This window comes from Enterobacter sichuanensis, from assembly GCF_009036245.1.
Lineage (GTDB): Bacteria > Pseudomonadota > Gammaproteobacteria > Enterobacterales > Enterobacteriaceae > Enterobacter > Enterobacter sichuanensis.
On record NZ_CP027986.1, the window covers coordinates 3429986 to 3545328 of the forward strand.

The 115343-nt window shown below is 55.6% G+C and carries 97 protein-coding genes, 1 tRNA gene, 3 rRNA genes and 2 pseudogenes (2 of these 103 running past the window's edge); 30 read left to right on the top strand and 73 right to left on the bottom strand.

Going from position 1 to position 115343, the window contains the following annotated elements:
* The 7 genes from C1N69_RS16500 to C1N69_RS16530 form a co-directional block, all read right to left on the bottom strand.
* Positions 1-827, bottom strand: the 5' portion of a protein-coding gene (locus C1N69_RS16500) for a Gfo/Idh/MocA family protein (protein ID WP_155031553.1). It extends 307 nt beyond the left edge of the window; only the first 827 of its 1134 coding nucleotides appear in the window; its start codon is at positions 825-827; its stop codon lies beyond the left edge, outside the window.
* 8 nt (positions 828-835) lie between these two features.
* Positions 836-1864: an ABC transporter permease gene (locus C1N69_RS16505; RefSeq protein WP_025758920.1), complete on the bottom strand. Its 1029-nt coding sequence runs from the start codon at positions 1862-1864 to the stop codon at positions 836-838.
* Between the two features lie 11 nt (positions 1865-1875).
* Positions 1876-3423 (bottom strand): sugar ABC transporter ATP-binding protein, encoded by a 1548-nt coding sequence (locus C1N69_RS16510; protein ID WP_047959216.1) that lies wholly within the window; start codon positions 3421-3423, stop codon positions 1876-1878.
* Between the two features lie 48 nt (positions 3424-3471).
* Entirely contained in the window at positions 3472-4401 is a 930-nt protein-coding gene (locus C1N69_RS16515) for a sugar ABC transporter substrate-binding protein (protein ID WP_025758918.1), read from the bottom strand.
* A 31-nt stretch (positions 4402-4432) separates the two neighbouring features.
* Positions 4433-5419: an inositol 2-dehydrogenase gene (gene iolG / locus C1N69_RS16520; RefSeq protein WP_095452176.1), complete on the bottom strand. Its 987-nt coding sequence runs from the start codon at positions 5417-5419 to the stop codon at positions 4433-4435.
* Positions 5420-5720: 301 nt separating this feature from the next.
* Positions 5721-7646, bottom strand: coding sequence for a 3D-(3,5/4)-trihydroxycyclohexane-1,2-dione acylhydrolase (decyclizing) (gene iolD, locus C1N69_RS16525; protein ID WP_155031554.1), 1926 nt, complete (start codon positions 7644-7646; stop codon positions 5721-5723).
* Between the two features lie 11 nt (positions 7647-7657).
* A complete protein-coding gene (locus C1N69_RS16530) occupies positions 7658-9163 on the bottom strand; it encodes a CoA-acylating methylmalonate-semialdehyde dehydrogenase (RefSeq protein ID WP_155031555.1) in 1506 nt (501 codons plus the stop codon).
* A gap of 291 nt (positions 9164-9454) precedes the next feature.
* On the opposite strand from C1N69_RS16530, the gene C1N69_RS16535 reads away from it, so the two are divergent.
* Complete coding sequence (locus tag C1N69_RS16535) at positions 9455-10288, top strand: MurR/RpiR family transcriptional regulator (RefSeq protein WP_155031556.1); 834 nt, start codon at positions 9455-9457, stop codon at positions 10286-10288.
* Positions 10289-10359: 71 nt separating this feature from the next.
* Here the strand turns inward: C1N69_RS16535 and C1N69_RS16540 are convergent, their stop codons facing one another.
* The 4 genes and pseudogenes from C1N69_RS16540 to C1N69_RS16555 form a co-directional block, all read right to left on the bottom strand.
* On the bottom strand, positions 10360-10740 hold the full coding sequence (locus C1N69_RS16540) for a DUF1641 domain-containing protein (RefSeq protein WP_155031557.1): 381 nt from the start codon (positions 10738-10740) through the stop codon (positions 10360-10362).
* Complete coding sequence (locus tag C1N69_RS16545; RefSeq protein WP_155031558.1) at positions 10740-11936, bottom strand: NAD(P)/FAD-dependent oxidoreductase; 1197 nt, start codon at positions 11934-11936, stop codon at positions 10740-10742. Before C1N69_RS16545 ends, C1N69_RS16540 begins: the two co-directional genes overlap by 1 nt.
* Before the next feature lie 217 nt (positions 11937-12153).
* Positions 12154-12489, bottom strand: coding sequence for a YcgJ family protein (locus C1N69_RS16550; RefSeq protein WP_310821938.1), 336 nt, complete (start codon positions 12487-12489; stop codon positions 12154-12156).
* 487 nt (positions 12490-12976) lie between these two features.
* A pseudogene (locus C1N69_RS16555) lies at positions 12977-13318 on the bottom strand (DUF2000 domain-containing protein).
* Positions 13319-13508: 190 nt separating this feature from the next.
* On the opposite strand from C1N69_RS16555, the gene C1N69_RS16560 reads away from it, so the two are divergent.
* From C1N69_RS16560 to C1N69_RS16590, 7 genes and pseudogenes are all read left to right on the top strand, one after another.
* Positions 13509-13946 carry an Lrp/AsnC family transcriptional regulator gene (locus C1N69_RS16560; protein ID WP_155031937.1) on the top strand — a complete coding sequence of 146 codons (438 nt, stop codon included), beginning with the start codon at positions 13509-13511 and terminating at the stop codon, positions 13944-13946.
* A 62-nt stretch (positions 13947-14008) separates the two neighbouring features.
* Positions 14009-15862 carry an NUDIX domain-containing protein gene (locus C1N69_RS16565; RefSeq protein WP_161599386.1) on the top strand — a complete coding sequence of 618 codons (1854 nt, stop codon included), beginning with the start codon at positions 14009-14011 and terminating at the stop codon, positions 15860-15862.
* Positions 15855-16586, top strand: coding sequence for a hypothetical protein (locus C1N69_RS16570; protein WP_155031560.1), 732 nt, complete (start codon positions 15855-15857; stop codon positions 16584-16586). The genes C1N69_RS16565 and C1N69_RS16570 overlap by 8 nt, the downstream gene beginning before the upstream one ends.
* Positions 16573-17133, top strand: coding sequence for a dCTP deaminase (locus tag C1N69_RS16575; RefSeq protein ID WP_155031561.1), 561 nt, complete (start codon positions 16573-16575; stop codon positions 17131-17133). The genes C1N69_RS16570 and C1N69_RS16575 overlap by 14 nt, the downstream gene beginning before the upstream one ends.
* 246 nt (positions 17134-17379) lie before the next feature.
* Positions 17380-18504 (top strand): annotated as a pseudogene (locus C1N69_RS16580) (IS3 family transposase).
* A 109-nt stretch (positions 18505-18613) separates the two neighbouring features.
* Positions 18614-18802 carry a GNAT family N-acetyltransferase gene (locus tag C1N69_RS22980; RefSeq protein WP_244956330.1) on the top strand — a complete coding sequence of 63 codons (189 nt, stop codon included), beginning with the start codon at positions 18614-18616 and terminating at the stop codon, positions 18800-18802.
* Between the two features lie 161 nt (positions 18803-18963).
* Positions 18964-19182 carry a DUF7661 family protein gene (locus C1N69_RS16590; RefSeq protein ID WP_032648750.1) on the top strand — a complete coding sequence of 73 codons (219 nt, stop codon included), beginning with the start codon at positions 18964-18966 and terminating at the stop codon, positions 19180-19182.
* A gap of 145 nt (positions 19183-19327) precedes the next feature.
* Here the strand turns inward: C1N69_RS16590 and guaA are convergent, their stop codons facing one another.
* Both guaA and guaB read right to left on the bottom strand, forming a co-directional pair.
* Positions 19328-20905: a glutamine-hydrolyzing GMP synthase gene (gene guaA / locus C1N69_RS16595; RefSeq protein WP_023294284.1), complete on the bottom strand. Its 1578-nt coding sequence runs from the start codon at positions 20903-20905 to the stop codon at positions 19328-19330.
* Positions 20906-20972: 67 nt separating this feature from the next.
* Positions 20973-22439, bottom strand: coding sequence for an IMP dehydrogenase (gene guaB, locus C1N69_RS16600; RefSeq protein ID WP_047959224.1), 1467 nt, complete (start codon positions 22437-22439; stop codon positions 20973-20975).
* 159 nt (positions 22440-22598) lie between these two features.
* On the opposite strand from guaB, the gene xseA reads away from it, so the two are divergent.
* From xseA to C1N69_RS16615, 3 genes are all read left to right on the top strand, one after another.
* Complete coding sequence (gene xseA / locus C1N69_RS16605; protein WP_045284582.1) at positions 22599-23972, top strand: exodeoxyribonuclease VII large subunit; 1374 nt, start codon at positions 22599-22601, stop codon at positions 23970-23972.
* Between the two features lie 72 nt (positions 23973-24044).
* The gene (locus C1N69_RS16610) at positions 24045-25064 is read left to right on the top strand and encodes a M4 family metallopeptidase (RefSeq protein ID WP_095452184.1); all 1020 of its coding nucleotides are present in this window, start codon (positions 24045-24047) and stop codon (positions 25062-25064) included.
* On the top strand, positions 25065-25415 hold the full coding sequence (locus C1N69_RS16615) for a protealysin inhibitor emfourin (protein WP_025757698.1): 351 nt from the start codon (positions 25065-25067) through the stop codon (positions 25413-25415).
* Here the strand turns inward: C1N69_RS16615 and C1N69_RS16620 are convergent.
* The 13 genes from C1N69_RS16620 to C1N69_RS16680 form a co-directional block, all read right to left on the bottom strand.
* Positions 25412-25633 (bottom strand): zinc ribbon domain-containing protein, encoded by a 222-nt coding sequence (locus tag C1N69_RS16620; RefSeq protein ID WP_025757697.1) that lies wholly within the window; start codon positions 25631-25633, stop codon positions 25412-25414. The two genes, C1N69_RS16615 and C1N69_RS16620, sit on opposite strands and share 4 nt — an antisense overlap.
* Before the next feature lie 50 nt (positions 25634-25683).
* Positions 25684-26718 carry a Gfo/Idh/MocA family oxidoreductase gene (locus tag C1N69_RS16625; RefSeq protein WP_155031562.1) on the bottom strand — a complete coding sequence of 345 codons (1035 nt, stop codon included), beginning with the start codon at positions 26716-26718 and terminating at the stop codon, positions 25684-25686.
* A gap of 59 nt (positions 26719-26777) precedes the next feature.
* Complete coding sequence (locus tag C1N69_RS16630; protein ID WP_047959226.1) at positions 26778-28322, bottom strand: peptide MFS transporter; 1545 nt, start codon at positions 28320-28322, stop codon at positions 26778-26780.
* A gap of 300 nt (positions 28323-28622) precedes the next feature.
* Positions 28623-30098 carry a ribosome biogenesis GTPase Der gene (gene der / locus C1N69_RS16635; protein ID WP_008502134.1) on the bottom strand — a complete coding sequence of 492 codons (1476 nt, stop codon included), beginning with the start codon at positions 30096-30098 and terminating at the stop codon, positions 28623-28625.
* Positions 30099-30210: 112 nt separating this feature from the next.
* Entirely contained in the window at positions 30211-31389 is a 1179-nt protein-coding gene (bamB, locus tag C1N69_RS16640; RefSeq protein ID WP_025757693.1) for an outer membrane protein assembly factor BamB, read from the bottom strand.
* Positions 31390-31399: 10 nt separating this feature from the next.
* Positions 31400-32020, bottom strand: coding sequence for a YfgM family protein (locus C1N69_RS16645; protein WP_047959227.1), 621 nt, complete (start codon positions 32018-32020; stop codon positions 31400-31402).
* Positions 32021-32033: 13 nt separating this feature from the next.
* A complete protein-coding gene (gene hisS / locus C1N69_RS16650) occupies positions 32034-33308 on the bottom strand; it encodes a histidine--tRNA ligase (protein ID WP_047959228.1) in 1275 nt (424 codons plus the stop codon).
* 80 nt (positions 33309-33388) lie between these two features.
* A complete protein-coding gene (ispG, locus tag C1N69_RS16655; RefSeq protein ID WP_025757688.1) occupies positions 33389-34507 on the bottom strand; it encodes a flavodoxin-dependent (E)-4-hydroxy-3-methylbut-2-enyl-diphosphate synthase in 1119 nt (372 codons plus the stop codon).
* 26 nt (positions 34508-34533) lie between these two features.
* Positions 34534-35565, bottom strand: a complete 1032-nt coding sequence (gene rodZ / locus C1N69_RS16660; protein ID WP_094918386.1) for a cytoskeleton protein RodZ — start codon at positions 35563-35565, stop codon at positions 34534-34536.
* Between the two features lie 291 nt (positions 35566-35856).
* A complete protein-coding gene (gene rlmN / locus C1N69_RS16665; RefSeq protein ID WP_047959230.1) occupies positions 35857-37023 on the bottom strand; it encodes a dual-specificity RNA methyltransferase RlmN in 1167 nt (388 codons plus the stop codon).
* 169 nt (positions 37024-37192) lie between these two features.
* Positions 37193-37624, bottom strand: coding sequence for a nucleoside-diphosphate kinase (gene ndk / locus C1N69_RS16670; protein WP_003860625.1), 432 nt, complete (start codon positions 37622-37624; stop codon positions 37193-37195).
* 156 nt (positions 37625-37780) lie between these two features.
* A complete protein-coding gene (gene pbpC / locus C1N69_RS16675; protein WP_155031939.1) occupies positions 37781-40105 on the bottom strand; it encodes a peptidoglycan glycosyltransferase PbpC in 2325 nt (774 codons plus the stop codon).
* A gap of 1 nt (position 40106) precedes the next feature.
* The gene (locus C1N69_RS16680; RefSeq protein WP_155031563.1) at positions 40107-45059 is read right to left on the bottom strand and encodes an alpha-2-macroglobulin family protein; all 4953 of its coding nucleotides are present in this window, start codon (positions 45057-45059) and stop codon (positions 40107-40109) included.
* A 286-nt stretch (positions 45060-45345) separates the two neighbouring features.
* Between C1N69_RS16680 and C1N69_RS16685 the strand changes: the two genes are divergently transcribed.
* The 4 genes from C1N69_RS16685 (at position 45346) to C1N69_RS16700 (ending at position 49976) form a co-directional block, all read left to right on the top strand.
* Positions 45346-46890: a PTS transporter subunit EIIC gene (locus C1N69_RS16685; RefSeq protein WP_047959233.1), complete on the top strand. Its 1545-nt coding sequence runs from the start codon at positions 45346-45348 to the stop codon at positions 46888-46890.
* A gap of 12 nt (positions 46891-46902) precedes the next feature.
* The gene (locus tag C1N69_RS16690; RefSeq protein ID WP_047959234.1) at positions 46903-48270 is read left to right on the top strand and encodes a 6-phospho-alpha-glucosidase; all 1368 of its coding nucleotides are present in this window, start codon (positions 46903-46905) and stop codon (positions 48268-48270) included.
* Between the two features lie 90 nt (positions 48271-48360).
* Positions 48361-49206, top strand: a complete 846-nt coding sequence (sseA, locus tag C1N69_RS16695; protein WP_155031564.1) for a 3-mercaptopyruvate sulfurtransferase — start codon at positions 48361-48363, stop codon at positions 49204-49206.
* Complete coding sequence (locus C1N69_RS16700; RefSeq protein ID WP_047959236.1) at positions 49206-49976, top strand: MurR/RpiR family transcriptional regulator; 771 nt, start codon at positions 49206-49208, stop codon at positions 49974-49976. The genes sseA and C1N69_RS16700 overlap by 1 nt, the downstream gene beginning before the upstream one ends.
* Before the next feature lie 18 nt (positions 49977-49994).
* On the opposite strand, the gene sseB is transcribed toward C1N69_RS16700, so the two are convergent.
* The 11 genes from sseB to trmJ all read right to left on the bottom strand — a co-directional run bounded on the left by sseB (position 49995) and on the right by trmJ (position 58742).
* Positions 49995-50771: an enhanced serine sensitivity protein SseB gene (gene sseB / locus C1N69_RS16705; protein WP_025757678.1), complete on the bottom strand. Its 777-nt coding sequence runs from the start codon at positions 50769-50771 to the stop codon at positions 49995-49997.
* A gap of 109 nt (positions 50772-50880) precedes the next feature.
* On the bottom strand, positions 50881-52167 hold the full coding sequence (gene pepB, locus C1N69_RS16710; RefSeq protein WP_047959238.1) for an aminopeptidase PepB: 1287 nt from the start codon (positions 52165-52167) through the stop codon (positions 50881-50883).
* Positions 52168-52227: 60 nt separating this feature from the next.
* Complete coding sequence (gene iscX / locus C1N69_RS16715) at positions 52228-52428, bottom strand: Fe-S cluster assembly protein IscX (protein ID WP_003860650.1); 201 nt, start codon at positions 52426-52428, stop codon at positions 52228-52230.
* Position 52429: 1 nt separating this feature from the next.
* Positions 52430-52765, bottom strand: a complete 336-nt coding sequence (fdx, locus tag C1N69_RS16720) for an ISC system 2Fe-2S type ferredoxin (protein ID WP_003860652.1) — start codon at positions 52763-52765, stop codon at positions 52430-52432.
* A 1-nt stretch (position 52766) separates the two neighbouring features.
* A complete protein-coding gene (gene hscA, locus C1N69_RS16725) occupies positions 52767-54617 on the bottom strand; it encodes a Fe-S protein assembly chaperone HscA (RefSeq protein WP_155031565.1) in 1851 nt (616 codons plus the stop codon).
* A gap of 14 nt (positions 54618-54631) precedes the next feature.
* A complete protein-coding gene (gene hscB, locus C1N69_RS16730) occupies positions 54632-55147 on the bottom strand; it encodes a co-chaperone HscB (protein ID WP_047959240.1) in 516 nt (171 codons plus the stop codon).
* Between the two features lie 80 nt (positions 55148-55227).
* Positions 55228-55551 carry an iron-sulfur cluster assembly protein IscA gene (iscA, locus tag C1N69_RS16735; RefSeq protein ID WP_003860659.1) on the bottom strand — a complete coding sequence of 108 codons (324 nt, stop codon included), beginning with the start codon at positions 55549-55551 and terminating at the stop codon, positions 55228-55230.
* Positions 55552-55564: 13 nt separating this feature from the next.
* Positions 55565-55951 carry a Fe-S cluster assembly scaffold IscU gene (gene iscU, locus C1N69_RS16740; RefSeq protein ID WP_003860661.1) on the bottom strand — a complete coding sequence of 129 codons (387 nt, stop codon included), beginning with the start codon at positions 55949-55951 and terminating at the stop codon, positions 55565-55567.
* Between the two features lie 24 nt (positions 55952-55975).
* Complete coding sequence (gene iscS / locus C1N69_RS16745; RefSeq protein ID WP_003860663.1) at positions 55976-57190, bottom strand: cysteine desulfurase; 1215 nt, start codon at positions 57188-57190, stop codon at positions 55976-55978.
* 119 nt (positions 57191-57309) lie between these two features.
* Positions 57310-57801, bottom strand: a complete 492-nt coding sequence (gene iscR / locus C1N69_RS16750; RefSeq protein WP_008502158.1) for a Fe-S cluster assembly transcriptional regulator IscR — start codon at positions 57799-57801, stop codon at positions 57310-57312.
* Positions 57802-58016: 215 nt separating this feature from the next.
* A complete protein-coding gene (trmJ, locus tag C1N69_RS16755; protein WP_025757670.1) occupies positions 58017-58742 on the bottom strand; it encodes a tRNA (cytosine(32)/uridine(32)-2'-O)-methyltransferase TrmJ in 726 nt (241 codons plus the stop codon).
* A 131-nt stretch (positions 58743-58873) separates the two neighbouring features.
* Here trmJ and suhB point away from each other — a divergent pair, with 131 nt between their 5' ends.
* Complete coding sequence (suhB, locus tag C1N69_RS16760; RefSeq protein WP_003860668.1) at positions 58874-59677, top strand: inositol-1-monophosphatase; 804 nt, start codon at positions 58874-58876, stop codon at positions 59675-59677.
* A gap of 49 nt (positions 59678-59726) precedes the next feature.
* Here the strand turns inward: suhB and C1N69_RS16765 are convergent, their stop codons facing one another.
* Together C1N69_RS16765 and C1N69_RS16770 are read right to left on the bottom strand one after the other, a co-directional pair.
* Complete coding sequence (locus tag C1N69_RS16765; RefSeq protein ID WP_155031566.1) at positions 59727-60707, bottom strand: nickel/cobalt transporter; 981 nt, start codon at positions 60705-60707, stop codon at positions 59727-59729.
* The gene (locus C1N69_RS16770; protein ID WP_094918376.1) at positions 60698-61336 is read right to left on the bottom strand and encodes a DUF1007 family protein; all 639 of its coding nucleotides are present in this window, start codon (positions 61334-61336) and stop codon (positions 60698-60700) included. Before C1N69_RS16770 ends, C1N69_RS16765 begins: the two co-directional genes overlap by 10 nt.
* A 125-nt stretch (positions 61337-61461) precedes the next feature.
* Here C1N69_RS16770 and csiE point away from each other — a divergent pair, with 125 nt between their 5' ends.
* Positions 61462-62739, top strand: coding sequence for a stationary phase inducible protein CsiE (csiE, locus tag C1N69_RS16775; RefSeq protein WP_045284598.1), 1278 nt, complete (start codon positions 61462-61464; stop codon positions 62737-62739).
* On the opposite strand, the gene C1N69_RS16780 is transcribed toward csiE, so the two are convergent.
* Complete coding sequence (locus C1N69_RS16780) at positions 62734-63879, bottom strand: 3-phenylpropionate MFS transporter (RefSeq protein ID WP_104556372.1); 1146 nt, start codon at positions 63877-63879, stop codon at positions 62734-62736. The genes csiE and C1N69_RS16780 overlap by 6 nt on opposite strands.
* A gap of 173 nt (positions 63880-64052) precedes the next feature.
* Here C1N69_RS16780 and C1N69_RS16785 point away from each other — a divergent pair, with 173 nt between their 5' ends.
* Positions 64053-64475, top strand: coding sequence for a DoxX family protein (locus tag C1N69_RS16785; protein ID WP_023615984.1), 423 nt, complete (start codon positions 64053-64055; stop codon positions 64473-64475).
* Positions 64476-64529: 54 nt separating this feature from the next.
* On the opposite strand, the gene glyA is transcribed toward C1N69_RS16785, so the two are convergent.
* Positions 64530-65783 (bottom strand): serine hydroxymethyltransferase, encoded by a 1254-nt coding sequence (gene glyA / locus C1N69_RS16790; RefSeq protein WP_025757663.1) that lies wholly within the window; start codon positions 65781-65783, stop codon positions 64530-64532.
* Positions 65784-66087: 304 nt separating this feature from the next.
* Here glyA and hmpA point away from each other — a divergent pair, with 304 nt between their 5' ends.
* Positions 66088-67278: an NO-inducible flavohemoprotein gene (hmpA, locus tag C1N69_RS16795; protein WP_155031567.1), complete on the top strand. Its 1191-nt coding sequence runs from the start codon at positions 66088-66090 to the stop codon at positions 67276-67278.
* 63 nt (positions 67279-67341) lie between these two features.
* Here the strand turns inward: hmpA and glnB are convergent, their stop codons facing one another.
* The 5 genes from glnB to purL all read right to left on the bottom strand — a co-directional run bounded on the left by glnB (position 67342) and on the right by purL (position 75656).
* The gene (gene glnB / locus C1N69_RS16800) at positions 67342-67680 is read right to left on the bottom strand and encodes a nitrogen regulatory protein P-II (protein ID WP_003860685.1); all 339 of its coding nucleotides are present in this window, start codon (positions 67678-67680) and stop codon (positions 67342-67344) included.
* 65 nt (positions 67681-67745) lie between these two features.
* Positions 67746-69083: a two-component system response regulator GlrR gene (glrR, locus tag C1N69_RS16805; protein WP_008502167.1), complete on the bottom strand. Its 1338-nt coding sequence runs from the start codon at positions 69081-69083 to the stop codon at positions 67746-67748.
* Entirely contained in the window at positions 69070-69807 is a 738-nt protein-coding gene (gene qseG, locus C1N69_RS16810) for a two-component system QseEF-associated lipoprotein QseG (protein WP_025757659.1), read from the bottom strand. Before qseG ends, glrR begins: the two co-directional genes overlap by 14 nt.
* Before the next feature lies 1 nt (position 69808).
* A complete protein-coding gene (qseE, locus tag C1N69_RS16815; protein WP_025757658.1) occupies positions 69809-71236 on the bottom strand; it encodes a two component system sensor histidine kinase QseE/GlrK in 1428 nt (475 codons plus the stop codon).
* A gap of 532 nt (positions 71237-71768) precedes the next feature.
* Positions 71769-75656: a phosphoribosylformylglycinamidine synthase gene (gene purL, locus C1N69_RS16820; RefSeq protein ID WP_155031568.1), complete on the bottom strand. Its 3888-nt coding sequence runs from the start codon at positions 75654-75656 to the stop codon at positions 71769-71771.
* A gap of 267 nt (positions 75657-75923) precedes the next feature.
* Between purL and mltF the strand changes: the two genes are divergently transcribed.
* A complete protein-coding gene (gene mltF / locus C1N69_RS16830) occupies positions 75924-77474 on the top strand; it encodes a membrane-bound lytic murein transglycosylase MltF (protein WP_094918371.1) in 1551 nt (516 codons plus the stop codon).
* Here mltF and tadA read toward each other — a convergent pair.
* The 4 genes from tadA to murQ are packed head-to-tail and all read right to left on the bottom strand — an operon-like array spanning position 77362 to position 80831.
* The gene (gene tadA / locus C1N69_RS16835) at positions 77362-77901 is read right to left on the bottom strand and encodes a tRNA adenosine(34) deaminase TadA (protein ID WP_032672482.1); all 540 of its coding nucleotides are present in this window, start codon (positions 77899-77901) and stop codon (positions 77362-77364) included. The two genes, mltF and tadA, sit on opposite strands and share 113 nt — an antisense overlap.
* A 24-nt stretch (positions 77902-77925) precedes the next feature.
* Positions 77926-78561, bottom strand: coding sequence for a phosphatidylglycerophosphatase C (yfhb, locus tag C1N69_RS16840; protein WP_095441487.1), 636 nt, complete (start codon positions 78559-78561; stop codon positions 77926-77928).
* Between the two features lie 3 nt (positions 78562-78564).
* Positions 78565-79926: a PTS transporter subunit EIIC gene (locus C1N69_RS16845; protein ID WP_094918370.1), complete on the bottom strand. Its 1362-nt coding sequence runs from the start codon at positions 79924-79926 to the stop codon at positions 78565-78567.
* An 11-nt stretch (positions 79927-79937) separates the two neighbouring features.
* Positions 79938-80831 carry an N-acetylmuramic acid 6-phosphate etherase gene (gene murQ, locus C1N69_RS16850; RefSeq protein ID WP_025757651.1) on the bottom strand — a complete coding sequence of 298 codons (894 nt, stop codon included), beginning with the start codon at positions 80829-80831 and terminating at the stop codon, positions 79938-79940.
* A 117-nt stretch (positions 80832-80948) separates the two neighbouring features.
* On the opposite strand from murQ, the gene C1N69_RS16855 reads away from it, so the two are divergent.
* Both C1N69_RS16855 and C1N69_RS16860 read left to right on the top strand, forming a co-directional pair.
* The gene (locus tag C1N69_RS16855; protein ID WP_025757650.1) at positions 80949-81797 is read left to right on the top strand and encodes a MurR/RpiR family transcriptional regulator; all 849 of its coding nucleotides are present in this window, start codon (positions 80949-80951) and stop codon (positions 81795-81797) included.
* A gap of 46 nt (positions 81798-81843) precedes the next feature.
* Entirely contained in the window at positions 81844-82104 is a 261-nt protein-coding gene (locus tag C1N69_RS16860) for a YfhL family 4Fe-4S dicluster ferredoxin (RefSeq protein WP_025757648.1), read from the top strand.
* Here C1N69_RS16860 and acpS read toward each other — a convergent pair.
* The 12 genes from acpS to rseD all read right to left on the bottom strand — a co-directional run bounded on the left by acpS (position 82101) and on the right by rseD (position 91514).
* Positions 82101-82481, bottom strand: a complete 381-nt coding sequence (acpS, locus tag C1N69_RS16865) for a holo-ACP synthase (RefSeq protein ID WP_155031569.1) — start codon at positions 82479-82481, stop codon at positions 82101-82103. The two genes, C1N69_RS16860 and acpS, sit on opposite strands and share 4 nt — an antisense overlap.
* On the bottom strand, positions 82481-83212 hold the full coding sequence (gene pdxJ / locus C1N69_RS16870) for a pyridoxine 5'-phosphate synthase (RefSeq protein ID WP_025757646.1): 732 nt from the start codon (positions 83210-83212) through the stop codon (positions 82481-82483). The genes acpS and pdxJ overlap by 1 nt, the downstream gene beginning before the upstream one ends.
* Before the next feature lie 33 nt (positions 83213-83245).
* A complete protein-coding gene (recO, locus tag C1N69_RS16875; RefSeq protein ID WP_045284606.1) occupies positions 83246-83953 on the bottom strand; it encodes a DNA repair protein RecO in 708 nt (235 codons plus the stop codon).
* A 17-nt stretch (positions 83954-83970) separates the two neighbouring features.
* Complete coding sequence (era, locus tag C1N69_RS16880) at positions 83971-84876, bottom strand: GTPase Era (RefSeq protein WP_025757643.1); 906 nt, start codon at positions 84874-84876, stop codon at positions 83971-83973.
* Positions 84873-85553 carry a ribonuclease III gene (gene rnc, locus C1N69_RS16885; protein ID WP_003860711.1) on the bottom strand — a complete coding sequence of 227 codons (681 nt, stop codon included), beginning with the start codon at positions 85551-85553 and terminating at the stop codon, positions 84873-84875. Before rnc ends, era begins: the two co-directional genes overlap by 4 nt.
* Positions 85554-85775: 222 nt before the next feature.
* Entirely contained in the window at positions 85776-86750 is a 975-nt protein-coding gene (gene lepB / locus C1N69_RS16890; RefSeq protein ID WP_045284607.1) for a signal peptidase I, read from the bottom strand.
* 15 nt (positions 86751-86765) lie between these two features.
* A complete protein-coding gene (gene lepA, locus C1N69_RS16895; protein WP_025757641.1) occupies positions 86766-88565 on the bottom strand; it encodes a translation elongation factor 4 in 1800 nt (599 codons plus the stop codon).
* A 185-nt stretch (positions 88566-88750) separates the two neighbouring features.
* Positions 88751-89227, bottom strand: a complete 477-nt coding sequence (rseC, locus tag C1N69_RS16900) for a SoxR-reducing system protein RseC (protein ID WP_045284608.1) — start codon at positions 89225-89227, stop codon at positions 88751-88753.
* A complete protein-coding gene (gene rseB / locus C1N69_RS16905; protein WP_025757639.1) occupies positions 89224-90177 on the bottom strand; it encodes a sigma-E factor regulatory protein RseB in 954 nt (317 codons plus the stop codon). Before rseB ends, rseC begins: the two co-directional genes overlap by 4 nt.
* Complete coding sequence (rseA, locus tag C1N69_RS16910) at positions 90177-90827, bottom strand: anti-sigma-E factor RseA (protein WP_155031570.1); 651 nt, start codon at positions 90825-90827, stop codon at positions 90177-90179. Before rseA ends, rseB begins: the two co-directional genes overlap by 1 nt.
* A gap of 31 nt (positions 90828-90858) precedes the next feature.
* Entirely contained in the window at positions 90859-91434 is a 576-nt protein-coding gene (gene rpoE, locus C1N69_RS16915) for an RNA polymerase sigma factor RpoE (protein WP_006176728.1), read from the bottom strand.
* Positions 91431-91514: a rpoE leader peptide RseD gene (gene rseD, locus C1N69_RS23175; protein ID WP_141237592.1), complete on the bottom strand. Its 84-nt coding sequence runs from the start codon at positions 91512-91514 to the stop codon at positions 91431-91433. The genes rpoE and rseD overlap by 4 nt, the downstream gene beginning before the upstream one ends.
* Positions 91515-91857: 343 nt before the next feature.
* Here rseD and nadB point away from each other — a divergent pair, with 343 nt between their 5' ends.
* Entirely contained in the window at positions 91858-93477 is a 1620-nt protein-coding gene (gene nadB / locus C1N69_RS16925) for an L-aspartate oxidase (RefSeq protein WP_155031571.1), read from the top strand.
* Here the strand turns inward: nadB and trmN are convergent.
* Positions 93462-94199: a tRNA(1)(Val) (adenine(37)-N(6))-methyltransferase TrmN gene (trmN, locus tag C1N69_RS16930; RefSeq protein ID WP_155031572.1), complete on the bottom strand. Its 738-nt coding sequence runs from the start codon at positions 94197-94199 to the stop codon at positions 93462-93464. The genes nadB and trmN overlap by 16 nt on opposite strands.
* A 132-nt stretch (positions 94200-94331) precedes the next feature.
* On the opposite strand from trmN, the gene srmB reads away from it, so the two are divergent.
* Entirely contained in the window at positions 94332-95660 is a 1329-nt protein-coding gene (gene srmB / locus C1N69_RS16935; protein WP_047959258.1) for an ATP-dependent RNA helicase SrmB, read from the top strand.
* A gap of 48 nt (positions 95661-95708) precedes the next feature.
* Here srmB and grcA read toward each other — a convergent pair whose 3' ends face one another.
* Complete coding sequence (grcA, locus tag C1N69_RS16940; RefSeq protein ID WP_008502190.1) at positions 95709-96092, bottom strand: autonomous glycyl radical cofactor GrcA; 384 nt, start codon at positions 96090-96092, stop codon at positions 95709-95711.
* A gap of 313 nt (positions 96093-96405) precedes the next feature.
* Here grcA and ung point away from each other — a divergent pair, with 313 nt between their 5' ends.
* Positions 96406-97095: a uracil-DNA glycosylase gene (gene ung, locus C1N69_RS16945; RefSeq protein ID WP_059386024.1), complete on the top strand. Its 690-nt coding sequence runs from the start codon at positions 96406-96408 to the stop codon at positions 97093-97095.
* A 39-nt stretch (positions 97096-97134) separates the two neighbouring features.
* Here the strand turns inward: ung and C1N69_RS16950 are convergent, their stop codons facing one another.
* Positions 97135-98220 (bottom strand): tRNA/rRNA methyltransferase, encoded by a 1086-nt coding sequence (locus tag C1N69_RS16950; protein ID WP_025757629.1) that lies wholly within the window; start codon positions 98218-98220, stop codon positions 97135-97137.
* Between the two features lie 204 nt (positions 98221-98424).
* On the opposite strand from C1N69_RS16950, the gene trxC reads away from it, so the two are divergent.
* From trxC to C1N69_RS16975, 5 genes are all read left to right on the top strand, one after another.
* Positions 98425-98844, top strand: a complete 420-nt coding sequence (gene trxC, locus C1N69_RS16955; protein ID WP_025757627.1) for a thioredoxin TrxC — start codon at positions 98425-98427, stop codon at positions 98842-98844.
* 69 nt (positions 98845-98913) lie between these two features.
* Positions 98914-99612, top strand: coding sequence for a tRNA-uridine aminocarboxypropyltransferase (gene tapT / locus C1N69_RS16960; protein ID WP_045284614.1), 699 nt, complete (start codon positions 98914-98916; stop codon positions 99610-99612).
* Positions 99613-99647: 35 nt separating this feature from the next.
* Positions 99648-102311 (top strand): bifunctional acetate--CoA ligase family protein/GNAT family N-acetyltransferase, encoded by a 2664-nt coding sequence (locus C1N69_RS16965; RefSeq protein ID WP_059386025.1) that lies wholly within the window; start codon positions 99648-99650, stop codon positions 102309-102311.
* 110 nt (positions 102312-102421) lie between these two features.
* Positions 102422-103777 carry a CDP-diacylglycerol--serine O-phosphatidyltransferase gene (gene pssA, locus C1N69_RS16970; protein ID WP_025757622.1) on the top strand — a complete coding sequence of 452 codons (1356 nt, stop codon included), beginning with the start codon at positions 102422-102424 and terminating at the stop codon, positions 103775-103777.
* A gap of 44 nt (positions 103778-103821) precedes the next feature.
* The gene (locus C1N69_RS16975) at positions 103822-104145 is read left to right on the top strand and encodes a YfiM family lipoprotein (protein ID WP_155031573.1); all 324 of its coding nucleotides are present in this window, start codon (positions 103822-103824) and stop codon (positions 104143-104145) included.
* On the opposite strand, the gene C1N69_RS16980 is transcribed toward C1N69_RS16975, so the two are convergent.
* From C1N69_RS16980 to rluD, 8 genes are all read right to left on the bottom strand, one after another.
* Complete coding sequence (locus C1N69_RS16980; protein WP_047959264.1) at positions 104142-105437, bottom strand: MFS transporter; 1296 nt, start codon at positions 105435-105437, stop codon at positions 104142-104144. The genes C1N69_RS16975 and C1N69_RS16980 overlap by 4 nt on opposite strands.
* A gap of 211 nt (positions 105438-105648) precedes the next feature.
* Positions 105649-105764: ribosomal RNA gene (gene rrf, locus C1N69_RS16985) — 5S ribosomal RNA — on the bottom strand.
* Positions 105765-105834: 70 nt separating this feature from the next.
* Positions 105835-108733 (bottom strand): 23S ribosomal RNA (locus C1N69_RS16990).
* A 183-nt stretch (positions 108734-108916) separates the two neighbouring features.
* A tRNA-Glu gene (locus C1N69_RS16995) sits at positions 108917-108992 on the bottom strand.
* A gap of 85 nt (positions 108993-109077) precedes the next feature.
* A 16S ribosomal RNA gene (locus C1N69_RS17000) occupies positions 109078-110616 on the bottom strand.
* Together the 16S, 23S and 5S rRNA genes with 1 tRNA gene alongside form the textbook arrangement of a ribosomal RNA operon.
* Before the next feature lie 427 nt (positions 110617-111043).
* On the bottom strand, positions 111044-113617 hold the full coding sequence (gene clpB / locus C1N69_RS17005; protein ID WP_025759246.1) for an ATP-dependent chaperone ClpB: 2574 nt from the start codon (positions 113615-113617) through the stop codon (positions 111044-111046).
* A gap of 129 nt (positions 113618-113746) precedes the next feature.
* The gene (yfiH, locus tag C1N69_RS17010) at positions 113747-114478 is read right to left on the bottom strand and encodes a purine nucleoside phosphorylase YfiH (protein ID WP_025759247.1); all 732 of its coding nucleotides are present in this window, start codon (positions 114476-114478) and stop codon (positions 113747-113749) included.
* Positions 114475-115343: the 3' portion of a 23S rRNA pseudouridine(1911/1915/1917) synthase RluD gene (gene rluD / locus C1N69_RS17015; RefSeq protein WP_025759248.1), read on the bottom strand. The gene runs 112 nt beyond the window's last position; the window shows 869 of its 981 coding nt (coding positions 113-981); its start codon lies beyond the right edge, outside the window — the gene reads right to left on this strand; its stop codon occupies positions 114475-114477. The genes yfiH and rluD overlap by 4 nt, the downstream gene beginning before the upstream one ends.

Here is a 115343-nt window from a genome sequence, read left to right on the forward strand (position 1 = left end):
AAACTGATGGCGCCTTTCGTCCCGGTGATAACGTACGAGAGCCCCATCTTGCGCCCGCAGGCGACGCGAGAGGTCTCAATAACGCCCTGCGCCCCGCCCGCGAAGCGCACCATCGCGTGGGCCTGATCCTCATTTTCCACGGCGATCATCTCCGACGAACCGGCCTTTGCCGGACGCGCCGGAACCACGATTTTTAAATCACCGCAAACCTGCTCAATCTCCCCTACCAGGTACTGGGCCATGTTGACGATATGCGCCGCGAGGTCGCCCAGCGCCCCCAGCCCGGCGGTCTCTTTGAAGCAGTGCCAGTGGATCGGCGAAAGCGGGTCGGCCATATAGTCTTCGTTGTGGGTACCGTAGAAGTGGATCACTTCGCCAATCTCGCCGCGAGCGATAATCTCTTTCGCCAGCTGCGCCGTCGGGTTTTTCATGTAGTTGAACCCCACCAGCGTTTTCACCCCTGCCCGCTTCGCAGCGTCGACCATCTCGCGCGCGTCGTGGGCATTGAGCGCCAGCGGCTTCTCGGAGTAGACGTGCTTGCCGTGGCGGATCGCCTCCAGCGCCATCTCTTTATGCAGGTGGTTGGGGGAACAAATATCCACCACGTCAATGGCCGGGTCGCCCACCAGTGCCCGCCAGTCTCCGGTTGAGCGGTTGAAGCCAAACGCCTGGGCGCGCGCTGCCGCCAGCTCCGGCGTGACTTCCGCCACCATCTCGCGCACCAGCCTGCCGCGCAGGTTGAACACCGTCGGGGCCTGGGCATAGGCGATGGCGTGCGCCTTGCCGATATACCCGGTGCCAATCAATCCAATACGAACCTCTTTCATCGTGATCCTCACAGTGCGCCGCGACGGCTCTTGGCGTAGGTGTCAAACGCCACCGCCAGAACGATAATTAATCCGGTGATAATCTGCTGGTAGTAGGCCGAGACGTTCATCAGCACCAGGCCGTTAATCAGAATGCCCATAATGATGGAGCCGATAATGGTGCCGCCGATGCGCCCGTAGCCGCCCATCAGCGAGGTGCCGCCAATCACCACCGAGGCGATGACGCGCAGCTCGAAGGAGATCCCGGCCACCGCCTCGGCGCTCCCCAGACGCGCGCTGAGGATGAAGCCCGCCAGCCCCGCCAGACAGCCAATCAGCACGTAGACGCTGACCAGCACGCGCCTGACGTTCACCCCCGCCAGGCGCGCTGCCTCCGGGTTGCCGCCAATGGCGTAGACGAAGCGACCCCAGCGGGTTTTATGCAGCGCCAGATAGCCGCCGACGGCGACGATGGCAAAAATCCAGATTGGAATAGAGATGCCGAGCAGCTCCCCGCGTCCCCACCAGCGGTAGCCCTGATCGAAACCAGCGATCGGCGCGCCGTCGTTAATCACCAGCGTCAGGCCGCGCCAGATGGTCATCCCGCCGAGGGTGACGATGAACGGCGGCAGGCGCAGGCGGGTGACGCCCAGACCGTGCAGGAAGCCAATCGCCGTGCCCATGGCCAGGCAGATCCCAAGGCCAATCAGCCAGCTCATGCCGCCCCAGGCATTCGGATCAACGGTGGTGAAGTTGTCGCCCTTAATCACGTAGGCCGCGGTCATGGCGCACACCGCCAGAATGGAGCCGACGGAGAGGTCGATCCCGGCGGTGAGGATGACGAAGGTCATCCCCACTGCCATGATCCCGTAGATGGAGACTTCGGTCAGAATGTTGAAAATATTGCGTTCAGAGAAAAAATTGCTGTTCTGCGACTGGAAGAAGATCAGCAGCAGGATCATGAAAATCAGCACCCCAAAGCGCTCGAAGAAGGCGATGGGATCGATGCGTCCGGCACGTTTAACCGGGACCTGCGTTTTAGAAATCATCTGCGTCATGAGTTACTCCGTTATGCCGCGTTCAGGGCGTTGTGGTTGATGGCCATCATCGTCATCAGCCGCTCTTCGTTGGCCTCATCGCCGTGGATCTCGCCGGTGACCCGGCCTTCACTCAGGGTGATGATCCGGTCGGAAACCGCCATCACTTCAGGCAGATCGGAGGAGATCACGATCACCGCCACGCCCTTTTTCGCCATGTCAAACAGCACCTGGTGCACTTCTGATTTGGTTCCCACGTCAATGCCGCGCGTCGGCTCATCAACGATCAGCACCCGCGGGTTGAGCGCCATGCAGCGCGCGAGGATCACTTTTTGCTGGTTACCGCCGGAGAGCTTGCGCACCTCCTGCGCGCTGTTGACCATTTTGATCTGCAGCGCCTGGCGGTAGGACTCAATCAGATCGTCCTCTTTGCGCGTGTTCACGAACCAGCGCCAGTGCAGCAGCGAGGAGAGGCAGGAGAGCGACAGGTTGTCGCGAATCGACAGCCCCAGCACCGCCCCCTCTTTTTTACGGTCTTCCGGTACCAGCGCCACGCCCTGCTCGAGGGCATACAGCGGGTCGCGCGGCTGGTACGGCACGCCGTCCAGCTCAAAGCTGCCTGAGGTAAAGGCATCTGCACCAAACAGGCAGCGCGCCACTTCAGTGCGCCCGGCGCCCACCAGCCCGGCAATGCCTAACACCTCCCCGGCGTGGACGTGGAAGCTGATGTCGTGCAGGGCGATGCCGTGCGGATCCAGCGGCGGCTTTTCACGGCTCAGCCCCTTCACCGCCAGGCGAACGGGTTTGTCCTCATGGTGGGTTTCGCTGGCGGGACGACGGTTAAAGGCCACATCGCGCCCGACCATCAGGCGGATCAGCTGTTCGACGTTGGTCTCGGCCACCGCGCCGGTGCCGGTGAAGCGGCCGTCCTGGAAAACGGTGAAGCGATCGCAAAGCTGGAACACTTCGTGCAGACGGTGGGTGACATAGATAATGCTCACGCCGCGGGTTTTCAGCTCCCGCACCACGCGGTGCAGGCTTTCCACCTCGCTGTCGCTCAGCGCGGCGGAAGGTTCGTCCATAATGATTAAGCGGGCGTTGAGGGTCAGCGCCCGGGCGATCTCCACCATTTGCTGCTGCGCCACGCTCAGACGGGCGACGGGCGTGGTCGGGGCGACGTTCAGCTGCAGGTAATCGAGAATGACCTGCGCCTCCTGGTTCACCGCCTTTTCGTCGACGATCAGGTTACGCTTGCGCGGCTCGCGCCCGAGAAACATGTTTTCCGCGACGGTCATATTGGGCAGCAGGTTGAATTCCTGATAGATAGTGATAATGCCCTTGTTCTGGCGCTCCACCGGGGAGTCATCCACCGGCAACGTTTCGCCGTTAAACCAGATCTCCCCGCGGGTTTGCGGCTGCGCACCCGCAAGCGCTTTCAGCAGCGTCGATTTTCCCGCCCCGTTTTCCCCCAGCAGGGCGTGAATTTCTCCGCTGCCGACGGTCAGCTGGGCGCTGCTCAGCGCCCAGACGCCGGAAAAGCTTTTTGCCAGGTCGGTCACTTTCAGTAAGGGTTGCGACATCGGTCTGCTCCTCCTCATGATGAGCCGCCAGAGGCGGCTCGGGACATATTAGTTACCGGCCTCACCGATCCGCTCAGCCTGCTGCAGGTTCTCTTTGGTGATCAGCGTCGGCGGGTAGTCGGCCCCGGTGATGGCTTTCTTCTCACGCACGTTGGCCACCAGCTGGCTCATCGCCGTCTGCACCGCGAAGCCCGGACGCTGATCCGCCGTTACCGCCAGCCAGCCGTCGCGCACGCGGGCCAGCGCTTCCGGCACCGCGTCAAAGCCGGTGACCAGAATTTCACCCGGCTTCACGCCCTGGCTCTGCAGGGCTTCAATCGCCCCCAGCGCCATATCGTCATTGGCGGAGAGGATCACCTGCGGGCGTTTCGGCAGCGAAGGCAGGACGCTTTCCACGATGCGCATCCCTTCAGAACGCATCCAGTTGCCGGTCTGATCGGCGACGATCTTGTACTTATCCCCGCCTGCCTTCAGGCTGTCGCGGATCCCTTTGGTGCGTTCAATATTGGAGGAAGAGCCCGGCTGGCCGGTCAGCAGAATGATCTCCGCGCCGTCGGGGAATTTGGTTTTTACAAAATCGCCAATCGCCTGGCCGCCCTTGTAGTTGTTGGCGCCGAAGTGCGGCACTTTTTTCTGGCTGTCGACGGAGCGGTCAAGGGTGACGACCGGCAGCTTCGCATCCTGAATTTCATCCACCGCGCTTGAGACCGCGTTGACGTCATTCGGGGAGACGATAAAGCCCTGCGCCCCGCGGGTGATGGCGTTTTCCAGGTCAGCTACCTGTTTTGGCGAGCTGCCCTGGCCGTCCAGCACCTGAAGCTTCACCCCCATCTCTTTTGCGGCTTTCACCGCCGTGCGCTGCATGTGAACTTCAAACGGCATGGCCAGGTTTGGGGTACTGAAAACAATTTGCTCGTTTTCGGCGAAGGCGGCCCCGGATGTCATGGCGATGAGGGCGGCTACGATCAGTTTTTTCATTATTATGTCTCTCTGTGTAGGGTGGTTGTGTTTAGAGGACGATCTCGCGCTGGCTTCGCAGCGATTCCAGCGCTTTATCCGCGAGGTACAGCGCACGTTCACCATCATCGCCGCTGCAGTCAGGTACCGCTTCGCCGCGCAGGACCGCGACAAAGTGTTCCCATTCCGCGGCGTAAGCGGATTTGTAGCGCTGCAGGAAGAAGTGTTCCGGCAGCGCGCTGGTGCAGCCCTGTTTGCCGTAGTGCTGCACCTGGTTTTCCAGAATGTTGCCCGCGCACAGCAGCCCTTCGGAGCCGTGCAGCTCCAGGCGCTGGTCATAGCCATACGAGGAGCGGCGGCTGTTGACGATGGTCGCCATCGCGCCGGAGGCATATTTCAGAACGATAAACGCGGTATCGATATCTCCCGCCTCGCCAATCGCCGGATCCACCAGGTTGCTGCCCTGGGCATACACCGACACCGGCTCTTCGCCCATGATGAAGCGCGCCATGTCAAAGTCGTGGATGGTCATATCGCGGAACATGCCGCCGGAGACGCGCACGTACTCCGCAGGCGGTGGAGAGGGGTCGCGGGAGATGATGAGCAGTGATTCCGGCTTGCCGATGCGCCCGGCCTGAACCTCGGTTTTCACGCGGCGGAACTGCGGGTCAAAGCGGCGGTTAAAGCCGATGAACAGCGGCACGTCGTACTCCTTGACCACCTTCAGGCAGTCGCGCACGCGGGCAAGGTCGAGGTGTACCGGCTTTTCACAGAAGATGGCCTTGCCGTGGCGGGCGGCCATTTCAATCAGGTCCGCGTGGGTGTCGGTGGCAGAGGCGATCAGCACGGCGTGAACGTTAGGGTCGGTCATCGCCTCAGTCAGGCTCTGCTGGCGGGCCTGATACTGCGTGGCGAGACGGGTGGCAAATTCCTGATTCGGGTCAACCACGGACCAGAGCGTGGTCGCGCTGTGGCTGGCGATGTTAGCTGCATGTACCTGGCCAATTCGGCCAGCGCCCAGTAAAGCAATGTTAAACATAACGGCTCCCGGTGTTGGTGAATGCTGTGAACTAACGACCCTATAAATAAAACATTTATTTCATTTTTATAAATAGTGAAAATTATGTTTTTGAGCGTGGGTTAACACTTTTGAGATGAATGAGATAAATTCTGTTATCAATCTCACAACATGGAAGACGGAGCTGCTCACCCCTCACCCCGGCCTTCTCCCCAAAGGGACGAGGGAGAAAAGACTGCACCAAACCCTAACCCTCTCCCCTTTGGGGAGAGGGTTAGGGTGAGGGGAAAATGAAATGAAAATTTCGTTACGATGGAAAAACTTAATACTGACGGGCTTTTTTCACCTGCACCTGCGTTTGCTCCGCGGCTTCGCGCACCGCTGGTGACGCCGACACCTGCGCATCACCGGTGCGCCACCAGGAGGCGTAATCGTGGGTCATGGTCTTTGGCAGCACCTTGATGTCGAGCAGCGTGGGGCCAGGATGCGCGCGGGACGCCTCCAGCGCCGCCAGCAGGCTTTGCTCATCGTGCACACGCCACGCGCGACAGCCGTAGCTTTCCGCGTTTTGCGCAAAATCGACCTTCACCAGCGGCCCGTCAAGCCGCCCGGTTTCCGGATTGCGATGGCGGTTTTCCGTGCCAAAGCTGCCCATGCCGTGCCCCATCTGCAGGTTGTTGATGCAGCCGAAGCTGGCGTTATCAAACAGCAGAACGGTGATCTTAATGCCCTCCTGCACCGCGGTTTGCAGCTCGGAGTGCAGCATCATGTAGGAGCCATCCCCAACCATGGCGTACACCGGCTGTCCGGGTCGGGCGAGCTTCGCGCCAATGGCTGCCGCAATCTCGTAGCCCATGCAGGAGTAGCCGTACTCCAGATGGTAGGTGTCAGGCGTTTTGACCTGCCAGAGGCGCTGTAAATCTCCCGGCAGCGATCCAGCCGCCCCCACCACGATGGCGTTATCTTCCACATGCTGGTTGATGAGCCCCAGCACCCGCGTCTGGGTCAGGCGAGTGTTGAGCGTCTCGCCGTACTCCGCCAGTTGCGCATCCAGATGCCCTGCCACTTCAGGCGCGTCGTCAGGATGCCACTGGCGATCCCACAGGCGGCGGCACTCGTCGCGCCAGGTGGATTTCGCCTGAACGATCGCCTCTCCCCAGCCGCTGCGGTACTCCCCGAGCGCGTGGGTTAAGGCCTGCAGCCCGGTTTGGGCATCGGCAATCAGCGCGGTGGCGTCCAGCTTCAGGGCATCAAACTCGGCCACGTTCAGCAGCAAAAATTCCACGTCCGGATGGCAAAAGAGCGCCTTGGAGCCGGTGGTAAAGTCCGTCAGGCGCGTGCCGATGCCGATCACCAGGTCGGCCTGCGGGGCGAGCTGGTTGGCCGCCATTCCGCCCGTCACGCCCACACCGCCCAGATTAAGTGGGTGGTCACTTACCAGCGCCCCCTTTCCGGCCTGGGTTTCAGCAAACGGCAGCTGCAGCGTCTCGACAAATTCGCGAAACGCCTCATGCGCGCCGGAATAGCGCACACCGCCGCCGCACACCACCAGCGGCCGACGTTTACGGGCGATCAGCGCCCGCGCCTGCGCCAGACGCTGCGGGTCCGGCGGACGACGCTCGATGTGATGCACGCGACGCGCAAAGAAGCTCAGCGGGTAATCCCAGGCTTCCCCCTGCACGTCCTGCGGCAGGCAAATCGTCACCGCACCGGTATCTGCCGGGTCAGTAAGCGTTCGCATCGCGTTTAGCATCGCGCTCATGAGCTGCTCCGGGCGGTTGATACGGTCCCAGTAGCGAGAGACCGGACGGAAGCAGTCGTTAGTGCTGATGCTGAGATCGTGATACTGCTCAATCTGCTGCAGCACCGGGTCCGGCTGGCGGCTGGCGTAGATGTCTCCTGGCAGCAGCAACAGCGGAATGCGGTTTGCCGTAGCGGTCGCCGCGGCGGTGATCATATTGGCGGCCCCCGGCCCGACGGAGGAGGTGACGGCGAAAATGCGCTGACGACGGTGCTGTCTGGCGAATCCCGTCGCCATGTGGGCGATGCCCTGCTCGTTGCATCCCTGCATCACCTGCAGATGGCCCGGATCCTGCTCCAGCGCCTGGCCGATACCGAGCACGTTGCCGTGTCCAAAGATGGTGGCGACGCCCTCCACGAAGGGCGTTTCATTGCCGTCAACGCTGACGTACTGTTGGTTAAGAAATCTGACCAGCGCCTGGGCCATGGTCATTCGTTCGGTTTGCATAACACCTCCTGTCAGCCCAGCGTCGGCATGGAGAACGCCGCGCCGGTCTCCTGCTGCATTTCCGGCCAGCGCGCGGTGATGGTTTTCATTCGGGTGTAGAAACGCACGCCGTCGTTGCCGTGAACGTTGAGTGCGCCAAAAATCGAGCGCTTCCAGCCGCCGAAGCTGTGGAATGCCATCGGCACCGGGATCGGCACGTTGACGCCCACCATACCCGCCTGCACCTCTTCGCAGAAGCGGCGTGCGCAGCCGCCGTCACGGGTGAAAATGGCCGAGCCATTACCATATTCATGGCGGTTAATCAGATCCACCGCGCTGGCATAATCTGCTACGCGCACCACAGAAAGCACCGGACCAAAAATCTCTTCTTTATAGATGGTCATCTCCGGGGTGACGTTATCGAACAGCGTCGGCCCGACAAAATAGCCCTGCTCGTGGCCCTTCACTCTGAAGCCGCGACCGTCCACGCGAAGCGTCGCCCCCTGCGCTTCCCCGCTGTCGATATAGCCCAGCACTTTGCTGCGGTGCGCGGAGGAGATGAGCGGCCCCATTTCGTTCTCCGGCTTCTGGTCCAGACCCGGCCCAACGCGCAGCGCGGCAATCTGTTTTTCCAGCCGGGCGCAGAGCTCATCGGCGGCTTTATCCCCCACCGCCAGCACCACCGAGAGCGCCATGCAGCGTTCCCCCGCGGCGCCGTAGGCCGCGCCCATAATGGCGTTGGTCGCCATCTCCATGTCGGCATCCGGCATTAAAATGCAGTGGTTTTTCGCCCCGCCCAGCGCCTGACAGCGCTTCCCGTGGGCAGACGCGGTCTGGTAAATGTATTCGGCAATCGGCGTGGAGCCGACAAAGCTAACCGCCTGCACCCGCGGGTCGGTCAGGAGCACGTCGACGGACTCCTTGTCACCCTGCACCACGTTGAACACGCCGTCCGGCAGGCCGGCCTCTTTCAGCAGCTGCGCCAGTGCCAGCGCCAGCGAAGGGTCTTTTTCCGACGGCTTCAGCACGAAGGTGTTGCCTGTCGCCAGGGCAATCGGGAACATCCACATCGGCACCATCGCCGGGAAGTTAAACGGCGTGATCCCGGCGCAGACGCCGAGCGGCTGCATCAGCGAGTGGCTGTCAACGCCGGTACCGACGTTCGCCGAGTGTTCACCCTTTTGCAGATGCGGAATGCCGCAGGCAAATTCGACCACTTCCAGGCCGCGGGTCAGTTCGCCCACCGCATCGGAGAAGACCTTGCCGTGCTCTTCGCTAATGAGGCGGGCCAGGCGCTCCATATTCTCTTCCAGCAGCGCCTTGAAGCGGAACATCACGCGCGCGCGCTTAAGCGGAGCATGGCGCGCCCACGCAGGAAACGCCTGCTGCGCGGCGGCAATCGCCTGCTCCGTTTCCTGTGCCGTACTCATCACCACCTGGCGGATCTGCTCGCCGGTGGCCGGGTTGAAGATCGCCTGAACGCGCTGGCCTGAACCGGTGACACATTCGCCGTGAATAAAATTCGCTACCGTCTCCATCCTTAACCTCTCGCTGTTGATACGTGACTTGACCTGAACACTGTGTACTGAACACTATATATGAAACAAATATTCCATTTTAAGTTGAAATAAAATAAATGATGATTATTGTGATCAAGGATGGATTTTTATGTTAACAGCCAGCATCACTGACGCCGCGTGCGCTATTAAGGGATTTCGGGCGAGGAAATGACTGAAGCTTCTGTTTCATTTTTGCTGCCAGATGGATGGCCGACATTTAAAAGACGCGGTTTTGCGTTTAGAATCATAAGACTGTATTTGGGGGATAACATGACGACAGCAACCAGCCTGAACGAACTGCAGCAGCAAATCCGCGAGCGCTACGATAGCCTGAGCAAGAGGCTGCAGCAGGTCTCCCGCTATGTGCTGGATAACACCAACAGCGTGGCGTTTGACACGGTTGCGGTCATTGCTGAGCGCGCCGATGTGCCGCCATCGACGCTGATCCGCTTTGCCAACGCCTTTGACTTCACCGGCTTCAACGAAATGAAACAGCTGTTTCGCATGAACCTGGTGGAGGAGACCGCCAGCTACAGTGACCGCGCCCGGCTGTTCCGCGAGATGGAGAGCGAGGCCGTGCCGGAAACCCCGCTCGATATCCTGCAGGAGTTCGCCCGTTCAAACGCGCAGGCGCTGCAGCAGCTGGCCGCCCGCGCCGAGCCGGAGATGCTGGAGCGCGCGGTACAGCTGCTGGCCGAGGCCGACACCATCTACATCGCCGGTCTGCGCCGCTCCTTTAGCGTCGCCGCGTATCTGACCTACGCCCTGAGTCACCTCGAATGCCGCCCGATTCTGCTCGACGGCATGGGCGGGATGCTGCGCGAGCAGATCAGCCGCATTAAGGCGCGCGACATTGTGGTGTCGATCAGCTTCTCGCCGTACGCGGAAGAGACGGTGATGGTCAGCGAAACCGCCGCCAGCGTCGGCGCGCGGCAGATTGTGATCACGGACAGCCAGATAAGCCCCCTGGCGACATTCAGCGATCTCTGCTTTGTGGTGAAAGAGGCGCAGGTGGACGCGTTTCGATCTCAGTCGGCGACGCTGTGTCTGGTGCAGTCGCTGGTGGTGGCGCTGGCGTATCGGTTGGGGAGTGGGGAGAAATAGCCCCAGTGCAGTCTGGTGGGCCGGGTAAGGCAAAGCCAATACCCGGCCGCCTGAAGAGCATCAGCCAGACATTAACGACTCCTTATCTCGGGGCAATCAGAATAACTGACGGAAGAGAGGGAATTCAGACGTTGCCCCGTAATCTGTAACACACGCAGCAAAAGCATGATACCGCGGCGGGTATCAGGATCGTTGAGCGCAGTGAACACCTGCCGAAGCGAGATATCCCCTTCCTGGTTAATTTGCTCCCCCCACGCCATGCGCAGCGCGGTTCCCCCTTCCCAACCGACGGTGACCACATCTTCAAAAACGCCAGCCAGTTTTTCGACCATCGCGTTATCGGTCATTTCCAGCAGGTCTGCAACGACGGCGAGCAGATCAACCAGATTATTCAGACGATTGCCTGCCATCAGCGGGGCAAGGCTTTTTAGTAACTGTTCCTGGTCACTCATCAGAACATCCCCCTCACGACACCCCAATACAGTCCGCGGTTAAAGCCGTTTCGCAGCATGCCACCGAGTTTTGTCGCCGGCATGGGGGTAACGTCATTGCGATAGTCATATACCAGCGGCATGCCGGCCCAGAGCCCCATCTGCGCAACGGCCTGGACCCGTCCATCGTAATGGTTACCGCTTCCGGGCGGTCTGCCATACAGCTCCGCCACAATGTTATCCGCGATGATGGGCGCCTGGTTGTGGCACGATCCGCCGGCTTTACTGATCGGCAGGTCAACGGTATCGCCGATCACATACACCCCTTCTAAACCGTAGACGCCCAGCGTCTGGTGATCCGTCGGCAACCAGCCTTCACCGTTCTGAACCTCACTGAGCCCGGTGTTACGCACCGCTTCTACTGCCCTGATGGGCGGCGTGGCCATCAGGATATCGAAGTTCTGTGAATCGCCCTCGGCGGAATAGGCAATTTTGCTGTCAGGATCGACATGGCTTAAGGTAAAACCGCGCTGATGCTGTATTCCTTTGGCAGCAAAAATATCGCCCAGCGCCTCCCCCACCGGACGCTGCAGGAACAGACAGTTTCTCAGCAATTGCGCGACGGTCGGATAGGTATAAACAATCTCAACCTGATTACGTACGCCACGCTGACGCAAATAGTCATCAACCATCAGCGTGGTTTCAATGGGGGCAATGCCGCACTGGTGGGGCACATTCGGCGTTTCCGGGAAAGAGACGGTAATAAATATTCGCCCCTTTTTAATGGTGGAGAGCTTATGCGCTAGCTGTCTTGCCGCCGCATATTGATAAAAATGGTCGCCCGCTTCGGCAAGGCCAGGGATTTTTTGGGGGAAAGGCATGCAGCCGGTTGCGATAACCAGCAGGTCCCAGTCGTAATATTGCTTGCTGGTGCCGTAAAGTCGACGCTGTTTAAAATCGAAAGCTTCAATCTTATCGGTAATGAACTGGATTTCCGGACTCAGTAACTGTCGTTCAGGACGTGCCAGTTCATGGTGGTGGAAAAGGTTAAACGCGACGTACATAAAGGCGGGCTTGTAGTAATGCACCGGCGATTCGGAAATCAGTACCAGCTCTACCTGACCGCTGGCAATTTCACGCCGTAATTTCCTGGCCAGCAGGTTGGCGACAATCGTCCCTCCCGTGCCGCCGCCGACAATCATTATGCGGTTTTTCATTCCTTTATTCGCTCATGGTAGTGAATGGGAATTCACGTAACCAGACCGCTTCACTGTTACGTTCAGCCAAAGGGTAGCAATGGAATAATATTTCGCAATTTAAACCTTAATATAAAATTTAATTTTGTTAATCACACCATCATTTATAATATGCACTACAAAATATAACTTATATCCCTTTAACGCAGTCTCTGGCTGTGCTCTCTTTTCATCACCATTATTCGCCAAAAAGCAGCTTTGTGTACTTTTTAGATACAGCCCCGGAGCGCTGTCCGTTCGCGCCATAATAGCGATCTTCTCGGCACAGTCGTTCCTTCACATCGCAGAAAATGCCGTTGGCAAAGGTGAATTCGGTCAGATCGACATTGCTCGACGTGAACACTTCGTTTGCAGTAGCCTTCTTACCGAGATACGTCTCTGTCAACGCGCGAGATAATCCCTTGTCATTGGCGCATACATATCGGTCGCAGAGAACGCCCGAGACTGGCGACTTGAGCCTGGCGGGGGTCCTGGCCTGGACGGACATGGCGGACACGGCCAGCAGCGCGGCCACAGAGTATGCGAGTATTGACTTGTTCAAGATGATAATCTCCGATGGTTAATGAGTGCCAGCTTTGCACCGGGCGCGGTGGAAGCATCATGAGGGTGAAAAAACCTGCATGGTTCTGAGTTTCAGCATGAAAGGCCCCGTTTAGCTTTTTGGTGACCTAACAGTTGTCGCAAGTTCGGCTCGGAGGCAATTGTAAGGGCCCTATCCAGGTGAGTCATGCGATTTTAGAGACCCGAACTACTATGCTCTACACGGAGTGGGCTTGTGGGGCGGGTTAAGTCTGGTGTGAGCGAGGAGCGGACATTTACTTAACTAGATGGCAAGAGACTTCATACTGCAGCTCATCCATCATGGTTGATTTGAAACGGCAGATTATTCAAGCAGCGAAGATCGAAACTTATATGAAACATGATGAAAATGATAAATTAACGCGCATTGCACGTGATATCGCAACAAACCCTCAACGATACAACTTCGAATTCCCGATCATCTAGTCGATCTTCTTCTTCGGCCCAACCAAACCCATTGTCACCAACTCAATATGTTCGCTCTACGTGCTGGCTATGCGTTTGCCATATTCCGCGTATGTTTCGCATGATTGTGCCAACGCGTCAAAAGGCATGGCGAAAATCTCGCTATCCGCGCTGCTCACCTGCGGCAACTCGCGCAGATAATAGCCTTCCGTCAATAACACCAGTAGCGGTGCAACAATCACGCCAGGATAATTCACTCCATCTGCGCGCCATTGATCCGCTCCGACTAAATTCCCCATAAACTTTCCAAAACTTATGCCGATAACACTTGCAGCATACATTTCTAATCCGGCGGGCAACTGTTAATCGATCACGATAGTGCAGCGATGCGTGTTTGCGGCGAATTCAATTGGTTTCTCACTTAAGCGGTTAAGATGCAAATAGTATGCGCCAGTGCGCGAGAAAGGTGCTTGCGTAATGTCTTGTAAAACGCGTTTTTTAGGGATAAATCACTCAATAATCGCCAATAAAAGAAAAGATCTTCCTCTAATGAGCTTAAGCAAGAGAGATATTAAAATCCACCAGCAGTTGCAGGAGGACACGCGCATCACCAATCAACATCTAGCCGATGAAATTGGCCTCTCCGCATCGCCGACCTTACGCAAAGTCCACAAACTGGAAGAGGACGATATGATCCAAGGTAACCGCGCCGTGATTAATCTAAAAAAGATTGGCCTTAATGTGATGGTATGTGTGCGCGTCACCATTGATAGCCAGAGCGAAGCCGAAGCGGGCAAATTCGAACAAGAAGTCATGGTGCTAGATAATGTGGTTTCCTGCTACAGCATCGCTGGCGATGCGGATTTCTTATTACAAGTGGTTGCCGGAGATACGGGGGCTTATGTGGATTTCGTGATGTCGGTGATTCGCAGATTGCCCAAGATTAAAGAAATGCATAGTATATTAATGATGAAGGCGATAAAGTAAGTTGCAATTTAGCCTTTTTATGAAAAATTGGTTATTATAATTCTATCATGAAGGAAAATAGTGTGTTGAGCAACAGAATTAGACTTGTTATCCAAATTGTAATATTCATTCTTATGATGTTTTTCCTGTTCATCAAACTAAACGAAGGAGATTTTGTAAATGCACAAGTAGCAGTGGCCGTTGCGGCAATGGCTTATCTTTGGGCATATCCTGAGCACCTTGATTATCTGTTTTATTTTTCTTCTCGCGCTAGCTTTAATAGAAAGATTAGTGCTTCTTTTAAAGCTTATAAAGAGAAGAAAGATTTTCAAGATTTATTTATTCAATTGAATATTGCAGCTAAAAAATATTTCAACAAGGTTGGTTTAACTAGACGTTTCATTGAGATATCGTCACCTATTGAGTGCGCTGCATTACTCTTAGCTATGCAAGGTCAGAAAAATCCATTCATAATACAACCAAATCTTACCGTATCTGATTTTAGAAATATATCATATAAAGCAGCGCAATATAATTTGTATAGGTCTGCTCTATTGTCTAGTTCATTAAGTAATTTGAATTATAACGTTAATGATGATTTATCAAAGATTGATGATGCAACTTATCAAGTTGCAGATGATCTTAAAAAACACTCTGACGAAAATTTTTATAGAGCGCTACAGACTACTGAAAACGATGAAATGATTGTTTTTAGTACAACATCCCAGGTGTCATTTGACATAATTAATTTGCTTAGGAATAATAAAAAAAACATTGAAAAGATTTCATTTTTTATATGTAGCCCTTTTGTTAAAACGGATTCAGCAATTTCGAATATGCTCACGGAGTACAGAAATCCTTTGTTTGCCACGCCTGTAGGTCAATTTATTCTCAACTCTGACGGAGAGGTCAATGAGAAATTAGATGTCATTAGGCGTGTTATGAAAATAATTAGTTCGATTAGTAGTCTTGTTGAATTATCGCGGTCTGAGGGAGTTGAAGTAAATGTTCATATTTTCAGGGATTTTTATCCTGGCGTAAAGATAAAGGTCCTTAAAAACAAAAAATTTATGCAAATTCAGCCTGGGAATTTAACCTATGCAAATAATCTATATAGGTTTGGCGTTGAGGTTGCATCATCGTCATTATTTGATGAGGTAATGCAATCAATCAATACTTACACATCATTAAATGAAAAAGTACAAAGACTTAGTTTGGATGAAAGTGAATTTGTTTATTTTAAAAACAAAGCCCTATCTGAATTAAGTCTTTGGTTGTTGGAACAAAAGGTTTTACCTGAAGAATTACTAGCCAACAAGAATAGATTAATGACTAGCATTGGTGACGCTCAGTCATCTAAATGGATAGATTCAATTATTGAATCTATTTATTATTCTCGAAATTGCTCTAAGATTCCCTTAAACAAAACAGTAAAAGATAGCGTTGAATCTTTTTCAGCTCACTATGATAGTAGCAATACCGCAGGCATATATATAGGTTCTAATGAATACAAGAATCAGTATCACATTACAGTAGCTGCAATGTTCATTAATGAAGATAAGATTCTACTAATAAAGAAGTCTGATTCAGCGTATAATAAAAGATTTAGTATTGTAGCTGGCCATCTTGAAAATGGTGAAAGCCCTAATTTTGCTATCGTAAGAGAAGTTAAGGAAGAGTTAGGTATAGATTTTTGTAATTATGAATATCTAAAAAAAGAATGTGGCGTAGAAGATCGGTGTAGACATGGTTTGGCGCTACATGACTGGTACATTTATTTATCAAGAGAGCCTATTGATATTGAAAGTTTGAAATTCGACAGAACAGAAATTGAATCTCTGGAATGGATTTCCTTAAGTGAAATTGAAAGCTTGAAAGATAATTTGACTGAAGGTGCTTATTTGATATTTAAACGATTGGGGTATGTCCATGAATAAAATTATCATAAGGCTACCAGGTGGTGGACGGATAAAAGATAAGCATCAAGCTCAAGATGTGTCTTGGTGGAGTTATAGGAGTTTTCATATAGAGCCCGATTTTTATTTAGGTATTTCTAATGTTATAAAATCGAATCCGGAATGCACATTTTATATAGTTTCAGGTGGTGTTGGTGCATTTATGTATACCAACTTATCTAAAGTTCTTAACAAGAATGGCAAGATAACGTCAGCTATCGGTTGTGATATTGTAAGTACTCTTCATAAAATTATTATCAACAATTTAGTTGAAAATGATGTGAACGTTTGTCCATCAGAGATCGATTTGGAAAACTTAAAGGATTTTAATAAAGATGAGTATGCATGCTATTTTATTAGACCAAATCCTAACATTCTCTCCACTGATAGCCTTGCCGCCAGCGTAGCGCCAATAGTCGATGCCGATCTCATTCTCTTCATAAAGGAAGGTGCACCCACATATCATGTGGGGTTTGACGCCCCTACAAAAATAACTGAATGGAGCATTGAAAATATTAGGAAGAAGTCTGTAAGTGTTTCAGGCAACTATTTACTGGACTCTGAAGCTTTAGATATTTTAGGAATGGAGATGTTGAAGTCATTAATTATTCCTCCAGAACTATTGTCTGATTTTTCATATAATAAACCGCATTATGGGTTTGGAAGTAAAGATAACTACACGGAGCTTAAATATGATCTACTCTAATGTTGACATTATTACAAAGATTAATTCTGGCTCTATATTTATTGCTAACCATTCTGATGAATGCATGAGGCCATCTAGCTATTTGCTTAGAATTGATAAAAAAGTCTTCCGGATGAAAAAAAGTGAGTCATTCATAGATACTAAATACACAGATACTTCAGTGTTTTTTGATGAGATTGACTTAAACGATAATGGGTTAATAATTCATCCCGGGGAGTTTATATTAGCATCCTCAGTCGAAATGATATCATTGGATCATACAGTTTGTGCCGAACTTTACCAACTATCTTGCTATGCTCGTATAGGTCTTGGAGTTAACTTTAGCTCATGTCATGTTGCGGCATCTTTTGGTGAAAATGAACCATCATCAATTACTTTTGAAATAATTAATAACTCTTGCAACTCAATAAAAATATATCCAGGTGTCAAATTTTGTCATTTAAGATTTCATGATCATGTCACACCAGCTACTAAAACTTATAATGGGATATATTCAGAGAAGAAGGAAGCGATGCCTGCTAATTTCGCCTTGAAGCCTGCTAGATAGTTTTTGGAGTCATAAGTAGGGCTGTTTATAATATTAAATAAACAGGCCTACTTATTTTAGTTCAAATAATTATATTATTGTCCCTAGCCAAATTCCTAAATGACATCTCCCGCCTCGTAATTCCTTAACTAAAACTAGGCGTTTCCCGCGCAATACGTAGATACTCATGTAAGTATTCCTGCAAAACGAACCATTCACTTTTAGAGATCTTCCGACATACTGATTATGTCCCCTGAGGAGATCGCTATGCGTAAGTTCCGATTCACTGAATACCAGATATCACCGTTCTGAAGTCCGTCGAAGCCGGGCGAACCGTAAAGGATGTCCGCCGTGAGGCCGCTATATCTGAAGGCCGCTATATCTGAAGCCAGCTACTTTAACTGAAAGGCGAAATATGGCGGGATGGAAGCCGCTGATATCAAAAAGATAAAAGACCTTGAAGACCAGAATCGTCGCTTGAAGCAGATGTTTGCCGACCCGAGCTTGGAATCCCGGGCGTTGAAAGACGTCATCGAAAAAAAGCTTTATAACCAGCGATAAGCGTGAGCTCGTCAGCTATCTGCCCGCGCATTTTACGATCAGCATACGCTAGGCATGCAGGACATTATCGCTGAGCAGGACGGTGTTTCGTTATCAACCGGACACGCGACGTGGTGAACCAGTGATCGAGAGGCTGGCTGAGACGGCTGAACGCTTTCCCCGCTACGGCATCAAGAAGCTTTTTCAGGTGCCTCGCAGGCAGGGTAACAGCTGCAACCACAAGCATGTTCACCGGATTTACTGTCTGCTGAAACTGGATTTTCGTCTTAAGGATAAACAACGCCTGCCAGTGTGCAACCCGGCCCGCTGGCAACACCGGATGCATTAAACCAGAGCTGGTCGACCGATTTTATACACAACGGGCTGGTCTACGGCAGATGCTTCCGTACCTTCAATGTGGTGGATGATTTTAACCGTGAAGCACTGGCGATAGAAATCGACCTGAATATCCCGGCTCAGCGAGTCATCCGGGTGCTGGACAGGATCGTTGCAAACCGCGGCTATCTGCTGAAAATACGGATGGACAACGGACCAGAACTGGTCTCGCTGGCGCTAGCACAATGGGCTGAAGAACATGGCGTACAGCTCGAATTTATCAAGCCGGGTAAGCCGACACAAAATGCTTTTATCGAACGTTTAAACAGGACATACCGGATAGAAATTCTGGATTTTCACCTGTTCATAACACTGAATGAAGCACGGGAAATTACCGAGCGCTGGGTGATGGAATATAACAACGAGCGGCCTCATGAATCCCTGAACAATCTGACGCCGGAAGAGTACTGGCTGATGGCTGAAAAACCGGAAATTTCAAAAAGTGTGTGGAACTAAAACAGGTGTGCTTACATTTCCACCCTGTGTCAATAGTATCCATGCCGGAGAAAACCTGTGCCCGTATGTCGATGAGCCCTACCATGGTAAAGGATTCGCACAAGCACTGATGCATAAGTGCTTTGCTGAATTTGAGGCAAAGGGATCGGATCCTGTCTGGTTAGGTGTCTGGGAATATAACCCAAGGGCAATCTCTTTTTACCTTAAGCTTGGGTTTACCGAGGTGGATGAGCATATCTTTCTGATTGGATCAAATCCGCAGATGGATATCATTATGAAACGCTCAACTTGGGTTTGACGTCCGCTTTTGGCACTAAGCTGACAAACTGACTGAGCTGAAGGTCCGCTATGAGCGAAAAGCCGACGCTGACCTTTCATATTTGTACGATTCACTCTCTGACTTAATCTGACGTATGTATCATAGATACAGGAACTCACTAGCATGATCGGAGATTGCATATGCTGATATATAACGTTTTTGGACGGCATATTGGCGTTCAACGTAAGCATGATCGGTGGCTGGTATTTCGTGCTGACCTGACGGAGAGAAAGTTTTCTCGACTCTATGACATCGCTATTCCAGACGATATGACTGAAGGCGAGATTGCCGGCTGGCTGGGTGACATTTTCCATGAAGCCGCAACCGATCGTCATCCAAATGTGGAACGCATCGAATAAGGATTTAATGAATAGCCTTACATTGTGCCCGCTCCTGGCACTAACCTGACATGGTGTTGCCAGCCATGGCCCAAAAAAAGCCCGCAATCCGCGGGCTTAGAGATAATTTAGAACCTGTTAGTACCAGACGTTTCCGGTTGGGAAATCATTCCCACTCAATCGTAGCCGGTGGCTTACCGCTGATGTCATACACCACGCGGGAAATGCCGTTCACTTCGTTGATGATGCGGTTAGACACACGGCCCAGGAAGTCATATGGCAGGTGCGCCCAGTGCGCGGTCATGAAGTCGATGGTTTCCACCGCACGCAGGGAAACAACCCAGTCGTACTTACGGCCATCGCCCATTACGCCGACGGAGCGAACCGGCAGGAACACAGTGAACGCCTGGCTCACTTTGTTGTACAGGTCAGCTTTGTGCAGCTCTTCGATGAAGATCGCGTCCGCGCGACGCAGCAGGTCGCAGTACTCTTTCTTCACTTCGCCCAGCACGCGCACGCCAAGACCCGGGCCCGGGAACGGGTGACGGTAGAGCATGTCGTACGGCAGACCCAGTTCCAGACCGATCTTACGCACTTCGTCTTTGAACAGCTCGCGCAGCGGCTCAACCAGACCCATTTTCATCTCTTTCGGCAGGCCGCCCACGTTGTGGTGAGATTTGATGACGTGTGCTTTACCGGTAGCGGAGGCGGCAGATTCAATCACGTCAGGGTAGATGGTACCCTGCGCCAGCCACTTCACGTCGTCCAGCTTCAGCGCTTCTTCGTCGAACACTTCCACGAAGACGCGGCCGATGATCTTGCGCTTGGCTTCCGGATCGTTCTCGCCTTTCAGCGCGTCCAGGAAGCGCTGCTCGCCTTCCACGTGAACGATGTTCAGACCAAAGTGGTCGCCGAACATGTCCATCACCTGCTTAGCTTCGTTCAGACGCAGCAGGCCGTTGTCCACGAAAACGCAGGTCAGGTTTTTGCCGATGGCGCGGTGCAGCAGCATCGCGGTCACGGAGGAGTCCACGCCGCCGGAGAGGCCGAGGATCACTTTGTCATCGCCAACCTGCTGGCGGATACGCTCAACGGCGTCGTCGATGATTTTAGCCGGGGTCCACAAGGCTTCACACTGGCAGATGTCACGCACGAAGCGCTCCAGCATGCGCATACCCTGACGGGTGTGGGTCACTTCCGGGTGGAACTGCACGCCGTAGAAGCGTTTTTCTTCGTTTGCCATGATGGCGAACGGGCAGCTTTCGGTGCTGGCAACTGTCACGAAGTCAGACGGGATGGCGGTGACTTTGTCGCCGTGGCTCATCCAGACGTCCAGCAGCGGCTTGCCGTCTGCGGTCAGGGAGTCTTCGATACCGCGCACCAGCGCGCTGTCGGTTACCACTTCTACCTGCGCATAGCCGAACTCACGCTCGTTAGAACCTTCTACGTGGCCGCCCAGCTGCATTGCCATGGTCTGCATGCCGTAGCAGACGCCGAATACCGGCACGCCAGCTTCGAACACGTACTGCGGCGCGCGCGGGCTGTTCTCTTCGGTGGTGCTTTCCGGGCCGCCGGACAGGATGATGCCGCTTGGATTGAATTCGCGAATCTGTGCTTCCGTGACATCCCACGCCCACAGTTCACAGTAAACGCCCAGTTCACGTACGCGACGCGCCACCAGCTGAGTGTACTGAGAACCGAAGTCCAGGATGAGAATGCGATGTTTATGAATGTTTTCCGTCATTGACGCTAATTCCGAGGCAAGTGAAACAAAAACAGAGCGCCCGGCAGAAGCCGGGCGCGGAAACTTATCAGGAGCCCAGACGGTAGTTCGGGGACTCTTTGGTGATCGTCACGTCGTGAACGTGGCTCTCCTGGATACCCGCACCGCTGATGCGTACGAATTCCGCTTTAGTACGCAGCTCGTCAATGGTACCACAGCCGGTCAGGCCCATACAGGAGCGCAGGCCGCCCATCTGCTGGTGAATGATCTCTTTCAGACGGCCTTTATACGCTACGCGACCTTCAATACCTTCCGGCACCAGTTTGTCTGCGGCGTTATCGGTCTGGAAGTAACGGTCAGAGGATCCTTTGGACATCGCGCCCAGGGAGCCCATACCGCGGTAAGATTTGTAAGAACGGCCCTGGTAGAGTTCGATTTCGCCCGGGGATTCTTCGGTACCGGCCAGCATAGAGCCCACCATCACGGCGGAAGCACCCGCGGCGATGGCTTTCGCGATGTCGCCAGAGAAGCGGATACCGCCATCAGCGATAACCGGAATACCGGTGCCTTCCAGCGCTTCCACCGCGTCAGACACGGCGGTGATCTGTGGAACGCCCACGCCGGTCACGATACGGGTGGTACAGATAGAACCAGGGCCGATACCTACTTTCACCGCGCTGCAGCCAGCTTCAGCCAGCGCGCGAGCGCCTGCGCCCGTTGCCACGTTACCGCCGATGATCTGCAGATCAGGGTATTTAGCACGGGTATCACGAATACGCTGCAGCACGCCTTCGGAGTGGCCGTGCGAGGAGTCAATCAGCAGCACGTCAACGCCTGCGGCAACCAGCGCGTCAACGCGCTCTTCGTTACCTGCACCGGCGCCAACCGCAGCCCCGACGCGCAGACGGCCATGTTCGTCTTTACAGGCGTTAGGTTTACGTTCTGCTTTCTGGAAGTCTTTAACGGTGATCATGCCGCGCAGGTGGAAGTTCGCATCCACAACCAGCGCTTTCTCAACGCGTTTTTCATGCATTTTTGCGAAGACCACGTCACGGGCTTCACCTTCGCGTACGGTGACCAGACGCTCTTTCGGCGTCATGTACACGCTGACAGGCTGGTTCAGGTCAGTCACGAAACGCACGTCACGACCGGTGATGATGCCCACCAGCTCGTTCGCTTCGGTCACAACCGGGTAACCGGCGAAACCGTTACGTTCGGTCAGGGCTTTCACTTCGTGCAGGGTGGTGGTCGGCAGTACGGTCTGCGGGTCAGACACGATACCGGATTCATGTTTCTTCACGCGGCGAACTTCTTCCGCCTGACGCTCGATAGACATGTTTTTGTGAATAAAGCCGATGCCACCTTCCTGTGCCAGGGCAATAGCCAGGCGCGCTTCAGTCACGGTGTCCATTGCCGCAGAGAGCATAGGAATGTTCAGACGAATGGTTTTCGTCAACTGCGTGCTGAGATCGGCAGTATTCGGCAGAACGGTGGAGTGAGCGGGAACGAGGAGGACGTCGTCAAACGTCAGTGCTTCTTTAGCGATACGTAGCATGGGCAATATCTCTGACCTGGGTGGTTAAATATTGCCGTGGCATTATACAGAGCGTAACCGATTGCATCCACACTTTTTTATAAAAAAACCTTGCACTCCCCTCTCAGCAGGTTACTATCGACTGAATAACTTGCTGATTTAGAATTTGATCCCGCTCACATGTTATCCTCGCAATCCCCCTCAATTTTTACTGTCAGCCGCCTGAATCAGACGGTGCGTTTGCTGCTTGAGCAGGAAATGGGGCAGGTCTGGATCAGCGGTGAAATCTCTAACTTCACGCAGCCCTCCTCCGGCCACTGGTACTTTACGCTAAAAGACGATACCGCCCAGGTGCGCTGCGCGATGTTTCGCAACAGCAACCGCCGCGTCACGTTTCGTCCTCAGCACGGCCAGCAGGTGCTGGTACGCGCCAATATCACCCTGTATGAACCGCGCGGTGATTATCAGATTATCGTCGAGAGCATGCAGCCTGCGGGCGAAGGTCTGCTGCAGCAGAAGTATGAACAGTTAAAAGCGAAACTGACGGCAGAGGGTCTGTTCGACCAGCAGTTCAAAAAGCCCCTGCCCTCACCGGCTCACTGCGTGGGGGTTATCACCTCAAAAACCGGTGCGGCACTGCACGATATTTTGCACGTGCTCAAGCGTCGCGACCCTTCCCTGCCCGTCATCATTTACCCGACCGCCGTTCAGGGTGACGATGCGCCGGGCCAGATTGTGCGCGCCATTGAACTGGCGAACGCCCGTCAGGAGTGCGACGTCTTAATCGTCGGACGCGGCGGCGGCTCGCTGGAAGACCTGTGGAGCTTTAACGACGAGCGCGTGGCGCGGGCGATTTTTGCCAGCCAGATCCCTGTTGTAAGCGCAGTCGGCCACGAAACCGACGTCACGATCGCCGATTTTGTCGCGGATTTACGTGCGCCTACGCCATCCGCGGCGGCGGAAGTGGTGAGCCGCAACCAGCTGGAGCTGCTGCGTCAGCTTCAGAACGGCCAGCAGCGTCTGGAGATGGCGATGGACTACTTCCTCGCCAACCGTACCCGTCGCTTTACCCAGCTTCATCACCGTCTTCAGCAGCAACATCCGCAGCTGCGTCTGGCGCGTCAGCAAACCGTACTGGAGCGCCTGCGCCAGCGCATGAACTTCGCGCTGGATAGTCAGCTTAAGCGCGCGGTCTCGCGCCAGCAGCGCGTGACGCAGCGCCTTAATCAGCAGAACCCGCAGCCGAAAATTTATCGTGCGCAAACGCGGATTCAACAGCTGGAGTATCGTCTGGCGGAGACTGTTCGCGCGCGTCTGAGCACCACCCGCGAACGTTTCGGCAATGCGGTGACCCATCTTGAAGCGGTCAGCCCCCTCTCCACGCTGGCGCGCGGCTACAGCGTGACGACGGCGACGGACGGCAAAGTGCTGAAGCAAACCAAACAGGTGAGCGCCGGTGATGTGCTGACCACCCGCCTGTCGGACGGCTGGGTCGAAAGCGAAGTCAAATCAATTAAACCGGCGAAAAAACCGCGTCAGCGAAAAACCGGATAATTCTTCGCCGGTTAGAAACTATACTGCTGCTATTCCCTTTTATTCGGCCTTGCCAGAACTAAGGAGAGCAGCATGTCCCATCTTTACAGTGTCATTCCTCCCTATATTCTTCGTCGCATTATCGAAAGCGGTTCCGAGCCGCAGCAGCGCTGTGCCCGCCAGACCCTGACCCATGTCCAGACGCTGATGGCGCACATGCCCGGCAAACCTGCCGCGCCGCACGTAAGCAAAGCCGGACAGCTGGAGCGTGATATCTACGATGCGAAGCAGACCCAGGAGCTACCGGGTACGCAGGTGCGTTATGAAGGTCAGCCTTCGAACGGCGATGTGGCGGTCGATGAAGCCTACGATTATCTGGGTATCACCCATGATTTCTTCTGGAAAGAATATCAGCGTAATTCGCTCGATAATAAAGGGCTTATTTTAACCGGCACCGTGCATTACGGCCGGGAATATCAGAACGCCTTCTGGAACGGCCAGCAGATGGTCTTTGGCGACGGGGACGGGGAAATCTTTAACCGCTTTACCATCGCCATTGACGTAGTAGCGCACGAGCTGAGCCACGGCGTCACCGAGACCGAAGCCGGGCTTATCTATTTTGAACAGTCGGGTGCGCTGAACGAGTCGCTGTCAGATGTGTTTGGTTCGCTGGTTAAACAGTACCATCTGAAGCAAACTGCCGATAAAGCAGACTGGCTGATTGGCGAAGGACTGCTGGCAAAAGGTATCAACGGCAAAGGGCTGCGCTCGATGTCTGAACCGGGCACCGCCTACGACGATCCGCTGCTCGGCAAAGACCCGCAGCCCGCTCACATGAAAGATTTCATCAAAACGCGTGAGGATAACGGCGGCGTGCACCTGAACTCCGGCATCCCCAACCGGGCGTTTTACCTGGCCGCGACGGCGATCGGCGGCTACGCCTGGGAAAAAGCGGGTTATGCCTGGTACGACACAGTTTGCGATCGCAATCTGGCGCAGGATGCGGATTTTGAGGCCTTCGCAAAACTGACGATAGCGCACGGAGAGAAACGCTCCGGTAGCGATGTTGGGGCGGCCATAAAACAAGCCTGGGAACAGGTGGGAGTGCTGTAAATGCAGGTTCCGGAACTGACGGATGACGCCGTGGTTGAGCTGGCCCGGGAAGGCGGCGTCGCTTTTATTCCTAAGCTGAGCGGCCAGCGTACCATCGCGCTTTCGTCCCTCAACGAGGCCCAGCGCCAGCGTCTGGTGAGCATCCTTGAGCAGGCCTTTCCGCGCGGCCAGCCGCCTGGACAAGCCTCGTCACCCGGCAGCGGTGACCAGCGCTATTTCCGCATCCAGATTATCTGGACCGGGCAAAATCAGGCGCACTACACCGATATCATCGTGCTGGTGCCGGAGCAGGAAGCGCCCGAGTCGCTGGTCGAGCTGTGGAAGAAAGGCGAAGGCTGCGTGTGTGATTAACCTTCGGCCCGAACAAACTCCACGCGTTTTTTAGAGATAAGACCGTGGCCGTTCTGGCAGAAATAGTCCACCGCCCCGCAGGCTTTTAAGACCTGGAGTGGCTGATGGCACTCCGGGCAGCGGGCTTCGAGCGCAATATCCTTATCACAGCTCGCGCAGTGCGCTACCCCATTCTGCGGCTCAAGCGGTGCCTGGCAATCCGGGCAGGTAATCGTCATGGTGACTCCTTCAAAGCGTTGAGGTCTGAGGTGATTTTACCACGTCGCGGTCAGTGCGGGCCACGCAGCTGTTGCTGTAATGCCAGCAGCAGTTGCACTTCCGCTATCCTGCGGCGCGTCGTGCGGCTCACCTCGTGCGGATCCCGTTCAAACAGGCTTCTGGCACCGAGGATCTGCTCAGCCAGGCAATGTGCGTAGATCGTGCCGGGAATTGTCCAGCATTCGCGCGTCTCGCCATCGATCACCTCCAGCACATCTTCACTACCGCGCCGGTCATGACTGATGATGCGCCCGTCGCGCAGGCAGAGGCGTATCCCCTTTTTCCCGCCCGCCGGTCCCGCATATTTGTTAAGCCAGATATCCACCGGCACGCCGCTGATACGCCCCTGAAGATGCGCCACGCCTTCCGCCGTGGTCAGGTCGCCTTTTGCGATAGCGCGACCCAGGCGATCTTTAGCCGTGACGACCCGCAGCGTCATATCGTCATTGCCGCCAAGATAGCGCACGGTTTCTCGCAGCATCGCCAGCACATGTGTACCAATATCCAGGATCACGCCGTCAGGGTGGCGAAGCGTGCGGGTATCCGGCTCGCCGGTGGCAAAGTTAAGCGCGATGGGTTCGCCTGCGGCGTTATACCCGCTCGGCTCCTCTAAAAAACCGTCGATTTTGACGATGTCAGAGACGCTGCTTACCAGTGACCTTTTCACCGTTTCGAGGCGCGCCATCCAGTGGTCGAGCGCCAGCACGCGGGGCGCCACGCCGGGGCGTGCCAGCAGCGCGTTGAGCTTTTCGATTTGTGAAAGCGTGGCGACAATCGGTTTTTCAACCACAATCCGCGCAACGGGCGAGGCAATGGCCTGCTCCAGCACCTCAAGGTGGTGCAGCGAAGCGGTGGTGATAAACAGGGTATCAAGCGGTGCGGCAAGAAGCTCCGCAAGCGAGGCGCAGCGCGTGACGCCTTCAGGGTGCTTTGTGGGGAGAACATCAAACCCAAAACAGCAAACCGGGTGACCAAAAAGGTGACGCAACGCGGGGAGATATGCGGTTTCCACGACCGCGCCAAGACCAACAAATCCTAACTGCATAGTTTCACCTCAGGGAATAGCGTGCCGGGGCGTAACGCCTGCCCCGGCACGCTGAGGTGTTATGAGGCGCTAGCAGCCGGTTTAGTCTGCGCATTTTCCAGCATGCGGCGCACCGGAACAATGAGGACGATCAGTACCGCGGCACAAATCAGCAGCGCGATGGAGCAGCGCGCGAAGAGGTCCGGCAGCATATCCAGCTGGTCGGCTTTCACGTGGCCGCCAATCAGGCCCGCCGCCAGGTTACCCAGCGCACTCGCGCAGAACCACAGCCCCATCATCTGGCCGCGCATTCTTTCCGGCGCCAGCAGCGTCATGGTCGCCAGACCAATCGGGCTCAGGCAGAGCTCACCCAGCGTCAGCATCAGAATGCTGCCCACCAGCCAGAACGGCGACACGCCCGCCCCGCCGCTGCTCAGCACGTTTTCGGCCGCCAGCATCATCAGGCCAAAGCCCGCCGCGGCACACAGAATGCCGATGACAAACTTGGTGATACTGCCCGGGCGAATGTTCATACTCGCCAGCTTCGGCCATGCCCAGCTGAACACCGGTGCCAGCAGAATAATGAACAGGGCGTTGATCGACTGGAACCACACCGCCGGAATTTCAAAATCACCGATCATGCGGTTAGTGTAGTCGTTGGCGAACAGATTGAACGAGGTTGGCTTTTGTTCAAACGCGGACCAGAAGAACGCGGCCGAGATCAGCAGGATAAAGCAGACCAGCAGCCTGGCGCGCTCTTTGCGGTTCAGGCCCGCAAAAACAAACAGATAAATAAAATAGAGGGCAACGGATGCCGCGATGACGTAAACCAGCACGCTGGCTACCGCAACCGGGTTAATCACAATCACGCCTTGCGCAATCAGCGTCACGAGAACCGCAACACCTACCGCCAGGGCCAGCAGCCAGGCACCTACGCCGTTACGTTTCACGACCGGGCTGTTCCAGGTGGAATCCAGGCCGACTTCGCTGTCATAGCGTTTCATTGCCGGAACGGCAAATACGCGGAAGATAATCAGCGCGACCAGCATCCCGATACCGCCAATGCCAAAGCCCCAGTGCCAGCCGTGGGTTTTGATCAGCCAGCCGGAAATCAGCGGCGCGATGAACGAACCCATGTTGATGCCCATATAAAACAGCGAGAAGCCGCCGTCACGACGCGCGTCGCCTTTTTTATACAGGGTACCGACCATCACCGAAATACAGGTTTTGAACAAGCCGGAGCCGAGAACGATGAACATCAGGCCGATAAAGAACAGGTTATCGCCCATGATGGCCGACAGCGCAATCGACAGGTGACCGAGCGCAATCAGAATTGAACCGTACCAGACGGCTCTCTGCTGGCCGAGCCAGTTATCGGCCAGCCAGCCCCCCGGCAGCGCGGCCAGATACATGGTGCCGGCAAAGATCCCGACAATCGCCGAGGCATTTTCACGCGCCAGCCCCATCCCGCCATCATAGACGGTGGCGGCCATAAACAGGATCAGTAACGGACGAATGCCGTAAAACGAGAAACGTTCCCACATCTCGGTGAAAAATAGCGAGCCGAGGGGATACGGATGGCCGAAGAACGTTCGGCTCTCTTTTTGATTAACAGAGGATTGCATAATTCTCCCGAAAGGTATGTCGTCGTGCTTGTAAACACCAGCAGGTACGCCGGCCAGTTACGTATCTGGCCGATTTTTTACCTGTGGCGAAAAGTTGGTTAACCATTTGATAACCAGGCGCTAGTTTTGTCTAGTACCAGACCCTGGACTTTAAGATGAAAATTCGACGATTGTCTACTTTCTTAGATTTAAACATGGTTAAAAGTGAATAGTGATTGACATCACACAGAGAAAACCGGCGGTATGATTGGGCAAAAAAAAGCCCGCGATAAACGCGGGCTTTCGTAAGTTCAGCAAAGTTTATTTGCTTTTCTTAATGTGCTTAATCAAACGCTTACGCTTACGCATCTGGTTTGGCGTCAGGGTGTTGCGCTTGTTGGCGAACGGGTTTTCCCCTTCCTTGAACTGGATACGGATAGGCGTGCCCATCACGTCCAGCGATTTACGGAAGTAGTTCATCAGATAGCGCTTGTAGGAATCCGGCAGGTCTTTCACCTGGTTGCCGTGAATCACCACGATTGGCGGGTTATAACCACCGGCGTGAGCATATTTCAGCTTCACGCGACGGCCGCGCACCAGCGGCGGCTGATGGTCTTCCGCAGCCATATTCATGATACGGGTCAGCATGGCGGTACTCTGACGACGGGTGGAGCTATCGTAGGCTTCACGCACTGACTCGAACAGATTACCCACACCGCTGCCGTGCAGCGCAGAAATGAAGTGTACGCGAGCAAAGTCGATAAAGCCCAGACGGAAGTCGAGGGTCTCTTTCACCTGCTCACGCACTTCATTGCTCAGGCCATCCCATTTGTTGACCACGATGACCAGTGAGCGCCCACTATTGAGGATAAAGCCGAGCAGAGAAAGGTCCTGATCGGAGATACCTTCGCGCGCATCAATGACCAGCAGCACCACGTTGGCATCTTCAATGGCCTGCAGGGTTTTGATAACGGAGAATTTTTCCACCACATCGGTGATTTTCCCGCGCTTACGCACCCCGGCGGTGTCGATGAGAACATATTCACGCTCATCGCGCTGCATCGGGATGTAAATACTGTCACGGGTGGTGCCCGGCATGTCGTAAACGACCACGCGCTCTTCACCCAGAATACGGTTAGTAAGTGTAGACTTACCTACGTTTGGACGACCGACGATGGCCAGCTTGATCGGCAGATCCTGCGGGTTGAAGTCGTCTTCAGGCTCTTCTTCTTCGCCCGCTTCGCCGTCTTCAAACTGCGCCCAGTATTCCGCGTCTTCGTCCACCTCTTCCGGCGGGTTAACTTCGTCAACCCACGGCAGCAGAACGGTTTCCAGCAGGCTGGTTACGCCGCGGCCATGCGATGCGGCAATCGGGTAGATCTCACCCAGACCCAGTGACCAGAAGTCAGCGATAGCCTGATCGGCATCGATACCGTCAGTTTTGTTCGCCACCAGAAAGGTCGGTTTTTCACGCGAACGCAGGTGTTTGGCGATAGCGGAGTCCGCCGGCATCAGGCCAGCGCGTGCGTCCACCATGAACAACACCACGTCGGCTTCTTCAATCGCCAGCAGCGACTGTTCCGCCATGCGTGTTTCCACGCCATCTTCCGTACCGTCAATACCACCGGTATCAATACAGATGAACTCGCGTCCTTCTACTTCTGCACGACCGTACTTACGGTCACGCGTCAGCCCCGGGAAATCCGCAACCAGCGCATCACGGGTGCGTGTTAAACGGTTAAAAAGAGTGGATTTTCCAACGTTAGGGCGCCCGACAAGCGCGACCACAGGTACCATGTTTGAAGCCTCATAAAATTCAAAATAACGTCGCTTTCGCAGCGTTTTTAAAAATGTCAAAACGGCTCCTGAGTGAACAGGAGCCGTTTAGTATACTACAACCGCCGGGTAATTAACGCGTGATCGCGTACAGCGTGCCGTCTTTTGCCTGAATCAGCAGTTTGCCGTCAGCCACAACCGGGTCGGTCAGGAAACCTGAGCTGTCGACTTTTTGCTGCGCAACAAAGCGGCCATTATCCGGATCGATCCAGTGCATATACCCTTCGCTGTCACCGACCACCAGGCTACCGTTGTACAGTGCCGGCGCAGTCAGCAGACGGTGCAGCAGATCGCTTTGCGTCCACAGCGTCACACCGCCTTCGGTGCTCAGCGCCAGCAGGCGATCGTTCTGGTCAACCATATAGATGCGGTTACCATCAACGATGAAATCATTCACCGAGCCCAGCTCACGTTTCCACATGATCTGGCCGCTGCGCAGATCCAGCGCGGTCAGGTTGCCGTTATAGGCCAGAGCGTACACCACACCGTTAACGATAACGGGCGTAGTGTCTACGTCGCTCAGACGGTCAATTTCCGTTGAGCCAGTGGCCTGGGAGATACGCTGCTGCCAGATCATCTGGCCCTGCTGCATCAGCACGGCGCTCACACGACCGTTGTCACCGCCCACAATGGCAGCACCAAATGCGGTAGCCGGTGCGGATTCACCGCGCAGGGAGAGCGCAGGCATATCCAGGTTTACGGTCCATTTCACCAGACCGTCCGCTTCGTTCAGCGCCTGCAGCTGGCCGTTGCTGGTATGAATCAGCACCAGGCCATCGCTCACTACCGGACGAGACAGGGACTCACCCGCCACGGTCGTTTGCCAGGCAATGGAGCCATCGCTGCTGTTCAGGGCATAAACCTGTGCTTTTTCGCTGCCCACGTAAACGTGGCCACCGGCAACGGTCAGGCCGCCAGACAACAGTGCAGGTTTACGGGAGAACCAGCCGTCTTTTTCCGCCAGGTTAACAGACCACACTTCTTTTCCATCATCTGCGTTCACCGCTTTCACGGTACCTTTGCGGTCAGCCGCATAGATTACGCTGTCGGCAAAAGCCGGATGCAGGTTGGAATAGAAATCACCAATCCCATCGCCCACGGAGGTGCTCCATGCGGTGGAGGGAGTAAACTGGTTTTCAACCGTCGGCAGTGGGGACATTTTCACAACGTCTTCTTCGCCACTGAACAGTGAACAACCACTCAATAACGTAACAGAAAGCAGTCCTGGCAGAAGTAATTTACGCAATTGCATCGGGTCCCTCTCAGACGGACAAATTATTTATTTTCATCTGCATCATTTCGCTCAGCGCAGGTGATGCTTTGCTATCCACGCCAGCTTGCCACGCTTTACGCGCGCCCGCTTTGTCACCTTTGCTCAGCAGTGCTTCACCGCGCAGATCGGCAACGATGGCAGCAAAACCTTCGCCTTTGATGGTATCGAGCGTTTTCAGCGCATCGTCAGCTTTTTTCTGCTGAACCTGAATACGTGCCAGGCGCAGGTTGATCACCGCTTTCAGGTTTTCATCGCTGGCCGCAGCAAGGCCCTGGGACAGCTGGGCAGCGGCTTTATCCAGTTCGTTGTTATCAACGTACTGCTGAGCCACTTCCAGCGCAGCCAGTGCACCGTAGGTGTTTTTGTTGTCAGCGGCAAATTTTTCTGCCGCCGCCAGCGTTTGCGGCTGATCGGCACGAATGGCACTCACGGTATTTTCATAGGTCAGAGACGCGCCGCGCGCGGAATCCGCCTGATGATTGTTCCAGTAGCGCCAGCCAATCAAGGCACCCACACCTAAAATAACGCCAACCACCAGTGCTTTGCCGTTTTCAGCAAAGAAGCGTTTGATCGCGTCGACCTGATCGTGTTCGTTCTCGTAAATTTCCACGCAGTCCTTCTCCTTAGCCCAATAGAGTGCGCAAGTGCGCCGCAACGCCGTCCTGCGTTACCGTTGTCTGCTCACCAGAGCGCAGGTCTTTCACCACGACTTCGCCGTTAGCCACTTCGGACTCACCCAGCACCAGTGCAATACTTGCGCCCCACTTATCGGCACGAGCAAACTGTTTTTTGAAGTTGCCGCCGCCATGGTTGGTCATCAGCTTCACCGTCGGCAGCGCATCGCGCACGCGTTCGGCAAGCTGCATCGCCGCAGACTGCGTTTCCGCGCCTGAGGCTACCAGGTATATATCGACAACGGAATCTGCTTTAAATTCCGGATTAACTGCCTGAACCAGCAAAACAAGTCGCTCAAGGCCCATCGCGAAGCCAACCGCAGGCGCGGCGCGACCGCCAAGCTGCTCTACCAGACCGTCATAACGACCGCCTGCACACACGGTGCCCTGCGAGCCGAGGCTGGTGGTAACCCACTCAAACACGGTGCGGTTATAGTAGTCCAGACCGCGCACCAGACGCTGGTTCACGGTGTAGGCAATGCCCGCCGCTTCAAGCTGATTGCACAGACCTGCGAAGTGTTCGCGAGATTCGTCGTCCAGGTAGTCACCCAGTGCAGGCGCATCGTTCAGCAGCGCCTGGACATCTGCATTTTTTGAATCCAGTACGCGCAGCGGGTTGCTGTACATACGACGTTTGCAGTCTTCGTCCAGCTTATCTTTATGCTGCTCCAGGAACGCCACCAGCGCGTCACGGTAGTTAGCGCGCGCTTCCAGTGAACCGATAGAGTTCAGTTCAAGAGAAACGTGCTCAGAGATGCCCAGCGCACGCCACCAGCGGGCGGTCAGCATAATCAACTCGGCGTCGATGTCTGGCCCCTGCAGACCAAAGACTTCCACACCCAGCTGGTTGAACTGGCGATAACGACCTTTCTGAGGACGTTCGTGGCGGAACATCGGGCCGATATACCACAGGCGCTGCTCCTGATTGTACAGAAGACCATGTTCGATGCCGGCGCGTACGCAGCCCGCCGTACCTTCCGGACGCAGGGTCAGGCTGTCGCCGTTGCGGTCCTCAAAGGTATACATCTCTTTTTCAACCACGTCGGTCACTTCACCGATCGCGCGTTTGAATAACGGGGTCTGCTCTACAATCGGCAAACGGATTTCGCTGTAACCGTAGCTGCCGAGCACCTGCTTCAGCGTGCCTTCAATGCGCTGCCAGATGGCGGTTTCGCCAGGCAGATAATCGTTCATGCCGCGGATGGCTTGAATGTTTTTTGCCACGTTTATTCTCTTTCTATATACAAAAAAAACCCAAAGAATGGGTTCAATCATACATGGGAAGCTCGCGGCTTCCCATCACGTTATTTTTCAACCTGCTGAACGCTGATACGCTGTGTCTCGTCCATCATGGCGGCTTTGGCACGGATACGGGCTTCAAGCTGGTCGATCATGTCACTATTATCCAGACGATCTTTACGAACGCCATCTTCATAGAGACCACTTTTCTTGTTACCGCCGGTAACGCCCAGGGTTGACACCAGTGCTTCACCCGGACCGTTCACCACACAGCCGATAATCGAGACGTCCATCGGGGTGATAATATCTTCCAGACGTTGCTCCAGGGCATTCACCGTACCGATCACATCAAACTCCTGACGTGAGCAGGTTGGGCAGGCAATGAAGTTGATCCCGCGCGAACGGATACGCAGTGATTTCAGAATATCGAAACCGACTTTGATCTCTTCAACCGGATCGGCCGCCAGCGACACGCGCAGGGTATCGCCGATCCCTTCTGAGAGCAGCAGCCCCAGACCGATCGCGGATTTTACAGAACCGCTACGCAGGCCGCCCGCTTCGGTGATCCCGAGGTGCAAAGGCTGATCGATCTGTTTTGCCAGCAGACGGTAAGATTCCACTGCAAGGAAAACATCGGACGCTTTCACACTGACTTTGAACTGATCAAAGTTAAGACGATCCAGATGATCAACGTGACGCATTGCGGATTCAAGCAACGCCTGCGGCGTAGGCTCACCGTATTTTTCCTGCAGATCTTTTTCCAGGGAACCGGCGTTGACGCCGATACGGATAGGAATATTTTTGTCACGGGCGCAGTCCACTACCATGCGGATACGCTCTTCGTTACCGATGTTGCCCGGGTTAATGCGCAGGCAGTCGACGCCGTATTCAGCCACTTTCAGTGCGATGCGGTAGTCGAAGTGGATATCCGCGACCAGAGGAACACTGACCTGCTGTTTGATCAGCTTAAACGCTTCGGCGGCATCCATGGTCGGGACGGAGACGCGAACGATGTCCGCGCCTACTCGCTCTAATGCTTTGATTTGATTGACCGTGGCTTCCACGTCGGTGGTGCGCGTATTGGTCATCGACTGAACGGCGATAGGTGCCCCATCGCCGACTGGCACATTCCCAACGTAAATCCGTTTCGATTTTCTACGTTGAATCGGAGCCTGGTTATGCATGAAAAATCTCCCGCGTTGCCCGTCTGTTACTGTGCTGCTGATTGTTCGGCATTAACGGTAAGACGTGCAACCTGGTTAGTTCTGATAAAGCGGCTCAGGTCGACAGGTTTTCCTTGATACTGGATCTGTACCGCTGCCGGAGCGCCGATTTTAAGTTTATAAGGCGCCTGGCCGGTTAGGTTTAACGTGCCATCTTTACGCTGCAGGCCGCTGAACAACTTTTTACCTGTCGCATCAGTCACTTCCAGCCAGCAGTCGGCGTTGAAGTTCATCACCAGTGCGTTGGGATCGGCTTCAGGAGTTGCAGTACCTGCCGGGTTGGTTGGCAGAGACGCTGCGGTATTGTCTGCAGGCTGCGTGGCCGCTGGCGCGTTTGCCGCAGTATCCACATTAGCCTGGGAAGGAGAAACCACCGTGTTTTGATCCTGAGCCTGAGGCGCAGCGGTGTTAGCCGTTGCACCCGGAGCCGGTGCTGTACCGGTCGCCGGCGCGTCTGTTGCCGGGGTCTCTGTCGCGGCCGTCTGTGGCTCGCTGGAGGAGGCCGCGCCGTTGGTATTCAGCGGCACGTTCTGGGCGTTATCCGTTCCGGCCTGGTTGAGTTCAGCCGAGGATTGATCGGCCATCGTGGTGATCTCTTCCTGCTGTGCCTTATGGTTTTGCCACCACCAGGCACCAGTCAGACCGACCACCACAAACAGCACCAGCCAGGTAAAGCTCATCAGCCAGCCATCACGTTTTTTACGACGTTTCCCCAGGGAGAAGGTCTGCATCGGCGCAACTTTTGCTGCACGGACCGGTGCCTGCTTCTCCATCATTGGCAGTAATTCGTTTTCGGGGATGTGCACCAGTTTTGCGTAAGAGCGGATATAACCGCGCAGGAAGGTTGAAGCCAGATCGGCAGGCGCCTTATCTTCTTCAATATCGCGAACCGTGGAAACCTTCAGGCACAAGCGTTCCGCAACGGCTTGCTGGCTGAGTCCGAGTTGTTCACGGGCGTTGCGAAGACGAACGCCAGTGGAGAGTGCTTCATGTTGGTCGTGAGTGGCTTCAGTATTCATTCGCTACAACTACTGGTACGTGAAAAAAAGGGTTCAGGTGCCGGTGAGTCACAATGCCACCCGCACCGCGAAACTTCTGGTCAGTTAACCTTGAACAGACAGTATAAGACTGTCAGCCGGGAGATGACAGTACAGCCTGCCCGAACGGCTAAACTGTTGTTACGTCGTTACATACTGCCCGAAAGTCGGATGAAACGCACCGTAATTATTGATCAGTCATCACGAATCTGACTGATTATTCAGTAAGATTATGCTTCACGGCGCAAATAATGCGCCGTGAGTGCATATTAATCAAACAGCTTTAACCGCGATCGTCTCGCCCTGCATGCGTTTACGCAGGGTACGTTTGGTACGGTCAATCACATCACCTGCCAGCTGTCCGCATGCGGCATCAATGTCATCACCACGGGTTTTACGCACGATGGTGGTGAAACCATACTCCATCAGCACCTTGGAGAAGCGGTCGATACGGCTGTTCGAGCTACGGCCATACGGCGCGCCCGGGAACGGGTTCCAGGGGATCAGGTTGATTTTGCATGGCGTATCTTTCAGCAGCTCCGCCAGCTGGTGCGCATGCTCGGTACCGTCGTTGACGTGGTCAAGCATCACATACTCGATGGTCACGCGGCCCTGATTGGCGTTGGATTTTTCCAGATAGCGACGCACGGCAGCGAGGAAGGTTTCGATATTGTACTTTTTGTTGATCGGCACAATTTCGTCACGAATTTCATCGTTTGGCGCGTGCAGGGAGATCGCCAGCGCAACGTCAATCATGTCGCCGAGCTTGTCCAGCGCAGGCACAACGCCTGAGGTGGAGAGCGTCACGCGGCGCTTAGACAGACCAAAACCGAAGTCATCCAGCATGATTTCCATTGCCGGCACCACGTTAGTCAGGTTCAGCAGCGGCTCACCCATCCCCATCATTACCACGTTGGTGATGGGACGCGTACCGGTCACTTTTGCCGCACCGACGATTTTCGCAGCACGCCAGACCTGGCCGATAATTTCTGATACGCGCAGGTTACGGTTAAAGCCTTGCTGCGCAGTTGAGCAGAATTTGCACTCCAGCGCACAGCCCACCTGAGAGGAGACACACAGTGTGGCACGGTCTTCTTCCGGGATGTAGACGGTTTCAACGCGCTGATCGCCAACCGCAATCGCCCATTTGATGGTGCCATCGGCGGAGCGCTGCTCTTCCACCACTTCCGGTGCGCGAATTTCAGCCACTTCTTTGAGCTTATTACGCAGAGCCTTGTTGATGTCAGTCATGTCATCAAAATTGTCGCTGCAGTAATGGTACATCCACTTCATGACCTGATCGGCACGAAACGGCTTTTCGCCCATCTCTTTGAAGAACTCGCGCATCTGCTGACGGTTCAGATCCAGCAGGTTGATTTTTCCATTTTTATTGGGAACCGCAGGAATGGCGACTTCGGAGGTATTCACTAATTCAGACATAATATTTACCGGCCTCGTTGTTACACGTTATGGCCCATGGAGGGTTGAATAGAAACGCCCCGGAAAGCGGTCTGCTCGTCCGGGGCGTTGCATTGTACAAACTCTGACGCAGGGATGCCACGTCTGGACGTGGCATTTACGAAAATAATGTGTAAACGAAACCGTTAAATTAACGGGTACGTGGACACACTTCGCCTTCTGCGAAGAAGAAAGCGATTTCGCGCGCAGCAGATTCAACGGAGTCAGAACCGTGAGTACCGTTCTCGGTGAAGCTGTCAGCGTAGTCAGCGCGCAGGGTACCTGCCAGCGCGTTGTCCGGGTTGGTGGCACCCAGCAGGTCGCGGTGACGCTGTACTGCATTTTCGCCTTCCAGCACGGAAACCACGATTGGGCCAGAGGTCATGAACTCGACCAGGCCGTCAAAGAATGGGCGACCTTCGTGCTCAGCGTAGAAACCACGAGCCTGTTCAACGGTCAGGTGCAGCATTTTGGTGCCAACAATTTTGAACCCTGCTGATTCAAAGCGAGCGAAGATGCTGCCAATAACGTTTTTTGCCACCGCGTTTGGTTTGATGATGGAAAAAGTACGTTCAATAGCCATGATAACCTCTGTCAATGTTCTGTTGTTTTGCATACCTGAGTATGGTGTGGCGCGGATTATAATGAGCAATAGCGCCATTGCCTATGGATTCAGGTAACATTTTTTTAAAATAAGACGAGTTTCAGCAACAGCTCACCGCTGAAAGCTGTTTTTGCGTCACTGTAACGCGAAATTCACTGTCACAACCTGCCCGGTCTCATCCATAACGAGTAACTGATAATCGCCCGCTTTATCAAGTTGTAATGTGTAAACTTTCCCTTTCACATTCAGCGGTTCACCGTTCAAAAACCACCAGCGCTCGCCGCTAATGCCGGTCACCTGAAGCGGCAGCGAAACGCGGGATTCTACCGGCAGGCGTTTAATCACGGCGCCTTCACGTATGCCGGTCAGAATGAGTGGCGCAGGCGCGTCCTGCGAGAGCGGCGGACAGTCTGGTGATGGAGGTGGGACGCGTACCGCACGACGCTCGTTTGCAGGCAGCCAGGGCTCCAGCGGCAGCGGCCAGACGTCAAGGTCTTTCTCTGTTGCATCCGGGCAATCTGCCGCCACACGTTTGCCCGTTTTATCCAGCCAGACCGGGAAACGAATGCCGCGTATGCCCTCCTGTTCGGGGAGAAGCAGCGTGGGCGGCTCACTCCCCTCCAGCAGCCAGGTCGACAGGCGACGTCGACAGTTTTCGCTGCCTTCCGGTAGCGACTGGCCGCCCGGCCAGCAGATCACGCCCCGCCCGACGCTCTCCGGACGCGGATCGCGCGGCAGGCGGGCTTCGTCTACCGTTGAACGTGACTGAAGCAGGTTATTGACCTGGTTTAACAGCGGAACCGCGCTGGCAAACCCAAATTGTCCCGCCACGGGCGTGCCGTCCGGTCTTCCGGTCCAGATGCCTATCACGTAGCGGGCATTCAGACCGATGGCCCAGGCATCGCGGTAGCCGTAGCTGGTGCCCGTTTTCCAGGCCAGCGGCGCAACCTGCGGCAGCGCGTTATCCGGTAGCGGCTGCGCCTCGTTGGCCAGAATACGGCGAATAATCCACGCCGAGCCCGGAGACAGCAGCGGACGCTCAATGAGCGGATCGCCAGGCTGTAGCCGCAGCCTTCCCGCCTTACCGTGGCGGGCAAAGGCGCTGTAGGCCGCGGCGATATCGGCCAGCCGCGCGCCTGCCCCGCCGAGGATCAGGGACAGATTCGGCTGCGCCCCCGCGGGCAGGATCAGCGGCAAGCCTGCGTTACTGAGCATGCCGGTAAACCGTTTTGGCCCGTAGGCTTCCAGCACCTGCACAGCGGGCAGGTTGAGGGAGCGCACCAGCGCTTCGCTCATGCTGACCGGCCCGTGGAATCCGCTGTCAAAATTCCCCGGGCGATAATCGCCGGTTTTTCTAGGCACGTCCTGCAGCAACGAGGCGGGATGGATCAATCCCTCATCCAGCGCCATGCCGTAGATAAAGGGCTTTAACACCGATCCCGGAGATCGGATCGCATTGACCATATCGACATGGCTGAAGCGCGTGTCATCGTTAATATCCACCGACCCGACCCAGCCGCGCACTTTCATATCGGTGTGATCCACGACGATCATCGCCAGCGAGCTGCGGGCCGGCAGGCGGGATTTCCAGTTCATCGCCAGCTCTTCCAGCTGCCGTTGCAAACCGGCATCCAGCGTGGTGACAATTTTCGTGTCGTGGCTTTTACTTAGCATCATGCGTGCAAAGAGCGGTGCCAGCTGCGGCATCTGCCGGGGCGCCAGCCATATCGACTCTTCACGGGATTCCTGGACCTGCTTTGCGGACCAGACGCCCTGCGTCGCCATGCGGTCGAGCACCTTATTACGCGCCGCTTCAGCCCGTTCAGGCCAGCGGTCCGGGCGTAAACGGCTTGGTGCCTGAGGCAGCACGGTCAGCAGCGCCGCGTCGGAGTAACTGAGCTGTGACGGGGGTTTTCCCAGATAGGTCCAGCTTGCCGCTCCCACGCCCTGAAGCGTGCCGCCAAACGGCGCACGGTTAAGATAGAGCGTGAGAATATCGCGCTTGGAAAGATGCCACTCCAGCTGCAACGCCCGCCAGAGCTGACGAATTTTGCCCCCCAGAGTCCGCGGATGCGGATCCAGCAGCCGCGCCACCTGCATGGTGAGCGTACTACCGCCGGAGACAACCTTTCCGGAAGTTAAATCCTGCCAGGCGGCGCGCAGAACAGAGAGCGGGTTGACGCCTGGATGATCCCAGAACCAGCGATCTTCGTACTGGATCAGCGCCTCAAGATAACGGGGGGAGACCTCTTCGATCGTCACCGGATAGCGCCAGATGCCGTCGCTATCGGCAAAACGCCAGAGTGGGGTGCCCTTCTCATCCACCACGACCCGGGCGGGGTTAACCTCTTTCAGAGGCAACGGCCACAGGCGGTCAGCGGCCAGAATCAGCCCCCATAAAATGAGAAGCGCTCCCGCCAGCCACAGCCAGCGGGAGCGTATCAGACGAGCCATCAGCATATTACGGAACAACAATCAGCGGGCCACTGGCCGCCCCCGTTGCTCGCCACTGCGGCACGTACATAGACTCCACCATCGGAACCGGCACCTGATAGGTGCCCGGCGTCACCGCGCGCGCCAGATAAACCAGCGTGACCGGCTGACCTTCGTTCACCGGCACTGCTGCGACAAAGCGGTCGTCGCGGAATTCCATATGCTGAATGTCCGCCTGCTGCATCTGGCTCAGCAGGTTCTGCACTTCACTGCCGCTGTCCTGCAGGCTGGCGCTGCTGCTTGCCAGGTTCTGGTTTTCCAGCTCCAGACCGGCAGGGAGAAGATCCACCACCAGCGCGTCCGGCACATTCTGGCTGGCTTTCACCTCCAGCCAGACCAGCACCAGCTCACCACTCTTCAGAGAGGAGAGCGATTTCGTGCTGCCGTCGGTTGCCAGAATATGACGTTCAACCTGCAATACGTTCGAGCTCGGCTGTGGCGCATCTTCAGGATAACCTGTGCTGTCCAGGCGTACCCACAGCGGTGTCGTGCCGGTATTGGTGACCTGCAACGCACCAAGCTGGTCACCGTTGAGGTTTTGCACCTGCGCCTGATCTCCACCTGATGCGGTATCAGACAGCGAGGTTTGAGCCTGCCACGCACCGGACAAGGTTTGCAGCGAACGTCCGGCCAGGAACAGCGCGTTGCTCTCCTGAGTGGATAACCAGCGCTGGCTGAAGGCCTCTTCAGACAACGCATTCAACAGCGTATTTTGCGCATCCGGCAACAGCTTGTACTCCTCGAGAAGAGAGAGCATCAGCGCGTTATCACGAAGCGTGCTGCCGTAATCGGCCATCCAGGTTTTACTGTCGTTACGCGGCGTTTTGAGCGCCAGATCCAGCGCCTGCTGGCTGCGTGGGGCATCGCCCATCAGCTTAAGCGCCATACCGAGCTGCATCAGCGGCAGACCGGAAGTCGCCTGATCGTGACGATCCCAGATTTCACGCAGCGCACCCAGCGGTGCTTTTTGCTGACGCGCCAGCACCAGCGCGGCATAGGCCTGCACGGCGAACTTGCTGGCCTGCGTATCGTCACTGTAGCGAATGGACATCATACCCGGGTCCTGCAGATAGCGCAGCAAACGGCTATTCGCATTATTGACCGCGTCGGCCGGCACGCTGTAACCCTGCTCGCCTGCGCGCACCAGGAAGTCAGTGACATAGGCGGTCAGCCAGTACTCTTCCGGACCGTTTTTATCCCACAGCGCGAAACCACCGTCATCACGCTGCATCTGCAGCAGGCGGGAGATGCCGATATCAATGGCGGCACGGCGTTTGTCGTCCGTATCACCTTTGATGCCAAGAGCCTTCAGCTGTGCCGCGTTGGTATAGAGCGACGGGAACAGGCCGCTAGTGGTTTGCTCAAGGCAGCCATAAGGATAAGCCTGCAACTCGCGGATATAGCGCGCCAGATTGAGCGGTGGTTTACCGCTCAGCAGCAGTTGCCCCTGCAGCGTTGCAGGAGAGAAGCCGTTGATATGCTGCCCCGGCGCTGTCCAGGACTCACCCGGGTTCAGCATGGCCCCGGTATTCACCGTCTGCGCCGGGAACGCCGGACGGACACCGATTTTCCAGCTCTTCTGCTGCGGCGCAAAGGTCTCACCCGGAAGCTGCAGGCCGGTCACCTGCGCAGTCACTTCACCGTCTCCGTAGCCGTCCAGCGCGCGCACCGGAATAAACAGAGTCGTCCGCGCACCGGGTGGCAGTCGCACCGGCCGCGGCTGCGCCCCTTCCAGCGTCAGTTTGCCGGCCGCGGTTAACGCCACGTTCAGCGTTTGCGGCTGATCGGTCAGGTTGGTGAGGTCCAGCGTTAAGCGTGAAGTATCGCCGCTTGCCAGGAAGCGCGGCGTATTCAGTTCAGTAATCACTGGCGCGGCAACAATCACTTTGCTTTCGCTGCTGCCGAAATCGTCTTCTGTCCAGGCCTGCGCCATCAGACGCAGCTCGCCGTTGAAGTCGCCAATCGGCAGCGTAACGGTGCCTTCCCCGTTGGCATCCAGCGTTACCGGCTGCGCCTGCTGGGCAATAATGGTGACGTGGTTCACCGGCGGTTTGCCGCCGCGCTTCAGCTCATCCCCGTCGCCACCAAAACGCAGCGCGGCGAGGCGGCCCTGGCCTTCAATGACCTGACCATAGATATCGTAGATATCCGCGCCGTAGCGCTTCTGACCAAAGAAAGCCTGCCACGGATCCGGCGTGACGTAGTCGGTAATGTTCAGCACGCCGCTGTCCACCGCCGAGACCAGCACGTTCACTTTCTGCGGCACCGCGCCCTCTTTCACGCTGGCTTTCACCTTCACAGAGAGCGTCTGGTTTGGACGCATTTTCTGCGGGTTATCCAGTGCAATATTCAGGCGGCGATTTTCGTCGCCCATCGGCAGATGCAGCAGGCCGACCGCGCGTTTCGGCGTGGCGGATTTGGATTTATCACCAGGGCGTACCACCAGCGTGCTGAGATAAAGATCGTGACGTTTCCAGGCTTTGTCGACCGGGATAGCGAGATCCAGCCCGTTTGCCGGGACGTCGATCTCTTTCCACCACAGCGGCCCTTCGCTGGATTCGATCATGGCATAGCCCTTGCCGGCGGCTGGTGCAGCAATGTGCAGGTTGATAGTATCGCCAGGCTGATAACCCGGTTTATCCAGTTTCAGGGTGACGCGGTCAGGGCGCGCAGCCCCGGTGCCGTCGCTATTATCCTGCCAGCTGTAGCCCGCCCAGAAGCGCACGCTGCTGACCATGTCGTCCGGTGCTTTAACCTCCAGACGATAGGAGCCCCACTCAACCGGGAAAGTGACTTTGCCGGTTTCATCAGCCTTGAGAGTCAACTCCTGCTCGCCTTCGATCAGATCTTTTTGATCAAACTGCGACTGCCAGCCCTCGCTTTCGGACCAGTTCCAGTAATAGTCCCGACGCTCGCGGATCAGTCGCACCTGTAACCCGGAAACCGCCTTTTTCGCCCCGCTGGCATCGGCATAGACGATATCGAAACTGGCGTTGCCATTCTCATCGACAATCGGCTGGTTGACGGTGGTATCGGTGCGGTAGTCATAAACCGCCTTGCTGGCGAACTGAGGACGGATGCCCGGCAATTCCGCTGCAGGCCAGATAGCCTGCTCAGCACGACGCGTCACCGGACGACCGCCAGACTCCAGCAGGCTGGCCTGCAGGATCAGCTGTAAAGGAGAGTGCACCTCTTTCCACTGGCTCTCCGTAGAGACCTCTCCACGCCCCTGTTCATCCAGCGTAAGCTGAACTTCATCCAGACTGCGGCTCAGGTTTTCCTCGGCGATATCACCAAACTGGAAGCCCGGCAGTGCCGGAACCGCGTCGCGCAGTGGACGCAGGAAAAGTTGTCCCTGCAGAGCGTTACCGTTGGCCGGGGCACCATAGAGGTAATAGCCCACCACAGTAAAGTCGACGTTATCCTGCGGTGAAACCGGCGCTTTTTGCCCCGTCAGGTTAAGTGCCATCCGCTCAGGCATAAAATCTTCGACATGGAAGTCCCACAGACGCTGCAGGTTATCGCCCGTATTGGCGCGGATATGCCACATGCCGGTCTGCGCCCCGCTGTCCAGTGGATAGTTAAACCGATAGAGACCGTTCTCTGGCTTGACGACAATCGTGCGCGCTACCTGTCCGTCCGGACGCAGCACGTCAAGCTTCACCGGCTGATCGGGCAGTGGCTTACCGTCGCTGTCGCGCAGCAGACCGTTCAGGATCACCGTTTCGCCCGGACGGTAGAGATCGCGCGGGCCAAACATAAAGAATTGCTTGCTGTAGCCAGGGCTCCCAGCGATGTCGAACTCCGCCAGGTCAAGGGCCGGTAGCTTGAGGTCAAGCAGCGTGGTCTGACCGTCTTTGCTGGCCAGGATCAGCGCGGCTTCTTTGTCGGTCTCAAGCTTTGCGTGACCGTCACCGTCGCTGTTCGCTTCGGCGAGCGTCTGCCCTTTATCGTTCAACAGGGTCACGGTCACGCCGGACTGCGCCGCGCCGTTCTCCAGGCTCTGGGTAAAGATATCCAGACGGTTATGATAACGGTGAGCGGACAGGCCAATATCGCTTAAGGTAAAGAGCGTCGCGGCGTTGCTGTAGTTGTAATGCCCGGCCTGGTTCATGACCGCGATATACACGCCAGACTGCTGGAGCGGTTTAATATCCTTCAGCGGCAGCAGCAATTTTTCACGCGTATTGCGCGCCGGATTAAGATCGAAGCGACCGGTGTACACCAGCTCCGCCATCTTCAGCAGGTTGTCGGATTCCCAGTTGGTCAGCGCGTTGCGGTATTCCCACTGGCTGACAAAGGAGGCCAGCGATTCAGGCTTCACGCGATAGAAATTGACGTCCACGTTGTTAACGTTTAGCGCCATCACCGGCAGACCTTCAACCACTTTGCCCGGCAGCAGCGAGCCGCGGCTGGCAAAGCCGACGGTAGGCTCGACGTCCCGGGTGGTCAGGGCTTTTTCATAATCAATGCCAAACGTCGCCTTATTCAGCCCCTGCAGGCCACGTTCAACGGTGACGACCAGGTTGCGGTTGGGCTCCAGATGGCGCAGACGAAGCTCTTTCAGGTTAGGCGCAAGTTCCCACGCCCCGTCAACTTTGCCGCTTTTCTTGTCCACGACATGCACCGTTTTCGCGAAATCCTGATCGGGATTCAGCGGAACCGAGAATGTCAGCACCAGCGTGGCCGCGCCGTCCAGCTGCACTTCTGAGGCATCCAGCAGGGTTAACGCTTTGCCCTGACTCTGCGCCGCCAGTTTTGCCAGCTTGTCAGCGTCGGGCTTTTCCGCAGCTTTCGGTGTTGATGGGGTGGAAGCGGCGGGAGCCGCAGATTGAGTGTTATCGTCGCTGTTATCACAGCCGACAAGCGTAAATGTGGTAAGCAGCGCGAGAGAGATCGCGGCTAAGCGAAACGGTTTCATCCTTTGTCCCTGGCCCACGGGGCCCGTTGGTCGTCGTCCGGATAAGTATTATCCGCAAGTTTCATTAATTCAAAAAGTCCAATTTTAGAATCTGGAAAGCGCCTCGCAGAGTGAGTCAAACCGGCAACCCGCTGGTGCTACGCCGATCACAGCGTGAAACGTTACATGTAACGTTTCACGTCATTTGTTTTTAAAACAACAAGATAGCTGGATAAGCTCGCCGGGAGCCTGCTAGTTTTAAGCTCAAGACGCACCCCGAGTGCGCGGTTCAATAAGAGAGAAAGCCATGAAACGAGCCGTGAACGCCCTACAAAATTTTGGAAAATCATTGTACGGACCGGTACTTATCTTACCGATCGTCGGTCTGTTTATCGCCTTTGGTAACGTGCTGGGTAACGGTAATCTCGCGGAGTATCTGCCGTTTCTTGGTCATCCTTTTATTCAGCATCTTGGTCAGCTTATCGCGAAATCGGCCGTGTCGGTGCTGGTCAACCTGGCGCTGGTGTTTGCCGTCGGTATCCCGATTGGCCTCGCGACGCGCGATAAAGGCTATGCCGCGCTGATTGGCCTGGTGACCTTTGTGGTGTTTATCAACGCCATGAACGTCACGCTGCAGCTGCAGGGCGAGCTGGCACCAGCAGCCCAGATGAAAGCGGCCGGGCAAACCATGGTACTGGGCGTGCAGGTGCTGGAGATGGGGGTTTTTGCCGGGATCCTGACCGGTGCGCTTTCCGGCTATCTGTACAACAAATACTCCGGCGTACAGTTTAACGGCGCGATGGCAATCTACTCCGGCCACTGCTTTGTTGCTATTGTGATGCTCCCGGTCGCCATGCTGCTCGGCGTGGTAATGAGTGAAGTGTGGCCGTTTGCCCAGCACGGGATTAGCGCGATGGCGCTGGCCATCAAGGGCTCCGGACCTTTGGGCGTCGCCATCTACGGGTTCCTGGAACGTATTCTTGTGCCTACCGGCCTTCATCATCTGGTCTATACCCCGTTCCTGTATACCGAGCTGGGCGGCACGCAGGAGGTGTGCGGCACGGTTTACCAGGGCGCGCGCAATATCTACTTCGCCGAGATGGCCTGCCCGGAGGTGAAACAGCTCAGCAGCACCGTGGTGTGGGACGCCCGCGGCATCAGCAAGATGTTCGGCCTGCCTGCGGCGGCGCTGGCGATGTACATGACCGCAAAGCCGGAGCGTAAAGCCATTGCGAAAGCCATTCTGATCCCGGCAGCGCTCACCTCTCTGCTGGTCGGCGTTACCGAACCCATTGAGTTCTCCTTCCTGTTTGTCGCCCCGCTGCTGTTCGTGGTGCACGCCGTCCTGACCGGCATCGGCATGATGCTGTTCTCGCTGCTGGGCGTTCACGCCATCGGCGCTAACGGGATCATTGATTTCATCCTCTACAACCTGCCGCTGGGCACGGAGAAATCCAACTGGCCGATGTACCTCCTGGTCGGGCTGATCATGTTCATCCTCTACTTCGTGGTGTTCCGCTTCCTGATCCTGCGCTTCGACATGAAGACGCCGGGCCGTGAGGATGACGATAAGGAGACGCGCCTCTACAGCAAGCAGGAGTACCAGGCGAAGGGTAACAACGACGGGCTGGGCGAATCCATCGTGGTGGGTCTCGGCGGTCGGGAAAATATTGACGTGGTGGATAACTGCTATACCCGCTTACGCGTCACGGTGAAGGACGTCAACCTCATCGACGAGCCGCGCCTGAAGGCGACCGGCGCGAAAGGGATTATCAAACAAGGTAACAACGTTCAGGTGGTCTACGGGCTGCATGTCAAAAAAATGCGAGAAGCCGTTGAGACGTTTCTCTGAAAGGAGCTAAAGATGTTTACACCCCCATTCATTCTGTCGATTGCCGGCGGCGGCAGCACCTACACGCCGGGTATTGTGAAAAGCCTGATGGTGCGCCTGCAGGATTTCCCGCTGGCTGAAATCCGCCTCTACGACATCGACGAGACGCGTCAGAACACCATTGCACCGGTTGTCGAGAAGGTCATTCGTGACCACAGCCAGAACATTAAATTCACCGTCACCGGTGACCCGGAAGTGGCCTTCAGCGGCGCGCATTTTATCTTCGCCCAGATGCGCGTCGGACAGTACAAGATGCGCGAGCAGGACGAGAAGATCCCGCTGCGCCACGGCGTGGTTGGCCAGGAAACCTGCGGGCCCGGCGGGCTGGCGTATGGTCTGCGTACCATTCTGCCGATGGTAGAGCTTATCGATCGGGTGGAACGCTACGCGCATGAGAAGGCGTGGATCGTGAACTACTCCAACCCGGCGGCGATCGTCGCGGAAGGGGTGCGACGCCTGCGCCCGAACGCACGCGTGCTGAACATTTGCGATATGCCGGTGGCGGCGATGCGTAACATGGGGGCGATTCTGGGTGTCGATCGCCGCAAGCTGGAAGTCGACTACTTTGGTCTGAACCACTTCGGCTGGTTTACCCGCGTGCGGGTGGACGGTGAGGATAAGCTGCCGGAGCTGCGTAAGCATATCGCAAAGTTTGGCCTGCTGACGGAAGATGCAGCCAAAACCGACCCGCAGCATTCGGATCCGTCATGGGTGAAAACCTGGCGCAATATAAAGCCGATCATGGATAACTTCCCGGAGTACCTGCCGAACCCGTATCTGCAGTATTACCTGATGCCGAACCAGATTGTGGCGCATCAGAACCCGGACTATACCCGCGCCAATGAAGTGATGGACGGGCGCGAGAAAAAGCTGTTCGCTGCCGCCGAAGAGTACAAGCGCACCGGGATCCTGCCGGATGCCTTCCACGTGGGCGTCCACGGTGAATTCATCGTCGACGTCGCCTGCTCGCTGGCCTTTAACCTGCGGAGCCGCCATCTGGTGATGGTGGAAAACCGCGGCGCGATTACCAACCTGCCTTACGATGCCGTGGTGGAAGTGCCTGCTTATATCACCTCCGAAGGGCCAGAGCCGGTCCGCATCGGCCAGGTGCCGCTGTTCCATCAGACCCTTTTGCAGCAGCAGCTCGCCTCTGAACAGCTGCTGGTGGAAGCGACGATTGAAGGGAGTTATGAGAAAGCCCTTCAGGCCTTCACTCTCAACCGCACCGTGCCGACCATGGAACACGCGAAGGCGATACTGGATGAGATGATCGAGGCTAACCGCGACTACTGGCCAGCGCTGCAAAAAGCCTGGCAGGACGGCGAACCGGTGAAAAAATAGGGGCTTGCTCGCGAGTTGAACGTGGTTTGCTTGTCGGTGTCAGAAAAAACACCGACAATCCTTTTTTACGGAAAAGAATGGAGGCAACCCATGTCCACCTCATATTTTGTCGCTGCCGACTGGCTGATTGAGCACGGCGACGATCCGGAAGTGCAGATTATTGACGCGCGTATGGCCCCTCCGGGACAAGAGCATCGTGACGTGCCCGGTGAATACCGCGCCGGACATCTGCCAGGCGCGGTGTTTTTTGATATTGAAGCCCTCTCCGATCACACATCTCCCCTGCCGCACATGCTGCCGCGTCCGGAAGCGTTTTCCGTGGCGATGCGCGAGCTGGGCGTCAGCAAAGACAAACACCTCGTTGTTTATGATGAAGGTAACCTCTTCTCAGCCCCGCGCGCGTGGTGGATGCTGAAAAACTTCGGCGTGGAAAAAGTCTCGATTCTGGCAGGCGGCCTCGCGGGCTGGAAGCGTGACGAACTGCCGCTTCAGCAGGGCGACGTGACGCTGCCGGAAGGCGAATTCGATGCCACGTTCGACGCGCACGTAGTGAAACGCCTGACCGACGTGCTGGTTGTAAGCCACGAAAAAACGGCCCAAATCGTTGATGCCCGCCCTGCGCCACGCTTCAATGCCGAGGCGGATGAACCGCGTCCGGGACTTAGGCGCGGACATATTCCGGGCGCGCTGAACGTGCCATGGGGCGATCTGGTGTTTGAGGGCGAGCTGAAAACCACCGACGAGTTGCGGGCCATCTTTGCGCGTCAGGGCGTGGATTTACACCGTCCGGTTATCGCCAGCTGCGGTTCCGGCGTCACGGCCTGCGTGGTCATTCTGGCGCTCGCCACGCTCGGCGTTAACGACGTCACGCTCTACGACGGCGCCTGGAGCGAATGGGGTGCGCGTGACGACCTGCCGGTTGAACCGGCAAAATAATGGATAACCGCCTGGCCACGCTGTTAACGCGCGGGGAATCGCTCACCCGTGCGGAGTATCGGGTCCTCGCCCACCTGACAGAACACCCGCTGCTGGTGGGCAAGATTACGGTTCGCGAGCTGGCGCAGGCGACGTTCGTCTCTACAGCCACCATTATGCGGCTGTGTCAGAAGCTGGGGTTCAGCGGATATAGCGAGTTTATCTGGCACTGCAAACAGCTGCTCTCCGACACCCCGCACATTGCCGCTCAGGGGCAATCGCACCCTGAACTACCTGCGCTTTTTAATCAGTTTATCGCCAACTATCAGCACACCTTTCAGTGGGTGACGCACGATAAGCGCCAGCAGTTTGCCGACCTGCTGCGCCAGAAAGAGAGCTTCTTTCTCTACGGCGCCGGGTTTTCCTATCTGTTTGCGGAGTACCTGACCAAGAAATTGCAGGTGCTGGGCAAAACAGCGTTTATCTCCGGCCCGGGCGACAGCCGGAACATTTTTCTCAGCAATGCCGCCCGCTATGAGGTGTTTATTGCCGTCTCGCGCAGCGGCGAAACGGAACAGGTGCTGGATAAAGCGCGGATCGCCAAAAACGTCGGTATGACGATCGTCGCGTTTACCCGCGCCTCGGCCAATACGCTGGCGGGGATGGCGGATGTGCACTTTGCCCTCTATGACGAGGCGGTACATTTCGCCGCCGAAGCCGCAGGCGTGACGTCGTTTGAGTCGAATCTGGTACTGCTGATGGATTTACTGCTGCTGGAAGCAACGGGGTGATGGTTCACCCCGCTGTCATCAGATAATGCGGTTGGTTTTGAGATCGCGCAGGAAGCCGCCCCAGCGACGTTCGTAGAACGGCGTGATGTGCTCGGTAATAAAGTGGCTAATGCCCTTCTCACCGTTCTTCACCTGGCAGATATCAATCGGTTCATCCCCCGGCAGCGTGTCGGTGGCCACGCTTCCCGCCGCCTGAACGATCTCGTCGAAATCGCCATCAGCTTCAATACCGATCAGCAGCACCGGCTTTTCGTCTGCACGCTCTTTGATCGAGCAAAGGAAAGCGCGTCGTACCGGCTTCAGGGTTTTGAACAGCGTGGTCAGGGAATCGATCATCTGCGCGGGCGGCTCGGCCACTTCAGACAGCAGCAGCGTTTCGCCCCCTTCCAGCACTTCCTGGGTGCTGAGCGGGTTACCCTCTTCACCGATCAGGTGACTAATTTCACGCGGGGTGAACTCTTTTCCGGTCGGCAGCTTCGCGTTGAGGAACAGCGTCTGGCCCAGGGTCATTTCAAACAGGGTGCGCACCGGCATCACCACGAATGCCTGTTCGTCCTCTACCGCTTTCTGCAGCGCTTCCAGCGAGGTAAAGAACGGGATTACCGAAGAGCCGTCATCTTTCTCCCAGTGCAGAAGATCCAGCGCGCTGTCTTCCACAACCTGCTCCCCTTCCGCGGCCGTGCCTGGCACCCAGACGGTGGATTCCAGCAGCGTGCGGAAGAATGCCGGACGGTGGGCGGGTTCGGTCGCCGCCTGCTCCAGCAGGGTTTCTAATTCGTTTTTGGTTTCGGACATAACAATTCCAGATGTCGAATTTCCCCCTCACCCTAACCCTCTCCCCAAGGGGAGAGGGAATTTGAACACCCTCTCCCCTTGGGGAGAGGGCTGGGGTGAGGGGCAACAATTACTCAGCCGTCAGCAGATTCGCCACGGTACGCACGCCGAGACCGGTCGCGCCTGCGGACCACTGCTCAACCGCCGCTTTACGGTACGTCGCGGAGCAGTCGATGTGCAGCCAGCCTTCGCGGTAGTTCTCAACGAAGTGAGACAGGAAACCGGCTGCGGTGCTTGCCCCTGCCGGGTACGCCGCGCTTGCGGTGTTGTTCAGTTCGGCAAAGTTAGACGGCAGTTGACTACGGTGGAACTCGGCCAGCGGCAGGCGCCAGAACGGCTCGTTCTCTGCCGCCGCACTTGCCAGCAGGCGGGCAGCCAGCTTGTCGTCGAAGCTGAACAGCGCATGGTAGTCGTTACCCAGGGCGGTTTTCGCCGCACCGGTCAGGGTCGCCATGTCGATAATCAGCTCTGGCTTCTGGGCAGAGGCATCGATCAGACCATCGGCCAGCACCAGACGGCCTTCCGCATCGGTATTCATCACCTCAACATTTTTGCCATTGCGGTAATGAATGATGTCGCCCAGCTTGAAGGCGTTACCGCTCACCATGTTGTCGGCGCAGCACAGGTACAGCTTCACGCGTTTTTTCAGGCCACGGGTAATCGCAAACGCCAGCGCGCCGGTAATGGTCGCCGCGCCGCCCATGTCGGACTTCATGGAGTCCATGAACGCGCTCTGCTTCAGGCTGTAGCCGCCGGTATCGAAGGTGATGCCTTTCCCGACCAGACAGGCAAAGACCGGCGCGTCTTTATCGCCGGTTGGGTTGTAGTCCAGCGCCAGCAGCACCGGAGGACGCTCAGAACCACGGCCCACGGTGTGGATCCCCATATAGTTCTGCTCGCGCAGATCTTCACCTTTGGTGATGCGGTAAGACATTTTATCGCCGGCCACGCCGCACAGCAGGTCAACGGCGCGCTGCGCCAGCTGTTCCGGTCCCAGCTCTTCCGCCGGTGCGTTAATGGTGTCGCGCACCCAGTCGATGATGTTCAGGCGGCTTTCCAGCTCTTTTTGACCGGCTTCGTCAAGGTTGGCCCACTCAATTTTGCGGGTGCCTTTCGGTCCTTTATAGCCAGCCCAGAACGCCCAGCTGCGGTCGGTGTCCCAGCCCTCGCCTGCCAGAGAGACATGCTTAATGCCCAGGCCGTCAATTTTACGCGCGGCGCGCTGGATCAGGCCCAAATCATCGTTGCCCGTCAGGTGCAGGGTAATACCGTCGTTGTTGATACTGTAGGTGGCTTTCTCGCCCCAGCGCGCGTCGGCAGGCTGATTCGAGAGCGTAATCTTCATCGCTTCGGTCATTTTATTTTTCCTTATTAGCAACTAGCAAACGGGCCGCCTGAAGGCAGCCCGTTATGTTATTTATTCTGCTTCATCTAACCAGACTAACAGAATCGCCTCCAGAATTTTTTCATTGGATGCGTTGGGATCGTCGTCGAAATCCTCTAAATCGCAGATCCACTGATGCATGTCGGTGAATCGTACGGTCTTCGGATCGAGATCCGGGTTCGCGTCGTAGAGCGCTTCGCCGATTTCGCGGCTGTCTGTCCACTTCAGTCCCATATTAATGCTCGCGTGCGTGGTTGATGGTATAGCGTGGGAATTCCACGACCAGATCTTCATCGGTCACCGCGGCCTGGCAGCTTAAGCGGCTGTCGGGCTCCAGACCCCATGCTTTATCCAGCATATCGTCTTCGTCTTCGGTGCTCTCGGCGAGAGAGTCAAAACCTTCACGCACGATGCAGTGGCACGTCGTGCAGGCACAGGATTTCTCGCAGGCGTGTTCCACTTCGATACCTGCACGCAGGGCAACATCGAGAATGGTTTCACCGGTCTTCGCTTCCAGAACAGCGCCATCCGGACAGAGGTCCGCATGAGGCAAAATAACAATCTTTGGCATATTAAACCTCGTCCACGGACTGGCCTTTCAGCGCGACGCGGACAGATTTGTCCATGCGGCGAGCAGCAAAGTCCTGGGTTTGTTTATCAACGTTTTTAATGGCTTCTTCTATTGCATCAGCGTCATTGCCCTGGGCGACCATGCTTAAGTGCGCGGCAGCCTCGTCAATCACCTGACGCTCAGCGGCGCTTAACAGCGCGGCATCGGCAGCGAGCGCGCCGTTCAGGCTTTCCAGCACGCGTGCGGCTTCCACTTTCTGTTCCGCCAGCATACGCGCCTTCACATCCTGCTCGGCGTAACTCATTGAGTCCTGAATCATGGAGGCGATTTCGCCATCGGTCAGGCCGTAGGACGGCTTCACCTGAATGGACGATTCCACGCCGGTGGATTTCTCCATCGCCGTGACGCTCAGCAGACCGTCCGCATCCACCTGGAAGGTGACGCGAATATGCGCCCCGCCCGCCGGCAGCGCCGGAATGCCCCGCAGCGCAAAGCGCGCCAGAGAGCGGCAGTCCTGTACCAGCTCACGCTCGCCCTGCATCACGTGGATGGACATCGCGGTCTGGCCGTCCTTAAAGGTGGTGAACTCCTGCGCGCGCGCCACCGGAATGGTGGTGTTACGCGGAATGACTTTCTCCACCAGGCCGCCCATGGTTTCTAGCCCCAGCGACAGCGGGATGACGTCCAGCAGCAGCATTTCGCTGTCCGGCTTGTTGCCGACCAGTATATCGGCCTGAATCGCGGCGCCCACAGCGACCACTTTGTCCGGGTCGATGGCGGTCAGCGGCGTGCGGCCAAAGAACTCACCTACACGTTCACGCACCAGCGGCACACGGGTGGAGCCGCCCACCATGACCACTTCCAGCACCTCGTCAGCCTCAACGCCGGCATCTTTCAGCGCGCGACGACAGGCCAGCAGGGTACGCTTAACCAGCGGAGCGATCAGATCGTTGAACTGGTCGCGGGTGATTTCACCCTGCCAGCCCGCCACGTTCACGCTGGCTGACGGCGCATCGCTCAGGGCGATTTTGGCGTCAATGGCCGCATCCAGCAGTTCACGCTGTACGCGGGCATCGCTGCGATCGGCAATACCCGCCTGCTCGCGGATGTAATCCGCCAGCAGATGGTCGAAGTCATCGCCGCCCAGCGCGGAATCCCCGCCGGTGGCCAGCACTTCAAACACCCCGCGGCTTAAGCGCAGGATGGAGATGTCAAAGGTGCCGCCGCCGAGATCGTAGACCGCAATAACCCCTTCCTGACCGGAGTCGAGGCCGTAGGCAATCGCCGCGGCCGTCGGTTCGTTCAGCAGGCGCAGCACGTGCAGGCCCGCCAGACGCGCGGCGTCTTTGGTGCCCTGACGCTGTGCGTCGTCAAAATAGGCCGGAACGGTAATCACCACGCCGTCCAGATCGCCGCCAAGGGTCGCCGTCGCGCGCGCCGCCAGCGCTTTGAGGATATCTGCAGAAACACGGATCGGGTTCAGCAGACCGGCCGCGGTGGCAATCATCGGCAGGCCGTTTTCACTTGCCTGCAGCTGATACGGGAGATGCGGATAGCGGGTCTGGATATCGGCCAGCGAGCGGCCCATCATGCGCTTTACTGAGCTGATGGTGTTGGCCGGATCGCGCGCCGCGTTGGCGCGAGCGTCATAGCCGACCGCGTGACCCTGCGGCTGGTAGTGGACCACGGAAGGCAGCAGATGGCGGCCCTGCTCGTCAGCCAGCGTTTCCGCCTGGCCGCTACGCACGGTCGCCACAAGGGAATTGGTGGTGCCCAGGTCAATACCGACCGCCAGACGACGCTGGTGCGGTGCGGCACTTAAGCCAGGCTCACTAATTTGTAATAAGGCCATAATTGCTTCCGAAATTAAAAATCGAGCAGCTTTTCTTCGAGTTGTTCAGCACTGCTTCGCAGTTTATCGAGAAAACGGAGTTTGCGCACAGTATCTGCCGCCACGTCCCAGGTCTCGTTGTTCAGTTGCTCCACCATCTGCTGATGGCGGATATCGAACATGCCCTTCACGCGCGTGATGAAACGTTCCAGACGCGCTTCGTCTTTGGCCTGTTCAATCTCATCAAGCTCTTCGCGAAGCTCCAGCTGCTCCATCAGAAACGCCGTGTCGCGCACGGTGTGCTGCTCGCTCGCGAGATCAAACCCGTGGAGCGAAAGCAGATATTCTGCACGCGCCAGCGGATGGCGCAGCGTCTGCCAGGCCTGGTTGATGGTCGCAGATTGCGATACCGCAGCCAGCTGCTCCGCCTGCGTACCACTGGCGAATTTGTCCGGATGATACTGACGCTGCAGGTCCTGAAAACGGGTAGTCAGCGCCTGGAGATCAATCGGGTATTGAGCGGGTAGTCCGAAGAGAGTGAAGTAATCCATAACAATCTCAGGGGTAGCCTGTTAGAACAAACCCCACGCGTGGCGGGTAACGCCACGGTGGGGTTTCGGATAACGCGCGATTAAACGTGGAAGCTTTCGCCGCAACCACACTCGTCTTTGACGTTCGGGTTCGTGAATTTGAACCCTTCGTTCAGGCCTTCTTTTACAAAGTCCAGCTGAGTGCCGTTGAGGAATTGCAGGCTTTTGCCATCGACCACCACCTTCACGCCCTTGTCTTCAAACACGGTGTCATCAGACGCCGGCTCGTCAACAAACTCCAGTACGTAAGCCATACCAGAACAGCCGGAGGTACGTACGCCCAGTCGCAGGCCAAAGCCTTTACCACGGTTCGCCAGAAAAGAGCTTACTCGCGCGGCAGCGCTGTCGCTAAGGGTAATCGACATACTCAAACCTCAATTATTTTGCTTCACGTTTGCTTTTGTAATCCGCAATGGCGGCTTTGATCGCGTCTTCTGCCAGAATGGAACAGTGAATTTTCACCGGCGGCAGTTCGAGCTCTTCAGCAATGTCCGTGTTCTTGATTGCCTGTGCTTCGTCCAGAGACTTGCCCTTCACCCATTCGGTCACCAGGGAGCTGGACGCAATAGCAGAACCGCAGCCGTAGGTCTTGAAGCGCGCGTCTTCAATGATACCTTCATTGTTGACTTTAATCTGCAACTTCATCACGTCGCCACACGCGGGTGCACCGACCATGCCGCTACCGACAGATTCATCGCTGTTGTCAAAAGAGCCAACGTTGCGCGGGTTTTCGTAATGATCGATGACTTTTTCGCTGTATGCCATGATTGAATTCTCCTTATGTACCGATTAGTGATGTGACCATTCAATGCTGTTCAGATCCACGCCCTGCTTAAACATTTCCCACAGTGGAGAAAGGTCGCGCAGACGGCCGATGGAATTGCGAACCAGCTTGATGGTGTAGTCAATCTCTTCTTCGGTAGTGAAACGACCTAAAGAGAAACGGATAGAGCTGTGTGCCAGCTCGTCAGTCATACCCAGCGCGCGCAGCACGTAGGATGGCTCCAGGCTTGCAGACGTACAGGCAGAACCGGAAGAAACCGCCAGGTCTTTCAGGGCCATGATCAGCGATTCGCCTTCAACGTAGTTAAAGCTCACGTTGAGGATGTTCGGTGCACCCTGCTCGAGATCGCCGTTCAGATACACTTCTTCCATATCTTTCACGCCGTCCCACAGACGGTTACGCAGCGTACGCAGGCGTGCCATCTCGGTTTCCATCTCTTCTTTCGCAATGCGGTACGCTTCGCCCATGCCCACGATCTGGTGAACAGGCAGGGTACCGGAACGCATGCCGCGCTCGTGACCGCCGCCGTGCATCTGTGCTTCGATGCGAATACGTGGCTTACGACGAACGTACAGTGCGCCAATGCCTTTCGGGCCATAGATTTTGTGGCCGGAGAAGGACATCAGGTCCACTTTCAGCTGGCTCAGGTCGATAGGCAGTTTGCCCACGCTCTGGGTCGCGTCTACGTGGTAGATGATACCGCGCGCGCGGCACATTTCACCGATGGTTGCGATGTCCTGTACCACGCCGATTTCGTTGTTGACGTGCATGATGGAAACCAGAATGGTGTCATCACGCATGGCCGCTTCGAGCTCTTTCAGGTCAATAATGCCGTTGCTCTGTGGCGCCAGGTAAGTGACTTCAAACCCTTCACGCTCGAGCTGACGGCAGGTGTCCAGCACGGCTTTGTGTTCGGTTTTGCTGGTGATGATGTGCTTGCCTTTTTTCTGATAAAAGTTGGCTGCACCTTTGATCGCCAGGTTATCGGATTCGGTCGCACCGGAGGTGAAAACAATCTCACGCGGGTCGGCACCCACCAGGTCAGCAATCTGATTACGGGCGATATCAACCGCCTCTTCAGCATGCCAGCCAAAACGGTGTGAACGGGAAGCTGGGTTACCAAAGTTTCCGTCCAGGGTCAGACACTGCATCATTTTCTCGGCAACACGCGGGTCCACCGGCGTGGTTGCGGAGTAGTCGAGATAAATCGGTAATTTCATTGCTCTATAAACTCCGTACATCGCTTCAATGCAAGGAATCAGGCAACCGGCTGGATGTACGACCGAGTACACGGGGCATGTTTTTGCCCCGGCCTGATTCTGAAATACTTATCGTTTTATTACGCGCGTAATTTGACGTCGATAGCGTCCTGCGCGCGAGTGCTGCGTTGGGAATCATGGCTATGCTGACGACCGGAAACGTCCAGAACTTCCTGGTTATTCACCAGTTCACCGAGAGTGATGTTGTTCAGGAAGCCGGTCAGACGGTCGCTCAGATCGCGCCACAGCGCGTGGGTCAGGCACTTATCGCCACCCTGGCAGCCGCCTTTACCCTGGCAACGGGTCGCGTCAACGGATTCGTCTACGGCGCTAATCACTTCGCCGACTGCAATACTGCCCGCGTCTTTACCGAGCAGATAACCGCCGCCCGGACCACGAACGCTGGAAACCAGTCCATTTTTACGCAGTCTGGAGAACAGCTGTTCAAGATAAGAGAGGGAGATCCCTTGTCGTTCAGAAATATCAGCCAACGGAACCGGGCCCGCTTCGGAGTTGAGCGCAACGTCCAGCATCGCGGTTACGGCATAACGCCCTTTAGATGTCAGTCTCATGTCTTACTTAACCTCAAACTCGCCCCTGCCCGGGGTTTTTTATAGTAAAATGGGGTATTGCATAGCAGGGCCAAGTCTGACATTCCTGACTAAAATGGTCAACTATTTACTTGACTGTTTTAGTCAGGTATTTAACCTTCTGTGCCTTCATAATATAGGTGCGGCCTGATGCCCTCACCCCAGCCCTCTCCCACGGGGAGAGGGGGAAATCGGCACTACTCTTTATTCTTCTGCTCAATCGACGCCAGAATGCCGCGCAGGATGTTCAGCTCCTGGCTTTCCGGACGGGCGCGGGTAAACAGACGACGCAGTTTGTTCATCACCTGCCCCGGGTGGCCTTCACGGATAAATCCGGTAGAGAGCAGGGTCTGCTCCAGATGCCCATAGAAGCGCTCCAGATCGTCCACCAGCGGATAGGCCGTCTCTTCCTTCGGTTCTGCCGCGCTCTCCTGCGTCGCCAGCCAGGCCATACGCACTTCGTAAGCAATAACCTGCACCGCCATCGCCAGGTTCAACGAGCTGTATTCCGGGTTCGCCGCAATGGCGACGTGATAGTGACATTTCTGCAGTTCGTCGTTGGTCAGGCCAACGCGCTCGCGGCCAAACACCAACGCAACCGGCGCCTGTTCCGCTTCCGAGACACTTTTCAGGCCGCATTCGCGCGGATCGAGCATGGGCCACGGCAGCGTACGTGAACGCGCGCTCGTCCCCACCACCAGGCTGCAACCGGCCAGGGCTTCATCGAGCGTGTCCACGATCTGTGCATTGCCGATCACATCGCTGGCACCGGCCGCCAGAGCAATCGCCTGCGAGTCAGGTTTCACCAGCGGGTTCACCAGCCAGAGATTGGTTAAGCCCATGGTTTTCATAGCGCGGGCAACGGAGCCCATGTTGCCGGTGTGCGATGTTTCGACCAGCACGATTCGAATGTTTTGCAGCATAATTTTTAATGTCTGAATTCAGTGTCTGAAGAATATTCGGGCATATTATCATAAACGGGAGACATAATCCGATCCCGCTGCTATACTCTGCGCCGATTTTCCTGTTCTTTAACATCCAGTGAGAGAGACCGATGCATCCGATGCTGACCATCGCCGTGCGCGCAGCGCGCAAGGCGGGTAATGTAATTGCCAAACACTACGAAACGCCAGACTCCGTAGAAACCAGCCAGAAAGGCAGCAATGATTTCGTGACTAACGTCGATAAAGCCGCAGAAGCGATTATTATCGAAACGATCCGCAAATCTTACCCACAGCACACCATCATCACCGAAGAAAGCGGTGAACATGAAGGTACCGATCAGGATGTTCAATGGGTTATCGATCCACTGGATGGCACCACCAACTTCGTTAAACGCCTGCCACACTTCTCTGTGTCTATCGCCGTACGCATTAAAGGCCGTACTGAAGTCGCCGTTGTTTACGATCCAATGCGTAACGAACTGTTCACCGCGACCCGCGGTCAGGGCGCACAGCTGAACGGCTACCGTCTGCGCTGCAGCAATGCCCGCGATCTGGATGGCACCATCCTGGCGACCGGTTTCCCGTTCAAGGCGAAACAGCACGCGACCACCTATATGAATATCCTCGGCAAACTGTTCACCGAATGCGCGGACTTCCGTCGCACTGGTTCTGCCGCGCTGGATCTGGCCTATGTGGCAACCGGTCGCGTTGACGGTTACTTCGAACTCTCACTGAAGCCATGGGATTTTGCAGCGGGCGAGCTGATCGCACGTGAAGCTGGCGCGATCGTGTGTGATTTCACCGGCGGCCATAACTATATGTCTACCGGCAACATCGTTGCAGGTAACCCACGCGTTGTTAAAGCCATGCTGGCAAACATGCGTGATGAGCTGAGCGATGCGCTGAAGCGTTAATGCCGAAAATGCCCTCTCCCCGTGGGAGAGGGCATCAGGCCGCCCCCTTTTAAAAAGGCCGCAATCCCCTTCCTACCGGCACGGCGCTCATCCACATCGTCACCGCCGCCGCCAGCAGAATCACGCCTCCCGCCAGCGCAAGCGTTGTCCACCCTATCTGTCGCCACAGCACCGGCGTTTTACTGCCGCTGAGTTTTAACGCCAGCTGACGGAAGCTGTGAACCAGCAGAGCCAGCGACGAAATCGTCAATGACGTCCCGGCCGCCATGGCCAGCGCAGACAACATGCCCCAGCCGAACACGCCAATCACTTTACTGAACAGCAACACCATGATGGCTCCCGAACACGGGCGCATGCCCATCGAGAGCACAATCATCAACCGCGCGCGCCAGTCGTCGCCGCACTGCAGCTGTTCCTGCGTGGGCAGATGCTGATGACCGCAGCCGCAGTGGGCATCATGAACATGATGCGGGGTAAAGGATTTGAATGTCGGCTTTTTCAGCAGCGCGCGCAGTTTTTTTAACGCCCGCCAGCAGAGGATCAGCCCCAGCACGCCCACCAGCGCATAGCTCCCCTTCTCCAGCCAGAAACTGCTCATGTGCAGCTGGCGCGCGGGAAGCTGCAATAGCGAAAGAACCACCACCACCAGCCCGATAGCCACGCCTCCCTGCAACAGCGAAGAGGCCAGCGTCAGACCGATGCTCGATTTAAGCTTCGACGGATGGGTGGCAAGCCAGGTGGTGATGACGATTTTGCCATGCCCCGGCCCCAGCGCGTGCAGAACGCCATAGAGAAAACTGAACGCCAGCAGGGATCCGCCCGCTTTCGTTGGATTTTCTGCCACCGCTTTCAGTAACCCGCTCATCTGCTGGTTAACCTCACGCTGCCAGACAATGCTATTCATCATTACCTGCGGCCAGGTCTGCCATAGCCACAGCGCGCCGCAAACCGCGAACAGCAAAAAGAGGGCCAGCGGCCAAAGATGTAGCCAGCGGCGTGGTTTTCGAAGAGGAGAAGCAATCACTGACATTGTAAGGTCACCTCCTGCGCGAACTGTTTGCCCAGCGCCATGTCTTCAGGCGGGGCATCTTCTTTGTCGAGCGAAATCGCAAAGTTACGCGTCTCTTCGCTGGGGTTCGGGGTGTGAACAGAGAGTTTGCAGTTTTTTTGCAGCGCGGCAGGCAGCTGTACGTCGCTCTCTTTGGCGTAACTCATGTCGACGTAGTAGGTGGGATCAAAGGTCGAAAAGGTATATTTTTGCCCGGCCAGCGGCTGGGGATGCGCCAGCGGAAGCACAAACGTCAGTACCGCCTGATGCCCGTCACGCGTCATACCGTATTCCGTGGGACGGTTCAGAAATTTGACCTTTTGTCCGTTATGCCAGAACTCTGTGAAGTAGTGCTGGCCGAGCACGTTGGCCATCACTTCCGCTGCCAATTTTTTCCAGATCTCATCGCCGGGTTTTGCGTTACCCGCATCATAGAGCAGGTCAGCCGAGGTGATCTCATCCATCGTCCAGCGCATTTTCAGGCCGCTCAGCTGCGTGCCGTCGGTGACCAGCTCGGTTTTAAGGCCAATAAAACTGTGAGGGTGTGCGCTGGCAGTGAAGCCGATCGCCGCCAAAAATAACGTCATCGCGCATTGTTTAACTGTTTGCATCAATTCCTCACGTCAAAAATTCTGTGATGTTCCCCAGCAATCCTGAGTGAAAGGCCTGCCGGCGCGCTTTTCAGCGCCCATCCTTTAGCTATTCTTATCAAACATTCACACTGGATACCCGACAGATGATGACGACGCTTGAAATTCCATCTGTGCTTTCCAGTTCGCAGCGCCGCTGCCAGGTGCTTTTGATGCTTTACCTGCCCGATGCTGCCGTCACCGCACAGAGCATAATCGCTGCCAACGGCGTGGACGACGCGATGGCACGGCAAGATATAGCCGAGACGCGCGATGAAATCCAGCGCTATCACCGGCTGGATATCGTCACGCACCAGGACGGCAGTTACCGGCTTGAAGGCACAGCCCTTAATCAGCGTTTATGCCTGCTGCACTGGTTGCGCCGGGCGCTGCGGCTTTGCCCGCAGTTTGTCTCGCACCAGTTTACCCCTGCATTAAAAACCGCGCTTAAACAGCACGGCATTGCCCGGCCGCTTTACGACGACGCGAACCTGCGGGCGCTGATCAACTTCTGTTCGCGCAAGCTCCAGCGCCAGTTTGAATGCCGCGACGTGCAGTTTTTACAGCTCTATCTGCAATACTGCCTTATTCAGCATCAGCTGGGAAACACGCCCCAGTTTTCCCATTCTCAGCGCAGCTGGACCCAGTCGAGAGGGGAGTATTTCACGGCGCAGGAGATCGTGCGGCACTGGAAACGGCGCGTCCCGCAGGGGGCTCACGGGGATGAACAGCTGTTTCTGGCGCTGTTGTTTATGATGCTCCGCACGCCCGATCCGGTGCTCGATAAACACCAGCAGGATCAACGTTTGCGCCGGGCCATCGTGCGCATGGTGGCCCGTTTCCGCTCACAGACCGGGATGAACTTCAGCGATGAGCAAGGCCTGACCGATCAGCTCTATATCCATCTTGCACAGGCGCTGGACCGTTCGCTGTTTGAGATCGGTATCGACAATAGCCTGCCGGAGGAGATCCACCGTCTCTACCCTCGCCTGTTACGCACCACCAAAGAAGCGCTGTTTGAGCTGGAAGCGGAGTTTGGGCTGCGTTTTTCCGATGAAGAGATGAGCCTTGTTGCGGTGATTTTCGGTGCCTGGCTGATGCAGGAGACCGATCTGCACGAAAAGCAGGTGATCCTGCTGACGGGTGACGATAAAACCAGTGAGGATCGGATTGAACAGCAGCTTCGCGAGCTAACGCTGCTGCCGCTCAACATTCGCTACCTGACGCTGCAGGCGTTTCAGAAAGAGGGGGCGCCGCGCGAAGCTGCGCTGGTTATCACCCCCTACCCGACTGCCCTGCCCCTGTTCTCACCGCCGCTCATTCATGCCGTTGAGACACTGAACGCACAGCAGCAAGAGCATATTCGCGCGATGCTGGAATCATAGCGGCGCGCGAGGGGCCACTTTAGGGCGAATAACCATAGCAGGTAAGGCCACCAGCGCCATGACCCAGAAGACACCGTGTCCCAGGTGCTGATAGAGGAACCCCGCAAAGACCGTCATGATCGCGATACTGCCTCCCATCGCGACCGCTGAATACACCGCCTGCAGACGAATAACGTCCCCGCCTTCGCGCGCCGCGATATAGCGCATCGCCGCCAGATGACAGACGGTAAAGGTGCCGCAGTGAAGAATTTGCGCCACAATCAGCCACGGCAGATCGGTCGTCCAGCCCATAATGCCCCAGCGCGCCACCCCGCACACGGCGGAAAGCAGCAGCAGATCACGGGCGCCAAAGCGGCGGAACAGCTTTTTGCTCAGGGCGAAAATCACAACTTCGGCCACCACCCCCAGCGACCACAGATAGCCCACGGCAGAGGCCGAATATCCTGCGCCTTGCCAGTAGATGGCGCTGAACCCATAGTACGCCGCGTGAGCCCCCTGAAGCAGACAGACGCACGCCAGAAAACGCCAGCTTTGTGCAACCAGACTCCGCCACGCGGGCCAGCCTGCGCTCTCCTGATGGCGGCTTTCTCCCTGAGGCATTACCGATGGTCGCAGCAGCATGCCCAGCAGCATCGAGGCAATACCGATGCTCAACAGAGCAAGAATGGCACGGTAGTCGTAAAGGCTGACCAGTTTCCCCACCAGCGCCGAGCCAATCACAAACGCAATGGAGCCCCACAGGCGTACGCGACCGTAGTCCATGGTGATCTGCTTTTGCCAGGTGTTCGCCAGCGCGTCCGTCAGGGGCACCAGCGGCGAGAAGAACAGGTTAAAGCCAACCATCACCACCATCAGCCAGGCAAACTGGTGGTTGAACCAGAAGCAGGCCACAAAGACCAGGGTCAGCAGAGCCAGAATGCGCACGGCCTTGATCAGTAAGGAGGGATCGCTGACGCGCGGGGCAATCAGCAGGCTGCCGAGGAAACGCGCTACCAGTCCGGCCCCCAGCAGGACTCCAATGGTCTCGGGCGTCAGGCCGATCCCCTTGAGCCAGACGCTCCAGAAAGGCAGAAAAATACCGTAGCTAAAGAAATAGGTGAAATAGCTGAGCGCCAGCCAGCGCGTGGAATGCAAGACCATGAATCCCTCCCGAAATCGAGGCCATAGTCTGGCGAGAATATAAAAATTAAGCAAGTCGATAGCCTGCTATAAATTAACGAAAAAATAACATTTTGTGCAGTCGTCTGGCTTATGGCAGGGAATGAAAATGTGTATTACGTTTAAATTACTCCACTTGCAGAGGTATTTCTGCCATGAACTCACTTCGCTATCTCGATTTCGGTCAGTCACGTCATTTGCTGCTGCTGATTGGGCGCATCGCGCTTGTCGTACTGTTTATTATCTTTGGTTACCCAAAACTGACGGGGTTTAGCGGGACCGTACAATACATGACCTCGCTGGGTACGCCGATGCCCATGCTGGCGGCCATTATTGCAGTAGTCATGGAAGTGCCTGCCGCGATCCTGATCGTGCTGGGCTTTTTCACCCGTCCTCTCGCCGTACTGTTTGTGTTCTATACGCTGGGTACGGCGATTATTGGCCACCATTACTGGGATATGACCGGTGATGCGGTCGTACCGAATATGATTAACTTCTACAAGAACGTCAGTATTGCGGGAGCCTTTATATTGCTGGCGATTGTGGGTCCCGGTGCCATCTCCCTCGACCGGCGTTAAGCCATAAAAAAAGGCCGCAAGCGCGGCCTTTTTTATTTCTGCGAAGCAGAGGAATTATGCGTATACCGGGAAGCGTGCGCAGATATCCAGCACTTTACCTTTGACGCGCTCGATAACCGCTTCGTCATTGATGTTGTCCAGAACGTCACACATCCAGCCAGCCAGCTCTTTCACTTCCGCTTCTTTGAAGCCGCGGCGAGTCACAGCCGGAGAACCGATACGGATACCGGAGGTCACAAACGGGCTCTTCGGATCGTTTGGCACGCTGTTTTTGTTCACGGTGATGTTGGCGCGGCCCAGGGCTGCGTCAGCTTCTTTACCGGTCAGGTTCTTATCAACCAGATCCAGCAGGAACAGGTGGTTTTCAGTACCGCCGGATACCACTTTGTAGCCACGGTTCAGGAACACTTCCACCATCGCTTTGGCGTTCTTAGCCACCTGCTGCTGGTAAACCTTGAACTCTGGCTCCATCGCTTCTTTCAGCGCGACCGCTTTCGCCGCGATAACGTGCATCAGCGGGCCGCCCTGCGCGCTTGGGAACACAGCGGAGTTCAGTTTTTTGTACAGCTCTTCATCACCGCCTTTCGCCAGGATCAGGCCACCGCGTGGACCTGCCAGGGTTTTGTGGGTGGTGGTGGTCACAACGTGAGCGTGTGGAACCGGGTTCGGGTAAACGCCCGCAGCAATCAGACCCGCAACGTGCGCCATGTCGACGAACAGGTAAGCACCGATGCTGTCTGCGATTTCACGCATTTTTGCCCAGTCAACGATACCGGAATAAGCAGAGAAACCGCCGATGATCATCTTCGGCTTGTGCTCTTTAGCCTGCTTAGCCATGTCTTCGTAGTCAATTTTACCGGACTCATCAATACCGTAAGGGATGATGTTGTACAGTTTGCCGGAGAAGTTAACCGGGGAGCCGTGAGTCAGGTGGCCGCCCTGCGCCAGGTTCATACCCAGAACGGTGTCGCCCGGCTGCAGCAGCGCGGTATAGACCGCGAAGTTAGCCTGAGAGCCAGAGTGCGGCTGAACGTTTGCGTAGTCAGCGCCAAAAAGTGCTTTCGCGCGGTCGATAGCCAGCTGCTCTACGATATCAACGTACTCGCAACCGCCGTAGTAGCGCTTGCCCGGGTAACCTTCAGCATATTTGTTGGTCAGCTGAGAACCCTGCGCCTGCATCACGCGCGGGCTGGTGTAGTTTTCGGAGGCGATCAGTTCGATGTGCTCTTCCTGACGTACTTTTTCCTGCTCCATAGCCTGCCACAGTTCGGCATCATAATCGGCAATGTTCATTTCACGCTTTAACATCCGCATCTCCTGACTCAGCTAACAAGTAAATTTTGGCCTGAAAAGGCAGTCCTGTTGGACGACGGGCAACAGTATAACTGATTAGTTCTGTGATAACAGGTCTTGACAAACGATTTTACGCAAACGTTTTCCTACCCGCCACGCAAGGGTTTGAGGAATAAAGATCTCGCGATTTCCAGCGGATTTCTTTTCAGGTTTGTGATGCATATTTTTCATCTTGCAAAGAACCATTTACAACGCAGGGGTATTTTTTATAAGATGCATTTAAAATACATCATTAAAGTGACATCAGAAGGACGCGCTCATGCTCGACGCTCAAACCATCGCTACCGTTAAAGCCACCATTCCCCTGCTGGTCGAAACCGGCCCCAAACTGACCGCCCATTTCTACGATCGCATGTTCACGCACAATCCGGAGCTCAAAGAGATTTTCAACATGAGCAACCAGCGTAATGGCGATCAGCGCGAAGCCCTGTTCAATGCCATTGCGGCCTACGCCAGCAACATTGAAAACCTGGCGGCGCTGCTGCCTGCGGTGGAGAAAATTGCGCAGAAACATACCAGCTTCCAGATCCAACCCGAGCAGTACAATATTGTGGGCGCTCACCTGCTGGCAACGCTGGACGAGATGTTCAGCCCGGGTCAGGAGGTTCTGGACGCGTGGGGCAAAGCCTACGGCGTGCTGGCCAATGTGTTTATCAACCGTGAAGCACAGATTTACAACGAAAACGCGAGTAAGAAAGGCGGCTGGGAAGGCACCCGCGCGTTCCGCATCGTTGAGAAAACGCCGCGCAGCGCTTTAATCACCAGCTTCGAATTTGAACCGGTAGACGGTCAGCCGGTGGCGGATTATCAGCCAGGGCAGTATCTGGGCGTATGGCTCAAGCCTGAAGGTTTCCCGCACCAGGAGATCCGCCAGTATTCCCTCACCCGCAAGCCCAACGGCAAAAGCTATCGCATTGCGGTGAAGCGCGAGGACGGCGGACAGGTATCCAGCTGGCTGCACAACGACGCTAACGTGGGTGACGTGGTCCACCTGGCCGCGCCGGCGGGCGACTTCTTTATGACCGTTGAGACGGCTACCCCGGTCACGCTGATCTCCGCTGGGGTGGGACAAACGCCAATGCTGGCGATGCTGGATACGCTGGCGGCGTCAAAACACGCTGCCCGAATAAACTGGTTCCATGCCGCCGAGAACGGTGACGTGCATGCGTTTGCTGATGAAGTGAAAACCCTGGCAGCGAGCCTGCCCCGCTTTACCGCCCACACCTGGTATCGCCAGCCAACGGAAGCCGACCGCGCGGCCGCTCGCTTTGACAGCGAAGGTCTGATGAATTTACGTCAGATGGAAGGGGCATTCAGCGCGCCAGATATGCAGTTCTACCTCTGCGGGCCGGTGGCGTTTATGCAGTATGCCGCGAAGCAGCTGGTCGAGCTGGGGATAAATAAAGACAACATTCATTACGAATGTTTCGGGCCGCATAAGGTGCTGTAATGCAAAAAGCCCCTCTTTAGAGGGGCTTTTTTTTCGCCGGATGAAACCCGGCCAGGCAACGTTTTAAATCGCCGCGTCGTCTTCTTCGCCGGTACGGATACGGATCACGCGCGCCACGTCAAAGACGAAGATTTTACCGTCGCCAATTTTGCCGGTCTGCGCCGTGCGGATAATGGTATCCACACAGGTGTCCACGATATCGTCGCTCACCACGATTTCAATTTTCACTTTCGGCAGAAAGTCCACCATGTACTCTGCGCCACGGTAAAGCTCGGTGTGGCCTTTCTGACGACCAAAACCTTTCACTTCCGTCACGGTCATCCCGGTGATGCCGACTTCCGCCAGCGCTTCACGTACATCATCCAGTTTGAAAGGTTTAATAATCGCATCAATCTTTTTCATGGTGGGTCCTTAAACTCTTGCCTGTAAGCTGCTTCGTAATCGGTTGCTCACAGTACCATACGGCATTACTCTTTAAAATCGTTTGCTTCCAGCTCATGGCGTGACAGCAGTTTATAAAACTCGGTGCGGTTGCGTCCGGCCATGCGCGCCGCGTGGGTCACGTTGCCTTTGGTGATCTGCAATAGCTTGCGCAGATAGTTCAACTCGAACTGATTCCGCGCTTCGGCAAAGGTCGGCAGCGCCGTGTTTTCCCCTTCCAGTGCCTGCTCCACCAGCGCGTCGCTGATCACCGGTGACGAGGTCAGCGCCACGCACTGCTCAATCACGTTGACCAACTGACGCACGTTACCCGGCCAACTGGCGGCCATCAGCCGCTTCATCGCATCGGTGGAAAACGCGCGCACGAAGGGTTTGTGACGATCGGCCGCCTGACGCAAAAGATGATTCGCCAGCAGCGGAATGTCTTCCGCTCGCTCGGCCAGTGCGGGGATCTTCAGATTGACCACGTTCAGACGGTAGTAGAGATCTTCACGAAACTCGTTGCGGGCCATCACCTTCGGCAAATCCCGGTGCGTGGCGGAAATAATACGCACATTAATGTCGATGTCGCGGTTGCTGCCCAGCGGGCGAACTTTCCGCTCCTGCAACACGCGCAGCAGTTTGACCTGCAGCGGCGCGGGCATGTCACCAATCTCGTCGAGGAAAAGGGTGCCACCTTCCGCCGCCTGAAACAGCCCTTCCCGGCTACTGACCGCGCCGGTGAATGCGCCGCGGGCATGGCCAAACAGTTCAGATTCGAGCAGCTGTTCCGGGAGCGCGCCACAGTTGATCGCAATAAAGGCATTTTTGCTGCGCGGGCTGGCGTTATGGATCGCCTGCGCCAGGATCTCTTTCCCGGTTCCGCTCTGGCCGTTAATCAGCACGCTGACGTCTGACTGTGCCACCATTCGGGCCTGTTCGAGCAAACGCAGCATAATCGGACTGCGGGTGACGATAGACTCCCGCCACGCTTCATCCCCCGCCGGAGCGGCATGTTCCAGCGCGCTGTCGATCGCCTTATAAAGCGCGTCTTTGTCCACCGGCTTGGTCAGGAAGCTGAATACCCCCTGCTGGGTCGCCGCAACCGCATCCGGGATCGAGCCGTGCGCCGTCAGGATAATCACGGGCATACCCGGTTGCTGCTTCTGGATCTCCGCGAACAGCTGCATGCCGTCCATTTCGTCCATCCGCAGGTCGCTTATCACCAGATCAATTTTCTCGCGGCTGAGAATTTTCAGCCCCTCGATCCCGCTTTCCGCGGTCACCACGCTGTAGCCTTCACTCACCAGACGCATCCCCAGGAGCTTTAACAGCCCGGGATCGTCATCCACCAGTAAGAGATGGGCTGGTTTACGGCTCGTCATGCTTCACATCCTCTTGTTTCGGCGTATCGCTGTCCGGTACAGCGGATGAACTTCCCGGCTGATATTTACGCGACGAGAGCTGTCTTTCGATATCGGTCAGGTTTTCCAGCTTACGTGTCGTGGTATCCAGTTGCGTACGCAAATGCTGCTGCTGCTGACGCAACGTATCAAGCTCGCTGTCGGTGGACTGCTGCAACTTACTGTAGCGGGAGCGCTCTTCAGACAGCTGAAGTTGTAATGTCTGCCCATCACGCCAGAGCTGGTATACCGGGCGCACCTGTCCCGGCAGGTTGACCACCAGGGTGTCCAGTCGGGTCACGTTGGCGCGGCGTTCAACGGGGGTGATTTTGGCATCAGCCAGTAAAATGCCGCGCTTGAAAGCGTCCTGCCAGGTGTCGTCATCCAGCATCGCCGCTTTCGAGCGGGCCTCAACCGGCGCAAGACGCTGGGCGCAATCTATACCACGCAGCCAGAACAGCGGGTTGCTTTCGACGTCGTGGCCTGACAGGTTCCAGATATCGTCGCAGCGGGTTGAGAGAAAATCTGCCAGCTGGTTATCTGGCCATTTATCTTCTTGTTTACCGCTAATCGCACTTTGCGGCACATGAGAAACACAGCCTGCCAGCACTAAACAGGGCAAGCCCAGGCGAAACGTGTTGCGGGAAAACACCGCGCGTATGGCGCGGAAAAAGACGTGTGACATACTCACCAGACATAGATTCATTTTATTGATTTTTCCGGCTCAGGGGCAGTTCGATACGGAAGCAAACATCGGAACGTGCGTCCGTGGCAATGTTTAGCTCACCCTGCATGCGTCGTATACAGTCCCGGGCGATGCTTAAGCCCAGACCGCTGCCTTTCACCGCGCCTTTCCGCTGATGACTTCCCTGGAAAAAGGGTTCGAAGATCATGGTTTTTTCGTCATCAGGGATCGGGGTGCCGGTATTTGCGACGTCAATAAACACCCGTGAACCATTCGTATAGCTTCGGATATAAATGTTACCGGATTCAGTACCATAGTGCACCGCATTGGAGTAAAGATTATCCAGAACGCTCATCAGCAGCATGGGTTCAGCCAGGCACGCCGGCGCATTAAGTTCTACGTCGGTATGCATCATTTTAGCTCTTGCTGGCAAGCTATGGGCGGAGATCACCATATCCACCAGCGGCTCAATCTCCACATCTTCCAGTACAACCGCCCCATCCGCCAGCTTGCGGTTGTAATCCAGCAACTGCTCAATCAGCTTTTGCAGATTGCGGCTGCTGTTATCCAGGATCTCGACAATTTCTTTCTGTTCAGAAGTGAGGGGCCCTGCCACTTCGTCCGCCAGCAGCTCAGTCCCTTCACGCATGCTGGCGAGCGGCGTTTTAAGCTCATGAGAGATATGGCGCAGGAACTGATGACGCTGTGATTCAAGCCACGCCAGGCGCTCGGACAGCCAGATAATGCGCTGGCCCACGGAGCGTAGCTCACGCGGGCCTTTAAAGGCGACCGTATCCCCAAGCGATTTCCCCTCCCCGAGGCGGTTGATCATACGCTGGATGCCCTTTACCGGGCCGATGATCATGCGGGTAAAGAGCAGTACCAACCCAAGACTCACCAGGAATAGCACCAGCGCCTGCCAGCCAAAAAACTGGCCGCGCTCGGCAATCTCCTGCTGGAGTTGCTGGCCGCGAGAGAAAATGACCGTGCGCGTTGACTGCACCATCTCGGTGTTGGCGGTGGCAAAGGCTTCAAGACGTGCGGCGGCGGCGGCATCCGGCCCGCTATTGTGGCACTGCAGCTGAGCAAGATCGTTCAAATCCTGACGTAACGCCTGATACAGCTTGTCATCAGGCAGTACCCCCGCGTGCGCGTCCAGCATTTCGCTGTAGCGTTTACGCTGACTCTGATAAACCTTTTCCAGGGTCCGATCGTCAAGCACGCAATACTGGCGGTAGCTTCGCTCCATCTCCAGCGCGGCGTTGGTCATCGCCTCGCTGCGTCGGGCGTCGATGAGCGTCGTACGGTTGGTCAATGCCGCCTGCGCACTCAGCGCGTTCAGACTTTGCCAGGCCTGCCAGGCCAGGATTAGCAGCGGCAGCAGGATCAGCAGGAAGGCCATCATGACGAGCTGTCGCAGGGAGCGGGGAAAAACGGGCCAGCGTTTCAACGCATTACTCTCTTAATGGGGGTTTACGCAGAGCGTAACTGAGTCTGCCCTTCAGATACAACAAAGCCGGGTAAAAACCCGGCTTTGTCATGGAATGAGGCGGTGCCTAACTCGACGTTTCGCCCTGGCCTGATAAAGCATCGCTATGATCAGTAGTTGGACGGCAGGCACCTTTTTGTGCGTCATTCGAAGTTTATGTAGCACGTCCCGAAGGGGCTGACATAAGAAGGTGAATGAGCCACTGGTTAATATTATGCAACACCCGTGCCAGAATGCAAAACAAAAAATTAACACATTGAAATATATGAATTTTACTCAATTAGCCCGTTCGTTATCGGTTGAATAATTTCCAGGCTAAGTGTCGCCATTAAGCAACACCCTAACAGGAACCTTTCCTGTCATATATAAATCAACAAGTTAGATGTCTCCATTTAGAGACACCCCGATACGAGGATTGTCGCGATTTTGCGACAGGCACAAAAAAGCCCGGTAGCGCTCACGCTTACCGGGCCTGCAGGGAGTACGCTAAAACTTAACCCAGTTGTTTACGCGCATTGCGGAAGATACGCATCCACGGGCTGTCCTCGCCCCAGTTTTCCGGGTGCCAGGAGTTGCTCACGGTACGGAACACGCGCTCCGGGTGCGGCATCATGATGGTTGCACGGCCGCTCTCGCTGGTCACCGCCGTAATGCCGTTGACGGAACCGTTCGGGTTAGCCGGGTAGGTTTCCGTGACCTTGCCGAAGTTATCGACAAAGCGCAGCGCCACCAGGCCTTTGCTTTCAAGCTGGGCCAGATGCGCGGCATCACGCACTTCGACCTGACCTTCACCGTGGGAAACGGCGATTGGCATCTGCGAACCGACCATCCCCTGCAGCAGCAGAGACGGGCTCTGGGTCACTTCAACCAGGCTGAAGCGCGCTTCGAAGCGGTCAGACTGGTTACGCACAAAGCGCGGCCAGGCTTCACTTCCCGGAATCAGCTCACGCAGGTTAGACATCATCTGGCAGCCATTACACACGCCCAGCGCCAGGGTTTGCGGACGGTGGAAGAAGGTTTCGAACTCGTCACGCACGCGGCTGTTGAAGAGAATGGACTTCGCCCAACCCTCACCCGCGCCCAGCACGTCGCCGTAAGAGAAGCCGCCACACGCTACCAGCGCCTGGAAATCTGCCAGACCGGTGCGGCCCGCCAGCAGGTCGCTCATATGAACGTCGATAGCATCAAAGCCCGCACGGTGGAAGGCAGCGGCCATCTCAACGTGGGAGTTAACGCCCTGCTCGCGCAGCACGGCCACTTTTGGACGCGCCCCCGTCGCAATATACGGCGCAGCGATGTCTTCGTTAATGTCGAAAGAGAGCTTCACGTTCAGGCCTGGATCCTGGTCATTGGCTTTCGCGTTATGCTCCTGATCGGCGCATTCCGGGTTATCACGCAGGCGCTGCATCTGCCAGGTGGTTTCCGCCCACCACATACGCAGCGTGGTGCGGCTCTCGCTGAACACGGCGTGACCGTCTGCTTCAATGACGAAGCGGTCGCCCTGAACGGCTTTACCGAGATAGTGCACGCAGTCTGCCAGGCCGTGCTGCGCAAGGAGGGCTTCAACGGCGTCGCGATCTGCCGCACGCACCTGAATCACAGCACCCAGCTCTTCGTTGAACAGCGCCGCCAGATGGTCTTCGCCCAGCGTTGCGATGTTCGCTTCAACGCCACAGTGACCGGTAAAGGCCATCTCCGCCAGGGTGACCAGCAGGCCGCCGTCGGAACGGTCGTGGTAGGCCAGCAGCTTGCGCTGTGCCACCAGCGCCTGGATGGCATCATAGAAACCTTTCAACTGCGCCACGTCGCGCACGTCGGCAGGTTTATCGCCCAGCTGACGGTAAACCTGCGCCAGCGCGGTGGCACCCAGCGCGTTATGCCCTTTACCCAGGTCAATCAGCAGCAGGGCGTTGTCTTCGGTCAGGAGCTGTGGCGTCACGGTATGACGCACGTCTTCCACGCGCGCAAACGCGGAGATGATGAGCGACAGCGGAGAGGTGATCTCGCGCTGCTCGTTGCCTTCCTGCCAGCGGGTCTTCATCGACATGGAGTCTTTACCCACCGGAATGGTCAGCCCCAGCGCAGGACAGAGCTCTTCACCCACCGCTTTTACGGCTTCATACAGGCCCGCGTCTTCACCCGGGTGACCGGCTGCGGCCATCCAGTTTGCGGACAGTTTAATGCGTTTGATATCGCCAATCTGGGTCGCGGCAATGTTAGTCAGAGCTTCACCAACGGCCAGACGGGCAGAGGCGGCGAAGTCCAGCAGCGCTACCGGCGTACGTTCGCCCAGCGCCATCGCTTCACCGTAGTAACTGTCGAGGCTTGCGGTGGTCACGGCGCAGTTCGCCACCGGGATCTGCCACGGCCCCACCATCTGATCGCGTGAGACCATACCGGTCACGGTACGGTCGCCGATGGTCACCAGGAAGGTTTTCTCAGCGACAGCCGGCAGGTGCAGGACGCGATTAACCGCTTCCGCCACGGTGATGCCCTGACGATCCAGCGCTTTGCCCGCCGCTTTACGGGTCTGCACGTCGCGGGTCATCTTCGGTGTTTTACCGAGCAGCACATCCAGCGGCAGATCGATCGGCTGGTTGTCGAAATGGGTGTCGCTCAGGGTCAGGTGCTTCTCTTCGGTTGCTTCACCGATGACGGCATACGGCGCACGCTCGCGGCGGCACAGCTCGTCAAACAGTGGCAGCTGATCTGCGGCAACCGCCAGAACATAACGTTCCTGAGATTCGTTACACCAGATTTCCAGCGGGCTCATCCCCGGCTCGTCGCTCAGGATATCGCGCAGGTTGAAACGACCGCCGCGACCGCCGTCGCTGACCAGCTCCGGCATGGCGTTAGAGAGACCGCCCGCGCCAACGTCATGAATAAAGAGGATCGGGTTCGCGTCGCCCAGCTGCCAGCAGCGGTCGATCACTTCCTGACAGCGGCGCTCCATTTCCGGGTTGTCGCGCTGAACGGACGCAAAGTCGAGATCCGCGTCAGACTGACCGGAGGTCATTGAAGAGGCCGCACCGCCGCCCAGGCCGATGTTCATCGCCGGGCCACCGAGCACGATCAGCTTCGCGCCAACGACGATCTCGCCTTTCTGCACGTGATCGGCACGAATGTTGCCGATCCCGCCCGCCAGCATGATCGGTTTATGGTAGCCACGCAGCTCTTCGCCGTTGTGGCTCTCCACTTTCTCTTCATAGGTACGGAAGTAACCGTTCAGGGCCGGACGACCAAATTCGTTGTTAAACGCCGCACCGCCCAGAGGGCCGTCGGTCATGATATCCAGCGCGGTAACGATGCGCTCCGGCTTGCCGAAATTTTCTTCCCACGGCTGCTCGAAGCCCGGAATACGGAGGTTGGAAACGGAGAAACCGACCAGACCCGCTTTTGGTTTAGCACCGCGACCGGTCGCCCCTTCATCACGAATTTCACCGCCGGAACCGGTCGCCGCTCCCGGCCACGGGGAAATCGCCGTCGGGTGGTTATGGGTTTCCACTTTCATCAGGATATGCGCAGGCTCCTGATGGAAGTCATAGCGCCCTGCTTCGCGATCGGCGAAGAAGCGGCCCACCTCGGAACCTTCCATCACCGCGGCGTTGTCTTTGTAGGCAGACAGCACGTGGTCAGGGGTTTTCTCCATGGTGTTTTTAATCATTTTGAACAGCGACTTAGGCTGCTGTTCGCCGTCGATAATCCAGTCGGCATTGAAAATCTTATGGCGGCAGTGCTCAGAGTTCGCCTGCGCGAACATGTAGAGTTCGATGTCATTCGGGTTGCGGTTGAGCTTAACAAACGCATCCTGCAGGTAGTCGATTTCATCTTCTGCCAGTGCCAGGCCGAGACGCAGGTTGGCGTCAATCAGCGCCTGACGGCCCTGCCCCAGCAGGTCAACGCTCTGTACCGGCGCAGGCTGATGGTGGGAGAAGAGCTTCTGCGCGTCATCGAGAGAGGCAAACACGCTCTCCATCATGCGATCGTGCAGTTCAGCCGCAACCGCCTGCCACTGTGCGTCGCTCAGGGTTGACGCTTCCACATAGTACGCCACGCCGCGTTCCAGACGGTTAATCTGGCTCAGACCACAGTTGTGGGCGATGTCGGTGGCTTTGGAAGACCAGGGGGAGATGGTGCCCGGACGAGGCGTCGCAAGGATCAGTTTGCCGGTTGGCGTATGGCTGCTCAGGCTTGGGCCATACTTGAGCAGGCGTTCCAGCTGTACGCGCTCCTCTGCATTCAGGGGGGCATTCAGGTCAGCAAAATGGACATACTCAGCGTAAATATTGCTTACCGGAAGGTCGGCCGCCTGAAAACGTGCCAGCAGTTTGTTAATACGGAAGGCAGACAGTGCAGGCGAACCACGCAGAATTTCCATCATAAGTCTCTCGTCTTCGAAGCGCCGGGGCGCTTACAGTGTGCGCAAGGGGGGAAAACGGGCGTCATTATAGAGAATCCTGAGCGCCGACGAAACCGTTTGCGTCGAAATAAAATCGACGTCGCCTTTTAACAATAGTTGTGACCTGTCTCTCTAATTGGTTGCCAAGTGGCGCAAGTTTACGCAAAATGCCGCTCATTCAATGGCAAACCTTATTGTTAACATGGCTACAGCAGACTGAGGCAACCGGCGTCGCAGAGAATTAACTAATTGAAAAAATTAAAGATTAATTATCTGCTCATCGGCATTGTGACGTTGCTGCTGGCAGTGGCCCTCTGGCCTTCCATCCCCTGGTTCGGTAAAGCCGAAAACCGTATCGCCGCCATTCAGGAGCGGGGGGAACTCCGCGTCAGTACCCTCAACTCTCCGCTGATTTACAGCGACATCAACGGCAAAATCATTGGTCTGGATTACGAACTGGCGCAACAGTTCGCCGATTATCTTGGCGTGAAGCTTAAAATTACCGTCCGTCAGAATATCAACCAGCTGTTTGATGACCTCGACAACGACGATGCCGACATCCTCGCCGCCGGGCTGGTGTATAACAGCGAGCGCAGCAAGAACTATCAGCCGGGCCCGACCTACTACTCCGTTTCGCAACAGCTTGTCTATCGTGTCGGGAGCCAGCGTCCGCGCTCGCTGGCGACTATTAACGATCGACAGCTGACGATTGCCCCAGGCCATGTGGTGATTGACGATCTGCGCGAACTCAAGGAGAAGAAATACCCGGACCTGAGCTGGACGGTGGAGGCGAAACTCGGCACGACGGAGCTGCTGGAGCAGGTTAAAGATCAGAAAGTGCCGTACACCATCGCCGATTCGGTCGCGATCAGCCTTTTCCAGCGCGTGCATCCTGAAATCGCCGTGGCGCTGGACGTCACCGACGAACAGCCTGTCACCTGGTTTACCCAGCTCGACAACGACCAGACCCTCTCTGCCGCGATGCTCGATTTCTTCAACACCATCAATGAAGACGGTACCCTGGCGCGTCTCGAAGAGAAGTACCTCGGCCATGGTGATGACTTTGACTACGTTGACACCCGCAGTTTCCTGCGCGCGGTAGACAGCGTCCTGCCGGACCTGCAGCCGCTGTTCGAAAAATACGCCCAGGAAATTGACTGGAAACTGCTGGCGGCTATTTCGTATCAGGAATCCCACTGGGATACCCAGGCCACGTCTCCGACTGGCGTACGTGGTTTGATGATGTTAACCAAAAATACCGCGCTGAGCCTGGGGGTGAATGACCGTACCGATGCCGAGCAGAGCATCAGCGGCGGCGCGCGCTACCTGCAGGATATGATGGCTAAAGTACCGGAAACGGTGCCGGAAGAAGAGCGGATCTGGTTTGCGCTGGCGGCTTACAATATGGGCTACGCGCATATGCTGGATGCACGTACGTTGACGGCGAAAACCAAAGGTAACCCCGACAGCTGGTCAGACGTAAAACAGCGCCTGCCGCTGCTGAGCCAGAAGCCCTGGTATAACAAGCTGACATACGGCTACGCGCGCGGCCATGAAGCGTACGCCTACGTGGAAAATATCCGTAAATATCAGATTAGCCTGGTCGGATATCTGCTGGAGAAAGAGAAAGAGGCAACAGAGGCAAAACAGCTGGCAGAAAGTTACCCGGTCGTGGCGCCGGACGAGCTTAATCGTCCGAGCGCTTCAATTCTGCCTTTTGTTGCTTTTTCTGCTGACGGCGCATTCGAAAGAAATCGCTTAATAGCGCCGAACACGCTGGTGCAAGTACCCCACCGATAGTCTTCACCTGGTGGTTCATTCCAGGATGACCCAGCACGTCCATCAGTGAACCGGCCGCACCGGTTTTTTCATCCCGCGCGCCAAAGACCAGGGTACCGATCCGGCTGTGCACCATCGCACCGGAACACATTACGCACGGCTCAAGCGTGACATACAGCGTGGTATCAAGCAGACGATAGTTTTGCAGCACCAGACCGCCCTGGCGAAGCGCCATGATTTCGGCATGAGCGGTCGGATCGTGGCGTCCAATCGGGCGGTTCCACCCTTCGCCAATCACCTGATTGTTGTGAACTAGCACGGCGCCCACGGGCACTTCGCCTTCGTCCCAGGCACGCTGCGCGAGCGTAAGCGCGTGGCGCATCCAGTATTCATGACTGTATTCAGGGTTTGGCAACGGTTGATACTCCACTCGAAAAGCGGGCGGCATTATACACACCCCTTATGGATAAGACTATTCGAGTTGCTGAAGTTCGCCCGCAGGAGTGACGCGCCAGCGATGCTGGCAGAAATAGAGCAGCGGGTTGTCCTGTTTGCTGTCGCTGTAGCCGCTGTACAGGCGCAGCGGCGTACCGATGCGTTTCTCCAGTTGCACCACTTTTTCATGCCCCAGACAGCGCATGGTCAGCACCCAGCCGCCGTAACCCCGCGCTACTTGCGTGGCGATAAGGTTGACGCGGGGAAGCCAGGGGGTATCAAAATAGACCTGCTCCACCAGCGTCTGCGGCGAGCCGGTAATCAGCCAGATGTCGGCATCGTTGGCGTCGAGGTAACCGGTGAGGCGCGCCTGTACGACAGGAAACGCGGCGACATGGCCGCGAAACCAGTGGGCAAAATCCTGCTCAAGCTGTTTGAGCCGCGCTTCGCTGTGGCCAAACGTGCATCCCCAGAGCAGCAGGCTCATCGGCCATCGCGCGGCACGACCTTTCACCAGCAGCGCGATACCGATCACCGGTAAGAGCGGTAATACGAGCAGCGCATTCAAAGGCTGACGCCGCAGCAGGTAACGCATAAACGTGCCAAACATATCCTGCTGATGCAGCGTTCCATCCAGGTCAAAAAAGACAATGCGACGCGCGTGCTTTGCCAAACCTTACTCCTCTGGGTCGTTGAAGCCTAACAGCCAGGTAAACAGGAACCCGGCGATCACCGCTACTAAATAGCCTAACAGATAGAGCATGACTTTTCCGGTGACGATGGTTAACGCCAGCGGTAAACCGGAAAGTCCAAAGGTGATCACGGTGGCGACTTTCCAGTAGCTGATCAGCGCCCCGCCTACCGCACCGCCCAGACATGCAGCAAGGAACGGTTTACCCAGCGGCAGCGTGACGCCAAAAATCAGCGGTTCGCCAATACCGAGCAGTCCGACCGGAAGAGCGCCTTTAATCACTTTTTTCAGACGTGCATTGCGGGTTTTCATCAGTACGGCAATCGCCGCGCCGACCTGCCCTACCCCCGCCATCGACAGAATAGGCAGCAGCGCGTTATAACCGTGCGCCTGAACCAGCTCGACGTGGATCGGTACCAGCCCCTGATGCAGGCCGGTCAGTACCAGCGGCAGGAAGGTACCTGACAGCACCGCCCCCACTAACAGGCCGCCACGGTCAATCGCCAGCGACGCACCGTGGGCAATGGCTTCAGAGATCCACCCGCCTAACGGCTGGAGAGCCACTACCGCGACGCTACCGGTAATGAGCGTGGTTAGCAGCGGGTTCAGGATAAGCTCGATGGAGCCCGGCAGAACCGCGCGAAGCCTTTTCTCGATCCAGCACATCAGGATGACCACCAGCAGCACCGCAATCACCCCGCCGCGCCCCGGCTGCAGCGCCTCACCGAACAGGGTTATCTGCGCCAGCTGCGGGCTGGACAAGATCCCCGCCATCACCCCACCCATGGCCAGCGAGCCGCCAAACACCTTCGCGGTATTGACCCCGACCAGAATGTTCATGATGGCAAACACCGCGCTGCCAAAGATCCCAAGGATACCCAACAGGTTTGGATACTGCGTGGCGAAATCCCCCACAATATCCGGTCGCTTGAGGATATTGATGATCCCGGTGATCAGGCCCGAGGCAATAAACGCCGGGATCAGCGGAATAAAGACGTTTGCCAGCTGTCGCAGCGCATCGCTCATGGGGGCTTTGTATTTGGCCTTCGCCTGCGCTTTGGTGCGTTCAGCATCGTCCATCGACACGCTCGCCCCACCGCCCATCAGCGCACGCATGGCATCAACAACCTGCGCCGCTTTTCCCGGCCCGACGATAAGCTGATGTTGCTCACCCTGTTTTACGTAGCCGCTGACGCCGGAGAGTTGCTTCAGACGCGGCACATCAAGCTGGTCGTCGTTATGCACCTCGACGCGCACGCGCGTCATGCAGTTTTCGAGACGCTGAATATTTTGTTCCCCACCAATCCCCTGCAGGATATCGCTGGCGAGCGCTGCTGTTTTGTCCATACACGCCTCTGTTAGTTTTCTAGTGCCGCCCGTAAGAAGCCATGATGCGCGTCGAGTCGGGCTCTCGCCGCCGCCGCATCCAGCCCGCTTAAGATCATCAGAATGGCCGGTTTAACGTCATGATCGGTCTGTTTGAGGACCGCTTCAGCTTCTTCACGGCTGGCGCCCGTCGCTTCCATCACCATGCGACAGGCTCTGTCCACCAGCTTGACGTTGGTGGCCTGCATATCCACCATCAGGTTCTGATACACCTTGCCAAATTTCACCATCGCGCCGGTGGAGATCATATTGAGCACCAGCTTTTGCGCGGTCCCGGATTTCAGGCGTGTGGATCCGGTGAGCGCTTCCGGCCCAACCACCGGCGAGATGGCGATAGCCGCCACCTGGGCAATCGGTGAGCCCGGATTACAGGAGATGGCCACCGTCGTGCAGCCAGTCTGGTTAGCGTACTCCAGACCGCCAATGACGTATGGCGTGCGCCCGGAGGCCGCCAGCCCGACCACCAGATCCTGCGCTGTCAGGTTCAGCGCCTTCAGATCATCCTCCCCCAACTGTTTATTATCTTCCGCCCCTTCAACGGCTTTCAGCAGCGCACCAGGTCCCCCGGCGATCAACCCGACCACCAGGCCGTGCGGCACCCCAAAGGTCGGTGGACACTCAGAGGCATCCAGCACCCCAAGACGTCCGCTGGTACCCGCGCCCATGTAAATAATGCGTCCACCGGCCTTGAGGGCTTCCGCCGCCGCATCGACCGCTTTCGCCACCTCAGGCAATGTCTCTTTCACTGCCTGCGCGACCAGCGTATCCTGTTGATTAAAGCGGTTAACCAGCTCCAGTGTGGAGAGAGCATCCAGATCCATGGTTTGCGGGTTACGGGTTTCTGAAACAAGTGAGCCCAGATTCATTTTTGTACCTCTAGAATTTTTAATTCATAATAATCTCACTATAATGGAATATAAAATTCATTCAGGCGAGCACTATTCGTATTTGCGCAGACAATCACATTTTCGCCAGGAGAACCTATGAACTGTTTAATTCGCATTCGCCAGCGTTATGCAGGCTTTGCTCAAAGCGACAAAAAGCTGGCGGATTTTCTGCTTTCTCAACCCGATCGCGCGCGCCATCTCAGCTCGCAGCAGCTGGCGAGCGAAGCCGGGGTGAGCCAGTCGAGCGTGGTGAAATTTGCCCAGAAGATTGGTTTTAAGGGGTTCCCTGCCCTCAAACTGGCGATCAGTGAAGCGCTGGCAAGCAACCCCAACCCGCAGTCTATGCCGGTGCATAATCAGATCCGCGGTGATGATCCGATGCGGCTGGTGGGCGAAAAGCTGATCAAGGAGAACGTCGCAGCAATGCATGCGACGCTTGACGTGAATACCGAAGAGAAGTTGCTGGAGAGCGTGGCGATGCTGCGTGGCGCACGGCGTATCATACTGACCGGCATCGGCGCGTCCGGACTGGTGGCGCGTAACTTTGGCTGGAAGCTGACAAAAATTGGGCTTAACGCCATCGTCGAGCAGGATATGCACGCCCTGCTGGCGACCGTACAGGCGATGGATCCTGACGATCTGCTGCTGGCGATCTCCTATTCCGGCGAGCGCCGTGAAATCAATATGGCCACCGATGAAGCCCTGCGCGTCGGCGGTAAAATTCTGGCGATTACCGGTTTTACGCCAAATGCCCTGCAGCAACGGGCTACGCGCTGTTTATATACCATTGCAGAAGAACAGGCCACGCGCAGCGCCGCGATCTCCTCGACGAGTGCGCAAATGATGTTGACCGACCTGCTGTTTATGGCGCTGGTGCAACAGGATCTGGAGCATGCGCCAGATCGTATTCGTCACAGTGAAGAACTGGTAAAGAAACTGGTTTGACGCGTATAATGCCCGCCCAGTTTGTGTTGTTTCTGAGAATTTCCCGATGGCGCTGTTAATTACCAAAAAATGCATCAATTGCGATATGTGCGAACCGGAGTGTCCGAACCAGGCCATTTCGATGGGCGACAGCATTTATGAGATTAACAGCGACCGCTGCACGGAGTGCGTCGGCCACTATGAAACGCCGACCTGTCAGAAAGTGTGCCCGATCCCGAATACCATCCTGAAGGATCCGGCACACGTTGAGAGCGAAGAGCAGTTATGGGATAAGTTTGTTCTGATGCACCATGCGGACAAACTCTAGCTTTCAATAATCACCGTCGCGCAGGCATAGTGCCGTTCATCGGCAAGCGTCACGTGCATGTGATTCACGCCCAGCCTTTCTGCCAGCTTTTGCGCCTCGCCCCATAAACGCAGGCGTGGCTTACCCAGCTCATCGTTAAACACTTCAAACTGGTTAAACGCCAGACCATTACGAATGCCGGTTCCGAAGGCTTTAGCGGCGGCCTCTTTGACCGCAAAGCGCTTCGCCAGAAAACGCACCGGCTGCTGATGCGCTTCCCAGCTAGCCCATTCGTTATCGCTCAGCACGCGTCTTGCGAGGCGATCGCCACTACGGGCGATCACCGCTTCAATGCGGGCTATTTCAACGATATCGGTGCCTAAGCCCAGAATGGCCATTACTGACGCGCTTCCAGCATCAGGCGTTTCATTTCTGAGACCGCCTCTTTCAGGCCGCTCATCACCGCACGGCCAATGATCGCATGGCCGATATTCAGCTCATGCATTTCAGGCAGGGCGGCAATGGCTTTCACGTTGTGGTAGGTCAGACCGTGTCCGGCGTTAACCTTCAGCCCCAGGCTCGCGGCGTAAGTCGCGGCTTTTGCGATACGCTCCAGTTCTTTGGCCTGCTCTTCATCGTTTTTGGCATCAGCGTAGCAGCCAGTGTGAATTTCGATATACGGCGCACCCACGTCGGCCGCCGCTTTAATCTGGGTGAAATCGGCGTCAATAAAGAGAGACACCAGGATACCGGCATCCGCCAGGCGTTTGCAGGCATCGCGCATTTTATCGAGCTGGCCGGCAACATCCAGACCGCCTTCGGTCGTCACTTCCTGACGCTTTTCAGGCACCAGGCAGCAGAAATGCGGCTGGGTTTCGCAGGCAATGGTCAGCATCTCTTCGGTGACCGCCATCTCCAGATTCATGCGGGTATCCAGCGTCTGACGCAGAATGCGCACGTCGCGGTCAGTAATATGGCGGCGATCTTCACGCAGGTGAACGGTAATGCCGTCGGCGCCAGCCTGTTCAGCGATAAACGCCGCCTGAACCGGATCGGGATACGCCGTGCCGCGCGCATTACGCAGTGTGGCGATGTGATCAATGTTGACGCCTAACAATAATTCAGCCATGACAATCCTCGGTTTTCTTTTCGATTCTGTGGTCTAACGTTTCGGCATAAACTGCCTGAATAATTCGCGGCTCTTTAAGGGCTTGCCGCCAAGATACGGCTTGAGCGCAATCCGGGTAAAGCGTTTTGCTGCGCGCAGGGTGTCCTGGTCGGGAAACTCACGCTCATACAGCGCCCGGAGCTGGCGTCCGGTAAAGGTATTGTTATCAATCACGACGCTGGCGATAAACCCTTTTTCTTCGCGATAGCGATAGGTCATCGTCTCATCAACCTCTTCCCCACTGCCCGCACAATGAAGAAAATCAACACCGTAGCCCAGGTGGCCCAGCAGGGCCAGTTCAAAACGACGCAGGGCGGGTTCAGGCGAGCCGGTTGCGCCAGCCAGGGCCTGGATACAGTGCAGATAATCGAAAAACAGTTCAGAGAAGCGCGTCTCATGTTCCAGAACTCGTGAGATGAGTTCATTGACGTACAGACCGCTATAGAGTGTGATACCGGAAAGGGGGAGCGCCAGGGAGACGGCTTCGGCACTACGCAGGGTTTTCACTTCCCCACGCCCGCCAAAGCGAACCAGCAGCGGCGTGAAAGGCTGTAAGGCGCCTTTCAGATTAGAACGTTTCGAACGTGCGCCTTTGGCAACAAGGCGCACACGACCCGACTCTTCCGTGAAGACGTCCAGCATAAGGCTGGTTTCGCTCCAGGGACGACTATGAAGGACAAAGGCACGCTGCCATCCATCCATATGCTCGTCGTCTTAGGTTACTGGTCTTCGCCGTAACCGAGGCTGCGCAGAGCACGCTCATCATCGGCCCAGCCAGATTTCACTTTCACCCACAGTTCGAGGTGAACCGGCGCTTCGAACATCTCCTGCATATCTTTACGGGCTTCAATGCCGATGGTTTTGATCTTGGCGCCTTTGTTGCCGATCACCATCTTCTTCTGCCCTTCACGCTCAACGAGGATCAGGCCATTGATGTCGTAGCCGCCACGCTCGTTGCTCTGGAAACGCTCGATCTCCACCGTCACAGAGTACGGCAGTTCAGCGCCCAGGAAACGCATCAGCTTTTCACGGATGATTTCAGACGCCATAAAGCGCTGAGAACGGTCGGTGATGTAGTCTTCCGGGAAGTGGTGAATCGCTTCCGGCAGGTGCTTACGCACAATACCCGCGATGGTATCCACGTTCAGGCCGGTCTCAGCGGACAGCGGAACGATGTCGAGGAAGTTCATCTGGCTGCCCAGCCACTGCAGATGCGGCAGCAGGTCGGCCTTTTCCTGCACGTTGTCAACTTTGTTGACCGCGAGGATGACCGGCGTTTTGCCGTCACGCAGCTTGTTCAGCACCATCTCGTCGTCCGGCGTCCAGCGGGTCCCTTCAACAACGAAAATCACCAGCTCTACGTCGCCAATGGAGCTGCTCGCCGCCTTGTTCATCAGACGGTTGATGGCACGCTTCTCTTCCATATGCAGGCCAGGGGTATCGACGTAGATCGCCTGATACGCGCCTTCCGTATGGATGCCCACGATGCGGTGACGCGTGGTCTGCGCCTTACGCGAGGTAATGGAAATCTTCTGCCCGAGCAGATTATTTAACAGGGTGGATTTGCCAACGTTCGGACGTCCGACGATAGCAATAAATCCGCAATAGGTTTTATCGATGCTCATTCCAGCTCCAGCATTTTTAACGCCTGTTCGGCGGCAGCCTGTTCAGCCTTACGGCGGCTTGAACCTGTGCCCACCACCGGTTCACTCAGGCCACTGACCTGGCAATGGATGGTAAATTCCTGATCGTGCGCTTCGCCACGAACCTGCACCACCAGATACGATGGCAGCGGCAGATGACGACCCTGCAAATATTCCTGCAGACGCGTTTTCGGATCTTTTTGTTTATCGCCCGGGCTGATTTCGTCCAGGCGGGTCTGATACCAGTTGAGGATCAGCTTTTCTACGGTCTGGATATCGCTGTCCAGGAACACACCACCAATTAATGCTTCGACCGTATCGGCAAGAATAGATTCACGACGGAAGCCGCCGCTTTTCAGTTCACCCGGCCCAAGACGCAGACATTCGCCCAGTTCAAATTCACGCGCGATTTCCGCAAGGGTATTACCCCGAACCAGCGTGGCACGCATGCGGCTCATATCACCTTCATCCACTCGCGGGAAACGATGATAAAGCGCATTCGCAATCACGAAACTTAAAATAGAGTCGCCTAAAAACTCGAGACGCTCATTATGTTTGCTGCTGGCACTGCGGTGGGTTAATGCCTGTTGCAACAACTCCTGATGATGAAAAGTGTAGCCCAGCTTCCGTTGAAGCCGATTAATTACGATGGGGTTCATGCGATACCAATAAATGAATGCGTCAAAAATGCAGCACACGAAACCGACCTGAGAAAACCAACGCGGTTTCGTGTGCCGTGGCACCCTTGCAGGGCCAACCTTAAACTTCGGGGGAATATTCTATACACAACGACAGGGGATGTCGTTAGTTCGAAGAGATTTATCGTGGAAATAATTCACGTAGCCGCGAAATAACGCGGCTACGTGTTCTTTTAATGCGAATTAATGGATTCCGCCAATACGATTCAGGCGTACGCCGGTCGGCCATTCGCCTTCCTGCTTCTCAAAACTCATCCAGATCGCGGTTGCTTTACCAACCAGATTCGCTTCCGGCACAAAGCCCCAGTAACGGCTGTCCGCAGAGTTATCGCGGTTATCACCCATCATGAAGTAATGTCCAGGCGGTACGATCCAGCTCGCCAGCTGCTGGCCTGGCTGTTTGTAATACATACCCAGCTGATCCTGCGCGATCGGCACAGTGAGGATGCGATGAGTCACATCCCCCAGCGTCTCTTTGCGTTCAACCAGACGGATACCGTCCTCTTTGGTTTCGCCTTTCGGGACCTGGAAGAACCCGCTGGTCGCTTCACCGCCGTTACGACGGGCAAAAGTCTGCACAAAATCGCTTGGCTCAACGTTGGAGTAGGTGATTGGCAGCGCATTTTCGCACGCGGTACCGGAGCTGCAGCCAGGCTGAACGGTGACTTCCTTCGCAACCGGATCGTAGGTCACTTTATCACCCGGCAGACCTACCGCGCGCTTGATGTAGTCCAGGCGCGGATCTTCCGGATATTTGAACACCACGATGTCGCCGCGTTTCGGATGACCGGTTTCGATCAGCGTTTTCTGGTAGATAGGATCTTTAATGCCGTAGGCAAACTTCTCTACCAGAATAAAATCGCCAATCAGCAGCGTTGGCATCATGGAACCGGATGGGATCTGGAACGGCTCGTAAATAAACGAACGTACCACCAGCACAATCGCCAGCACCGGAAAGACCGAGGCGCCTGTTTCCAGCCAGCCCGGTTTCGGGCCAACTTTTTTCAGGGTTTTCGCGTCAATCCCATCGCCAGTGGCTGCCTGCGCGGCAGCCTGACGTTCGCGACGTTTTGGGGCGAAGATAAACTTATCCAGACACCACAACAGACCTGTCACCAGGGTAGCAATGACCAGGATCAGGGCAAACATGTTCGCCATGCCAACTCCTTAGGGTTATTTGCCGTCTTTACCAACATGAAGGATGGCAAGGAATGCTTCCTGCGGCAGCTCGACGTTACCGACCTGCTTCATACGCTTCTTACCTTCTTTCTGCTTCTGGAGCAGCTTTTTCTTACGGCTGACGTCACCGCCATAACATTTCGCCAGAACGTTTTTACGCAGCTGTTTCACGGTAGAACGCGCGATGATGTGGTTGCCGATGGCCGCCTGGATCGCGATATCAAACTGCTGGCGTGGGATCAGATCTTTCATCTTCTCAACCAGCTCGCGACCACGGTATGGCGCATTGTCGTTGTGAGTGATCAGCGCCAGCGCATCCACACGCTCACCGTTGATCAGCACGTCCACACGTACCATGTTGGAGGCCTGGAAGCGCTTGAAGTTGTAATCCAGCGACGCATAGCCACGGGAGGTCGACTTCAGACGGTCGAAGAAATCGAGAACCACTTCAGCCATCGGGATTTCATAGGTCAGCGCCACCTGGTTACCGTGGTAAACCATGTTGGTCTGCACGCCACGCTTCTCAACGCACAGCGTAATGACGTTACCCAGGTACTCCTGCGGCAACAGCATATGACACTCTGCAATTGGCTCACGCAGCTCATGAATGTTGTTCAGCGGCGGAAGCTTGGACGGGCTGTCGACGTAGATCACCTCTTTCGACGTGGTTTCAACTTCATACACTACCGTCGGTGCGGTGGTGATCAGATCCAGATCGTATTCACGCTCCAGACGCTCCTGAATGATCTCCATGTGCAGCAGACCGAGGAAGCCGCAGCGGAAACCGAAGCCCAGCGCCGTTGAGCTTTCTGGCTCGTAGAACAGGGAGGCATCGTTCAGGCTCAGTTTGCCGAGCGCATCACGGAAGTTTTCGTAGTCGTCAGAGCTGACCGGGAACAAGCCCGCGTAAACCTGCGGTTTGACCTTTTTAAAGCCTGGCAGCGCTTTTTCTGCCGGGTTACGTGCACCGGTCAGGGTATCGCCCACTGGCGCGCCGAGGATGTCTTTGATGGCGCAGACCAGCCAGCCTACTTCGCCGCATGTCAGCTCGGTACGGTCGACCTGTTTTGGCGTGAAAATACCCAGACGGTCGGCGTTGTAGACCTGTCCGGTACTCATGACCTTGATTTTGTCGCCTTTACGCAGGGTACCGTTTTTAATACGCACCAGGGAGACAACGCCCAGATAGTTATCAAACCAGGAGTCGATAATCAGCGCCTGCAATGGAGCATCCGGATCGCCTTCCGGGGCCGGAATATCACGCACCAGGCGTTCCAGCACATCGGTCACGCCGACACCGGTTTTCGCCGAGCAGCGCACAGCGTCGGTCGCGTCAATGCCGACAATATCTTCAATCTCTTCCGCTACGCGCTCAGGATCGGCGGCTGGCAAGTCGATCTTGTTCAGAACCGGCACAACTTCGAGATCCATTTCCATCGCGGTGTAGCAGTTTGCCAGGGTCTGGGCTTCTACGCCCTGCCCGGCGTCGACCACCAGCAGCGCGCCTTCACAGGCCGCCAGCGAGCGTGAAACCTCATAGGAGAAGTCAACGTGGCCTGGGGTGTCGATAAAGTTCAGCTGATAGGTTTCGCCATCAGCCGCTTTGTAATCCAGCGTGACGCTCTGCGCTTTAATGGTAATACCGCGTTCGCGTTCCAGGTCCATGGAGTCCAGAACCTGGGCTTCCATTTCACGATCAGACAGGCCACCGCAAATCTGGATAATACGGTCAGACAGCGTCGACTTACCGTGGTCAATGTGAGCAATGATCGAAAAGTTACGTATGTTCTTCATATAGTTAAATAATTATGCCTTACGAATTCCTGGAGGCCGCTGTTCTTAGCCTGACGTTTTTCAGTGCGAAAACGCAGCATTCTACACTACATCCTCGCTACCTGGAAATGCACTTAGAGACAGGTATAGCGTGAAGAAAGGACGTTTTCTGTTTAAGGACGTAAAAAATGATAAAGCCCGATGGATCACCGGGCCTCAGAAGAGAGCGTTTCAACGCGAAGCTGGTCTGGCGCCAGGCCAACGCTAAGAATGACAGGCTGCCACTCCTCACGCGTCGCGAGCTTCGGAGAGAGACCTTTGGCAAGCCAGAATCCCCCCACGCCACCCAGGGCAGCACCGCACATGGCGGCCACATCGGTAGCAAACAGCATCTGGAACAGGCCGCCCATAATAAACAGCCCGACCAGCGGAGAGAGATAAACCAGCATCGCGGAACTGAGCAAGCTCCCTTCGGCAATACCCAGCTCTACCTTCTGCCCTGCCATCAGCGGTTGCTCACTTGGCACAGAAATCGTGTGCGTAGTTTGCGGCCCGAGCTTATTCAGCACGCGGCTACCGCAACCGGCTCTGGAGGCACAACTGTTACATGAGGCTTTTACATCACAGCTCACCAGCGCAATGCCATCCTGCCACGAGACAACCGTAGCCCACTCTTTAATCATTGTGCGGTCCTGAATTTAATGCTGTCGGAAATGCGCTTCGCCGTTTGCGGGGGAAGCTCGCCCACAATGGTGATCTCAGCGTTATCGCGTACCGTGGTGCTGACCGTACGACGCCCGGTGCGCAGCATCTGTTCGGCGCTGTTTGCCGTTGCGCGATTAATATTCACCGAGAAGCTGAACAACCCGTCGGAATAGAGACGCGATTCCACCGGCGTTTCAATCGTTGGCAACTGCCGACGGCTGCTGGAAACCTCACTAAACCCTTGTGGGATCCATGACGGTACCCAGTTGAAATTCACGGAATCCCCGGCCGGAACAGAAAGCAGCGGCGGCAGGCTGGCTTTCGCCAGATTCTGCATGCTGTTACCAACCTGGTTGTTCACGCTGAAGGAGATCACGCGGAACTGTTCCAGCGTTTCGCCGTCACGGTCGAGCAGATCTACACGCATGGGGAGTTTGGTTTCCGCGTCAATCCAGACAATATAGCTGTAGCGCGTTCCGTCCCGGGCAACCACGCGGATCACCTCGCACAACCGGTCCGCGATGCGTGTACGCCCTACCGAAATAAAATCGTAGTAAGGAGCAAGCCGTTTAAAGTCGGTGTAAATCAGTGACGGCAGAGAATCAACGATGTAGTCGCCATTCAGCGTAAAAGGCTCCAGGCCTGGCTCGAAATAACTGATTTCGTTACCACGCTGGACCACTTCACGTCGCGGACCATCCATCTGTAAAAGCTGGGCGAGTGGCTGGTTATCAAGACGGGCATGGCGATAGCGTAACGATTCGACGCCCTGCTTGTTGATGCTGATAAATGCCAACTCGTAATTGAGTGACTGGCTGGCCAGATTCATTTGCTGCAACAACGCCCCGGATGAAACATCAGCCGAGGCGTTGGCAGAGAAGAACAGGCTACCCGCCATCAGAGACATGGCGAACCAAAGTTGCTTCATTACTGCGATTGCGTTCCTAAAGTTTGGTTTCCGGGCACCTGCACAGCGGCTTGCTGTGTTTGCGCCTGCTCAAACTGAAGCTGTTCAGAGTGCAGACGACGCTGCAACTCGTAATCCTGCAACATCGCATTAATGCGACGGCGCTGCTCCTGGACCTGCTGTTGCTGGCCGCCGCTGGCGGAAGCATCAGCCGGTACGCCCAGACTGACCGGGCTGGCTTTGCCCATCATCGGCAGTGTATTAAACACTGGCGCTTCTGGCTGCTGATTAGTTTCAGACTGAGCATTATAGTGCTGGACGCCAACGATAACTGCAAGCGATACGCATGCAGCCACACCCATTTGGGTAAGCTGGCTGGCCCACGGACGCACCTTTTGCCAGAATGGCATTTTCTGCCACTGGTGGGGCGCGGGTTGAGCTTGAGGAATCAGCGGAGTGGTCTGATGAACAGGCTCATTCTCAATTGCCGCCATGACGCGTGCTGAGATATCGAAATGGAGAACCTCGCCGGTATCACCGCGAAGGGTGTCACGGATGAGATGATAACTCTCCCAGGTCTCTTGCATTTCGGGAGAATGAGACAGCTCGTTGAGCAGCTCATTATCGACCGTTTCACCATCCATTAAAGCGGAAAGTTTTTCTTTCTGCATGCCTAATACCTTTTCCAGTATCCCGCTATCGTCAACGCCTGATAAGCGGTTGAACTTTATTATCAATGGCTTCTCGCGCACGGAAAATTCGTGAACGTACCGTGCCGACCGGACAATCCATGATAGCGGCTATCTCTTCATAGCTCAGACCATCCAGCTCCCGTAACGTAATTGCCATGCGTAAATCTTCCGGGAGCGACTCGATCGTGCGAAAAACGATTTGTCTCAGTTCTTCTGACAACATTAAGTTCTCAGGGTTCGAAATTTCTTTCAGTGCGCCGCCACTTTCGAAGTTTTCGGCGTCGATAGCGTCCACATCACTTGATGGCGGACGACGGCCCTGAGCGACCAGATAGTTCTTTGCCGTATTGACCGCAATACGGTACAGCCAGGTGTAAAAAGCACTATCTCCCCGGAAAGAATCCAGCGCGCGATAGGCCTTAATAAAAGACTCTTGCACCACATCAGGCACGTCGCCTGAGGGTACATAGCGGGAAACCAGGCTCGCCACCTTATGCTGGTAGCGCACCACCAGTAGGTTAAAGGCTTTCTGATCTCCCTTCTGGACCCGTTCAACCAGGACCTGGTCCGTTAACTGCTCGCTCATCCGAGGTAATGTCTCCCCAAACCTAAATTCCACGCGTTAGCGAAACGCCACTCTAAAAACACTGCACTTTGAGCAAGCACCGAATTAGAGTGTCTGTTCTTCAATAAGTTCCGTAACGCCTTTGTTTTTGTTCATCGCGCCGCAGACTGGTCATTTTCTCTCATTATAAGTCTGTTCACGATACGCACCACTTTCTGACAAGAAACATCTTTTTCCCGCCAGAAGAGTAACGCAACACAGTCTTTATTTCACCACAAAATCTGACGCTAACGATCTGCTTCGCAAAATAATTTCACTCATTTACCCTCCGTTTACCTCGGCTTACTCGTTTAGCCATTGCAACAACCTTTAAAAAAAACGTGCGATATATCGCACGCGGGTGCTATTCTGACTCAACACTGTTTAGTAAATTAAACAACAATCATGAACACAACACCCGAACTCCATTGTGATGTATTGATCATCGGCAGCGGCGCTGCCGGGCTCTCTCTGGCGCTGCGCCTGGCCGAGCACCAGAACGTAATCGTTCTGAGTAAAGGGCCGATCAGTGAAGGTTCCACGTTTTACGCCCAGGGTGGCATTGCCGCCGTGTTTGATGAAACAGACAGCATTGCATCCCACGTCGACGATACGCTGATCGCCGGGGCCGGGATCGTGGATGCGCACGCCGCAGAGTTTGTCGCCAGCAATGCCCGTCATTGCGTTCAGTGGCTCATCGACCAGGGCGTGTTATTCGATACGCAGGTCCAACCCAACGGTGAAGAGAGCTACCACCTGACCCGCGAAGGCGGCCATAGCCACCGCCGCATCCTGCACGCAGCGGATGCCACCGGAAAAGAGGTAGAGACCACGCTGGTCAGTAAAGCGCTGAACCATCCTAATATTCGGGTGCTTGAGCGAAGTAATGCCGTTGACCTGATTATCTCCGACAAAATTGGCCTGCCCGGCACGCGTCGCGTGGTGGGTGCCTGGGTCTGGAACCGGAATAAAGAGAAGGTGGAAACCTGTCAGGCGAAAGCCGTCGTGCTGGCGACGGGGGGGGCTTCCAAGGTGTATCAGTACACCACTAATCCGGACATTGCCTCCGGAGATGGGATCGCTATGGCCTGGCGTGCCGGTTGTCGCGTAGCGAACCTCGAGTTTAACCAGTTTCACCCGACCGCCCTGTTTCACCCGCAGGCACGCAACTTCCTGCTGACGGAAGCCCTGCGCGGTGAAGGGGCTTACCTGAAACGCCCTGACGGCACCCGCTTTATGCCGGACTTTGACGCCCGGGGCGAACTGGCCCCCCGCGATATCGTCGCTCGCGCCATTGACCATGAGATGAAACGTCTTGGCGTGGACTGCATGTATCTCGATATCAGCCACAAGCCTGCAGAATTTATTCGTCAGCATTTCCCGATGATTTACGAAAAACTGCTCGGTCTGGGCATTGATTTAACCCGCGATCCGGTCCCCATTGTCCCAGCCGCTCACTATACCTGCGGTGGCGTAATGGTTGACGATCATGGTCGTACCGATGTGGATGGCCTGTACGCTATCGGTGAAGTGAGTTATACCGGCCTTCACGGCGCGAACCGTATGGCCTCTAACTCTCTGCTGGAGTGTCTGGTGTACGGCTGGTCTGCCGCAGAAGACATCACGAAACGCATGCCTTATGCCCGTGAGACAGAACGCTTACCGGCGTGGGATGAAAGCCGTGTGGAAAACCCGGACGAGCTGGTCGTGATTCAGCATAACTGGCATGAGCTACGGCTGTTTATGTGGGATTACGTCGGAATTGTGCGCACCACGAAACGTCTTGAACGCGCGTTGCGCCGCATCACCATGCTGCAGCAGGAAATTGATGAATACTATGCCAATTTCCGTGTCTCCAACAATTTGCTGGAGCTGCGTAACCTGGTACAGGTTGCCGAGCTGATCGTTCGCTGCGCGATGATGCGTAAAGAGAGCCGCGGCTTGCACTATACCCTGGACTATCCGGATCAGCTTGCGGAGTCCGGACCGTCAATACTCGCCCCGCAGGTTTACATAAACAGATAAAACGCCTGGGTCAGGGCAGTGTAATCTTCGGAATAACGCTGGTCTGGCCCACGGATCACCATTCGATCATTAAAGCACTCCCCCTCTTTCGGCGAGAGCGCCAGCAGCACGCGGTGCGGCAGCCGACCTTCAGTGTCCGAAATATCGGTACGCAGACGTAACGTCCAGCCGATCTCCTGGGCGATACCAATAAATGTGTTGCCCGTGCTTTCCGGCAGCACCACGCAGAAAAAACCGTCTTCAGAGATGAGTTCTGCCGCACTGATGAGCAGGGCTTTATGATCGAGGTTATGGGTATAACGCGCCAGCTGACGCTCAGGCGTACCGCACTCCACGCCGGGCTCGTAGTACGGAGGGTTACTGACGATCAAATCGTATCGTGCGGTCTGTTCAGGCGCCCAGGCCAGCACATCCGCGCACTCCACTCTCATCCGGGCCGCCCACGGGGATTCAGCCACATTTTCACTCGCCTGCTCTGCTGCCTGCGCATCCAGTTCGACGGCGTCAATGGTGACATGCTCTTCAGTACGTTGCGCCAGCATCAACGCCACCAGCCCGCTGCCGGTACCGATATCAAGAATACGCTTAACGCCTGCGACAGGCGCCCACGCTCCCAGTAAAATACCGTCTGTACCGACCTTCATGGCACAGCGATCGTGAGCGACAAAAAATTGTTTAAACGTAAAACCATCGCGGCGCAGCTGCGCTTTGAGTTGAGACATGTCAGGGCAACCTTCTAAGTGAAACTGGAGTAGCATAGGGGAAAGCGAAGTGGCCGGAAAGCGATATCCATACAAACAGATGAAGATTACAGCCGTAACGTCTATAATCAGCGCCCCACACAGAGGTAGAACATGACTGTAACGACTTTTTCCGAACTTGAACTCGATGAAAGCCTGCTCAATGCCCTTGAGAGCAAAGGCTTTACACGCCCGACCGCCATTCAGGCAGCGGCCATTCCGCCTGCGCTTGAGGGCCGCGATGTGCTCGGTTCTGCGCCAACCGGCACGGGGAAGACAGCAGCCTATTTGCTGCCTGTGTTGCAGCATCTGCTCGATTTTCCACGTAAAAAATCTGGCCCGCCGCGTATTTTAATCCTGACGCCTACGCGCGAACTGGCTATGCAGGTTGCCGATCACGCGCGTGAACTCGCGGCGAATACGCATCTGGATATTGCTACCATCACCGGCGGCGTTGCGTACATGAACCACGCCGAAGTGTTCAGCGAAAACCAGGACATCGTCGTGGCGACGACGGGCCGTCTGCTGCAGTACATCAAAGAAGAGAACTTCGACTGCCGCGCGGTTGAAACGCTGATTCTGGATGAAGCCGACCGCATGCTGGACATGGGCTTTGCCCAGGATATCGAGCACATTGCCGGTGAGACGCGCTGGCGTAACCAGACGATGCTGTTCTCTGCCACCCTCGAAGGGGAAGCAATTAATGATTTTGCAGAGCGTCTGCTGGATGATCCGGTTGAAGTGTCTGCCACGCCGTCCACACGCGAGCGTAAGAAGATCCACCAGTGGTACTACCGCGCAGACAATCTCGAGCACAAGGTGGCGTTGCTTAAGCACCTGCTGAAGCAGGAAGAAGCTACCCGTACCATCGTTTTCGTGCGTAAGCGCGAGCGTGTACACGAGCTGGCTGAAATGCTGCGTAATGCCGGCATCAACAACTGCTATCTTGAAGGCGAGATGGCGCAGATCAAGCGTACCGAAGGTATTAAGCGCCTGACCGATGGCCGTGTTAACGTGCTGGTTGCCACCGACGTTGCCGCACGCGGGATCGACATCCCGGACGTCAGCCACGTCATTAACTTCGATATGCCGCGCAGCGGAGATACCTATCTGCATCGTATTGGTCGTACCGGCCGCGCGGGTCGCAAAGGTATTGCGATTTCACTGGTCGAGGCTCATGACTACCTGCTGCTGAAGAAAATTGGCCGCTATGTTGATGAGCCGCTGAAAGCGCGCGTCATCGACGAGCTCCGCCCGACCACACGTGCGCCGAGTGAGAAGATGACGGGTAAACCGTCCAAGAAAGCACTCGCGAAACGTGCTGAGCGAAAAGAGAAAGAAAAAGAGAAGCCGCGCGTGAAACAGCGCCACCGCGATACCAAAAATATTGGTAAGCGCCGTAAGCCAAGCTCTGCCGCGACAGAGCCAAAAACAGAAGAGTAAAAAAAAGCCGGGAATCCCGGCTTTTTTATTCCACCCAGCCTGAAGCCATTACAGGCTTTCAGTAAAGGTACGCGCGATAACGTCGCGCTGCTGCTCTGGGGTGAGAGAGTTAAAACGCACAGCATAGCCGGACACGCGAATGGTCAGCTGTGGATACTTCTCCGGATGCTCAACCGCGTCCATCAGCGTTTCGCGGCGCAGCACGTTAACGTTCAGGTGTTGACCACCTTCCACGCGCACTTCCGGTTTCACTTCCATTGGGATTTCACGGTACTCGATCTCGCCCAGTTTGCTCACTGGCACGATTTCGTCTTCAGCAAAACCTGCTTTCGCGACGACACAGCGCGCTTCGTTTTTCTCACTGTCCAGCAGCCAGAAAGAGTTGAGCAGATCGTCATTTGCAGCTTTAGTAATCTGGATACCTGTAATCATGTGTTGCCTCCCTTAGGCTACATTAACTGATGCCGGCCTCGCGCGGCCAATTGGTAAAACCATTGTTTCTTGTGTGTATATATATCATTCACACCCCGGTGATTTATTGATTTAAATCAACAAAAACACCAACCACACAAAGAGTGTGGTCTGATTTTATTGTTCCAGATCAATTTTACGATCTTACCAATTCAACTTATAACGCATAATTTCAACACAAATTGAGTGACTTACGCCTATTTCCGCCTCTGATTTTGCACCCGCGACTATAACGGTTAAGCTAGACGCAGAATGAGATCCGCAGGAGAGCGAGATGACCACCCCGTTGACATGGCACGATGTGCTGGCAGAAGAGAAACAGAAACCCTACTTTATTAACACCCTCAGTACCGTTGCGGCAGAGCGACAGTCTGGCCAGACGATTTATCCTCCGCAGAAGGATGTTTTCAACGCGTTTCGCTATACCGAGTTGAGCGATGTTAAAGTCGTGATCCTTGGCCAGGATCCTTACCATGGTCCGGGCCAGGCGCACGGGCTGGCGTTTTCCGTACGTCCAGGCGTAGCTATCCCCCCTTCTCTGCTCAATATGTATAAAGAGCTTGAGGGAACCGTGCCCGGGTTTACCCGCCCCACGCACGGTTACCTGGAAAGCTGGGCGCGCCAGGGCGTGCTGTTATTAAACACCGTGCTCACCGTAAGAGCGGGCCAGGCGCACTCGCACGCCAGCCTGGGCTGGGAAACGTTCACCGATAAAGTCATCAGCCTTATCAATGAGCATCGTGAAGGGGTGGTTTTTTTACTTTGGGGATCGCATGCGCAGAAGAAAGGGGCGATCATCGACCGTCAGCGTCATCATGTCCTGAAAGCACCGCATCCGTCACCGCTGTCTGCACATCGCGGCTTCTTTGGCAGTAATCATTTTGTTCTGGCGAATGAATGGCTGGAAAAACGTGGCGAAACGCCGATTGACTGGATGCCTGTGTTGCCGGCAGAAAGCGAGTAAGGTTTGAATGTGCCGGGGCTGACCCGGCACATAAGAGGCTTATGCCTTATTCTGACGCCACCATTCGGCCAGCAGTACGCCGGTCGCAACGGACACGTTCAGACTTTCCACATTACCTGTCCCGTCGATAGAAACGCTCAGATCCGCACTGGAGAGCGCCGCGTCAGACAAACCATCGCGCTCCTGACCCAGCACCAGAACCATTTTACGCGGCAGCGTCGCTTTAAACAGCGGCGTACCAGCATGGCTCGACGTCGTGACAATGGAATAGCCCGCTTTACGGAACTGCTCCAGGGCATCCAGAACGCTGTCGCCGGTGATCGGCTGAACGTGCTCGGCTCCGCCTTCGGCAGTACGGATCGCGGCGCCGGATTCCAGCAGCGCAGCATCCTGCAGCAGCACGCCTTTCACGCCAAAGTGCGCGCAACTGCGCATCATTGCACCCAGGTTGTGCGGGTTACCGACATCTTCCAGCGCCAGCACGCAGTCATCGGCATCCGCCTGGCTGACCCACTGCTGAACGGTTGTGCCGTTACGTTTTTTGATCAGGAAGCAAACGCCGCCGTGGTGCTCGGTTCCTGACGCTTTGGTCAGTTCGGCATCATCAACCACGTGGTAAGCTTTACGGTTTGCAGCCATCCAGCGCAGCGCTTCTTTAAAGCGCGGGGTTACGCTCTGGATAAACCAGGCGCGGACGATACACTCAGGACGGCTCTGGAACAGCGCCTGGCAGGCGTTCTCGCCATATACGCGGGTCTCTTCCGCACGCTGACGACGCAGCACTTCCGGGTCGATAAAGCTTTTACCGCTGATACCGCCGTGATCGGCTTTTTCTGGCGTCTCGTCACCCGGCGCGCGCGAAACGGTGCGCCACGGGGAGGCGTTATCACGTGAGAAGTCATCGCGTTTGCGATCGTCACGTTTACGGTCATCACGTTTGCGGTCATCACCGCGGTTGTTTCTGTCATCGCGGGCGGGGCGACGGCCACCGTCTGCACGAGAAGACGCCGGACGCCCGCCACCTTTTCCGGTACGCGGATTTTGGGTGCGTTTATCAGAGTCATCATCACTGCGGACATACATCACTTTGACCTTGCCGCTTTTGTTTTTCATTTCGTCGTTCATGCTTTTCTCCACCAGCGCTGCGCGAAGCGCGCAGATTACCCGATGTGCCAGCGCATAGCCATAATTTCGTACAAAAGCCTGTGACTATTGTTCTCATTGAATAAAACGCATTGTTGTTTCAAACAGGCTCATTGATAATATGTAACATATTGGAAACATAATCGGCGCACTGCCGCTGTCCCACGGCTCTATCAGAGGTTAGTTATGAATACCGTATGTGCCAACTGTCAGGCTCTTAATCGCATTCCGGACGATCGGATCGAAGATGGTGCGAAATGCGGACGTTGTGGCCATGAATTGTTTGATGGCGATGTCATTAACGCGACGGGTGCTACGCTGGACAAACTCCTCAAGGACGATCTCCCTGTGGTGGTCGATTTCTGGGCACCATGGTGCGGCCCGTGCCGAAACTTCGCGCCAATCTTTGAAGATGTCGCCGAAGAGCGCAGCGGTAAAATGCGCTTTGTTAAGGTCAATACTGAGGCGGAGCGTGAGCTTAGCGCGCGTTTTCAGATCCGCAGCATTCCGACCATTATGATCTTCAAAAAGGGTGAAGTGGTCGACATGCTCAACGGTGCGGTACCAAAAGCTCCGTTTGATAGCTGGCTTAACGAATCACTGTAACATTCACGGGGCACATCTTGTGCCCCGTTCCCGCCTCTGCGAAAATAGGGTTTTTCCTCCATTTCGCCCATGACAAATAACGCTGTTCTTCAATTACGCGCCGAACGCCTTGCCCGCGCGACTCGCCCCTTTCTTGCCCGCGGCAATCGTATTCGTCGCTGTCAGCGCTGCCTGTTACCGCTGAAGGTTTGTCTGTGTGAGACGTTGGTCCCGGGTACGGCAGAGAGTCGTTTTTGTCTGGTCATGTTCGATACCGAGCCGATGAAACCCAGCAATACGGGACGTCTTATCGCCGATATTCTGCCTAATACCGCCGCGTTTCAGTGGTCCCGTACAGAACCCCCTCAGGCCCTGCTCGACCTGGTGGCAAGCCCGGACTATCAGCCGATGGTCGTTTTCCCCGCCTCTTATGCAGGGGCCGATCGCCAGGTGCTTTCGGTACCGCCATCCGGGAAGCCGCCGCTGTTTATTATGCTCGACGGCACCTGGACCGAAGCGCGGAAAATGTTTCGCAAGAGCCCTTACCTCGACGCCCTGCCGGTGATTTCTGTCGATCTTTCCCGCGTCTCCGCCTATCGGCTGCGTGAAGCGCATGCTGACGGGCAATACTGCACCGCCGAAGTGGCCATAGCGCTTCTGGATTTAGCGGGAGATACCGCGGCGGCAGGCGCCCTGGGCAACCATTTCTCACGTTTCCGGGAGCGCTATCTGGCGGGAAAAACCGTTCATAAGGGCAGTGTCACAGCAACAGAGCCAGAAAGCGTTTAAAATCATCAGGTCGCTTGCATTCACAGGAGGCCTGCATGAGCCAGCGAGGGTTAGAAGCGCTACTTCGTCCTAAATCCATTGCCGTCATCGGCGCATCAATGAAACCGGATCGTGCAGGCTATCTGATGATGCGTAACCTGCTGGCCGGTGGATTTCATGGCCCCGTCATGCCCGTCACACCGGCTTATAAAGCGGTTCAGGGCGTACTAGCCTGGCCCGATGTGCAAAGCCTGCCTTTCGTGCCCGATCTTGCCGTACTCTGTACCAATGCGAAGCGAAATCCGGAACTGCTGGAATCACTCGGCAAGAAGGGATGTAAAACCTGCATTATTCTCTCGTCTCCCCCTGAGCAAAAAAGCGAACTTCTGGCCTGCGCCAGCCGCTATCAGATGCGCATTCTTGGGCCAAACAGTCTGGGCCTGCTCGCTCCCTGGCAGGGGCTGAATGCCAGCTTCTCTCCGGTACCGATCCGCAAAGGCAAGCTCGCGTTTATTTCGCAGTCGGCTGCGGTATCAAACACCATTCTCGACTGGGCGCAGCAGCGTGAAATGGGATTTTCCTACTTCATTGCCCTCGGCGATAGCCTGGATATCGACGTTGATGAACTGCTGGATTTTCTCGCACGAGACAGCAAAACCAGTGCGATCCTGCTTTATCTTGAGCATCTTAGCGACGCCCGTCGCTTTGTATCGGCTTCGCGAAGTGCGTCGCGTAATAAGCCGATCCTGGTGATCAAAAGCGGTCGCAGCCCTGCGGCCCAACGTCTGCTGCATTCCCATTCCGGTATGGATCCCGCCTGGGATGCAGCCATTCAGCGCGCGGGGTTGCTGCGGGTACAGGATACGCACGAGCTGTTTTCCGCCGTTGAAACGTTAAGCCATATGCGCCCGCTGCGAGGCGAGAAGTTAATGATTGTCAGTAACGGCGCCGCGCCTGCCGCCCTCGCGCTGGATGAACTGTGGCGCCGCTTCGGCAAGCTGGCAACCCTGAGTGAAGAGACGCTGCAGCGCCTGAGAGACGCGCTTCCGACCAGCGTGACGCCCGGCAACCCGCTTGATTTGCGCGATGACGCCAGCAGCGAGCGCTATATCAGCGCTATCTCCATTTTGCTGGACAGCCAGGATTTCGATGCGCTGATGATTATCCACTCCCCCAGCGCGGTCGCACCGGGCAGTGAAAGCGCGAGGGCGCTTATTGATGCCGTGCGTACTCATCCGCGAGGCAAATATGTCACCCTGCTCACCAACTGGTGCGGCGAGTTTTCCTCTCAGGAGGCGCGACGCTTGTTCAGCGAAGCCGGGCTGCCAACCTACCGTACACCGGAAGGCACCATCACCGCGTTTATGCACATGGTGGAATATCGCCGCAACCAGAAACAGCTGCGTGAAACGCCGGCGCTGCCCGGTAATCTGACGGCGAATACCGTCGACGTTCACCGCCTGTTGCAGCAGGCTATCGAAGAGGGGGCGACGTCGCTTGATACGCATGAAGTCCAGCCCATTCTGGGCAGTTACGGCATGCAAACCCTGCCGACCTGGATCGCCAGCGACAGCGCTGAGGCAGTACACATCGCCGAGCAGATAGGCTATCCGGTGGCCCTGAAGCTGCGCTCCCCGGATATTCCGCATAAGTCCGATGTTCAGGGGGTTATGTTATACCTGCGCACGGCGACAGAGGTGCAGCAGGCTGCAGATGCCATTTTCGATCGGGTCAAAATGGCCTGGCCGCAGGCAAGGATCCACGGGCTGCTGGTGCAAAGCATGGCTAACCGCGCAGGGGCTCAGGAATTGCGGGTCGTGGTTGAACACGACCCCGTGTTTGGCCCGCTGATCATGTTGGGAGAAGGCGGCGTTGAGTGGCGTCCGGAAGAGCAAGCCGTGGTGGCATTACCGCCGCTGAACATGAATCTGGCGCGCTATTTGATCATTCAGGCAATTAAAAGCAAAAAGATCCGTGGCCGGAGTGCGCTGCGTCCGCTCGATATTGCCGGGTTAAGTCAGTTCCTGGTCCAGGTGTCTAACCTGATTGTAGATTGCGCCGAGATCCAGCGGCTGGATATCCATCCGCTCCTTGCCTCCGGCAATGAGTTCACGGCGCTGGACGTGACGCTGGATATCGCGCCATTTGAAGGAGACAGCGAGAGCCGTCTGGCAATCCGTCCGTATCCTCTGCAACTGGAGGAGTGGGTAGAGATGAAAAATGGAGAACGTGCGCTGTTCCGTCCTATTCTTCCGGAAGATGAACCCCAGCTGCGGGCCTTTATCTCTCAGGTCACGAAAGAGGATCTTTATTATCGCTATTTTAGCGAAATCAACGAATTTACCCACGATGATTTAGCCAATATGACCCAGATCGACTACGATCGAGAAATGGCGTTTGTGGCCGTTCGTCGCTCTGATAAGGGGGATGAGATCCTCGGCGTTACGCGTGCTATTTCTGACCCGGATAACGTTGATGCAGAGTTTGCTGTACTGGTACGTTCCGACCTCAAAGGTCTGGGGCTGGGAAGACGGCTGCTGGAAAAACTCATCAGTTATACGCGAGATCACGGATTGTTACGTCTCAATGGCATTACTATGCCTAACAATCGCGGTATGGTGACCCTGGCGCGAAAACTTGGATTTGATGTTGATATTCAGCTGGACGAAGGTATTGTTGCCCTGTCCCTGAGCCTGACATCAGCAGACAAACACGAGTAAGCTACTGGAAATGTTACCCACTTTGGACGGGACTGGTGGTATCATTGTCCGCTTATGTTGTTTGCATGGTACAAACAACCCTTCAATGAACAGAGAAGAAACGCACTGTGATGTTGTCAAAATTTAAGCGTAATAAACATCAACAACACCTTGCTCAACTACCGAAGATTTCTCAGTCAGTTGATGATGTAGAGTTCTTTTACGCTCCCGCGCATTTTCGGGAGACGCTTCTGGAAAAGATTGCCAGTGCCACGCGACGCATTTGCATTGTGGCGCTGTATCTTGAACAAGATGAAGGCGGGCGTGCGATCCTGAACGCACTTTATGAAGCCAAACGTCAGCGTCCAGAGCTGGATGTTCGCGTGCTGGTGGACTGGCATCGCGCTCAGCGAGGCCGTATTGGCGCTGCCGCTTCAAACACCAATGCTGACTGGTATTGCCGCACGGCGCAGGAAAATCCTGGCGTTGATGTGCCTGTTTATGGCGTGCCAGTCAATACCCGTGAGGCGCTCGGCGTCCTTCATTTCAAAGGCTTTATCATCGATGACAGCGTGCTTTACAGCGGCGCCAGTCTGAATGATGTTTACCTGCATCAGCTCGATAAGTATCGCTACGACCGTTACCATCTGATTCGCAATCCGCAGATGGCCGATATCATGTTTAACTGGGTTGATAAAAATCTGGTTCATGGCCGTGGCGTTAATCGACTTGACGATCCTGAGCGTCCTAAAAGCCCGGAGATCAAAAATGATGTTCGCGCCTTCCGTCAGGAGCTGCGTGATGCGGTCTATCATTTCCAGGGTGATGCAAACAACGAAGAGTTATCCGTTACCCCGCTGGTCGGGCTCGGCAAATCCAGCCAGCTGAACAAAACGATCTTCCATCTGATGCCGTGCGCGGAGCAGAAACTCACCATTTGTACGCCGTACTTCAACCTTCCTGCCGTGCTGGTGCGCAATATCATTCAGCTACTGCGCGACGGCAAAAAAGTGGAAATCATCGTCGGTGATAAAACCGCAAACGACTTCTTCATTCCTGAAGATCAACCGTTCAAAATTATCGGTGCGCTGCCTTATCTCTATGAGATTAACCTGCGCCGTTTCCTGAGCCGTTTACAATACTACGTTAATACCGACCAACTGGTTGTGCGTCTCTGGAAAGATGAAGACAACAGTTACCATCTGAAAGGCATGTGGGTAGACGATGAGTGGATGCTGCTGACAGGTAACAACCTGAACCCACGCGCGTGGCGACTGGATCTGGAAAACGCTATCCTGATCCATGACCCTCAGCATGAATTAGCCGCAAAGCGTGAACGTGAGCTGGAACTGATTCGCACGCATACAACCGTGGTGAATCACTACCGCGAACTGCAGAGTATTGCCGATTATCCGGTGAAAGTTCGCAAGCTTATTCGCCGCTTACGTCGAATCCGTATCGACCGACTTATCAGCCGTATTCTGTAATACCCAGGCCCTGCCATCGCAGGGCTTTTTTATGGAGCCCGTTGATGCGTATTCCTCTGTTGCTGAGCGTGATCTTACTGAGTGGCTGTAGCCATATAGCCAACGATAACTGGTCCGGACAGGATAAAGCACAACATTTTCTCGCTTCCGCTATGCTGTCCGCCGCCGGTAATGAGTATGCGCAGCATCAGGGATACAGCCAGGATCGGAGCGCGACGATTGGGCTAATGTTCTCAGTCGGGCTTGGGGCGTCAAAAGAGCTGTGGGATAGCCGCCCCGCAGGGAGCGGCTGGAGCTGGAAAGATTTCGCCTGGGACGTCGCTGGCGCAACGACCGGCTATGCCGTGTGGCAGATGGCGCACTATTAAAGCCGAATGCCTTTCCCTTTGCGATGCAACATCAGAGAGACAATAAAGGCCAGCGCCCCCATTCCCGTTACGTACCAGAAGAATGTCGTTTCGCTTCCCCATGATTTAAAAGACAACGCAACATACTCCGCCGATCCGCCAAACAACGCGTTGGCGACCGCATAAGAGAGCCCTACCCCTAAAGCACGTACCTGCGCCGGGAACATTTCGGCTTTCAGTATCCCGCTGATCGAGGTGTAGAAACTGACAATCACCAGAGCCAGCATAACCAGCGCAAATGCAGCATACGGTGAGGAGACATGCTGAAGGGCAGTCAAAACAGGAACGGTACAGAGCGCCGATAATCCACCAAAAATAAGCATCGACGTTCGTCGGCCAATTTTATCCGAGAGCGCCCCAATGATTGGTTGTATGAGCATAAAGACAAACAGCGCTACAGTCATGACAACGCTGGCAACGTTGGCGTGCATCCCGGTGGTGTTCACCAGGTACTTTTGCATATAGGTGGTAAACGTGTAAAAACTGAGAGAGCCCCCTGCAGTAAAGCCCAGCACCATAAGAAAAGCTTTGCGGTTACGCCATAATCCTTTAAACGTTCCCGCTTCCTTCAACGTCCTGACCTCTTTCTGAGAAGTTTCATCTAACTGACGGCGTAGCCAAAGTGCAACGATCGCCAGCGCGGCTCCCATTGCGAACGGGATCCGCCAGCCCCAGGTGTGAAGCTGTTCATCCGTCAGGATCTGCTGCAGGATCACAACCACAAGAATGGCCAGCAGTTGACCGCCAATCAGCGTGACATACTGGAATGAGGCGTAAAAGCCTTTCCGTCCTTCCAGTGCAATCTCACTCATGTAGGTCGCACTGGTACCGTATTCGCCCCCCACTGATAATCCCTGGAATAAGCGGGCCAGTAAAAGTAGCGCCGGTGCCCAGGTACCAATCGATTCATAGCCCGGTAAGCAGGCGATCACCAGAGAGCCAAAACACATCATACAGACCGAAATCAGCATGGAGGCCTTACGCCCCTGACGATCCGCAATGCGGCCGAACAACCAGCCACCAATGGGTCGCATTAAGAATCCTGCAGCAAATACACCCGCTGTTTGTAGGAGTTGTGTAGTGGTGTTGCCGGATGGGAAGAATATATGAGCGAAATAGAGTGAACAGAATGAGTAGACGTAAAAGTCGAACCATTCAACCAGGTTCCCTGAAGAGGCGCTGACGATGGCCCATACCCTTCTTCGGGTATCACTGTTAGCCAGCGTCCCGTTTGATGTAATGCTTTCTGTCATTGTGATTATGCTCCTGCCATAGACTACGGCGTATTGAGTCCTGAAACTCAATTACCTCGTAAATGAAATGTTATAATTTTGTTATAAATAACATTGAGACAAAGATCACACATTCCATTAGCAGGATAAGGGATTAAGAGAAAGGCCAGAGCAGTAAAAACACAAAGCAAAAAACCCCGCACCTTACGGTACGGGGTTTTTCTAAATTGATGCCTGGCAGTTCCCTACTCTCACATGGGGAGACCCCACACTACCATCGGCGCTACGGCGTTTCACTTCTGAGTTCGGCATGGGGTCAGGTGGGACCACCGCGCTAAAGCCGCCAGGCAAATTCTGTTTAATCTGTATCAAAGCTGAAACTTGTGTCGTCTCTTCGCCAAAACATCTTCGGCGTTGTAAGGTTAAGCCTCACGGTTCATTAGTATCGGTTAGCTCAACGCATCGCTGCGCTTACACACCCGACCTATCAACGTCGTCGTCTTCAACGTTCCTTCAGGAGACTTAAAGTCTCAGGGAGAACTCATCTCGGGGCAAGTTTCGTGCTTAGATGCTTTCAGCACTTATCTCTTCCGCATTTAGCTACCGGGCAGTGCCATTGGCATGACAACCCGAACACCAGTGATGCGTCCACTCCGGTCCTCTCGTACTAGGAGCAGCCCCCTCAATTCTCCAGCGCCCACGGCAGATAGGGACCGAACTGTCTCACGACGTTCTAAACCCAGCTCGCGTACCACTTTAAATGGCGAACAGCCATACCCTTGGGACCTACTTCAGCCCCAGGATGTGATGAGCCGACATCGAGGTGCCAAACACCGCCGTCGATATGAACTCTTGGGCGGTATCAGCCTGTTATCCCCGGAGTACCTTTTATCCGTTGAGCGATGGCCCTTCCATTCAGAACCACCGGATCACTATGACCTGCTTTCGCACCTGCTCGAGCCGTCACTCTCGCAGTCAAGCTAGCTTATGCCATTGCACTAACCTCCTGATGTCCGACCAGGATTAGCTAACCTTCGTGCTCCTCCGTTACTCTTTGGGAGGAGACCGCCCCAGTCAAACTACCCACCAGACACTGTCCGCAACCCGGATTACGGGTCTACGTTAGAACACCAGCCATTAAAGGGTGGTATTTCAAGGACGGCTCCATGCAGACTGGCGTCCACACTTCAAAGCCTCCCACCTATCCTACACATCAAGGACCAGTGTTCAGTGTCAAGCTATAGTAAAGGTTCACGGGGTCTTTCCGTCTTGCCGCGGGTACACTGCATCTTCACAGCGAGTTCAATTTCACTGAGTCTCGGGTGGAGACAGCCTGGCCATCATTACGCCATTCGTGCAGGTCGGAACTTACCCGACAAGGAATTTCGCTACCTTAGGACCGTTATAGTTACGGCCGCCGTTTACCGGGGCTTCGATCAAGAGCTTCGCGTTGCCGCTAACCCCATCAATTAACCTTCCGGCACCGGGCAGGCGTCACACCGTATACGTCCACTTTCGTGTTTGCACAGTGCTGTGTTTTTAATAAACAGTTGCAGCCAGCTGGTATCTTCGACTGATTTCAGCTCCACCCGCAGGGGCTTCACCTACATATCAGCGTGCCTTCTCCCGAAGTTACGGCACCATTTTGCCTAGTTCCTTCACCCGAGTTCTCTCAAGCGCCTTGGTATTCTCTACCTGACCACCTGTGTCGGTTTGGGGTACGATTTGATGTTACCTGATGCTTAGAGGCTTTTCCTGGAAGCAGGGCATTTGTTACTTCAGCACCGTAGTGCCTCGTCATCACACCTCAGCGTTAAAAGGTACCGGATTTACCTGGAACCTCCGCCTACATGCTTAAACCGGGACAACCGTCGCCCGGCTAACATAGCCTTCTCCGTCCCCCTTCGCAGTAACACCAAGTACAGGAATATTAACCTGTTTCCCATCGACTACGCCTTTCGGCCTCGCCTTAGGGGTCGACTCACCCTGCCCCGATTAACGTTGGACAGGAACCCTTGGTCTTCCGGCGAGCGGGCTTTTCACCCGCTTTATCGTTACTTATGTCAGCATTCGCACTTCTGATACCTCCAGCAGCCCTCACAGGCCACCTTCAACGGCTTACAGAACGCTCCCCTACCCAACAACACATAGTGTCGCTGCCGCAGCTTCGGTGCATGGTTTAGCCCCGTTACATCTTCCGCGCAGGCCGACTCGACCAGTGAGCTATTACGCTTTCTTTAAATGATGGCTGCTTCTAAGCCAACATCCTGGCTGTCTGTGCCTTCCCACATCGTTTCCCACTTAACCATGACTTTGGGACCTTAGCTGGCGGTCTGGGTTGTTTCCCTCTTCACGACGGACGTTAGCACCCGCCGTGTGTCTCCCGTGATAACATTCTTCGGTATTCGTAGTTTGCATCGGGTTGGTAAGCCGGGATGGCCCCCTAGCCGAAACAGTGCTCTACCCCCGAAGATGAGTTCACGAGGCGCTACCTAAATAGCTTTCGGGGAGAACCAGCTATCTCCCGGTTTGATTGGCCTTTCACCCCAGCCACAAGTCATCCGCTAATTTTTCAACATTAGTCGGTTCGGTCCTCCAGTTAGTGTTACCCAACCTTCAACCTGCCCATGGCTAGATCACCGGGTTTCGGGTCTATACCCTGCAACTTAACGCCCAGTTAAGACTCGGTTTCCCTTCGGCTCCCCTATACGGTTAACCTTGCTACAGAATATAAGTCGCTGACCCATTATACAAAAGGTACGCAGTCACACCCGAAGGTGCTCCCACTGCTTGTACGTACACGGTTTCAGGTTCTTTTTCACTCCCTCGCCGGGGTTCTTTTCGCCTTTCCCTCACGGTACTGGTTCACTATCGGTCAGTCAGGAGTATTTAGCCTTGGAGGATGGTCCCCCCATATTCAGACAGGATACCACGTGTCCCGCCCTACTCTTCGAGTTCACAGCCTGTGCATTTTCGTGTACGGGACTATCACCCTGTACCGTCGGACTTTCCAGACCGTTCCACTAACACACAAGCTGATTCAGACTCTGGGCTGCTCCCCGTTCGCTCGCCGCTACTGGGGGAATCTCGGTTGATTTCTTTTCCTCGGGGTACTTAGATGTTTCAGTTCCCCCGGTTCGCCTCGTTAACCTATGTATTCAGTTAACGATAGTGTGTCGGAACACACTGGGTTTCCCCATTCGGACATCGCCGGGTCAAAGGTTCATATCACCTCGCCGGCGCTTTTCGCAGATTAGCACGTCCTTCATCGCCTCTGACTGCCAGGGCATCCACCGTGTACGCTTAGTCGCTTAACCTCACAACCCGAAGATGTTTCACTTCATGATTGCGAAAATTTGAGAGACTCGAACACACATAACATGTGTGTCGTTTCAATTTTCAGCTTGATCCAGATTTTTAAAGAGCAAATATCTCAAACGTGACTCGCAAGTCAGTTTTGAGATATGACGGCAGGTGACTTTCACTCACGAACCAGCAAGTGGCGTCCCCTAGGGGATTCGAACCCCTGTTACCGCCGTGAAAGGGCGGTGTCCTGGGCCTCTAGACGAAGGGGACGTGTCAGTCTCAATCGCAAGACGCCTTGCTGTTTACTTTTCATCAGACAATCTGTGTGAGCACTACAAAGGCAGGTTCTTTAAGGTAAGGAGGTGATCCAACCGCAGGTTCCCCTACGGTTACCTTGTTACGACTTCACCCCAGTCATGAATCACAAAGTGGTAAGCGCCCTCCCGAAGGTTAAGCTACCTACTTCTTTTGCAACCCACTCCCATGGTGTGACGGGCGGTGTGTACAAGGCCCGGGAACGTATTCACCGTAGCATTCTGATCTACGATTACTAGCGATTCCGACTTCATGGAGTCGAGTTGCAGACTCCAATCCGGACTACGACGCACTTTATGAGGTCCGCTTGCTCTCGCGAGGTCGCTTCTCTTTGTATGCGCCATTGTAGCACGTGTGTAGCCCTACTCGTAAGGGCCATGATGACTTGACGTCATCCCCACCTTCCTCCAGTTTATCACTGGCAGTCTCCTTTGAGTTCCCGGCCGGACCGCTGGCAACAAAGGATAAGGGTTGCGCTCGTTGCGGGACTTAACCCAACATTTCACAACACGAGCTGACGACAGCCATGCAGCACCTGTCTCAGAGTTCCCGAAGGCACCAATCCATCTCTGGAAAGTTCTCTGGATGTCAAGAGTAGGTAAGGTTCTTCGCGTTGCATCGAATTAAACCACATGCTCCACCGCTTGTGCGGGCCCCCGTCAATTCATTTGAGTTTTAACCTTGCGGCCGTACTCCCCAGGCGGTCGACTTAACGCGTTAGCTCCGGAAGCCACGCCTCAAGGGCACAACCTCCAAGTCGACATCGTTTACGGCGTGGACTACCAGGGTATCTAATCCTGTTTGCTCCCCACGCTTTCGCACCTGAGCGTCAGTCTTTGTCCAGGGGGCCGCCTTCGCCACCGGTATTCCTCCAGATCTCTACGCATTTCACCGCTACACCTGGAATTCTACCCCCCTCTACAAGACTCTAGCCTGCCAGTTTCGAATGCAGTTCCCAGGTTGAGCCCGGGGATTTCACATCCGACTTGACAGACCGCCTGCGTGCGCTTTACGCCCAGTAATTCCGATTAACGCTTGCACCCTCCGTATTACCGCGGCTGCTGGCACGGAGTTAGCCGGTGCTTCTTCTGCGGGTAACGTCAATCGCTGAGGTTATTAACCTCAACGCCTTCCTCCCCGCTGAAAGTACTTTACAACCCGAAGGCCTTCTTCATACACGCGGCATGGCTGCATCAGGCTTGCGCCCATTGTGCAATATTCCCCACTGCTGCCTCCCGTAGGAGTCTGGACCGTGTCTCAGTTCCAGTGTGGCTGGTCATCCTCTCAGACCAGCTAGGGATCGTCGCCTAGGTGAGCCGTTACCTCACCTACTAGCTAATCCCATCTGGGCACATCTGATGGCAAGAGGCCCGAAGGTCCCCTCTTTGGTCTTGCGACGTTATGCGGTATTAGCTACCGTTTCCAGTAGTTATCCCCCTCCATCAGGCAGTTTCCCAGACATTACTCACCCGTCCGCCACTCGTCACCCGAGAGCAAGCTCTCTGTGCTACCGTTCGACTTGCATGTGTTAGGCCTGCCGCCAGCGTTCAATCTGAGCCATGATCAAACTCTTCAATTTAAGTTTGATGCTCGTGAATTAAACTTCGTAATGAATTACGCATGTTCACTCAGAGACTTGGTATTCATTTATTGTCCGAAGACATTAAGAATCCATGTCACTTTGAGTGCCCACACAGATTGTCTGATAAATTGTTAAAGAGCAGTGCCGCTTCGTTTTCGCTGCGGCGCGGGGTGTGCATATTACGCTTTCCCGCTTCAGAGTCAAGCGCTTATTTTCGCTTTTCTCTGCTGACCCGGCGGCGTGTGTGCCGTTGTTCCGTGTCAGTGGAGGCGCATTATAGGGAGTAATTCCGAACCTGCAAGGATAAAGTGAAAATTATTTACTGACTGCTCACTTTCCAGGCAAATCTGACTCCAGACCTCAATTCTCGCCTGGTTTTTAAACAAAAACGAGCCGCAAGCGGCTCGTTTTTGCGTTTTGTGACCTACTGCACTGCCACAATGCGATCGTCGTTGGCTTCCAGGCGAATAACTTTTCCTGGAATCAGCTCCCCGGAAAGGATCTGCTGCGCCAGCGGGTTTTCGATCTGCTGCTGGATAGCACGTTTTAATGGACGCGCACCGTAAACCGGATCGTAACCATTTTTACTCAGCAGTTTCAGCGCTTCATCGGAGATGTGAATTTCATATCCACGTTCTTCCAGACGTTTATACAGACGCTGCAGCTGGATCTGCGCAATCGACGCAATGTGTTTCTCACCCAGCGGATGGAACACCACCACTTCATCAATACGGTTGATGAACTCCGGACGGAAGTTATGGCTTACCACACCCAGCACCAGATCCTTCATATGGCTGTAGTCCAGTTCACCGAAACGTTCCTGAATCAAATCGGAGCCCAGGTTCGAGGTCATGATGACAACCGTATTACGGAAATCGACCGTTCTCCCCTGTCCGTCTGTCAGACGACCATCGTCCAGGACCTGAAGCAGAATGTTGAACACATCCGGATGCGCTTTTTCCACCTCATCCAGCAGGATGACGGAATAAGGACGACGACGCACCGCTTCTGTCAGGTACCCACCCTCTTCATAACCAACGTATCCCGGAGGCGCACCGACCAGACGCGAAACGGCGTGTTTTTCCATAAACTCGGACATGTCGATACGGACCATTGCATCATCGCTGTCGAACATAAAGTTAGCCAGCGCTTTACACAGCTCGGTCTTACCGACACCGGTCGGCCCCAGGAACAGGAAGGAACCAATCGGACGATTCGGGTCGGACAGCCCTGCACGGCTACGACGAATAGCATTCGATACCGCCTCAACCGCCTCGTTCTGGCCAATCACCCGATTGTGGAGATCGTTCTCCATGCGCAGCAGTTTTTCACGCTCACCTTCAAGCATGCGTGCTACCGGAATGCCGGTCCAGCGAGCAAGGACTTCAGCAATCTCGGCATCCGTGACTTTATTACGCAACAGACGCATCGTTTTACCTTCCGATTGCGTCGCAATCTCAAGCTGTTTTTCCAGCTCAGGAATTTTGCCGTACTGCAGCTCGGACATTCGCGCCAGGTCGCCCACGCGTCGCGCCTGCTCAATGGCAATTTTTGCCTGTTCGAGTTCAGCTTTAATTGTCTGCGTACCGGACAGGGAAGCTTTCTCGGCTTTCCATTCTTCTTCCAGCTCGGAATACTGGCGCTCTTTATCGTCCAGTTCTTCATTGAGCATATCCAGGCGTTTCTTACTGGCTTCATCAGACTCTTTCTTCAGCGCCTGCTGTTCCAGCTTGAGCTGAATGATGCGTCGGTCAAGTCTGTCTAGCTCTTCCGGTTTCGAGTCAATCTGCATACGAATGCTTGAAGCTGCTTCATCAATCAGGTCGATGGCCTTATCGGGCAACTGACGGTCGGCGATGTAACGATGCGAAAGCGTCGCAGCCGCCACGATGGCCGGGTCAGTGATCTGCACATGGTGGTGCAGTTCATAGCGTTCTTTCAGACCACGTAAAATCGCGATGGTATCTTCAACGCTTGGCTCAGCGACAAACACTTTCTGGAAACGACGTTCCAGCGCAGCATCTTTTTCAATGTACTGACGGTACTCATCAAGCGTAGTAGCACCGACGCAGTGAAGTTCACCGCGCGCCAGCGCAGGTTTCAGCATGTTCCCGGCATCCATCGCGCCGTCCGCCTTACCAGCACCGACCATGGTGTGCAGTTCGTCGATAAACAGGATAACGTTGCCTTCCTGTTTCGCGAGATCGTTAAGGACGCCTTTCAGACGCTCTTCGAACTCCCCGCGGTATTTCGCACCGGCCACCAGCGCGCCCATATCCAGCGCCAGCACGCGGCGGCCTTTCAGCCCTTCCGGCACTTCACCGTTCACGATACGCTGCGCCAGCCCTTCAACGATGGCAGTTTTACCGACACCCGGCTCACCAATCAGTACCGGGTTGTTCTTGGTACGACGCTGCAGTACCTGAATCGTACGGCGGATCTCTTCGTCACGGCCGATCACCGGGTCAAGTTTGCCCTGCTCAGCACGTTCGGTCAGATCGACCGTAAATTTCTTCAAAGCCTGACGTTGGTCTTCGGCTCCCTGATCGTTCACGCTTTCACCTCCGCGCATTTTCTCAATCGCCTGAGTCACATTGGCGGTGGTTGCTCCGGCAGATTTCAGCAGGTCGGTCAAGGTACCGCGTGATTCAAGCGCCGCCAGAACAAACAGCTCTGACGAAATAAAGTTGTCCCCACGTTTTTGCGCCAGCTTGTCGCAAAGGTTCAGCACACGCACCAGATCCTGCGACGGCTGCACGTCTCCGCCGGTCCCTTCGACCTGCGGTAAACGGCTCAGCGCCTGATCGATGGCGGTGCGCAACTGGCCAGCATTAATGCCAGCAGACGTTAATAAAGGACGTACCGATCCCCCTTCCTGATTCAGCAAGGCACTCATTAAATGAAGAGGTTCGATAAACTGGTTGTCGTGCCCCAGTGCGAGGGACTGGGCATCGGCGAGAGCAAGCTGGAATTTATTAGTAAGACGATCCAGACGCATAACTCCTCCCATAACAGGTCAAATTTGCTACTGGAGATTAAATGAGGTCATCCCTCAATTATTCAAGGTTAATGACCTGAATTATGTGAAAAGAAAACAGCACGTGCCGGATCGTCTTGATTCTTTAGGTTATATCAGCCAAATGAAACTTGCCATACGCCCCGTGGTCTTGTCGCGGCGATAAGAGAAAAAATCACCCTTTTCGGTGAAGGTGCAGCGATCGCCGCCGAAAATCTGCGTCACACCAACATTATTCAGGCGCTGACGGGCAAGCTGGTAAATATCGGCCAGATATTTATTCCCCGAAGGCTGGAAGGCGTCCACGGCTTGCGGATCTTTTTCCATAAAAGCATCGCGGACTTCAGGTCCTACTTCAAATGCACGAGGACCGATGGCCGGGCCAAGCCAGGCCATGATATTGGCGGGGTCATCCTTAAAGCAGGCGACAGTCTCCTCCAGCACGCCTTCACACAGACCACGCCAGCCCGCATGCGCTGCGGCAACCTCGGTACCTGCACGGTTACAAAACAGAACCGGCAGGCAATCGGCCGTCATTACGGCACAAACGGTGCCCGGAGTATTACTGTAAGAGGCGTCAGCACGTTTAGAAGCGTAGGGTTCTCCCGTCAACTTCAGTACCGCTTTACCATGAACCTGTTCAAGCCAGACCGGTTTCGACGGCAGGTTCCCTGCAGCAAACAGGCGCCTGCGGTTCTCTTCAACATGTTCAGGATCATCACCACAGTGCGCACCGAGGTTCAAAGACTCCCAGGCACCCTGGCTAACGCCGCCAGTGCGGGTTGAACTGCAGGCAGCCACGCCTTCAGGCAATGGCCACTCCGGGACAATCAGTTTGGTCATAACCAGTCCACTTGATCCTTATGTTCTTCGAAATCAGCACGCATCGCGTCAATAAGTTCCACCATATCCTGTGGGATAGGCGCATGCCACTCCATCTGAATACCGGTGATCGGATGGTAAAGGCGCAGCATGGTCGCGTGCAGCGCCTGGCGATCGAATTTGCGCAGTACGCTGATGAACTCATCCGATGCGCCTTTAGGCGGACGTGGACGGCCACCGTAAACCTGATCCCCCACCAGCGGATGGGTTATGTGTGCCATGTGAACACGGATCTGGTGAGTACGCCCGGTTTCCAGACGCAGACGCAAGCGCGTATGAATGCGGAAGTGCTCCATAATGCGGTAGTGCGTTACCGCGGGTTTACCCATCGGATGCACCGACATATGAGTACGTTTGGTTGGGTGACGACTGATTGGTTCTTCCACCGTACCACCAGAGGTCATATGCCCAATGGCTACCGCTTCATACTCACGGGTAATTTCGCGCAGCTGCAGCGATTCCACCAGACGGGTCTGCGCTGGAACAGTCTTCGCGACCACCATCAGACCGGTCGTGTCTTTATCCAGACGGTGCACAATGCCCGCGCGCGGAACATCCGCGATGGGCGGATAATAATGGAGAAGTGCGTTAAGTACCGTACCGTCAGGGTTCCCCGCGCCCGGATGAACCACCAGGTCGCGCGGTTTGTTGATCACCAGGATGTCATCATCTTCGTAGACGATGTCCAGTGGGATATCCTGCGGCTCGAAGCGGATTTCCTCTTCGATTTCAGCATTGATGGCGACAGCTTCCCCACCTAACACTTTCTCTTTTGGTTTGTCCCAGATCTTGCCGTTTACCATCACACGCTGGTCAAGGATCCATT

Excerpts from the sequence above, each read along its gene's own strand:
- lepB (WP_045284607.1), bottom strand. The coding sequence starts at position 86,750 with ATGGCGAACATGTTTGCCCTGATCCTGGTCATTGCTACCCTGGTGACA.
- lepA (WP_025757641.1), bottom strand. The coding sequence starts at position 88,565 with ATGAAGAACATACGTAACTTTTCGATCATTGCTCACATTGACCACGGT.
- C1N69_RS16530 (WP_155031555.1), bottom strand. The coding sequence starts at position 9,163 with ATGGAGACGGTAGCGAATTTTATTCACGGCGAATGTGTCACCGGTTCA.
- pdxJ (WP_025757646.1), bottom strand. The coding sequence starts at position 83,212 with ATGGCTGAATTATTGTTAGGCGTCAACATTGATCACATCGCCACACTG.
- C1N69_RS16575 (WP_155031561.1), top strand. The coding sequence starts at position 16,573 with ATGATCTACTCTAATGTTGACATTATTACAAAGATTAATTCTGGCTCT.
- suhB (WP_003860668.1), top strand. The coding sequence starts at position 58,874 with ATGCATCCGATGCTGACCATCGCCGTGCGCGCAGCGCGCAAGGCGGGT.
- C1N69_RS16860 (WP_025757648.1), top strand. The coding sequence starts at position 81,844 with ATGGCGCTGTTAATTACCAAAAAATGCATCAATTGCGATATGTGCGAA.
- rnc (WP_003860711.1), bottom strand. The coding sequence starts at position 85,553 with ATGAACCCCATCGTAATTAATCGGCTTCAACGGAAGCTGGGCTACACT.
- C1N69_RS16845 (WP_094918370.1), bottom strand. The coding sequence starts at position 79,926 with ATGGACAAAACAGCAGCGCTCGCCAGCGATATCCTGCAGGGGATTGGT.
- guaB (WP_047959224.1), bottom strand. The coding sequence starts at position 22,439 with ATGCTACGTATCGCTAAAGAAGCACTGACGTTTGACGACGTCCTCCTC.
- C1N69_RS16620 (WP_025757697.1), bottom strand. The coding sequence starts at position 25,633 with ATGACGATTACCTGCCCGGATTGCCAGGCACCGCTTGAGCCGCAGAAT.
- C1N69_RS16610 (WP_095452184.1), top strand. The coding sequence starts at position 24,045 with ATGTCCCATCTTTACAGTGTCATTCCTCCCTATATTCTTCGTCGCATT.
- murQ (WP_025757651.1), bottom strand. The coding sequence starts at position 80,831 with ATGAATCTGGGCTCACTTGTTTCAGAAACCCGTAACCCGCAAACCATG.
- fdx (WP_003860652.1), bottom strand. The coding sequence starts at position 52,765 with ATGCCAAAGATTGTTATTTTGCCTCATGCGGACCTCTGTCCGGATGGC.
- rpoE (WP_006176728.1), bottom strand. The coding sequence starts at position 91,434 with ATGAGCGAGCAGTTAACGGACCAGGTCCTGGTTGAACGGGTCCAGAAG.
- C1N69_RS16780 (WP_104556372.1), bottom strand. The coding sequence starts at position 63,879 with ATGGTCTTGCATTCCACGCGCTGGCTGGCGCTCAGCTATTTCACCTAT.
- hscA (WP_155031565.1), bottom strand. The coding sequence starts at position 54,617 with ATGGCCTTATTACAAATTAGTGAGCCTGGCTTAAGTGCCGCACCGCAC.
- csiE (WP_045284598.1), top strand. The coding sequence starts at position 61,462 with ATGATGACGACGCTTGAAATTCCATCTGTGCTTTCCAGTTCGCAGCGC.
- C1N69_RS16615 (WP_025757698.1), top strand. The coding sequence starts at position 25,065 with ATGCAGGTTCCGGAACTGACGGATGACGCCGTGGTTGAGCTGGCCCGG.
- C1N69_RS16690 (WP_047959234.1), top strand. The coding sequence starts at position 46,903 with ATGTTTACACCCCCATTCATTCTGTCGATTGCCGGCGGCGGCAGCACC.
- trxC (WP_025757627.1), top strand. The coding sequence starts at position 98,425 with ATGAATACCGTATGTGCCAACTGTCAGGCTCTTAATCGCATTCCGGAC.
- C1N69_RS16535 (WP_155031556.1), top strand. The coding sequence starts at position 9,455 with ATGACGACAGCAACCAGCCTGAACGAACTGCAGCAGCAAATCCGCGAG.
- C1N69_RS16560 (WP_155031937.1), top strand. The coding sequence starts at position 13,509 with ATGAGCTTAAGCAAGAGAGATATTAAAATCCACCAGCAGTTGCAGGAG.
- trmJ (WP_025757670.1), bottom strand. The coding sequence starts at position 58,742 with ATGCTGCAAAACATTCGAATCGTGCTGGTCGAAACATCGCACACCGGC.
- C1N69_RS16630 (WP_047959226.1), bottom strand. The coding sequence starts at position 28,322 with ATGCAATCCTCTGTTAATCAAAAAGAGAGCCGAACGTTCTTCGGCCAT.
- C1N69_RS22980 (WP_244956330.1), top strand. The coding sequence starts at position 18,614 with ATGCATAAGTGCTTTGCTGAATTTGAGGCAAAGGGATCGGATCCTGTC.
- C1N69_RS16540 (WP_155031557.1), bottom strand. The coding sequence starts at position 10,740 with ATGAGTGACCAGGAACAGTTACTAAAAAGCCTTGCCCCGCTGATGGCA.
- qseG (WP_025757659.1), bottom strand. The coding sequence starts at position 69,807 with ATGAATCTATGTCTGGTGAGTATGTCACACGTCTTTTTCCGCGCCATA.
- iscX (WP_003860650.1), bottom strand. The coding sequence starts at position 52,428 with ATGGGACTGAAGTGGACAGACAGCCGCGAAATCGGCGAAGCGCTCTAC.
- srmB (WP_047959258.1), top strand. The coding sequence starts at position 94,332 with ATGACTGTAACGACTTTTTCCGAACTTGAACTCGATGAAAGCCTGCTC.
- C1N69_RS16975 (WP_155031573.1), top strand. The coding sequence starts at position 103,822 with ATGCGTATTCCTCTGTTGCTGAGCGTGATCTTACTGAGTGGCTGTAGC.
- C1N69_RS16700 (WP_047959236.1), top strand. The coding sequence starts at position 49,206 with ATGGATAACCGCCTGGCCACGCTGTTAACGCGCGGGGAATCGCTCACC.
- C1N69_RS16785 (WP_023615984.1), top strand. The coding sequence starts at position 64,053 with ATGAACTCACTTCGCTATCTCGATTTCGGTCAGTCACGTCATTTGCTG.
- C1N69_RS16625 (WP_155031562.1), bottom strand. The coding sequence starts at position 26,718 with ATGCAGTTAGGATTTGTTGGTCTTGGCGCGGTCGTGGAAACCGCATAT.
- grcA (WP_008502190.1), bottom strand. The coding sequence starts at position 96,092 with ATGATTACAGGTATCCAGATTACTAAAGCTGCAAATGACGATCTGCTC.
- hmpA (WP_155031567.1), top strand. The coding sequence starts at position 66,088 with ATGCTCGACGCTCAAACCATCGCTACCGTTAAAGCCACCATTCCCCTG.
- era (WP_025757643.1), bottom strand. The coding sequence starts at position 84,876 with ATGAGCATCGATAAAACCTATTGCGGATTTATTGCTATCGTCGGACGT.
- ispG (WP_025757688.1), bottom strand. The coding sequence starts at position 34,507 with ATGCATAACCAGGCTCCGATTCAACGTAGAAAATCGAAACGGATTTAC.
- C1N69_RS16680 (WP_155031563.1), bottom strand. The coding sequence starts at position 45,059 with ATGAAACCGTTTCGCTTAGCCGCGATCTCTCTCGCGCTGCTTACCACA.
- iscR (WP_008502158.1), bottom strand. The coding sequence starts at position 57,801 with ATGAGACTGACATCTAAAGGGCGTTATGCCGTAACCGCGATGCTGGAC.
- C1N69_RS16505 (WP_025758920.1), bottom strand. The coding sequence starts at position 1,864 with ATGACGCAGATGATTTCTAAAACGCAGGTCCCGGTTAAACGTGCCGGA.
- guaA (WP_023294284.1), bottom strand. The coding sequence starts at position 20,905 with ATGACGGAAAACATTCATAAACATCGCATTCTCATCCTGGACTTCGGT.
- tadA (WP_032672482.1), bottom strand. The coding sequence starts at position 77,901 with ATGCCGCCCGCTTTTCGAGTGGAGTATCAACCGTTGCCAAACCCTGAA.
- sseB (WP_025757678.1), bottom strand. The coding sequence starts at position 50,771 with ATGTCCGAAACCAAAAACGAATTAGAAACCCTGCTGGAGCAGGCGGCG.
- ndk (WP_003860625.1), bottom strand. The coding sequence starts at position 37,624 with ATGGCTATTGAACGTACTTTTTCCATCATCAAACCAAACGCGGTGGCA.
- acpS (WP_155031569.1), bottom strand. The coding sequence starts at position 82,481 with ATGGCCATTCTGGGCTTAGGCACCGATATCGTTGAAATAGCCCGCATT.
- C1N69_RS16765 (WP_155031566.1), bottom strand. The coding sequence starts at position 60,707 with ATGTCAGTGATTGCTTCTCCTCTTCGAAAACCACGCCGCTGGCTACAT.
- C1N69_RS16570 (WP_155031560.1), top strand. The coding sequence starts at position 15,855 with ATGAATAAAATTATCATAAGGCTACCAGGTGGTGGACGGATAAAAGAT.
- recO (WP_045284606.1), bottom strand. The coding sequence starts at position 83,953 with ATGGATGGATGGCAGCGTGCCTTTGTCCTTCATAGTCGTCCCTGGAGC.
- xseA (WP_045284582.1), top strand. The coding sequence starts at position 22,599 with ATGTTATCCTCGCAATCCCCCTCAATTTTTACTGTCAGCCGCCTGAAT.
- clpB (WP_025759246.1), bottom strand. The coding sequence starts at position 113,617 with ATGCGTCTGGATCGTCTTACTAATAAATTCCAGCTTGCTCTCGCCGAT.
- rseA (WP_155031570.1), bottom strand. The coding sequence starts at position 90,827 with ATGCAGAAAGAAAAACTTTCCGCTTTAATGGATGGTGAAACGGTCGAT.
- iscS (WP_003860663.1), bottom strand. The coding sequence starts at position 57,190 with ATGAAATTACCGATTTATCTCGACTACTCCGCAACCACGCCGGTGGAC.
- hscB (WP_047959240.1), bottom strand. The coding sequence starts at position 55,147 with ATGGATTACTTCACTCTCTTCGGACTACCCGCTCAATACCCGATTGAT.
- pssA (WP_025757622.1), top strand. The coding sequence starts at position 102,422 with ATGTTGTCAAAATTTAAGCGTAATAAACATCAACAACACCTTGCTCAA.
- pepB (WP_047959238.1), bottom strand. The coding sequence starts at position 52,167 with ATGACCGAAGCGATGAAGATTACGCTCTCGAATCAGCCTGCCGACGCG.
- yfiH (WP_025759247.1), bottom strand. The coding sequence starts at position 114,478 with ATGACCAAACTGATTGTCCCGGAGTGGCCATTGCCTGAAGGCGTGGCT.
- C1N69_RS16685 (WP_047959233.1), top strand. The coding sequence starts at position 45,346 with ATGAAACGAGCCGTGAACGCCCTACAAAATTTTGGAAAATCATTGTAC.
- purL (WP_155031568.1), bottom strand. The coding sequence starts at position 75,656 with ATGATGGAAATTCTGCGTGGTTCGCCTGCACTGTCTGCCTTCCGTATT.
- rlmN (WP_047959230.1), bottom strand. The coding sequence starts at position 37,023 with ATGTCTGAATTAGTGAATACCTCCGAAGTCGCCATTCCTGCGGTTCCC.
- rseB (WP_025757639.1), bottom strand. The coding sequence starts at position 90,177 with ATGAAGCAACTTTGGTTCGCCATGTCTCTGATGGCGGGTAGCCTGTTC.
- C1N69_RS16980 (WP_047959264.1), bottom strand. The coding sequence starts at position 105,437 with ATGACAGAAAGCATTACATCAAACGGGACGCTGGCTAACAGTGATACC.
- tapT (WP_045284614.1), top strand. The coding sequence starts at position 98,914 with ATGACAAATAACGCTGTTCTTCAATTACGCGCCGAACGCCTTGCCCGC.
- C1N69_RS16510 (WP_047959216.1), bottom strand. The coding sequence starts at position 3,423 with ATGTCGCAACCCTTACTGAAAGTGACCGACCTGGCAAAAAGCTTTTCC.
- rodZ (WP_094918386.1), bottom strand. The coding sequence starts at position 35,565 with ATGAATACTGAAGCCACTCACGACCAACATGAAGCACTCTCCACTGGC.
- rseC (WP_045284608.1), bottom strand. The coding sequence starts at position 89,227 with ATGATTAAAGAGTGGGCTACGGTTGTCTCGTGGCAGGATGGCATTGCG.
- nadB (WP_155031571.1), top strand. The coding sequence starts at position 91,858 with ATGAACACAACACCCGAACTCCATTGTGATGTATTGATCATCGGCAGC.
- trmN (WP_155031572.1), bottom strand. The coding sequence starts at position 94,199 with ATGTCTCAACTCAAAGCGCAGCTGCGCCGCGATGGTTTTACGTTTAAA.
- iscA (WP_003860659.1), bottom strand. The coding sequence starts at position 55,551 with ATGTCGATTACCCTTAGCGACAGCGCTGCCGCGCGAGTAAGCTCTTTT.
- der (WP_008502134.1), bottom strand. The coding sequence starts at position 30,098 with ATGGTACCTGTGGTCGCGCTTGTCGGGCGCCCTAACGTTGGAAAATCC.
- C1N69_RS16855 (WP_025757650.1), top strand. The coding sequence starts at position 80,949 with ATGAACTGTTTAATTCGCATTCGCCAGCGTTATGCAGGCTTTGCTCAA.
- C1N69_RS16515 (WP_025758918.1), bottom strand. The coding sequence starts at position 4,401 with ATGAAAAAACTGATCGTAGCCGCCCTCATCGCCATGACATCCGGGGCC.
- pbpC (WP_155031939.1), bottom strand. The coding sequence starts at position 40,105 with ATGCTGATGGCTCGTCTGATACGCTCCCGCTGGCTGTGGCTGGCGGGA.
- C1N69_RS16950 (WP_025757629.1), bottom strand. The coding sequence starts at position 98,220 with ATGAACGACGAAATGAAAAACAAAAGCGGCAAGGTCAAAGTGATGTAT.
- iscU (WP_003860661.1), bottom strand. The coding sequence starts at position 55,951 with ATGGCATACAGCGAAAAAGTCATCGATCATTACGAAAACCCGCGCAAC.
- glnB (WP_003860685.1), bottom strand. The coding sequence starts at position 67,680 with ATGAAAAAGATTGATGCGATTATTAAACCTTTCAAACTGGATGATGTA.
- ung (WP_059386024.1), top strand. The coding sequence starts at position 96,406 with ATGACCACCCCGTTGACATGGCACGATGTGCTGGCAGAAGAGAAACAG.
- C1N69_RS16965 (WP_059386025.1), top strand. The coding sequence starts at position 99,648 with ATGAGCCAGCGAGGGTTAGAAGCGCTACTTCGTCCTAAATCCATTGCC.
- glrR (WP_008502167.1), bottom strand. The coding sequence starts at position 69,083 with ATGACGAGCCGTAAACCAGCCCATCTCTTACTGGTGGATGACGATCCC.
- C1N69_RS16590 (WP_032648750.1), top strand. The coding sequence starts at position 18,964 with ATGCTGATATATAACGTTTTTGGACGGCATATTGGCGTTCAACGTAAG.
- iolD (WP_155031554.1), bottom strand. The coding sequence starts at position 7,646 with ATGCAAACCGAACGAATGACCATGGCCCAGGCGCTGGTCAGATTTCTT.
- C1N69_RS16545 (WP_155031558.1), bottom strand. The coding sequence starts at position 11,936 with ATGAAAAACCGCATAATGATTGTCGGCGGCGGCACGGGAGGGACGATT.
- C1N69_RS16770 (WP_094918376.1), bottom strand. The coding sequence starts at position 61,336 with ATGCAAACAGTTAAACAATGCGCGATGACGTTATTTTTGGCGGCGATC.
- bamB (WP_025757693.1), bottom strand. The coding sequence starts at position 31,389 with ATGCAATTGCGTAAATTACTTCTGCCAGGACTGCTTTCTGTTACGTTA.
- iolG (WP_095452176.1), bottom strand. The coding sequence starts at position 5,419 with ATGTTTAACATTGCTTTACTGGGCGCTGGCCGAATTGGCCAGGTACAT.
- sseA (WP_155031564.1), top strand. The coding sequence starts at position 48,361 with ATGTCCACCTCATATTTTGTCGCTGCCGACTGGCTGATTGAGCACGGC.
- glyA (WP_025757663.1), bottom strand. The coding sequence starts at position 65,783 with ATGTTAAAGCGTGAAATGAACATTGCCGATTATGATGCCGAACTGTGG.